The organism is Roseibium sp., from assembly GCF_048260565.1.
Taxonomy (GTDB): domain Bacteria; phylum Pseudomonadota; class Alphaproteobacteria; order Rhizobiales; family Stappiaceae; genus Roseibium.
On sequence record NZ_JBLXGP010000002.1, the window covers coordinates 170,167 to 284,618 of the forward strand.

Genomic DNA, 114,452 nt, shown 5'->3' on the forward strand with positions numbered 1-114,452 from the left:
CTGCGCACCGTGTCCGGCAATTCGCCGTTGGCGATGGCGCTCGAGGCATCGCCCGGATTGAAGGTAAAGGCGATATCCAGTTCGCCGTCCACAAGCAGCTGTCGCATCGCCGCCGCATTGGCCGGGAAGGCCTCCGCCTTGCGCCACAGGTTGGGATGGATCTTGTCGAGATAGGCAAACAGCGGCGCGATATCCCGTTCGAACCGGTCCGGGTCGACCGGCTTTTCCAGCTTGCCGCGGTCGTCGATCTTCGAAATCAGGATCTGCTTCAGGAAAGTCGAGCCATAGAAATTCGGCGGCTGCGGGTAGGTGACCCGGCCCGGATGATCGGCCGCATAGGCGGCCAGCGCGTCAAGGCTGCGCGGCGGTTCGGGAAGCCGCGCGCTGTCGTACATGAAGACCAGTTTCGCCATGCCCCAGGGGCTTTCCTGGCCGTCGGTCGGAACCGTGAAATCCGAGAGAACCGTCGGCTTGCCCTCAACGTCCACGTAAGCCCAATTCGGCAGTTTCTGCGCCCAGCCCGGCTCGGCGAGCAACCCTTGCGATTTCAGCGTGTTGAAATTCTCGCCGTTGATCCAGACCAGGTCGACCGTGCCGCCCGTCGTCCGTCCGGCGGTTTTTTCGGCAACGATCTGGGTGACCGTGCCGGCCGTGTCGGTGACCTTCACATGCTTGACCGTGACGCCATACCGGTCTTCGACCTTACCTGCCGCCCAGTCGATATAGGCATTGATCCGCGGTTCGCCGCCCCAGGCGTGGAAGTAGACTGTCTGTCCCTTCGCCGCTGCGGTGACATCGTCCCAGGACGCGTCCCTGGCGGATTGGGCCTGCGCGATGGTGGCCGTCAGGGCCAGTGCGGCGGCAATCGGCATGAGTCGTTTCAAGGACATCGGCTAACCCCCTGTTTCTTCTTTTGCCTTCTGTTGCCCAAAGGCGGGCGCGCGGTCAAGACAAGGCTTTGTGAGCGGGTGTGTGCGGTCCAGGCGTCGGATGAGTGGCGTCCTCAGGCCCCTCTCGGCTTGGCCCTGCGGGTGGCTTCGGCGGAGGTCGGATCGTCCGGCCACGGATGCTTCGGATAACGGCCCTTCATCTCCGCCTTCACATCGGCCCAGGAACCGGCCCAGAAACCGGGCAGATCCCGCGTGATCTGGATCGGGCGCTGGGCCGGGGACAGAAGCTCCAGCGTCAGCGGGATCCGGCCGTTGCAAACGGAAGGATGGCGGTCGAGGCCGAAGAGTTCCTGCACGCGGATGGAAATGGCCGGTCCGGTTTCCCCGCCATAGTCGATCGGCACCCGGCTTCCCGTCGGTGCTGTGAAATGGGACGGCGCCAGCTTCTCGAGCCGGGCGGCGACGTCGAACGGCAGCAAGGACGCCAGCGCATCGCCGAGACAGGCGGCATCGATGGCCGAGACGCTGGTCTTGCCGGCCAGAAACGGACCGAGCCAGTCGTCGAGCGCTTCCGACAGGGCGTCGTCGGACAGGTCCGGCAGGTCGGTCTCGCCGTTGTCGCGCAGGTAACCGATACGGGCGCGCAGGCGCAGCTGGTCCTTTGTCCAGGGCAGGCGGCCAACCCCGCGCCGGCGCACTTCGCCAAGCAGGGCGCGTGTGACCGCTTCCGGATCGGGCGTGTTGATCTGTCTGGCTTCCAGCTCGACGGCACCGTAGCGGCGTACCCGCCGGGCTCTCAAAGCGCCTTCCTTCTCGATGCGAACCTCGTCTTCCGCGACGATGTCCTCGGCGAACAGCTCCTCGATCTCAGCTTTGGTGATCGGCGCACACAGCATGATCCGGCCACTGGCGGCCTTCCCCTGGATGTCGGCGACGGTCAGGAACGGTTCGCCCGCCAGCGGATGCTCTTCCGGCAGTTCCGCGCCGCGGCCGTTTGCCAGCCGGAACCGTCCGCGCTGGCCGCGGGCTTGGGCGACCCGGTCGGGATAGGCATTGGCAAGCAGAACGCCGGCGTCCTCCGGCTCGATCCGTTTGTCCGATCCCCCGGCCAGCTTGTGCCACCGCTCCGCCAGCAGGCGGGTGTCCCGCGCACGCGGGCTCCTGTCGTCTCTGAGGCGCCGCAGCCGGTTTCTCAGGTCGGGGTCCGGTCCGCCAAGTCCCGGCTCTGAAAGAAGGGCCGCGATCATCGCCGCGGTCAGTCCTTCGCCTTTCGAAGCGGCGCGGTCGAGCATATGAGCGAGCCGCGGCTGCAGGGGCAGGCGGGCGAGCGCCTTGCCCTGGTCTGTCAGGTGGCCGTTTTCGTCGAGCGCATGCAGCGCCTTTAAAAGCTGCGTGGCTTCGGTCCACGTTGCGGCTGGTGGCGGGTCGAGGAATTGCAGCTGTGCCGGATCGGTCGTCCCCCAGGCGGCCAGATCGAGCGCAAGGCCCGACAGATCGGCCTCGAGAATTTCCGGTGCCTCCGAGGCGGCAAGGGAAACCGTCTGCGCCTCGTCCCAGAGCCGGTAGCAGACACCGGGCTCGGTTCGCCCGGCACGGCCGCGCCGCTGGTCGGCGGAGGCGCGCGAGACCCGCACGGTCTCCAGCCGTGTCAGTCCGGTCTGCGGTTCGTACCTGGGGACTCTTGAAAGACCGCTGTCGATGACGACGCGCACACCCTCGATGGTGAGCGATGTCTGGGCGATGGCGCTGGAAAGCACGATCTTGCGCGTGCCGGCAGGGGCAGGGCGGATCGCAAGGTCTTGCGCCTTGGCATCGAGCGCGCCGTAAAGCGGCGCCAACTGGCAGCCGGCGGGCAGCTTGTCTGCGAGCATCTCCGCGGTGCGGCGGATCTCTCCCTGGCCGGGCAGGAACACCAGGATCGAACCGGTCTCCTCGCCAAGTGCCTGGCGGACGGCCCGCGCCACCTGCGGCTCGATCCGCTCTTCCGCCCTGCGGCCGAGATAGCGCGTTTCAACGGGGAAACTCCGGCCCTTGCTTTCGATGACGGGAGCATCGCCCAGCAGGCCGGCGACGGCGGCGGCATCGAGCGTTGCCGACATGGGCAGCAGCCTCAGGTCTTCGCGCAGGGCGCCTTGCACATCCAGTGCAAGTGCCAGCCCCAGATCGCCGTCCAGAGACCGTTCGTGAAATTCGTCGAACAGGACCGCCGCGACGCCGGACAGTTCCGGGTCGTCCAGGATCAGCCGCGTGAACACCCCTTCGGTGATGACCTCGATCCGCGTTTTTGCGCTGACCTTCGTCTCCATACGGACCCGGTAGCCGACCGTTTCGCCTGTCTTCTCACCCAGTTCGGAGGCCATGCGCCGGGCGGCCGCGCGTGCCGCAAGCCGGCGCGGCTCCAGCACCAGGATCTTGCCGTCACCGCGCCAGGGGGCATCGAGAAGAGCAAGCGGAACGCGCGTCGTCTTGCCGGCGCCGGGTTCTGCCACGAGGACGGCGTTCGGGCCGGCTTCGAGCGCGTCGAGCAATTGCGGCAGGACGCCGTCGACGGGCAGGGACGTGGCGAAGGATCGGGGCTTTGACATCGATGAGAGTCAGGCGGAGGTCTGCGCTCTCGCCTGCCAGCGCCGCCCGGCGGTGTCGACGGCGAAGCGATGCGGCGTGCGGGCGAAGGCGGCCAGTCCTTCGAGCGCCGGATTGGGATGACGGACAATGAAGGTCGGGATCGATCCGACCAGCGCTTCATGGGGCGCCTTGGCTTCGAACGACGACCTGAAGGCGCCGCTTGTCAGGAACCGCGCGATATAGGGCGTGACGCCGCCGGTAATATAGACACCGCCCCGGGCAAGCAGCGACAGGGCAAAGTCGCCGGCCACGCGGCCGAGACCGCCGGCGAACACCTCCAGCGTCTTCACGCCAACGGCATCGCCGGCATCCGCGGCGACAGTGATATCGGCTGCGGAGGAAAAATCCCGCTCCATCGACATGGAAGCGGCGACTGCCTTGGCCAGTCGGGGCAGACCGGTACCGCTCAGGACCTGTTCGGCACCGATCCGCCCGCCAAGGCGTTCGATATGCGGCCAGATCCGGTAGTCTTCGCTGCTCACCGGGCCCAGTTCCACATGTCCGCCTTCGCCCGGAACCGGGATCCAGGTGTCGGCAGCATGGATCATGGCGGCAGCCCCAAGCCCGGTCCCCGGACCGAGTACGAACTTGGTGCTGTTTGGCCGCGCCGTGCCGCCGCCGATCTGCTCCGCGTCGCTGTCCTTGAGGTCGGGCAGGGCGAGTGCCTGGGCCTCGAAATCATTCAGGATGACGACGTCGTCGAGCCCGAGCTGCGCGATCATCTTCCGCGGTTCGATGACCCAGTCCGCATTCGTCAACGGGATCCGGTCGCCGGTCACCGGTCCCGCGACCGCAACGATGGCCGTGCGCGGTGCCGCTTTGCCGCACTTTGAAAGCGCGGCCTTGATTGCCGAAGCAATGTCGGGATGGTTCGCCGTTGCCGCCGGTGCGAGCAGGTCCGTTTCCGCGTGCGCATGATCCACCAGGGCAAAGCGCGCATTCGTCCCGCCGATATCGGCAACGAGAACGGGAAAGGCAAAGGACGTGGAGGACGGCAGGGACATGGTCATGAACGGAAAAGATCGATCTCGGGCGTTGTGGAGGTCGTTTTTAGACCGGTCAGACGTGCGGAACGAAGCAGAATTTCCGCGGTGGACAGATTGAGCGCCATGGGCAGATCGTAGACGAGGGCAAGCCGCATCAGCGCCTTCACGTCCACATCATGGGGCATGGGCGTCAGCGGGTCGACGAAGAAGATCAGGCCGTGCAGGTTGCCGTCGGCGATCATCGCGCCGATCTGCTGATCGCCCCCAAGAGGCCCGCTCTTGAACGGGGTAATGTCCAGTTCCGGGCAGGCTTCGGCGATCCGGCTGCCCGTTGTTCCAGTGGCAACGAGGCGGAAGTCGGCCAGCTTGTCCCGATTGCGCCTGGCGAACTCCACCATCGCATCCTTCTTGGCGTCATGGGCCACGAGAGCCAGGATGGGTCGATTGGGCATGAACAGGTCTCCGGACATCCACAGTTTGAATGCAACAGATGTACCGTTATGGCGGGAGTAGCGCAAAGGGCGCGGGAAATGACCTGTTGGAAGTTTTGCAGAGGGGCGTGCAGGAAGCGGCTTCCGCACCATGCCGGAGGCGTGGCGGACAGAGAGGTTGCGACAATGCCTTGCGGATGTCCGGCCGAGGCACAAACCGACACATTCGCTTGTCAGCGCAAGGGAACCTTCCGGCGAGGTTCGTCCGGACGAGGGCGTGTACCCTGACCGGTCAGTCAGAGCCCTTTAGTCGAACAGTCCGCAGCGGATCGGCTCGCGGCCTGCAACCCGTTTTACCAGCGGATCCTCGAATGTGGCTCCGGCGACTTCCATGACCAGCTTCATGCGGATGGCATCCGCAAAGCCTTCCTTGGAACGCACGGGAATGGCGAAGGAGCCCGGACCGCCGATCACGCAGTCTTCGTAGTAGTGATCGAGCTGAAGCATGGCCTGCCAGGAATTCTGGTTTGCCTTCATCATCAACGGCAGTCCGTTGATTGTAACGCCCGTTGCGATGGTTTGATCGCGCACGTCCGTTACAGAACCGCCCTGGTTGTTCGGTCCGTCACCGGAAATGTCGATCACCTGACGCAGACCGGCATACGCATTGGTCCGAACCATTTCGACGGACTTGTGCAATGCCGAGGCAATGGAGGTCCGTTGTACCTGGCGCAGGGGGGCTTCGGCGATCTTGGAAGCAAAGGCTGCCGCGCTCTGCTTGTCCTGGATAACCGTCCAGTCGGCCACGATGAAGTGCTCGTCAACGCCGCCCCATTCCAGATAGGTGACCGCGATCCGCCCGATCGGGCCGATCTTGATCGCATCCAGAAAATCGGCGGATGTCAGCGCAGCGACATAGCCTGCCCGCTGGACCTCCTGCTCGTCAGTGTCCATGGATTGAGAAATATCGACGGCCAGGACCAGTTCGACATCGACTTCCTTGTTAGGGTCGTACGCCTCGAACTGAAAGGCGCCTTTTGGCGCGGTTGCAGTCCCTGCGATAGCGCAGGTGGCCGTCATGAATGCTGCCAGGAAAAAGCTTCCCGCAGCCGCGATGGGGTTTTTGCACATTCTGAGAGGCATAGATTTTCTCCTTTTTACCTCACGCTGTTTCCAATGGATCTCCCTAGTCGGTTCAATGGATTTGTTTTTCGTGCGCGCGCCATCGTGAAAATCGCGGATATCCGCGAGAATCGTTTAGCTGGCGAACTTGGTAAACGAAGCAATAGCCATGCCAAAGTAGGTCCGATTCTGATTTAACTGGCAAAATTAAAAGTGCACAAAGTGCGCGTTACCCACAGGTAAGCATCATTTGCCTACAAGCGAGGCAAAAGTTGCCGGGTTTGGCTCCGCCGCTGCGTAAGGTAGGCAAAAATTGCCGACCTTGGCACATTTGTCAGTCGAACGGGTTTTGTGATGAAAAAGACGGCAGTTGCTTAAAAAATTTACGATTTCTTAGCTTGACGCAGGCGTGTTCCACGGGCAGTCTTTGAAGAAATTCGCATGAGGTGAATATTTTTTCATTTCCCTCTTTCGAGGCAGGCGGCAAGCCGGTTTTGTCCGGCCGCCCGATAAGGTGTTCAGGGTACGGGGGCGAATTTCGAATGCAGGCACGCGAAGATGATTGGACGGACTACCTGGCGATCCGGGCGGCGTGGTTGTCCTTTGTCGGCGGCCGCACGCAAGGGGAAATCGCCAAGCAGCTGGGCATGTCCCCGGCGAAGGTGCACCGCCTGATCGCCCATGCCCAAAAGGCGGGTTATGTAAAGTTCCAGATCGAGGGCCGGCCGCTCGAATGCCTTGAACTGGAAGAGCGCATCGCCGACGAGTTCAAGCTGAACAGCTGCACCATCGCGCCCGACCTTGGAGGCGGCGACATGGAAGGTGCCATTCGCGCGGTTGCTGTCTCCGCAGCCCATATCCTGTCCGATGTCGTTTCATCCAATTCGGTCCGGCGCATCGGTGTCGGCATGGGGCGCACGATCAAGGCAGCCGTCGAGGCCATGCCGAAGGTCAACCGGCCCGATCTCGAAATCATCTCGATCTCCGGCTCCTTGACCCGAACGCTTGCGGCCAACCCGTTCGACGTGGTCCAGCGCATGCAGGAGCGCACGGGCGGCGAAGGCTATTACCTGCCGGTTCCTTATTTCGCCGAGAGCCAGGAAGAAAAAGACATGTTCCTCGGCCAGCGCAGCGTCCAGAACCTGATGGAGCGCGCGCGCGGCTCGGACGTCTTCATCGTCGGCATCGGTTCGGTCGAGAATGAGGGTCATCTGATCCAGCGCGGCATGATTTCGAAGGAAGAACAGGCGGATCTCATGGAAAGCGGCGCCGTCAGCGACCTGATGGGCCGGTTCCTGACGATCGACGGAAAGATTGCTCCCGTATCTCTCGGCGACTGCGCGGTCGGTCTCCATTTCAACGAGGTGCAGGGGGCGCGGCTTATTGCGCTGGCGGGCGGAGAGAGCAAGGTGGATGCGGCCCTTGCGGCCCTGCGCGCCGGTGTGATTACCGATCTGGTTGCCGACGAGACCCTGGCAAGGGTCTTGAGCGACAAGATCGGATTGCAGCTGGCCCGCTCCGCATGACGCGGACCGGGCCGATAGGGGAAGTCAACGAAGAGGCCGCCGACGGGGCGGCTCCGAATGTCGGAGGACATGTAAAGTGAAAAAGCTCCTGACGATTACAGCCGCACTGGCTGGTATGGCGATTTCATCCGCTGCCATGGCGGCGGATATCAAGCCGGCCGTTCTCTATGATCTCGGCGGAAAATTCGACAAGTCGTTCAACGAAAGCGCCTACAACGGCGCCGAGAAGTTCAAGGCGGACACCGGCGTCGAATACCGCGATTTCGAAATCCAGAACGATGCCCAGCGTGAGCAGGCCCTGCGCAATTTCGCAAAGCGCGGCCAGAGCCCGATCGTCGCCATCGGCTTCTCCCAGGCCAATGCGATCGAGAAGGTCGCCAAGGAATTTCCGGACACGCAATTCGCCATCGTCGACATGGTCGTCGAACTGCCGAACGTGCGCTCGATCGTGTTCAAGGAGCAGGAAGGCTCCTACATCGTCGGTATGCTCGCGGCCGAAGCCTCCAAGACCGGTAAGGTCGGTTTCGTCGGCGGCATGGACATCGGGCTGATCCGCAGGTTCGCCTGTGGCTACAAGCAGGGTGTGCTCGCGGCCAATCCGGACGCGGAAGTCTTTGAAAACATGACCGGCACCACCGGTGCGGCCTGGAACGACCCGGTCAAGGGCGGCGAACTCGCCAAGTCCCAGTTCGACCGCGGTGCAGACGTCGTCTACCATGCGGCCGGCGGTACCGGCATCGGTGTTCTCCAGGCTGCAGCCGACGCCGGCAAACTCGGCATCGGCGTGGACAGCAACCAGAACGGCCTGCATCCGGGCTCCGTGCTGACCTCCATGCTCAAGCGCGTCGATGTGGCTGTCTACAAGGCCTTCGAAGACGCCAAGAACGACGCCTGGACCTCCGGCGTTCAGGTTCTGGGTCTTGCCGAAGGCGGCATCGACTGGGCGCTCGACGAAAACAACGAGAAGCTCATCACGCCTGAAATGAAGGCATCGGTCGAAAAGGCCAAGGCCGATATCATCGCCGGCACGATCCAGGTCCATGACTACATGTCCGACGAGACCTGCCCGTTCTGATCCCAGCATGTCCGCCGCATCCGAATTGACCCGGATGCGGCGGTCGTCGTTTATTGAAAATATCGACAATTGATGCGCCGGGAACGGGAGCTTTTTCATGAAAAATCTGGTTGCGAAGACACTGGCCGGTTTCGGCGCCCTGATTTTCGGCGTTCTGATCCTTGCCGGCACGGCTGCCGTCGCGGATCCGGCGATCGTCTACTCGGTCGGCGGCAAGTTCGATGGATCTTTCAACGAAAGTGCTTACGCCGGCGTTCAGCGGTTCGAGAACGACTTCAAGATGAAGGTCCGGGAGTTCGAACTGGACCGCGATGCGCAAAGCCTCCAGGCCCTGCGGAATTTCGCGAACCGCGGCCATGAGCCGGTCGTCGCCATCGGTTTCAACCAGGCATCGTCCGTCACCCAGGCCGCGAAAGAGTTTCCGGACACGTCCTTTGCCATCGTCGACATGGTCGTCGATGCGCCCAACGTGGCCTCCTATGTCTTCAAAGAAAACGAAGGCGCCTATATCGCCGGCCTACTGGCAGCCATGGCGACCAAGACCGGGACCATCGGCTTTGTCGGCGGCATGGATATCCCGATTATCCGACGGTTTCTGTGCGGCTATCAGCTCGGCGCCGCCTCGGTGAATTCGGACATCAAGGTGCTCTACAACATGGCCGGCACGACGCCGGCGGCCTTTGCCGATCCGGCCCGCGGGGCGGAACTTGCGCGCAGCCAGATCGGCCGGGGTGCCGACGTGATCATCCAGGCGGCGGGCGGCACCGGCATCGGCGTGCTTCAGGCCGTGGCGGATGCCGGTGTGTTGGGCATCGGAACCGACTCCAACCAGAACGGCCTGCATCCGGGCCACGTGCTGACCTCGATCCGCAAGCGGGTCGACAACGCGGTCTACGACAGCTTCAAGACCGCCCATGACGGCGACTTTAAGCCGGGCATCCGTGTGCTGGGTTTGGCAGAAGGCGGCATGGACTGGGTTCTGGACGACTACAACAAGAACCTGATCACATCGGACATGATCGCCGCTGCCGAGGCGGCGGTCGCCGCGATTTCCTCCGGCGAGATCAAGGTGCACGACATCATGACAGACGGGGCATGCCCGCAGCCGTAAGGCTGCCAAAGCGGACTGGGCGACATGACAAGAACAGACAACTGCTGCCGGGGACGGGCATGAGCGACACGCCCGCCATCGAACTGCGCGCCATCAACAAGAGCTTCGGTCTCGTCCATGCGAACCGGGACATCAACCTTGTGGTCAAGAAAGGCTCGATCCACGGCATCGTCGGCGAAAACGGCGCCGGCAAGTCGACCCTCATGTCGATCCTCTACGGCTTCTACCAGGCCGACAAGGGCGACATCCTGGTGGATGGAAAGAAAGTCCATATCGGCGATTCCAAGACGGCGATTTCCTTAGGCATCGGCATGGTCCATCAGCACTTCATGCTGGTGGACAATTTCACCGTTCTGGAAAACGTGATCCTGGGAGCGGAAGGCGGAGCTCTGCTGGCCGGAGGCGTGTCCAGGGCGCGTCAGGACCTCAAGCGCCTGGAAGAGGACTACGGTCTCAAGGTCGGGGTGGACGAGCTGATCGAGGACCTTCCGGTCGGTCTGCAGCAGCGGGTGGAAATCCTGAAGGCCCTGTTTCGCGGGGCCGAGATCCTTATTCTGGACGAGCCGACCGGGGTGTTGACGCCGACCGAGGCCGATCACCTGTTCAGGATCCTGCAGGTGCTGAAGGACGAGGGCAAGACGGTCCTCCTGATCACGCACAAGCTCCGGGAAATCATGGCCGTCACCGACACGGTTTCCGTCATGCGACGCGGCGAGATGGTGGCGACGCGCAAGACGTCGGAGACCTCCATGGCGGAGCTGGCCGAACTCATGGTCGGCCGCAGCGTGCTGCTTCAGGTCGACAAGAAGCCGGCCGAGCCGAAGGAAACGGTCCTGGAGGTTTCTCATCTGACGGTGACCGACAGCCGCGGTGTTCAGGTCGTCAAGGACGTATCCTTCAACGTCCGCGCCGGCGAGATCGTCGGCATTGCCGGGGTGTCGGGCAACGGCCAGTCGGAGCTCCTGGAAACGCTGGCCGGCATTCGCAAGGCAACCTCGGGCAAGGTCACGATCGAGGGCGCGACGATCGATCTCGCCGAAACGCCGGTCGATCCGGCCATGATGCGCGACTGGAACCTGGGCCATGTGCCCGAGGACCGGCACCGCATGGGTCTTGTGACCAGTTTTGCCGAATATGAAAACGCCATCCTCGGCTACCACAACGATCCGGACTATTCGAAGGGCTTCCTGCTCGACATTCCCAAGATCCGGGACGCGGCCCGCAAGGAAATCGAGCAATACGATATCCGGCCGCCGGACTGTCTGCTCAAAACGGCCAATTTCTCCGGCGGCAATCAGCAGAAGATCGTGCTGGCGCGCGAGATGGAGCGCGATCCGACCGTGCTGCTGGTCGGGCAGCCGACCCGCGGCGTCGACATCGGCGCCATCGAATTTATCCATAAACGCCTGATCGAAATGCGCGACGCGGGCAAGGGGGTTCTGCTGGTGTCGGTAGAGCTTGACGAAATCCGCGGTCTTGCGGACCGCGTGCTGGTCATGTTCGACGGCAGGATCGTCGGCGAACGCTCGCCCGAAACGGATGAAAGCGAGCTGGGTCTGCTGATGGCCGGCGCACACGGAGAAAACGCATGAGCGCGGGACAGTTGCCACGGTGGGTCGACTTCGGCCTGATCCCGGTCCTGAACCTGATCGCCGCCTTCCTCGTCTCGGGGCTGGTGGTGCTGCTGATCGGCGAAAACCCTCTGGAAGCTGTCCGGATCCTGCTTTGGGGCTCGCTCGGTTTCGGCGAGGGGATCGGCTTCACCCTGTTTTACGCCACCAATTTCATCTTCACCGGCCTTGCGGTGGCCGTGGCCTTCCATGCCGGCCTGTTCAATATCGGCGGCGAGGGGCAGGCCTATATCGGCGGGCTTGGTGTGGCCTGGGCCTGTCTGGCGCTGGACCACTACGTCCCCTGGTGGGTGACCATGCCCTTTGCCCTTGCAGGTGCTGCGATCATGGGGGCAGCCTGGGCCTTCATTCCCGCCTGGCTGCAGGCAAAGCGCGGCAGCCACGTGGTCATCACCACGATCATGTTCAATTTCATCGCGGCTGCGCTGATGAACTATCTGCTGGTCAACGTCATGGTGAAGCCCGGTTCCATGCAGCCGGAAACGCGCACCTTCGAGGCGGGCGGCCAGCTGCCGTTCCTGAAGGAATTCGTGCCCGGCATCGATTTCGGCACAGCACCGGTGAACCTTGCCCTGATCATCGCCCTGCTGGCATCGGTCGCCGTCTGGCTGATTATCTGGCGCACGCGACTGGGCTACCAGATCCGCGCCTTCGGCGCGAATGCGACGGCTGCCGTCTATGCCGGGATTTCGCCGGTTCGGGTCATCGTCATCACCATGCTGCTTTCCGGTGGGCTTGCCGGCATGATGGCGATCAACGAGATCATGGGGTCGCAGCACCGGCTGCTCTTGGAATTCGTCACCGGCTACGGTTTCGTCGGTATCGCCGTCGCCCTGATGGGCCGGGCCCATCCGGTCGGCATCGTGCTGGCCGCCATCCTGTTCGGCATGCTCTATCAGGGCGGAGCGGAACTCTCCTTTGAGAAACCTGCGATCACCCGCGACATGATCATCGTGATCCAGGGTCTGGTGATCCTGTTCGCCGGCGCGCTGGAGCACATGTTCCGCCCGGCGTTGGTCCAGTTCTTCTCTTTTAGCCGGTCACCGGCAGAGCAGGCAGGGTAGGAGACCGAAATGTTCGAAACCCTGATCCTTATTCTGGATTCCACGGTCCGCCTGTCGACGCCGTTGCTGCTTGCCTGTCTCGCCGGCCTTTATTCGGAGCGGTCCGGCGTGGTCGACATCGGCCTGGAGGGCAAGATGCTCGGCGCGGCCTTCGGCGCGGGGGCCGTCGCCTATGTGACCGGCAATGCCTGGCTGGGACTGCTGGCCGGGATCGCGGTCGCCATCGCCCTGGCGCTGGTGCACGGCTTCGCCTCCATCACCAACCGGGGCAACCAGATCGTTTCCGGTGTCGCGATCAATTTCCTGGCCGCGGGCCTGACGGCCCTTCTCGGCCAGACCTGGTTTCGCCAGGGCGGGCGTACGCCGCCGCTGCCCGAAGGTGGCCGGTTCGGCAATGTCGAGCTTCCTTTCGCGGAACAGGTCCGCGACATCCCGGTCGTGGGCGGGATCTATTCGGAGCTTCTGTCCGGACACAACATCCTGGTCTATGTCGCCTTCCTCGCCGTGCCGGTGACCTGGTGGATCCTGTTCCGCACCCGCTTCGGCCTGCGTCTTCGGGCGGTCGGCGAAAACCCGGCGGCGGTCGACACGGCCGGCATCTCGGTCGTCTGGCTGCGCTACCGGGCGGTGATCGCCTGTGGCATTCTCACCGGTATTGCCGGAAGCTACCTGTCGATCGCCCAGTCCTCCGGCTTCATCAAGGACATGACCGCCGGCAAGGGCTTCATCGCGCTCGCCGCCCTGATCTTTGCCAAGTGGCGTCCGGCGAACGCCATGTTTGCCTGCCTGCTGTTCGGCTTCCTTGATGCGGTGGCGATCCGCCTGCAGGGTCAGGAGATTCCCGGGATCGGCGAGGTGCCGGTCCAGTTCTTCCAGGCTCTGCCCTATATCCTGACCGTGATCCTGCTTGCAGGCTTCATCGGCAAGGCGATCCCGCCGAAAGCCTCCGGCATCCCCTATCTGAAGGAACGCACATGAGCGGGCTCGACGACTTGTTCGAAGCGGCCAAGGCGGCTCGCGAGAACGCCTATGCTCCCTATTCGGATTTCAAGGTCGGCGCGGCGATCCGCACTGATACCGGCCAGGTTTTTTCCGGCTGCAACGTGGAAAACGCCGCCTATCCGGAAGGGACCTGTGCCGAGGCCGGCGCCATCGCGGCAATGGTTCTGGCGGGTGAGACACGAATCGGCGAAGTGGTGGTGATCGGCGATGCCGCGCTTTGCACGCCCTGCGGCGGCTGCCGTCAGAAGCTGAAGGAATTTTCGGCGCCGGATGTGCGTGTTCACATCGCCGGTCTCGAAGGCATTAAGCAGAGTTTTACGGTGGCCGAGTTACTGCCGGCCGGCTTTGAACTCCACGGCAATCGCGATTGAACTGACAGAAAGGGATTGATCCGTCATGAGCGGATATGGCCATGAATGCGCGGAGATCGTCCGCGCCGCCCGTTCGGGCTCTTACCGCATTGGCATGATCCTCGGCTCGGGGCTGGGATCGCTTGCCGAGGAGGTGGAGGATGCCGTGCGCATCCCCTATTCCCATCTGACCGAGTTTCCGGTGTCCACCGTCACGTCCCATTCCAGCGAACTGGTGGCGGGAAGCCTGTCCGGCGTGCCGGTCGTGATCCTGTCCGGGCGCGCGCATTACTATGAAAGCGGCGATCCGACGGTGATGCGTACGCCGGTGGAAACGCTGAAGGAACTGGGCTGCGACATCCTGCTGGCGACCAATGCGGCCGGGTCCCTGCGCGAGGATGTGGCGCCCGGAAGCCCGATGCTGATATCCGACCACATCAACTGGTCCGGCAAGAACCCGCTGATCGGCGAAGAGAACGAGAAACGGTTCCTCGATATGAGCGCGGCTTATGATCCGGAGCTGCGCAGCATCATGAAAAAGGTGGCGCAAGAGACCGGCGGACCGCTGGCCGAAGGCGTCTACATGTGGTTTTCCGGCCCGTCCTTCGAGACGCCGGCCGAAATCCGCATGGCGAAGATGCTGGGCGCGGATGCGGTCGGCATGTCCACCGTCCCGGAGGTGATCATGGCCCGTTTTCTGGGGCTGCGGGTTGCCGCTTTGTCGATCATCACCAATTACGGAGCAGGCCTGCAAGCGCAGGAACTGTCCCACGATCAAACCAAGAGTGTTGCGCAGACCGGCATGGCGCGCATGAAAGAACTCGTCAGAGCATTTGTGAAGGAGATTGGACATGGCTGACCTTTCGGCCACTGACATGGCAAAACGGGCTTTGGGCCTTCTCGATCTGACGAACCTGAATGACGATTGCACCGCAGCCGACATTTTCGAGCTCACCCAGCGTGCGGTGACCGAACACGGCTCGGTCGCAGCCGTCTGCATATGGCCGAAATTCGTGGCCCAGGCGGTCGGCGAACTGAAGGGTACCGGCGTAAAGGTCGCGACCGTCGTCAACTTCCCCGAAGGCGGAACAGACACCAAGGCGGTCGTCGCGGAAACGGAAAAGGCCATCGCCGATGGAGCCGACGAGATCGATCTCGTCATGCCCTATCGCGCCTTCATGGACGGCCGCAAAGGTTTTGCCGAAGAGCAGATCGTCCAGGTCAAGGCGGTCATTCCGGAACCGGCACTGCTGAAAGTCATTCTGGAAACCGGCGAACTGGCCGATCCTCTTCTTATCCATCTGGCCTCCGAAATCGCCATCGGCGCTGGAGCGGATTTCATCAAGACATCGACAGGCAAGGTGCCGGTCAATGCCACCGTCGAGGCCGCCGAGGTTATGCTGACGGCGATCGAGGAAGCCCGGCGCGACCACGAAAAGAGCGTCGGTTTCAAGGCGGCCGGTGGGATCCGCACCCTGGAAGACGCGGCCGGATACCTTGCTCTTGCCGACCAGATCATGGGGCCGAATTGGGTCTCTGCATCCACGTTCCGCTTCGGCGCGAGCAGCCTGCTGGATGCGCTGATCGCCACCCTTGAGGGCGGCGAGATCGAGGCGAACGACGGGTACTGATCATGCTGGCGCAGGAACTGATCCGCAAAAAGCGGGATGGCGGCACTCTGGATGACGCGGAAGTCCGGTTCTTCGTGAAGGGGCTTGCAGACGGCAGCGTCACCGAGGGCCAGGTCGCGTCCCTTGCCATGGCCGTGTTCTTCAAGGGCCTTGCGGTCGAGGAACGGATCGCGCTGACCCTTGCCATGCGCGACAGCGGTGACGTTCTGGACTGGTCGGAAATCGACAAGCCGATCCTGGACAAGCATTCCACCGGCGGCGTCGGCGACAATGTCTCCCTGATGCTCGCCCCCGCGCTTGCCGCCTGCGGGGCGGCGGTGCCGATGATCTCCGGCCGCGGCCTCGGCCACACCGGCGGCACCCTCGACAAGTTCGACAGCATTCCAGGCTACAAGACCCAGCCGGACAACGACCTGTTCAAGAAGGTGGTCAACGAAGTCGGCTGCGCCGTCATCGGCCAGACCGGCAATCTGGCGCCCGCCGACAAGCGTTTCTATGCCATCCGCGACGTGACCGCGACGGTGGAAAGCCTCGACCTGATCACCGCCTCGATCCTGTCGAAGAAGCTCGCCGCCGGCCTTCAGGGGCTGGTGCTCGACGTCAAATGGGGCACCGGCGCCTTCATGGCGGGTCTCGATGACGCGCGCGCGCTGGCCGAAAGCCTTGTTCTGGTCGCCAATGGCGCCGGTCTGAAGACCACCGCCCTGATCACAGACATGAACGAACCGCTGGCGTCCGCCGCCGGCAATGCGGTGGAGGTCCAGAACGCCGTCGATTTCCTGAAAGGCGATGCCATCGACAACCGGCTCTGGGATGTCACCGTGGCCCAGGGCGGTGAGCTGCTGGCGACCGGCGGACTTGCTGCGAGCGCGGAAGCGGGTGCCGACAGGATGCGTCGCGCGTTCGAAAGCGGACAGGCGGCGGAAGTCTTCGCGAAGATGGTGCGTGCCCTCGGCGGCCCGGCCGATTTCATGGAGAAGCCGGAACTCTATCTGGCCAAGGCCCCGGTCGAGGCGCCGGTCTATGCCGAGCACGAAGGGATCGTGACCGCCGTCGACGCTCGTGCGGTTGGTGTCGCCGTCGTCGAACTCGGCGGTGGACGTCGTACGGCTGCCGATGTCATCGATCCATCCGTCGGCCTGACGAGCCTTGCCGGCATCGGCAACCGGGTGGACGCGGATCAGCCAATCGCCATCGTCCATGCCAGGAGCGAGGAAGAGGCGGAACGGGCGGCCATCGCCCTGCGCCGCGCTTACCGGATCGGCGACGCGCTCGATGTGGAAGACCGGCCGACCGTGGTGGAACGCATCGCGCCGTAAGGATTGCACAACGGCCGGGAACAGGCCGCCGCAAAGAACCGGCAACCGATGCCGGCAATAACAAAGGAAACGAAAATGCCTCGTGCAATTCTGTGCGTTCTGGACAGTTTCGGAATTGGCGGCGCGGAGGACGCCGAACGCTTCGGTGATGCGGGCTCCGATACGCTCGGTCACATTGCCGAAGCATGTGCTGCCGGCAAGGGCGACAAGGAAGGTCTGCGCTCCGGCTTGTTGACGCTCCCGAACATGGACCGCCTCGGACTGGGGGCTGCGTCGCTGCTCTCAAACGGCACGGCGGCGCCCGGTCTCGATTTCGCGGGCGAGCCGGAAGGCCTGTGGGGCTATGCAAAGGAGACCTCCAACGGCAAGGACACGCCCTCCGGTCACTGGGAAATCGCCGGCGTGCCGGTGCGCTTCGACTGGGGCTATTTTCCAGATACCGTCCCGAGCTTCCCGGAGGAGCTGATCGAAGCGGTTCTGGCGCAATCCGACATTCCGGGCATCCTTGGCAACAGCCATGCATCGGGCACGGTGATCATCGAGGAACTGGGCGAGGAGCATCTCCGCACCGGCAAGCCGATCTTCTATACATCGGCCGATTCCGTCATCCAGATCGCCGCCCACGAAACCCGTTTCGGCCTGGAGCGGCTCTACGGGCTGTGCGAGATCACCCGCAAGATTGCCGACGCCTATAACATCGGCCGGGTCATCGCCCGTCCCTTCGTTGGCGAATGCGCGGCCGAGTTCACTCGTACCGCCAACCGGCGCGACTACTCCGTCCTGCCGCCGGAACCCACCCTTCTGGACCGGTTGAGCGAAAACGGCCGAACGGTTTTCGGGATCGGCAAGATCTCCGATATTTTCGCCCATCAGGGTGTCTCGAAGGTTCTGAAGGGCGCCGGCAACGACGAGTTGTTTGAAAAGACACTTCAGGCCATGGATGAGGCGGAAGACGGCGATCTCGTCTTCGCCAATTTCATCGATTTCGATTCCCTTTACGGTCACCGCAGGGACGTGCCCGGTTATGCGGCGGCACTGGAAAGTTTCGACAAGAGGCTGCCCGACATGGTAGGCCGCATGCGTGACGGCGACCTTTTGATCCTGACGGCCGACCACGGCTGCGACCCCACCTGGCGGGGAACGGATCACACGCGCGAGCATATCCCGGTTATCGGAACCGGGCCGGGCATTGCCGGCCGCGGGATCGGCGGGCGCCGGACCTACGCCGATATTGGCGAAACACTGGCAAAGCATTTGCAGATAGCGCCGGGGAAACACGGCACCAGTTTCATTTGAAGCCAATATTGTTCGAAAGCCATTGGAGGACATCATGCGGGCACGCAGTTTTGACGCCACCGACGACGGTCGCCTGACGCAGGAAATGAAAGAGGCCTACCTGCAGGACGGCTTTCTGATATTGCGCGGCTACAAGACGACGGGCGAGTGCGATGCCTTGAGGGAGCGCATGACGGCGCTCATCGATGCCTTCGATCCTGAGAGCATCGCTTCCGTGTTCGAGACCGGCGCGCAGAGCCACGCCCGGGATTCCTACTTCCGCGAAAGCGGCGACAAGGTGCGCTTCTTCTTCGAAAAGGAAGCCTTCGATGCGGACGGCAAGCTGATCAGGAACAAGCACGAGGCGCTGAACAAGGTCGGCCACGCGCTGCATGACGAGGATCCGGTCTTCGAGGCCTTCACCCGCGACGAAAAGATGGAACGGACCGCGAAGGACCTCGGCCTTGTGTCGCCGCTGCTGGCCCAGTCGATGTATATCTTCAAACCTCCCCATATCGGCGGCGAGGTGAACTGCCATCAGGACAGCACCTTCCTCCACACCGAGCCCCTGACCTGCACCGGCTTCTGGTTTGCGCTCGAAGATGCGGATGAAACCAACGGCGGCCTTTATGGCGTGCCCGGCGGACATCTCGGTCCGTTGCGTTCGCGCTTCCACTATGACGGCGACGGTCTTGTCATGGAAAAGCTGGACGACACCCCGTTCGAGGACGAGGACCGCCACGCACCTCTGGTGGCGCCCAAGGGAACCCTGGTGATCCTGCACGGCAAGGTCCCGCACAAATCCGCGCCCAACCGTTCGCCCCGTTCCCGCCATGCCTATGCGGTGCACATGGTGGACGGCGAGGCCGTGTGGTCGGCGGACAACTGGCTGATGCGCGCACCGGACAAACCGATGCGGGGGTTCTGATCCCGCTTGTCGGGGCCGGTCTTCCTCCTGTAAGACCCTTGGTACACGCACCGGAAGCAAACCCCGAGATGGCCGGCAGAAGCGCATGACAACCTATCAGACCGTGCCGAAGGCCGAACTTCACTGCCACATCGAGGGGGCCGCGACACCGTCGCTGGTGCGCCGGCTGGCCGAACAGAAGGGCATCGACGTTTCCCCGATTATCGACCAGAACGGCAAATACATCTGGACCGATTTCACGACCTTCCTGAAGGCTTATGACCTTGCGAGTTCGGTGTTCAAGACGCCGGCTGATTACAGCCTCCTGACCGAGACCTATTTCCGCATGCTCGCCGCCGAAGGCGCGATTTACGGTGAGGTGTTCATTTCACCGGACCATGCCCAGGCAGCCGGCCTGTCCTATCGCTCTTATGTCGAAGGCCTTGCGGCCGGGATCGAGCGGGCGAAGGCCGACACCGGCATTGAGGGCCGGATGATTGCCATCGGCGTCCGGCATTTCGGCGCTGCCTCGGTCGAGCGGGTGGTCCGCGAGGTGATCGGAAATCCGCATCCGCTCGTCACCGGGTTCGGGCTGGCGGGAGACGAGCGCGAGGGCCATCCGGCGAATTTCGCCAAGGCCTTCCGCATGGCGGCAGAAGCCGGGCTCGGGATTACCGCCCATGCTGGCGAATTCGGAGGGCCGGACAGTGTCATCGCCGCGCTGGAGTTTCTTAGGGTCAAGCGGATCGGCCATGGGGTGCGGGCGATCGAGGACCCGAACCTGGTCAAGCGCCTGGCCGATGAGCGGGTGGTTCTGGAAGTCTGCCCCGGCTCGAATATGGCGCTCGGCGTCTACTCCGTCCTGCGCTTCCATCCGGTCAACCTGTTGCGCCGGGCGGGCGTTCGCCTGACGCTCAATTCCGACGATCCGCCGTTTTTCAACACCACGCTCGGCAAGGAATACGCTTCCGTCGCCAGGACCTTCGGCTGGAGCCTGGAGGATCAACTCGACATCACCCGAACGGCCATCGAAGCCGCCTTTTGCGACGACGGTACGCGCCAGCGCCTGCTCGTCCGCCTGGAAAGCGCCAAACACGCCTGACCGCCGGTCCGAACCGCCAGGACTAATCGTCTGTCTTGTCCAACGGCGACACGTCGTCCGCCTCGAATTCTTCCGGTTCCGAGCGCGGGTCGAGAGCGACCGATTCCGGAGTGCTGTAGCGCCCGGTTGCGATCACCGGGACGAAGTCGGTCTTGTCTTCCGTATCCATCGGTGCGCGCTGGTAGATCCGCCAGATCGCAAACAGGATCATGAGCAGGTGTGCGCTGGCGGTGACCTGGAAGAGGGCGCCCGGATGGGTCGCGGTCATGAGCGCTGCGGCCAGCAGGGGACCGGCCATGGTGCCGGTGCCGAAAATCAGGAGCAGCCCTCCGCTGGTTTTCAGAAAGTCGCCCGGGTCTGCATGGTCGCTCGCATGGGCGACGATCACCGGATACATGGAATAGACCGTGCCGCCGAAAAGGGTGATGAGGGCGATCGTCAGGACGGGGTTTACCCCGCCGAAAAAGGACAGGCTGGTGCCGAACCCCATGGCCATGATTGCCATGGCAACCAGCACCTTGCGCCGGTCCATGCGGTCGGACAAATAACCCACCGGAATCTGGATAAGCGCGCCGGCAAGAAGGGCCAGGGACATCATGACCGCGATATTGGACACCTCCATGCCGATTCGCCGGCCGTAGACCGCCCCGAGCGTCCCGAACGCGCCGTTGGAAATGCCGACGAGAAAGACCGCGACCACGGCGATCGGCGAATTCCGCCACAGCAGTTTCGGATCCAGCCTGGCCTGGGTCAGCGGAGTCGGGCTTGCCGCGGTGGAGAGTGCGGTCGGCAGGAGGGCGAGCGAATAGATGATCGAGCCGACGACGAAGAACACGAAGCCGTTCGGGTTGCCGACGGTCAAGAGCATCTGGCCAGCCGTGGTCGCTCCCAGGTTGATCATCGTGTAAATGCCGAAGATCCGCCCCCGGATTTCGTTCGAGGCCCGTTCGTTCAGCCAGCTTTCCACGATCATGGCCGCACCGGCGAAGCAGAAGCCGGAGATGGCGCGCAGGACGATCCAGGTGATCGGCTCAATGAACAGAAGATTCAGGAGCATCGTGATGGCGCCGAGGGAGGACAGCGCGCCGAAGGTCCGGATGTGCCCGACCCGCTTCACGATGACCGGAACGGTGATGCAGCCGGCCATGTAGCCGAGCGCCCATCCGGCCCCGAGCATGCCGAGGTCGCCATCGGTAAACCCTTCCGCCAGCCCCCGCACGGGAAGCAACAGTCCGTGGAGCCCGCCGGCCAGCAGAAGCAGGGCGGAGCCGGCCAAAAGGGCGGCGATTGAAATGACCGTGGACATGGTTTCCTTTGCCGGATTGTGTGGGCTGTGAAATAAGGTCGCCTGGAACTTTCAAATTACAAACAGATGTGGCGCAATTCGCAACCACGGGCGTACACATCAACCACGGTTTTCTGATCCGGCCGGAAAACCGATAGTTCATGATATGGGAAAAAACGTGACGGCAACTGCGACTTCATCCCTGGCTGACAGGCTCCTGACCGCCAGGGCGGTTCGCGACCGCGCGGCAGGCGTCTTCGAGGCCGCCCGGGCCGAACGTCTTGCTCATATCACGGTCGATCTGACGAAACTGCCCGATGCCGTCACGCGGACGATTTCGGCGATCGAGACTGCCTATCCCGATTTTCAGATCCCGCCCTTCGGCTGCTGGCGGGCCTTCGAGGCAGGCGGTCATGATCGCTGGTCTGCGTTTGCCGGCGCGCGCGGTTTCGAGACTCCGGATGCGTTTCTGCGCGCGGCCGCCGATCTGGCGATCCTCTGCCATGTCCTGTCCGTTCCTCTTCGCGACGACTGGACTTTGACTGACACCATCACAGGGGAAACGCTTTCAGGCCGTGAGGGACTTTCTGTCGGGGTCCTGTCCATGTTCGCCGCAGGCAACTTTTCAGCCGATCCGGCCGATCCCCTGCGGGCCGATGCGCACGCCCTGATCCGCCTGGAGGAAGACGAGATCGTCTGGGGCCTTCAGCTGGACCACAATCGTGACAGTGAAACGGTCCGGTCGATCACGGAGCTGTTGAGACGGCTGGGGGAGGCGACAGGTCTCAGGCCGGATCTGTTCGAGATCGATGGGGCAACCCGTCTCGGACATCTTGCCGTTCCGTTCTTCGCGGCAAGCGCAAGCGCGCCCGTTGAATTGGCCAAATTGCTGGAAGCAGTGCTCGACGGCTTGTCGCCCATGTGGCAGGGCGGCGCAAAGCTGGAAGACGTCACGCTCGGAGACGCCTGGCACCACTCGGCCCTTCTGCAGGAACTGGACGCGCCCGGTATCGTTCCCTTCCATTTGCCTGCCCAGGAAATGGCCTATGCGCTGGTGGAGCCTTTCGCCCAGGCCGGTGTCGAGGTCGTCGGCCTCGACGATCTGACGGGCCTTGCGAATCTGGAACATGCCGCCCTGTTTCTGGACGCCGGCGTCCTGACCCTCAAGGACTTGGGCGATGCCGATCCGGACGGGCCGTCAGCCCTCGATCGAGCCATCGAACTCCGGGCGCTGACCGTCATCCTGCTCGACCGCCTGGCGGTGGCCTTGCGCATCGACCTGGAGGCGCCGGAGGGCGCGCTGCCCCTGACCTGCGTCATGGAGGGAGGAACCCTGCGGGCCGGGCGGGAGGTCCTGCTTAAAAATGGGGAATTACAGCGAAAAACCGCCCGAATCCTGGCCGCCGGGGGTGTCAATTGGCTGCCATTCGGTGCATAGCTCGAATGTATTTTGAACAGTGAACTGCCCGGTTTCGGGTCGAAAAAGAAAGACACCGATATGTCCAAAGCCCATGTCGTCGATCACCCGCTGGTCCAGCACAAACTCTCCATCATGCGCGACAAGGGCACGTCGACACAGGGCTTCCGCAGGTTGCTGCGCGAAATTTCGGTGCTGCTCTGCTACGAGGTGACGCGCGACCTGCCGCTGGCCATGCAGACCATCGAGACGCCGCTGTCCGAAATGCAGGCGCCGACGCTGGCCGGCAAGAAACTCGTCTTCGCCTCCATCCTGCGCGCGGGCAACGGCCTGTTGGAAGGCATGCTGGAACTGGTGCCGTCCGCGCGCGTCGCCCATATCGGCCTCTACCGCGATCCCGAAACCCTCAAGCCGGTCGAATATTACTTCAAGGCGCCTGAGGACCTCGACGCCCGCCTCGTGATCGTCGTCGACCCGATGCTGGCGACCGCCAATTCTGCCATTGCAGCGGTTCAGCGCCTGAAGGACCGGGGCGCCAACAACCTGCGCTTCGTCTGCCTGCTGGCCGCTCCCGAAGGCGTTGCGAAATTCGTCGAGGCCCATCCGGATGTGCCGATCTATACGGCCGCCATCGACGAACGCCTGAACAGCCACGGCTATATCGTGCCGGGTCTTGGCGACGCCGGCGACCGGATGTACGGCACGAAATAGGCCAAAGCTGGGAGCGCTTCGGTGATCACGTCCTTCGGCTCCATCAACCTTGATTTCGTCGTCGCCTTGCCCCGGCTGCCACGGCCGGGGGAAACTGTCAGCGGACCCGATCATCAGACCTTTCCGGGCGGGAAGGGCGCCAACCAGGCGCTCGCCGCCCGAAGGGCCGGCGCCGATGTCCGGATGATCGGCGCCGTCGGCCGCGATCCCTTTGCGGATCTGGCGCTTGCAAATCTCAGCGCCGCAGGTGTCGATCTAACCGGTGTGCGGGCGCTCGACGGAACGACCGGACTTGCCTTCATCGGCGTGGATCCGACGGGCCAGAACCAGATCATGGTGGCAAGCGGCACCAACAAGAGGGTGAGCGCCACGTGGCTGATGGACGCGCTTCATCCGGGCGAAACGCTGATGATGCAGGGCGAGGTGCCCGGACCCGAGGTCACGATAGCGATTGAAGCCGCGCACGCCGCAGGCGCCCGTATCTTCTTGAACCCGGCCCCGATCCCCGACAAGGCCTATGCCGGCCTTGCGCGCGAGGTCGACGTGCTGGTCGTCAACGAAGGCGAGGCGGAGGCGATCGGCGCTTATCTCGATCTCCCGGGAGATCCGGCCGGTTTCGTGAAGGCCCTGGTGACGGCTGATCGTCTGGTTGCCGTAACCCTGGGTTCGGACGGCGTGGTTGCCGGACGGGGAACGGAGGTCTTCCATATCCGGCCGCCGAAGGTGGAGGTGCGGGACACCACCGGTGCGGGCGATGCCTTTTGCGGCGCCCTGGCCGCCGCCCTCGACAGGGAGGCCCCTCTGGAACGGGCGCTTTGCGAGGCAATTGCCGCTGGAAGCCTGGCCTGTGGGGCAACCGGCGCCCAGTCGAGCGCACCGGAAGCCCGCGAAATAGCGGCGCTTGCCGACACATTGAAATCCGACTAGCGGTTTTCACCGGATGATAACAACAGTTCGCTAGCATCCCGCCGCCGGCCGAGACCGGTTTCGGAAATCTGGTGAGTTCCCATGTGGCGTTACGTTCTGTTCGTTCTGTTCCTGCTGGCGGTTGCGCCTTTGGCGCCGAAGCTGATGGAGAACTGGCACGCCGGGAATGCGCAGCCGGAACAGGTCGCTGATAGCGAGGATGCCGGGACCGGATCGAAGACATTCGAAATTCCAATGGCCCGCAATGGCCAGTATGTCACCGAGGCCCGTCTGAACGGCCGCGATGTCACCATGCTGGTCGACACCGGCGCCTCCGCGATCGTCCTGCCCGAGGGCATTGCCCGGGACATTGGCATATTTCTGCAACCTTCCGATTATACGAAGCCTGTGAAAACCGCGAACGGCATTGCCAAGGCGGCGACCGCCACCCTGCGCGAGCTGCGCCTCGGTCCGATCCGGTTGAAGGATGTCGACGTGATGGTTCTGGAAGAAGGACTGCTGACAACGCCCTTGCTGGGAATGTCGGCTTTAGGCAGACTGGAGCGGTTTCATATTTCGGATGATACGCTTATCCTTGAACAGTAGGGAAGGGAGCCCAGCCTTTCGAATCCGGACACATTCATTTCCTATCCACCCATTGCACGACAGATTGCCCACAGAGACAATTGCCCCTGAGAGAGGTTCTTTGATGTTGCCCAAGCCCGTGGCTCTGCTGAAGCCGAATACGTACGAGTATGAATCCCGCCCGATGGTGAAGCCGACCGGCTTCCGCGAATACGATGCCCGATGGTTGTTCGAGAAGGAAATCAACCTGATGGGCATGCAGGCGCTCGGCATGGGTATCGGCACCCTGATGCATGAGCGCGGCGTCCGCCCCGATATCGTCGTCGGCCATGACTTCCGCAGCTATTCCGCGTCCATCAAGATGGCCGTCATCAACGGCCTCCTGGCCGCCGGCATCAATGTGCACGATATCGGCCTTGCCCTGTCGCCCATGGCCTATTTCGCCCAGTTCGCGCTCGACGTGCCGGCCGTTGCCATGATCACCGCCTCGCACAACGACAACGGCTGGACCGGCGTCAAGATGGGCATCGACCGGCCGTTGACCTTCGGCCCGGACGAAATGGGCCGGCTGAAGGAGATCGTGCTCGAGGCGGCCTTTAACCTGAAGGGCGGTGGCAGCTACCGCTTCGTGGAGAATTTCCCTGAAGTCTATTTCAACGACCTGACCGACCGGGCGAAGCTGAAGCGGCCGATCAGGATCGTGGCCGCCTGCGGCAACGGCACCGCCGGCGCCTTCGCGCCGCGCATCCTGGAAGCGATCGGTGCCGACGTGATCCCGCTCGACACCGAACTCGACTTCACCTTCCCGCGCTACAATCCGAACCCGGAGGACATGAAGATGCTTCATGCCCTGCGCGACAAGGTTCTGGAAACCGGTGCGGAGGTCGGCCTCGGCTTCGACGGTGACGGCGACCGCTGCGGCGTCGTCGACAACGAGGGTGAGGAGATCTTCGCCGACAAGGTCGGCGTCATGCTCGCCCGCGATATCTCCGCTCTTTATCCGAACAGCAAGTTCGTCGTCGACGTCAAGTCGACCGGCCTGTTCAACACCGATCCGGTGCTCAAGGCCAACGGGGCCACGACCGACTATTACAAGACCGGCCATTCCTACATCAAGCGCCGGGTGACCGAACTGGGCGCCATCGTCGGCTTCGAGAAATCCGGCCACTATTTCTTCAACGCTCCGATCGGGCGGGGCTATGACGACGGCCTCGTCTCGGCCATCGCGATCCTCGACATGCTTGACCGCAACCCGGACAAGACCATGGCGGACCTGCGCCGCGATCTGCCCAAGACCTGGGGCTCGCCGACCATGTCGCCCCATTGCGAGGACGAGATCAAATACGAAGTCGTCGACCGGGTCGTCGCCCGGTTCAAGGACATGCAGGAAAAGGGCGAAACCATCGCCGGCCGTCCGATCACCGATCTGATCACCGTCAACGGCGTGCGCGTCGTCACCGACGACGGCACCTGGGGCCTGGTGCGCGCCTCGTCCAATAAGCCGGAACTGGTGGTCGTGATCGAAAGCCCGGAATCGGAAGAACGTCTGCACGCCATGTTCAAGGCGGTCGACACGGTCTTGCGCGAAAACCCGGAAGTCGGTGAGTATAACCAGACGCTTTGATCGTCTCTCCGGAAAGGTGAAGAGAGGGCACAGGTCACTCCTGTGCCCTTGCGATTCATGGGAAGGCCAGTTGTCGACGACAAAACGCCTGCCGGCTTTCAATTTAGATCAAACACCTATTCAGAGATTATGTTTGGGAGGAAGAATGGACATCGAAAGACTCGAAAAATGGTTTAGAAACAGATGCGACGGAGACTGGGAGCATCAAGGTGGAATAACCATCGAGACTTTTGATAATCCAGCCTGGAACATTAAGGTGGATTTCTTCGACCTTGAGCACAATTTCGATGAATCGATTTCGAGTAGGAATATCGAGCGTTCTGAGAATGATTTTATTAAGTTTCAATATGATCCGGGGAAGGAGGTGCTTGTTATTTTCTGTGGCATCTCCAATCTGAAAGAGGCGTTCGAAATATTCTTTTCGATCGACCCTGTGGAAGTCGATTAGCGGTGAAACATTCATCGCGCACGAAATGTATTCTTGAAATTATCGTCTTCGATACGGGAAAATAAAGAAGAAGGCCAACCGCATGATCCGCGAATTCGGGACGCTGGCCGACGGCACCGTCGTTCAGGAAATCACGCTGAAGAAAGGCCCGCTGGAGGCTGCCGTCCTGACCTATGGCGCCATCATCCGGGACCTGAAATTTAACGGCCGATCCGTCGTGCTCGGCTTCGACGATCTGGAAAGCTATGTCGCCCACTCACCCTATTTCGGCGCGGTGCCCGGCCGTTGCGCCAACCGGATTTCCAATGCGACCGTGACCATCGACGGCACGACGTATCAGCTCGGCGCCAATGAAAACGGCAACCAGCTTCACGGCGGCACGACCGGTTTTTCCAACCGGGTCTGGAGCCTGGAACAACACGACAAGGGCAGCGTGCTTCTGAAATACGTCTCCGAAGACGGCGAGGAAGGCTATCCGGGCCGTGTCGAGGCGATGGTCCGCTATACCCTGACGGGAACCGGCGCCGTGCGGGTGAAATTTACGGCAACCACCGACAAGCCGACCATCGTCAACCTGACCCAGCACAGCTATTTCAATCTCGACGGCAGCCCGACCGTTCTCGACCATAACGTTGAGATCGTGGCCGATACGTATCTGCCCGTCGACGACCAGGCGTTGCCGACCGGCGAAATCCGTCAAGTGGCATGGACGCCCTATGACTTCCGCGAAGGCCGCAAGCTGCGCCGCAAGCCCGGCGAGGAGGGCGTGATCTTCGATCACAATTTCTGCCTCGCAGACGTGCCGCGCGAAGAGGTGGAATTCGCCGCCGCCGTGGAAGATCCGTCCGGCAATTGCCGCATGGAATTGTGGACAACGGAACCGGGCCTTCAGCTTTATGACGGCTACATGGTCGACGTTCCCGTGCCGGGCCCCGAAGGCAGGACCTACGGACCCAATTCGGGTCTGTGCCTGGAGCCGCAGCGCTGGCCCGACAGCGCCAACCACGACAATTTCACGAATGTCTTGTTGCGTCCGGGAGAAACCTATACGCACGTATCCGAGTTCAGATTTACGTCAGAGGTCTGACATCGGACCCTTTTGACCCGGCCCGTAAGCAGTGTGTGCTTCAGAGGTGTTTGCTTGAAAACCGTCTTTTCTTCCCGTCAGTTCGATCACGACCCCAAACAGGAAATCTGCGACGGCGAGTTGAAGCCGGCCGTGGAAATCCCGGAACGCGCCAGGATCGTCCTGCGAACCATCGAGGAACGCGGGCTCGGCGAGGTCATGGAACCGGAGGACTTCGGCCTTCGGCCGCTGCAGCGGGTCCATGACCCCGAATATCTGAATTTCATGGAAAGTTTCTGGAGCCACTGGACCGCCGCCGGGCGATCCAAAGAGGCGTTCCCCTTCGTCTGGCCGGTGCGCACGTTGAGAACCGATGTCGCCCCAAATCATATCGACGGGTTGCTCGGCCGCTATTCCATGGACGCCGGTACACCGCTCGGCGAACACACCTTCGCCGCGGCGAAAGCGTCCGCGAACACGGCCCTGACGGCGGCGAAACTGGTGAAGGACGGCGAGACCGCGGCCTTCGGCCTGTGCCGTCCGCCGGGCCATCACAGCGGCCGCGACTTCTTCGGCGGCTACTGCTTCCTGAACAATGCCGCCATCGCCGCCCAGTGGCTGCGCGACAACGGCACCGACCGGGTCGCCATCCTCGATGTGGACTATCATCACGGCAACGGCACACAGTCGATTTTCTACGACCGCTCCGACGTCCTGTTCCTGTCGCTGCATTCGGATCCGATGCAGGAATATCCCTATTTCCTGGGGCATGAGGATGAAACCGGCGAAAACGCGGGAACCGGCTTCAATCGAAACTGGCCTTTGCCGCTCGGCACGGACTGGGACGGCTATGCGCCGGCCCTTGAAGACGCCTGCCGCTGGGTTCAGGTCTTCAAGCCGGATATCCTGATCGTGTCGCTCGGAATGGACTGTTTCGAAAACGACCCGATCTCCGGCTTCAAGTTCAAGAGCGACGACTTCACGAAGCTTGGTCAGCGGCTTTCGGCACTCGATGTTCCGACGGTCTTCCTGATGGAAGGCGGTTACGCGGTCGATGCGCTGGGGACGAATTGCGTCAACGTCCTGGAAGGGTTTGAAGCCGGCTGATCACCTGCCGTCACACCGGAAAACCGAGACCGGCGAGATCGCTACGCAGCTTGTCGGCTCCGGTGAAGTGGACGGCTTCAAGCCCCGCTGCCCGGGCGCCTTCGACGTTTTTCACCGAGTCGTCGATGAAGACGCATGCGCCTGCTTCCAGATTGTTGCGGGTCAGCAAGGTTTCGAAAATGCGCCGGTCCGGCTTCAAAAGCCGTTCTTCGGCGGACACCACGATGTCCCGAAAGCTCGAGGCCAGAAAGGGAAAGCGGCCCTTGGCTTCGGTGAATTTCTCGCTGGAGAAATTGGTGATCGCATAGAGCGGAACGCCGGCGGCATTAAGCGCGTCCAGGATCGCGACACTGCCGGGAACCTCACCCGGAACCATTTCGTGCCAGCGCTCGGAATAGGCGGCAATCAGATCCCTGTGGTCCGGATGAACGGCGGATAACTCGTCGACGGCCTCTTCCCAGGACCGGCCAAGATCCTGTTGAAGGTTCCAGTCCATGGTGCAGATTTCGTTCAAGAAGCGGTGGCGTTCCTCCGGGTCCGGAAGGAGCTTCCTGTAGAGGTTCTCCGGATCCCACTCGATCAGGACATTACCGATGTCGAAAACGACCGTGTCGACGGATTGGGACATTTGGGCTCCTGGGAGGATGACATTCGGTTAAGAAGCGTGACGAATCGGATAGAACTAAAAAAACCATCATGGGATGGTATTCGTGTGACCATGAAAAAACTTGCGGCGACAATGCTGGCGTGCTTGCTCCCGTTAGCAGGTGCGGCGGCTGCGGAAAAGGAAAATTCGGAGCCGCTTCGCCGGTTGCGGCTCGGCGTTGCCGTGGGCACTGAGGAGACGATCCGCGACCGCCTCGAACCGTTCCGTAAGGAACTGGAAGCCGCCCTCGATCTGCCGGTTGACCTGTTCCTGCTGGATACGCTGGGCAATGTGGTCGATGCCCTGGCCGCGGGGGATATCGACTATGCCCGCCTGTCCGCTTCCGCCTATGCCGCGACCTATTCCCTGTGCGAATGCGTGGAGCCGCTCGCAACGGCACGTCCCGATGCCTTTCCTGCGCGCTACTACGCCCTGATCATCAGCCGGACGACAGAACGCCCGCTGACTTTGGCGGACCTCGCCGATGGCCGTCTTGGGGTGCAGGACCCTGAATCGGTGACCGGTTACCGCGTGCCGCTGACAAACCTGGCCGCCGAAGGAAGCGACCCCAGGGTCTTCTTCCGCGGTCTCGTTCGCATGCGCGATCCGGTCGATGGCCTGCAGGCGATCCTTGACGGCCGGGTGGATGCGGCAACGGCCTGGTCGACGCTCGCCGGCAGCGCCGCGTCAGGCTATACCGCCGGTACGCTGAACGAGTTCTATCTTTCCGGCGCACCGGGACTGGAGCGGTTGAAGGTGATCTGGCAATCGCCGCCGATCCCTTACGACGCCCATACCGTGCGCCTGTCCCTGCCTGACGAATTCAAGAGGAAATTACGCGGAGCCCTTCTGGATATGAAGGACCAGGCGCCGGATGCCTATTTCGCGGTCGAGCCGGACTTGCCCGGCGGGTTCGAACCCACGGTTCATGCGGACTACCGGGCGGTTCTGCGAACCTACAATCCGAAGTATCAGGCCGTTCTGGACGGCGGCGGCACGCAGACGCGCCCGTCTGCCGAAGGGCCTGGTAAGCCCTCGCTGGCAAACCCTAGCCGGTAACGCTTTCCAGCAATTTCAGGGTGTGCCGGCGGATCATCTCTTCCTCGTTGGTCGGGACGGCCATGATCCTGACCTTTGAACCTTCAGCGGAAATGTCGACAGCGTTTGCCGCGTTCTTTGTCGGGTCGATCTTGAGGCCGAGCCAGTCCTGATCCTCGCAGACCCGTTCGCGCACGAGCGCGGAATGCTCTCCGATCCCGCCCGTGAAGACGAGCGTGTCGAGACCGCGCAGGATCGCTGCCATCGAGCCGAGTTCCCGCCGGATCCGGAACACGAAATAGTCGATCGCTTCGGCCGCTGCCGGATCGTCACTCTCGCTCAGAAGACGCATGTCCGAACTGAGGCCCGAAAGGCCTTTAAGACCCGACTCCTTGTAGAGCAGGTCCGAAATCTCGTCGGCGGTCATGCCCTTGGTGGTCAGGAGATAGAGCACGACGCCGGGGTCGATCTGACCGCACCTCGTTCCCATCGGCAGACCGTCAAGTGCGGTAAAGCCCATCGTGGAACCGATGCTCCGGCCGTTCTCGATGGCGCACATGGAAGCGCCGTTGCCCAGATGGGCAACCACGAGCTTTCCGCCGAAAGCCTCCACATGATGCTCATGCAGGTAGGAGCAGATGTATTCGTAGGACAGGCCGTGAAAGCCGTAGCGTCGGATGCCTTCGTCGTAGAGGCTGCGGGGCAGGGCGAAGGTGTCGTTCACCCAGGGGTGATGGCGGTGGAAGGCCGTGTCGAAACAGGCAACCTGCAGGGCCTTGGGAAACGCGGCGCGAGACGCCCGGATGCCGGCGAGATTATGCGGCTGGTGCAGGGGCGCCAGCGGATTGAGCCGGGCCAGGTCCTCGATCTTTTCATCGTCGAGCACCAGCGGGACCGCATAGTCGACGCCGCCATGCACCACCCGATGCCCGATCGCTTCCACGGAGATCTTGCCCGTTTCGCGATCCAGGATCTGAAGCAAGGCCGCCAGGGCGGTTTCATGGGTGGCGCCGTCTTCTGCACTGAGATCCTCGTTGAGGTCTTCCGTCCTGCCGTGCAGGCGCAGATGGATATGAGGCTGTACGCCGAGGCCGGAAATCTGTCCGGAAATGAGCTGCCGATCGCCTTCGTAGAGATTGAATTTGATCGACGAGGACCCGGAGTTCAGAACCAGGATATCCGGCTGATCCGCCATGATCAGTCTTCCCCGCTGTTCAGGAGCGCGACGGGAGCGCCGTTGACCTGCCAGTAATTGTACAGGAGGGCGAGGGCGCAAGACGCGAGCCTTGCCCGGACATCATCGGCACGGCTCGTCAGCATGATCGGAACCTTGGCGCCGATCACCAGCCCGGCGGCTTCCGCATGGGCGATGAAGGTGAGTTCCTTGGCCAGCATGTTGCCCGATTCCAGATTGGGCACGATCAGGACTTCCGCGTGACCGGCAACGAGCGAGGTAATGCCCTTTGTCCGGGCGGCCTGAACGTCGATCGCATTGTCCATGGCGAGCGGGCCATCGACGATGCCGCCCTTGATCTGGCCGCGTTCGGCCATCTTGGACAAAACCGCCGCATCGAGGCTCGAAGGAATGGCCGGATTGACGGTTTCAATGGCCGACAGAATGCCGACCTTCGGGTTTTCCAGACCAAGCGACAACGCGCAATCGATCGCGTTCTGGGTAATGTCGACCTTGGTATTGAGGTCAGGCACGATGTTGATTGCCGCATCGGAAATCAGGACCGGCGTGTCACGCCCGGGAATGTCCATGACGAAGACGTGGCTGATCCGCCTCTTGGTGCGCAGCCCGCCCTCGCGCTTGACCACGTGATGTAAAAGGTCATCCGTATGAAGGTGACCCTTCATGATCGCACGAACCTTGCCTTCGTGAACCATGGCGACCGCGCGTGCGGCCGCGTCGGATTCGTTCTCGATGTCGATCAGTTCGTGGCTGGAAATGTCTTCCTTGAGTGTTTCCGCGGCCTTCCTGATGCGGTCGCCCGCGCCGATCAGAACCGGTTGGATCAGGCCTTCCCGGGCGGCCTTCAGAGCACCTTCCAGGGAGTTGGGATCATCCGGCGCAACCACGGCCGTCGGCAGCGCCGGAAGCGTCTTCGCCAATTCCAGCAGCCGGTTGAAATGACGGCGTCGTTCCACAAGCAGGGACGGCAGCTCCGAGGCGGAGAATTCAATGGTCCGGGTCGGCGCGACAACGCCGGCTGTGCCGTCCGCGACCAGAGTACCGTCGTCCTTGGTCACCCTGACATCGAGCTCCACCACGCCATCCGGCTGCTTGGACGTGACTTCAAGGCGGACAGTCACGGTCTCGCCGACTGCGACCCGGTCGCGGAAGTTGAAGGTCTGGCTCCTGTAAACCGTTCCCGGTCCGGGAAGGATATTGCCGAGAACCGCGGAGACCAGTGAGCCGATCCACATGGATGGAGCCACCGGCTTGTCGATCTTGCCGTCGCCGGTCCAGTCCGTATCCGGCAGATGCAGAGGGTTGTGGTTGCCGGAGGCGTGCGCGAACACCAGCAGGTCATTCGCGGTGCATATTTTGGAAATTTCGGCCGTATCCCCGACGGATATCTGCTCGTAGGTGCGATTTGTCGGCATGCCGTCCCCTTGTCGATCGCAGGATAGGGTTGGTGTGTGGTTCCTGCAGTGCAGCAAACTTCGAGGTCAGGGTAACCGTCTTTTGCTACGTAACAAATACGGGCAATTGAGTAGGTCTCAAGACCGCTCGCAGGATCCGTTCCGGGTCCGCCCGCCCTGGGTCAGCTGCCGGTGAGCGTAACGGTCGTCGTCAGGCGGGGCTTCAGAAAATACGTATCGCCGAGTGTCATCGATGCCGCGCGAGGGAATATGTTTTGCAGCATCGAAGCAAACAACGGCACATAGGTATAGGAGGACTGGCCTACGATAAGCGAGCTGCCGGCGACAGAGATCGCTTCCGGTATTTCGATCGGCGGTGCGGAACCGGCCGACCAGGGCGCCGTGCCACTCTTGTTCCTGCTCCAGTCGACTTCCGGATCTCCGTCGTCGTTGAAGGTCACGCTGGCGATGACCACATCCAGCGGCGTGTCAGAGTAAGGCAGCATGATCTGCTTGGCGGCGAGCATGATATCGGCGATTTCGCTGGTGCTGATCGATTCGGCCTGGGCGACAAGGTCGGCGGCGGCACTTGCGACCTGGCTGACCTTGCGGTCGGTGTTCAACGCGGTAACGGTTTCCGACATGCCGATCAGGAGGATCAGCAGGAACGGCAGCAAAAGGGCGAATTCCACCGCAGCGATGCCGCGCCTGTCGGCTTTTAGGCGTCGCAAAGTGGCGCGGAAGATTTTGGCGACAGTGTCAGGCATCACGAACAGCTCCAGGGAAACGGCTCATTCCGGAAGACCGCCGTTGAATAAAGAAGACGTTCGGCATTTCCCGTGTCTCCGCTGTCGAACTGCAGCAGAGCGGTAAACATGGGCCAGCGGTACACAACCCGGGCGACCACGATCGAGTTGGCGCAGCCTATATTGAAACTGAAGCTGTCCTTCAGATCCCCGTCCTCATCGAACAGCGACTCCATCGAGCCCAGGGCGGAGAAGTTGGTGTAGGTGGTCACATCGACGATGAACTTGTCCTTGTTGCACAGGAAGGCCGGCAGGTTGGAACAGATCTCGTCCTTGAAAGCGTCTGCATCGAAACTGGCCTTCTGCGCCTGTCCGGTTCGCACGATGCGGGCGGATTCCAGAACTGAGTTGTCGATGAGGCGGTTGACGAAGAAGGCCAGCCCCATTTCCACGATGCCGAGGACGATCATCAGAAAGGGAATTCCGACGATGGCGAACTCGATTGCCGTCACTCCTTGCCGGTCATCCGAGTATCGGCGTCCGACCCGCGCGGCGTTCCGGATCAGTCGGCCGGCCAGTCCGGGAAGGGAGAAACGGGGGCTTGTCATTTCCTTCTTTCCTATTTGACGACACCGGCGGCCTTTTCGGCAAGGTCGTTACGCGTGGCGGCCTGCTGCGCAAAGGTGTCGAATGCGGTTTGGGAATCCCCGAGCCGCAGCGTCGGTTCGCAATTCGGCGCGCACGTGTAGGTCTGTCGCAGCGCGTTGCGCGTGACGGACACGATTTTGTCCTCGGAAGCGCGGACGATGATGACTTCATCGATGATCGGCTCGCCCTTGTCGTCCAGGATGACAAGGTTGGTGCTTCCATAGCTCTTGCCGGTGACAACGACCGTGAAATGGTCGTGCATGGAGACATCGGCAATGAAGGGATTACCGATGATCACGGTGCTCGCGGGTTCCTTGATACGGAAAACCTTAGCGCGGTCCACCGTGACGATGACCGGATCCTCGCTGGCACAGGCTTGGCCGATGGTCAGGACGAACAAAGCCATAACAGCCAGCTTTCTTAGCAGTGTGAGCCTCACACTCATGGCGTACTCCAGATTCAGCCGGGTTTTCGACTATTAGTCGGTAACAAGGTGAAGGAAGCCCTAACAGGCCGTGTGAAGAAGAGTGAACGGCTCTCAAGAGATTGTAATCATGAAAGAAATGCACGTTATAGGAGAATTTGAGGTAATTTGAAAATGCTTGGCGCGGGGGCGTAGATGACAGTGCTGGCGCAAATACCGGAAAAATTGCCTTGTATTTCCATGATGATGGAAGGCTTCTGGGATAAGTTATCTATTGAAGAGTTGTTCTGGCGGGAATTTGAGTATAGGATACGTATTAGAACTGATTAGGAGGATGAATATTTGAAAGAAATTGAAGAGAATTTATATAAATAATATATTGTTAAGTATATGATCTGTTAACCATAGGTAGTTTTATCAGGAATACATCAGAAGTTAGTGGTAAATTTAACCGCTTGGAAACCGCTGCGCCGTAAGCTCCACCCATGCCTCGGAAGGGCCGGACAACAGGTCCAATGGGCAAAGCAAAAGAAGCTGTCAATACAAGTGGAATTTGGAGCAAACACATGAAGAACATTTTCGCACGTTTCGCCAAGGATGAGTCTGGCGCAACCGCAATCGAATACGGCCTGATCGCCGGTCTGGTTTCCGTTGTCATCATCGGTGTCCTCGGCACCATGTCCGACAGCCTGAAGAACATCTTCTCCGACATCAGCTCGGCTCTGACCACCGCAGACGCTCAGTAAGCAGTCTGACGGTCCTTCCGAAAGGCGTCCGGCCTTTCGGGATCCGGTTTCGAAAAGCGGGCGAGCAATCGTCCGCTTTTTCTTTTCTTAAATTTTTAAAGGCTAGGCTGTTTTCAAGTACAGGCGCCCGGCGCCCCCGGCACCTTCGAACAGGTATCGAGTTATGATTGAAAACATCCAGCTGATCGTATTTCCCATCCTCATCGCCTTTGCCGGCGCATCCGATCTGTTCACGATGAAGATCCCGAACCGGGTTTCCATTCTCCTGGTGGCCGGCTTTGTCATCCTGGCTTTTGCGTTGAGGCTCTCGCCCGAACAATGGGGCTGGCATCTTGCCGGCGGCGCGATCGTCTTTGTCGCCTGCTTCGCGATGTTCTTTCTGGGCTGGATGGGCGGCGGCGATGCGAAAATCGCCAGTGCCATCGCCCTGTGGATCGGTTTCAACGAGACGTTGCTGGTGTTCCTGACGCTGGTCGCCATCTATGGCATGTTCCTGACCCTCGGGCTTTTGGCCTTCCGCACATTGCCGGTTCTGCCGGGGCCGCTTATCCGTCAGGACTGGATCGCGCGTCTCCATGACCGCAAGACGGGCATTCCATATGGAATAGCGATTGCCGCGGCAGGTCTGCAGATCTATCCTTCGACGTTCTGGTTCCCCGCGCTCCAATAGTTTTAGAGCTTTTGTTTTTCGGCCGGGGGGGCGTCTTCTCGAGCTTATGGTTAATAATTGGTAATAATACTGCAATTTGCAACGTATTCATAAATTCTTCAATAAGGTTAAAAGTTCTTTACGATATTTCCTCATATCTAATTAACCATGTTTTGACGAATTGGACTCCAAGATGATGGTCAGCTGCGCAGAACGTTGCGCGTCATTTTGCGAGTTTAGTGATGAAGTACGCACGACTATTGGTTCTTGGTGTCGCGCTCGGGGCAGGTCTCCTGGCGGCGCGCATGGTTATGACCAGCCAATCGCCGGCGCCGAAAAAGGTGGCGACGGAAACGCCCGCCAAGTCGGAAAAAGAAAAGGTTCTGGTCGCGGCCAAGGATATCGGTCTGGGACAGAAACTGGCGGCAAAGAGTCTTTCCTGGACTGACTGGCCAAGCGATGCGGTTCCGCCCGGCGCGATAACGCACGCAAATGATCCGAAAGCGAGTGAGACCTATGTCGGGCACATTGCCAAGGCCCCCATTTATCAGGGAGAGCCGATCCGGTCGCAGCGTCTCATCAACACCGACAAAGGGTTCATGGCGTCTATTCTGCCGAAAGGAAAGCGGGCGATCGCCGTCGGGGTTGAAGCGGAAACCACGGCTGGCGGGTTCATTCTGCCAGGCGACAAGGTCGATCTGATCCTGACCCAGCAGAACGAGGATCGCACGGTCCTGAGCGAAACCTTCCTCGAAAACATTCGCGTCCTTGCAATCGACACGACGACGGCCGGCGAAAAGGACGAAAAGTCCCTCTCGCCGAAGCGGACGGCAACTCTGGAACTGAGTCCGGAACAGGCTGAAATCGTTGCCCAGTCCCAACAGCTCGGCACCATTTCCCTGGCCCTGCGAAGTGCCCAGGATTCCTCGGATGACGACAATGGACCTGTCCGTCGCCGGGGGGGAGTCAATTTTGTGAAATACGGCGTTTCAAGTCAGGCGGGCACGCAATGACGAAGTTTCTCAATGCAACAAACCGAAAAGCGGGAGGACGAGGTACCGGTATGATGCGGTCCGCCGTCCTGATCCTGTCCCTGTTCGCAGCCAGTCTGCTCTCCCTTGAGGGAGCGCAGGCCGGAGACAGCTTTCCCAAACAGGTTCATGTTGCCGCCGGGGAGCGGGTGTCCGAACGCCTCCTGCGCGTCGGGATCGGGCGTTCCGTGGTGATCGACATTGCAGAGGAAGTCGCCGACGTTCTGGTTTCCAATCCTGAAATAGCCGATGCGGTGGTCCGCACGCAGCATCGCGTTTTCGTTCTCGGCAACAAGACCGGCCAGGCCAATCTGGTTCTGTTCAGCCGGAGTGGCAGGGAGCTTGCGACCTTCAACCTGCGCGTCGAACCGGATACCTCGGACCTGACCGCGCTGATCCGCCGGGCCGTCCCCAAGTCGAACATCATGGCTGACGCCATGAGCGGCAACATCATCCTGTCGGGGACCGCCCGCAGCACCGCCGATGCGCAGCGTGCTGCCGATATCGCGGCCCGGTTCGCCGGAAACGGCGTGAAAGCATCCGACGTTTTGAACATGATCTCGGTGGAGGGAGAGGATCAGGTCTATCTGAAAGTCTCTGTCGCCGAAGTGGAGCGGTCGATCGTCAAACAGCTCGGTGTCAACCTGAGCGGCACCATCGGTGTCGGCAACTATACGGGGGGGTTCAACAATTCCGCCACCTTCCCGGTAAACTCCTCGATCGTGTCTCAGGCCATTGCGGGCGGGAACTTCGTTGCCGGCGGTACGAGCCTTTCCGCAAGTATCGAGGCTTTGCAGCGCGACGGGGTGATCCGGACCCTTGCGGAGCCTACATTGACCGCGATATCCGGCGAGAACGCAAGCTTTCTGGCGGGTGGCGAATTTCCGATCCCGGTCGCCCAGACGGACGGCGATATCTCGATCGAATTCAAGAAATTCGGTGTCGGTCTCGACTTCACGCCGGTCGTCCTGTCCGCCGGCCGGGTCAGCCTCCGGGTCAAGACGGAAGTCAGCGAACTGTCCAGTGACGGCGCGATCACGACCGGCGGCATCACCGTTTCGGCGCTCAAGGTCCGCAGGGCGGAGTCCACGATCGAGCTGCCGTCCGGCGGAACGCTGGTGATGGCCGGACTGCTGCAGGAATCCTACAAGCAGTCGATCAACGGGATACCCGGCCTCATGCAGTTGCCGATCCTGGGGGCCTTGTTCAAAAGCCGCGACTTCCTGCGCCAGCAGACGGAACTCGTGGTTTTCGTGACCCCCTATACGGTCAATCCGGTGGCGGCCAGCAAACTGGTTCGGCCGGATCAGAACCTGATGCCGGCCAGCGACTCCGAAACCGTGTTCCTGAACCGTCTGAACAAGATTTTCCGCCGCCCGGGAGAGCCGGAGACCGGGACCTACCAGGGCCAGGTCGGATTTATTTACAAGTGAGGTACGGCAGATGAAGCCATTGATGAAGAAGCTGTCCTCGTTTGTGGCCCGAGCCGGTTTCACGGGCGCGGTGGTCGTTGCCCTGGCCGGGTGTCAGTCCCAGACGCAGGGCACGGACACGAGCCTGCTGGCGGCCAATGACTACAGGCTTCGCCACCCGATCGTCGTCACCGAACAACCGGAAACGCTGGATCTGCCGATCGGATACAACACCCGCAATCTGAATGCGCCGCTGTCGGAGACCATCACCGCCTTCGCCGCGCAATCGCGCAGGAACGGCAACGGGCGGGTCGAGATCCTGGTACCGGCGGGTGCCGGTAACGAGGCGGCTGTACATTCGGTCGTTCCTCATATCCGAAGCGCCCTGAAACGCGGTGGTGTCGGCGGCAACAGGGTTACAACCCGCAGCTATTCCGTGGAGGACCCATCGGCTGACGCGCCGATCCGCCTGTCCTATCCGCGGGTCATGGCGACAGCCGGCCCTTGTGGGGAATGGCCGAGAAACATGGGCGGCGAGTTCAATCGAAACATCGATTACGAAAACTTCGGCTGCGCAACCCAGGCGAACCTGGCCGCGATCGTTTCCAATCCCGCTGATCTGGTCACGCCGAGGGCGGTTCAGCCGCCGGATCAGCAACGCCGCGCCATTGTGTTCGAGAACTACAGGGCGGGCAAGCAAACGGCATCCGATTACAAGGAAGGCGTAGGCGCCCAGGTGTCTGAGTAAGGAAGGGTCATGAGCATCGACATGGATATGGCGAACTACGCCGTGGACTTGGGCCAGGATGGTATGCCGGAGAGCACCCAGCATCGTCCCGAGGACCGGTTTGAGACCCACCCGATCCCGCGGATTTCCGTACAGGGCTTCTGCCTGTCCGACGCGACGACCCGGACGGTCGAAGCCGCGGCGGAAGACCGCCGGATGACGAAGGCCCATGTGAAGGTCCATATGGGCGGAATCCCGGCGGCCATCGAACACTATGCGCAGGCGCCGACGCCGAACCTCATCATCGTCGAAACCAGCGGCAACCAGGGCGATATCCTGACCGAACTCGATCAGCTCGCCGAATACTGCGATGCCGGAACCAAGGTCATCGTCATCGGCGATGTGAACGACGTGACGCTCTACCGCGAGCTCATGCATCGCGGCGTCAGCGAATATCTGATCACGCCGCTCGACATCTATCAGTTGATACGCGCGATCGGGGATCTTTACGGAGACCCGCAGTCCGAACCGTTGGGCCGCACGGTAGCGTTTTTCGGGGTGAAGGGCGGATGCGGCGCATCGACCGTCGCCCATAACGCGGCCTGGGCGCTGGCGCGGGAGTACCAGAACGAAACGGTGGTCGCCGACCTCGACCTGGCCTTCGGGACGGCCGGCCTCGACTACAATCAGGATCCGCTGCAGGGTATCTATGAAGCGATTTCGGCTCCCGAACGGCTCGACGAAACCCTTCTCGACCGCATTTTGTCGAAATGCTCCGAACACCTGAGCCTGCTGGCAGCGCCGGCCTCTCTGGAACGCACCTATGACTACGGCGAGCATTCGTTCGAGCTTCTGATGGACACCATGCGCGCCAGCACGCCGACGATCGTGCTGGACGTGCCCCATGCCTGGAATGCCTGGGTCAGGAATGTCCTGGTCAACGCCGACGAGGTGGTCATGGTGGCCGAGCCCGACCTTGCGAACCTGCGCAATGCCAAGAACGTCGTCGACACGCTCAAGCAGTTGCGGCCGAACGACCGCCTGCCGCTCCTGGTGATGAACCGGGTGAACGTGCCGAAGCGGCCGGAAATCAAGCCGGAGGAATTCGCAACGGCGCTCGGAATGACGTCGCTGCTTTCGATCCCCTTCGAACCGCAGCTTTTCGGAACGGCTGCGAACAACGGCCAGATGATTGCGGAACTGGAAGCGAAGAACCCGGTTGCCGGTGTCTTTACCGAAATCGCCCATGTGGTCTCCGGAAAATCCAACCCGGGCAAGATCAAGAAACCCGGGATCTCATCGCTCTTGTCGAAACTGACCGGCCGATAGGCCCAACTCGGATTGTGTAACGGAGATATTTGCCGCCATGTTCGGTAGACGCGGTTCAACGTCAAACGGAGCAGCGACTGTCCGGCCCGTCGCGCCGGTGCAGCCCAAAACTGCGCCCGAGCCGGAGCCGTCTGCGACTGCCGACTTGCCGGAGATGCGCGAGGAACGCGAGATTCCGGTAGAGGTCGCCGCGCCGCCGCCCGAAAAGCCGATCGTGGAGCCGCAGCCCCAGGCGCCGGCGCCGAAGCAGGAAGCCAAGCGCCGCAAGTCAGGCGAGTATTACGAAACCAAGGCGCAGATCTTCAACGCTCTGGTCGAGGCGATCGATCTTTCCCAGCTCAGCCGTTTGGGGCCGGAAGATGCGCGCGACGAAATCCGCGATGTGGTCAATGACATCATCGCCCTGAAGAATGTCGTCCTGTCCATTGCCGAGCAGGAAGATCTGCTGGAGGACATCTGCAACGATGTTCTGGGTTACGGTCCGTTGGAACCGTTGCTTGCGCGCGATGACATCGCCGACATCATGGTCAACGGCGCCGATGTGGTCTACATCGAAACCGAGGGCAAGATGCAGCAGACCGGCATCTCCTTCCGCGACAACGCGCAGCTCATGAACATCTGTCAGCGGATCGTGAGCCAGGTCGGCCGCCGGGTCGACGATTCAAGCCCGATCTGTGATGCCCGCCTTCCGGACGGGTCTCGTGTGAACGTCATCGCCCCGCCGCTGGCGATCGACGGTCCCGCCCTCACTATCCGTAAATTCAAGCGCGACAAGCTGACCCTCGATCAGTTGGTCAAATACGGTTCGATCACGCCGGAAGGGGCGACGATCCTTCAGATCATCGGGCGCTCGCGCTGTAACGTGCTGATTTCCGGCGGTACCGGTTCCGGTAAGACGACGCTTCTGAACTGTCTGACCGCCTACATCGATAGCACCGAACGCATCATCACTTGCGAAGACTCCGCGGAACTGCAGCTGCAGCAGCCGCATGTGGTCCGCCTGGAAACCCGCCCGCCGAACCTGGAGGGCGAGGGCGAGATCACCATGCGTGACCTGGTGAAGAACTGCCTGCGTATGCGTCCGGAGCGGATCATCGTCGGCGAGGTGCGCGGACCGGAGGCCTTCGACCTCCTGCAGGCCATGAACACCGGCCACGACGGGTCCATGGGCACCTTGCACGCCAACTCGCCGCGCGAGGCCTTGTCGCGTCTGGAATCCATGATCACGATGGGCGGCTTCTCACTGCCTTCCCGCACGTTGCGGGAAATGATCGTTTCGTCCATCGATGTCGTGGTGCAGGCCGCGCGCCTTCGCGACGGCTCGCGCCGGATCACCCATGTGACCGAGGTTATGGGCATGGAAGGCGACGTGATCATCACCCAGGATGTGTTTGTCTACGACATGATCGGGGAAGATCCGAGCGGACGCATCATCGGCCGCCACCGGTCCACGGGGATCGGGCGTCCGCGGTTCTGGGAGCGGGCACGCTACTTCGGTGAGGAAAACCGCCTGGCCCAGGCGCTGGACGCTTCCGAAATGCCTGAATACACAGATGACTGAGGCACGGTGAATGGAAGCCTTCGAGCCATTTATGACACCCGGGGTAACCGGCGTCGCCGTCGCGGTCCTCGTGGCATTGAGCATCGGCGGCGTGATCTATGCCTTGTTCCAGCCGCTCCTGTCGGGGTCGCGGCGCAGGGACAAGCGCCTCAGCGGAATTGCCGCCCGGCCGCAGTCTGTCGAACTCAGAAAGAAGGTTGGCGACGGCGACCGCCGGCGCAAGTCCGTCCAGGACCAGTTGAAGGACTTCGAGGAGCGGCAGAAGGCGAAACTGCAGAAACAGAAAAGGCCTTCCCTGTCGGTCCGCCTGGAACAGGCAGGGCTTGCCTGGGAACGCAAGCACTTCATCTATCTCAGCATCGCGTCCGCCGTCGTCGGCGCGCTGATCGGCCTGATTGTCAGCCAAAACATGCTGATTGCGCTTGGTATCGGTTTCGTCGGCGGGTTCGGCTTTCCACGCTGGTTCGTCAGCTTCAAGCGCAAGCGGCGGTTCAACGCCTTCCTCGACGAACTGCCGAATGCGGTCGACATCATCGTACGCGGCGTGAAGGCCGGTCTTCCTCTCGGAGATTGCATCAAGATCGTCGCAAAGGAAGCGCGCGAGCCGGTTGCCGGGGAATTCCGCAAGATCGTCGAAACCCAGGTCATGGGCATCTCGCTGACGGATGCGGTCGGGCGCATGCCCGATCGGGTGCCGCTGGCGGAGGCCAACTTCTTCGCCATCGTCGTTGCCATTCAGCAAAAGGCCGGCGGCGGGCTGTCCGAAGCGCTCGGCAATCTGTCCAAGGTGCTCAGAAGCCGTAAGGCTCTGCAACGCAAGATCAAGGCCCTCAGTGCGGAAGCCAAGTCATCCGCCGGCATTATCGGGTCGCTGCCGTTCGTCGTCTCGGTCATTATCTATCTGGTCGCGCCGGACTATATTTCCTTGCTGTTCACGCGACCGGCCGGTCACCTGATCATCGCAGGCGGTATTTTCTGGATGTTCGTGGGCATCATGGTGATGCGCAAGATGATCAACTTCGACTTCTAAGGTAAGATGATGTTCGATCTCACAAGCATCGCCAGCAGCAACTTTCTGGTCGCCTTCCTGACCCTGGTCGCCGTGGCCGGAACCCTGTTCACCGTGGTCATGCCGATCTTCGAGCGGGACACGCTGAAATCCCGGATGAAGTCGGTCGCCCTGGAGCGCGACAAGTTGCGCGCGAAGGAGAGGGCGCGGCTTGCAACGGAAAAGACCGATGCCCGCGCCTCCCTGCGTTCGACGCAGCCGAAGGAGCAGGTCAAGAACCTGGTCGACCGGTTGAACCTGAAGACCAGGCTTGCGGACGAAACCACCCAGGACAAGCTGCGCATGGCCGGTTACCGGGGAACGGGGCCGCTCTACACCTTCCTGTTCGCGCGTATTGCCATTCCAGGCGTGCTCTTCCTGTTCGCCCTTGTCTACGCCTTTGCCGTGCTGCCTTCCGACACGCCGGCGATCACCAAGATTTCCGCCTGTCTCTTCGTCGGCGGCATCGGCGTCTTCGCGCCGAACCTTTACATCCAGAACGCGATCTCGAAGCGTCAGCTGTCCATTCGCAGGGCTTGGCCCGATGCGCTCGATCTGATGCTGATCTGCGTGGAATCGGGCATGTCCATCGAAGAGGCGTTCCGGCGGGTCGCGGAGGAAATCGGCACGCAGTCGATCCCGCTCGCCGAGGAACTGACGCTGACCAACGCCGAACTCTCCTATCTGGGCGAACGCAGGCAGGCCTATGAGAACCTGGCCAAGCGGACCGGTGTCGACGGCGTCAAGAACGTGATGATGGCGCTGATCCAGGCGGAACGCTACGGCACGCCGGTCGGCCACGCCATCCGCGTCATGTCCGACGACAACCGCGAACAGCGCATGCAGGAAGCGGAAAAGAAGGCCGCGTCCCTGCCGCCGAAACTGACGGTTCCGATGATCGTGTTTTTCCTGCCGGTGCTGTTCTTCGTCATCATGGGCCCTGCGGTCATGCAGGCCATGGACGCCTTCAAGTAATACCAATCGTGTTTGATTATGACCCATCTGACCGCGTTTTCGGATCGGTCGGCTAGGAGCGTTTTGCAGGTCGATGCGGGGCATCGGCCAAAAAGCGGGACGGACGTCCGGGCGGTTTGAAAACGCGGCCTTCGGTGGAGCTGACCTGCCCGCCGGACAGCGTTGCGCCGCTTGTCCGACCACGTGGGTCGCGCTACGCGACGCGCCTAGCCGGCAGACAGGTCAGGTCCATCAGATGGGTCATGATCAAACACGATTGGTATAAGACCCTTCAGCAAGGCTGGCCGGAATGAAAAAGCGCGCGCACGATCTTTCGTGCGCGCGCTCATGTCATTGTCTCAATTTTCTTGAAAAGCCGTATCAGCTGCGGCTTTGCGCGATCATGTCGCGCAGATAGGCGATGTTGGCTTCCGCCTGTTTCGGGTCCAGTTCGGAACGGGCGACCTGTTCGGCCTCGGCGAATTTCCCCTGGATGCCGAGCGCCAGCGCCAGGTTCTGACGCACGCGGCTGTCGGCGCCGGGCAGGGCGGCCGCCTTACGCAGCGTGTACTCGGCTTCCGGCAACTGGTTGGACAGAAGATAGGACAGGCCGAGGTTGTTGAGCAACGTCGGTTCGTTCGGCGCGATTTTCAACGCCTGGTGATAGAGCCCGCGGGCGCGTTCGTGATTGCCCATCTGGTCGTAGATGGCGGCCTGTGCCGACATCAGCTTCCAGTCCGGCATCTGCGGTGTCTGGGCACGCTGGAGAACATTGAGCGCCTCGTCGAAGCGGCCGTTCATGGCCAGCACCTTGCCGTAAGCCGAGGCGATCTCGCGGTCGTTCGGGTTGGAGATGACGGCGGCGCGCAGGACGGCCATGGACTGCTCGATCTGCTCGTTCTGCTGTAGCGCGTTGGCATAGCCGAGGATCGTCGCGCGGTCCTTGCTGTCTTTCTCGTATTTGCCGCCCCAGGAAGACACCGCCCGCATGGCGGCGTTCGAACCCGGTTTCGCATAGGTCAGGCTGTTGCTCGGTGAATGGGTGCCGACGCTGTTGTTCCTGGAGGATGCGCAACCGGTCAGCAGCACGGCTGCGGTCATCGCGGCCGCCAGCGGCAGGTAGCGGGCGCGCCGGCGGGTTTTACGTTGAGCTTTCTGGGTCATTTCTGACACCTCGACACATGAGCTTCACGGAACGTTCTGTTCTTCAAATCAGTAGTTTATTAACCCTAATGGATGGTTAAGCCGGTTTGTCGGGTCGGCATACCCCGTCCCGGATATTGCCAAGCGCGTCCGGGATGCGTACCTGTGAACCGTGACATCCAACATTCCGGGAGCCCGCCGTGCGTGAAGCCTTGATCCGCGAAAATGAAGCCCAGCAGCCGACACCGGTCATTGCCGTCGGGGAGGACGATCTGGAAGCGGTCCTCGCAGGCCTTGGACAACCGGCTGCGGATTGGGCGAAACGCAACGGTTTCCAGGCAGCGGCGGGAAGCAGTCTCCTGGTGCCAGCGGTCAACGAGGCAGGCTCCGCGCTGCTGTTTGCAGCCGGGGAGAACGGCTCCGCCCAGCCTTTCGCCTTCGGCGGGCTGGTCGCCTCTTTGCCCGCCGGGGACTATGCGTTTGCCGATGGTTTTCCCGATCCTGAATTCGCGGTGCTCGGCTTTGCCCTGTCCTCCTACCGGTTTGAGAAATACCGCAAGAACGGCGCCGCCCGCGCCCGCCTTGTCGTCCCAGCGACCGTCGACCTTGCGCGGGTCGATGCGATCCTCAAGGGCGTTCAGATCGCCCGCGACCTGATCAACATTCCGGCGAACGATCTGGGGCCGCAGGAACTGGCGGCCGAAATCCGGTCGCTGTTCGTCGAAAACGGCGGAACGGGCGAGATCATCGAGGGTGAAGCGCTGCTGGAACGGGGCTTTCCGATGGTCCATGCGGTCGGCCGCGCGTCGAGCCGCGAACCGCGTCTTGCGGATTTCACATGGGGACCGGAGGACGCGCCCAAGGTGACCCTGGTCGGCAAGGGCGTCATCTTCGATACCGGCGGTCTCGATATCAAGCCGTCGAGCGCCATGCTGCTGATGAAAAAAGACATGGGCGGCGCCGCGAACGTCCTCGGTCTTGCGGCTATGATCATGGCCGCTGAATTGCCCGTGCGCCTGCGCGTCATCGTGCCCTGCGTCGAAAATGCGATCTCCGGATCGGCTTTCCGTCCCGGCGACATCCTGCCGAGCCGCAAGGGACTGACCGTCGAAATCGGCAACACCGATGCGGAAGGCCGGCTGGTGCTGGCCGATGCACTTGCTCTCGCTGATGAGGAAGAGCCGGATCTTCTGGTGGATATGGCGACCCTGACCGGCGCGGCCCGCGTCGCGCTCGGGCCCGATCTGCCGCCGTTTTTCACCGATGACGAGGATCTTGCGGAGGAACTCGCGCTGGTCTCGGAGGCCAGTGCCGATCCGCTGTGGCGTCTGCCGCTATGGCAGCCATATATGAAATATCTCGACAGCAAGATCGCCGACATCAACCACATCAACACCACCGGTGCGGGATTTGCCGGCTCGATCACGGCAGCCCTGTTCCTGTCGCGGTTTGTCGAGAAAGCGCAGTCCTGGGTGCATTTCGACATCTATGGCTGGACGCCCATGGACAAGCCGGGCAAGCCGGCCGGCGGCGAGGCGCAGGGCATCCGCTGCCTGTTCGATCTGATCAGCGACAGATATTCGGACAAAAAATAACGGCTCCGAAACAATTTCCTGTTCTGCTAGTCTTGAAAACTAACGGAACGGGAAGTCTCCGCAGATGGCGGTCGAGCTGCGCGCCTCGCAGGCGCTGAAACTGATGCATGACGTCAATCTGGCGCTTGTTCGCGACAGCGAGCAGGACCTGTCCGCACGCCAGTTGACGATCCTGCTGACGGTCTACCTGGAACCGCCGCCCCATACGGTGCGCGGACTTGCCGCCAAGTTGAACGTCACCAAGCCCGCGATCACCCGGGCGCTCGACACGCTGGGTGGCATGCGGCTTCTGTCACGCAAGCGCGATGAGGCCGACAAGCGCAACGTCATCATCACCAGAACCGTCGACGGCGCCCTTTATCTGGAGCATCTCGGCGATCTGGTTTCCGAAAAGGCGCGCGAACTGCCCCGATAGGCCATCCGCTTCAGGATCAGGACATGTCTGAAAAATTCGACCGTCGCATTCACCCCGTCCGGCCGGACCTTGCGGCCCGCGCCTACGAGGGGCGCGTTCAAGCCGATCGCTTCGTCGACGGCACCGTGAAACAGGTCACCGCCGACCGGCTGTCCATGCGGCCCGAACCCCGGCGCGACAAGTCGATCGACACCGAACTTCTGTTCGGCGAGACCGTCACGGTCTTTGAGGAAACCATGGAAGGCTGGGCCTGGGGCCAGCTGGAGACCGACGGTTATGTCGGCTGGTTTTCCTCCGACGGACTTGGGGCCCTCGAAGCCTCGACCCATATCGTGCGGGCCCTGCGCACCTACCGCTATCCCGGCCCGGACCTGAAATTTCCTCCTCTCGGCCTGATTTCCATGGGGGCGAAGGTGACCGTCACGGGGCGCGCAACGACCCGCGGCCTGGATTATGCGCTCTTGAGCGACGGCTCCGCCGTCGTCGCCCGCCATCTTGCCGGGCTGGATCAGTTTGAGACGGACTGGGTCGCTGTCGCCGAGGAATTTCTCGGCACCCCCTACCTCTGGGGCGGGCGCTCAAGTCTGGGGCTCGACTGCTCGGCCCTCGTCCAGCTCGCCGCCCAGGCCGGTGGGTATGATGTTCCGCGCGACAGCGACATGCAGGTAGCGGGCGCAGGTGAAGCAATCGATACGTCCGACCTCGATGCGCTCCAACGCGGCGATCTCGTCTTCTGGAAAGGCCATGTCGGCATCGTTCAGAGCCCGAACCGGCTTCTTCACGCGAACGGCCACACCATGACGGTTGCCAGCGAACCGCTGGACCGGGCGGTCGCCCGGATCGCAGAAAACGAATTCGGCAATGTGACCGGGATGCGGAGGTTAAGACGCCAAGTCAGATAACGAAAATGGTCCCGGTTATGACACTCGCGAGTGATATCCTTTGACGACTTCCCAATTGGGCGCCGAGACTTGGGGTATCTCTCGTTAGTTATAATTACGATGAGCCGATCGCGAGAATGGTGCCAAAACCTATCGCGGAGAACAGGACTGAGATTGCTGCCCAAAAGGAAAAAATCTTTACGTATAGATGTCGAGGGGAATTGTAATTTCCCAATCTAAAAATCCTGATCGAGATAAAAAATAAAATAACTGGCGTAAAAATAAAAGTTGGAAATCCTATCATAATATAAGTATAAAGTAGTTCGAAATCTACTATCGATAAGTGATCGAAGTCTCCTGTGAAATATTTTTTTGTAGACCAGAAATTGGAAGCTTCTACTATGAAGCATACGGCTGACGGGAGTATAAGTAGGCAGCCAATATAAAGCCGTTTTTTATTTATTCCCGAGATGACAAAAAACAGGAAAACGATAACACCGGTAAAAAAATAGAAATTTGAGAAGAAAAATTCATATATCATTTCAAGTCTTTATATCCTGCACGAATAAATACTGAAAAATATTTATACCTCAACATGCATCTTGATAATGTTTTCGGCAACACGCACTAACCCTGCAGCGACAGGTTCGGACGGGGCAGGTCTTCTTTCTTCTCTGCTTCCGGAAGCTCGCCCAATTCCAGGTCCTCGATCTTCTGGCCGCGTTTGGTGATCTTGTCCGTCGAGATCAGGATCTGGTCGATGTCCTTGTTGGCCTGTCCGAAATGGGTCTGCAGCTTGACCACCCGGTCGTTCAGCCGGCCGACATCGTCCATCAGGTGGGCGACCTCCGCCTGGATGAGATGGGCCTGCTCGCGCATCTTGGCGTCGCGCAGCACGGCCTGGATCACCTGGATCGACAACAGGAGCAGCGACGGCGAGACGATCACCACCCGGGCCCGGTGGGACTTCTGCACCAGGTCCTCGAAATTCTCGTTGAGTTCCGCGAACACGCTTTCCGACGGCACGAACAGGAACGCCGTGTCCTGTGTTTCGCCCGGCACCAGGTATTTTTCCCGGATGTCCTGAATGTGCTTGGTAAAATCCTTGCGGAACTGGGCCTGCGCGTATTTGAGGTCCTCTTCCGCCTTGGCCTTGCGGATGAGGTTGAAGGCTTCCAGCGGGAATTTGGCGTCGATGGCAAGCGACGGCGCGCCGTTGGGCATGTGCACAAGACAGTCCGGCCGCACGCCGGTGGAAAGCGTTGCCTGGAAATCATAGGCGGTTGGCGGCAACTGGTCCTGGATGATCGCTTCCATGCGCCCCTGGCCGAAGGCGCCGCGGGTCTGCTTGTTGGACAGGATCGCCTGCAGTTCCACCACCTGGCCCGACAGGTCGGTGATGGTCTTCTGTGCCCGATCGATCACCGCCAGCCGTTCGTGCAGCTGGCGCAGGCCCTCGTGCGTGCTCTTGGTCGTATTCGCCATGGACAGGCCGAGCTTGTGCCCCATGCCGTCGAGCCGGTCGTTGACGGCGCGCATCATGTCCGACTGGCGGGATCCGAACACCTCCGCCATGGTCTGCATGCGGCCGGTCATTTCCCCTTGCGATTTCAGCAATTGGGACAGATGGCTTTCCAGCTCGTGGATGCGTTCCGCAGCGGCGCCGTCGGCCTCCGCCCGGTTCCGGACCTGGCGCAGAATGCCCCAGACCAGCCAGAAGATGATGACCAGCAGGGCGAGCCCGCCTGCACTTCCCACCTCAAGAACCGTGAACGGGCGACCGCCGAATACAAAAAGGATATGTTGCATGAAACAAACATAGAACGATTCGGTCCGGAATGCAGCGTTTGCCTGCATTTGCGAAGCAAGGCAAAATTCCGGTCGGGCCGGGCTTTCGGATTGACCGGAGGCCGGCCTTTTACTATTTGAAACCCATGACGAAACGAGACATCATCATTATCCCCGATCCGGTCCTGCGCGAGGTCTGCAAGCCGGTCGCCAAGGTGGACGACAGCGTGCGCGCCTTGGCCGACGACATGCTGGAGACCATGTACGAAGCACCGGGCATCGGCCTTGCCGCCAGCCAGATCGGCATCCTGCAGCGCCTTTTCGTCCTGGATGTGGCCAAGGAAGACGAGCCGAAGAACCCGATCGTCTTCATCAATCCGAAGATCGTCTGGTCGAGCGAGGAGACCTCCGTCTACCAGGAAGGCTGCCTGTCGATCCCCGAATATTACGAGGATGTCGAGCGGCCGGCCCGGGTGAAGGTCCAGTTCCAGAATCGGGAAGGCTCCGACCAGGAAATGGAAGCGGACGGCCTGCTGGCCACCTGCATCCAGCATGAGCTCGACCATCTGAACGGTAAGTTGTTCATTGACTATCTGTCGAAGCTGAAGCGCGACCGGGTCATGAAGAAATTCGTCAAGCAGGCGAAGCAGTCCGCCAAGGGCTAACAGAACAGCCGGGGGCGCGCTGCATGGATCTGGCATATTTCCTGAAGATGTTTGCAGCGCTGTTCGCGATCATGAGCCCGATCGCGAACCTGCCGGTGTTCCTGTCTCTGACCTCCGACCGGGACCCCGCGTCCCAGCGCAACGTGGCGATCACGGTGATCATCGGCCTCGTGGTGGGCGGTGCGATCATCGCCCTGTCCGGCCCCGCGATCCTGAAAGTTTTCGGCATCAGCCTCGACGCCTTCCGGCTTGCCGGCGGGTTCCTCATCCTGCTGATCGCGCTCAATCTACTGTCCGGCGAACAGAGCTCCACCCATGGGGGGACCGAAAAGGAGCAGGCCCATCATGCGGAGCAGGACAATCCGGCCATCTATCCGCTGACCGTGCCGATCCTGCTCGGACCGGGCACGATTTCCACACTGATCATCTTTCGAGGCCAGGCGGAGACCATTCCGCAGGACATCGCCTATGTCGCGGCCCTCGGCGGGGCGATTGCCCTTCTCGGCGCAACCTTCATCGCAGCGCCGCTGCTGAACAAGGTGCTGGGCCAGACCGCGACCAGCGTGATGAGCCGGATCATGGGCATGATCCTCGCCGCCATCTCCATGGAAATGATGGTCGGAAGCCTGAAAGCCCTGTTGCCCGGATTGGCCTGAGCGTCCATAAGGGCGGAAACGTTCAACCGGTCCGAGGCATCATGTCATTACGCGTCGTTTTCATGGGAACACCGGACTTCTCCGTCCCCACGCTGATGGAAATCGTCGGCCAGGGATATGAGGTCGTCGCCTGCTATTCCCAGCCGCCGCGCAAGGCGGGCCGGGGCATGGAGGTGAAGAAGTCACCGGTGCATGAGGCCGCCGAAACCTTCGGCATTCCGGTCTTTACACCCGTCTCGCTCAAGGACCCTGAAGAACAGAAGACGTTCCGCGATCTGGAGGCCGATGTGGCCGTGGTGGTGGCCTACGGCTTGCTTCTGCCCAAGGCTGTTCTGGACGCCCCGCGCGAGGGTTGTCTCAACCTGCATGCCTCGCTCCTGCCGCGCTGGCGCGGGGCTGCTCCGATCAACCGCGCCATCATGGCGGGTGATACGGAAACCGCCGTTCAGGTCATGCGCATGGAAGAGGGGCTGGACACCGGTCCCGTCTGCATGTCGGAGACGGTCGAGATCGGGCCGGACATGACCGCCGGCGAACTCCACGATCGGCTTTCCGGTCTCGGCGGCGACCTGATGGTGCGCGCGCTCGCCGCTCTGTCGCGTGGCGCCCTGACCGAGACGCCCCAGGCGGCAGAGGGCGTCACCTATGCGGCCAAATTGTCGAAAGAGGAAACCCGGATCGACTGGACGGCTCCGGCCAAGACCGTGCATGATCATATCCGGGGCCTGTCACCTTTTCCCGGCGCCTGGTGTGAGATGACGCTCTCCGGCAAGACGGAACGGGTCAAGACCCTGCGCAGCGCCCTGGCGGAAGCTGCAGGCGAGCCCGGTACGGTCACAAGTGTCGACGGCGGCCCGGTCATCGCCTGCGGTCAGGGCGGCATCCGGCTGGTACAGGTCCAGCGGGCCGGCAAGAAGCCGATGACGGGTGAGGAATTTCAGCGTGGCGCCAAGCTTGCCGCCGGCGACAAGCTGGCATAAGCGCGGATCGGACATGACAGGAACGGATTGATGAGCGCTGAGATTGATGCCTCGACCTTGACGGTGAGATCGGTGGAACCGGCCGACGAAGCGGTCGTAAAGGCGCTTGTCACCGCCGCGTTCAATCAGGAAACCGAGGCCCGGCTCGTGCATACGCTGCGCCATTGCGGGGCACTGGTGCTGGAACAGGTGGCCGTGACCCCGGAAGGCAAGGTGGTCGGGCACGTCGCCTACAGCCGTGTCACGCCGGCGGGTGTCGGCCCCGGTCAGGATCTTTCGATTGTCTGCCTTGCGCCGGTGTCCGTCTGGCCGGAGCTTCAGCGCCAGGGTATCGGTTCCGCGCTGATCCGGGCGTCGCTGGATACGATGAAGGAGAAAGGCGAGGACCTGGTTCTGGTGCTCGGGCATCCGACCTACTATCCCCGGTTCGGCTTCGATGCGGAACTGGCCAAGAAGGTTCAGGCGCCTTACGCGGGCGCCGCCTTCATGGCCTGCGCGCTGACGGAGGCGGGGGAGCGGGACCTGCCTGTCGAGGTGGCTTTCGCCACGCCTTTCCAGGAATTCGAGTAAGGCCTCGATGCCACGCTACAAGCTGACAGTGGAATATGATGGCCGGCCGTTCGTCGGCTGGCAGCGCCAGGCGAACGGCCCAGCCGTCCAGGCTGTGATCGAACGGGCGGTCAAGGCCTTCTGCGGCGAGGAGATCGCCGTGGGCGGGGCCGGCCGAACGGACACCGGCGTGCATGCCCTGGGGCAGGTGGCCCATGTGGACCTGACCAAGGACTGGCCGGCCAAAACGGTCATGGGGGCGCTGAATTTCCACTGCCAGCCCGATCCGGTCGCCATCCTGGCCTGCGAGAAAATGCACGAAGGCTTCGATGCCCGTTTTTCGGCGATCCGCCGGTCCTACCGCTATCGTATCTACAACCGGGTGCCGCCGCTCACCCATGAACTGGGCCTTGCCTGGCATGTGAAAGCGGACCTCGATGCGGATGCCATGCACGAGGCGGCCCAGGTCTTCGTCGGCCACCACGACTTCACCACCTTCCGCCATACCCGTTGTCAGGCAAAGAGCCCCGAAAAGACCCTGGAGACCTTCTCCGTGCGTAGGGAAGGGCAGATGGTAATCGCGGAATGCGCCTCCCGCTCCTTCCTGCACAATCAGGTCCGCTCCATGGTAGGGACCCTTCGTCTCGTGGGCGACGGGCGCTGGACGGCGGACGACGTTCGTGCCGCCCTGGCCGCCCGCGACCGCATAGCCTGCGGCCCGGTCGCGCCCGCCGACGGCCTTTATCTGACGCATGTCGACTACCGCAGCCCCGAAGAAGACATCGCACGCGCCCGACAGGCGAAGCGGGATAACGCGGAAGCCGCGCCGGAAACCTGAAGCCTCTCATTTTTCAACGGAATCAGACGGTTTTGTTCCCTCGCCAACGGGTAAAGGGGCACGACAGCTATGCCCCTTGCTCCCGTCTCCCTCCTTGAGGGGGGAGATGGGAGCGGGCGGTGAAGCATTTCGTTTCTGCACCTTCACCGGGTGTTTCATCTTCCGAATTCCGAAACCCCATGGCAGAGGTAATCTCGGAAGGCACGTGCTACGCCGCGTCCTCCGGCGGGGCCACGCATTTCTTGTAGAGATGCCAGGTGGTGTGCCCGAGTATCGGCAAGGTGATCACGAGGCCGGCGAAGGCAGGCGCCATGGAGATGATCAGGGTCACGGTGACCACCAGTGCCCAGCCGATCATCGGCACCGGAGACGTTACGACGGCGCGCACGCTGGTGATCATCGCGGTAATGAAGTCCCGGTCGTCCTCCAGCAGCAGCGGGAAGGAAATCACGGTCAGCGAGAACAGGATGAGGGACAGGATCGCGCCGACCCCATGGCCGACCGCAAGAAACAGCAACCCTTCCGGCGTGCTGATCACCTCGGTGACGAATTCGTTGAAGGAGGCGAATGAGCGCAGTCCCATGAACAGCGCCAGCAGCAGCCGCACCTGATACATCCACATGATCATGATGAAGAGCACCACGAAGGCCATCCAGGAAATCTCGCGGCCCTTCTGCTGCCACATGACGCCCAGAAAGGACGACCAGCTCAACGGTTCGTTGGCCGCAAGCCTCCGGCTGACCTCGTAAAGGCCGATGGCGGTGAACGGACCAACCAGGGCAAAGCCGGCGGCAAGCGGATAGGAAAGGTAGCTCATGTGGAGCGCAGACGCAGTCAGAATGACCAGAAGCCCCCCAACGGTGAAGAAAATGCCGATCGCCAGTCCGTATTTCGGCGCCGCCTTGAAATCGCGCAGGCCCGCGGCGAGCGCGTCGATAACATCATTTGCGGTGATCTGCCGAACGACGGGATCCTTGCGCAGCACCGGGCGCGCCGATACCGCAGTATTTTGCGTATTTTCTGTCATTTTTGTCCTCCCAGGCTTTCGTCCCACGGAAAGCCTGAGACATCATGACGCGTGAAATCGATCTGTCCAATCGTAAAAACCATTACGCAGCGTTATGAATTGGGGAGGATCAGTCGGATTCACGCGGCACATCGACGGCTTGATCCGGAGCGCGGATGCCACTAACTCCTAAGCCTGAACGAACGTCGCATCGCATATCGCAAGACGGACAACCACGGAGCCTTCATGGCGATCAACGACCGCCCCGCGAATCTGACCCCAGGTGTCGCTTGGGCGTTGCTGAGCCCGATCGGGCGAATTTCCCAGCGTGCCTACTGGCACGGTGTGTTTCTGGTCTGGCTTGTTTCCCTCATTCCCATGCACATGTGGTGGAAAACCCTCGATCCGTCCCTGCCTTTGAGCGAATTGAATCCCAGCGATTTCGCGGAATCCAATCCGCTGTTTCCCCTGCTCTTTTTTGCTCTGACCTGGGTTGTGCTGGCGCTGGTGATCAAGCGTTGTCAGGATATCGGTGTGACCGGGTTCGTGGCGCTGTTGATCCTGGTTCCCGGAGTCGATTTCATCACCGTCATCGTTCTGGGGTTCATTCGAAGCGCGCCCGGGCCCAACCGCTATGGTCCCGCACCCGACAGTTACTACCGGCGGAACGTCTGACGATCCTGCCTCCCGTATTCCAACGACAAAGACCGCAATGACCGACCAGCTTTCCTCCGCCACCGCCATTGCCCGCGACCTCATCCGCTGTCCCTCCGTGACACCCGCCGAGGGCGGCGCACTGGTAACGTTGGAAACGCTCCTCAAGGCGTCCGGGTTCAGGGTCGAGCGAATCGTCTTCGCCGATGAGGGCACGCCGGACGTGGAAAACCTGTTCGCGTCCATCGGCTCCGGTCGTCCCCATTTCGTCTTTGCCGGCCACACGGATGTGGTGCCCCCCGGAAACGAGGGCGACTGGGCGCATGGCCCCTTCGAGGGGACGATCGCGGACGGTGTCCTCTATGGACGCGGCGCGGTCGACATGAAGGGCGGCATCGCCTCCTTTGCCGCCGCGGCACTTGATTTCGTCAAGGAACGGGGCACGAACTTCGGCGGAACGATCTCGTTCCTGATCACCGGCGACGAGGAAGGGCCGGCGGTCAACGGCACGGTCAAGCTGCTGGAATGGGCCGAAGCGAACGGGGAAAAATTCGACGCCTGCATCGTCGGTGAGCCGACCAATCCGGACCGGCTGGGCGATGCGATCAAGGTCGGCAGACGTGGATCGCTTTCCGGAACCGTGACGGTGAAGGGCACCCAGGGCCATGTCGCCTATCCGCACCTGGCCGACAATCCGATCCCGGGCCTGCTGAAGCTTATGGCCGCGCTCGATGCGCTTGTCCTCGACCGGGGCAACGACCGGTTTCAGCCGTCCAACCTGGAGATCGTCACGGTCGATGTCGGCAACCCGGCGTTCAACGTCATTCCGGCGCGGGCCGAGGCGCGCTTCAACATCCGCTTCAACGACGAATGGACGATTGAAACGCTCCGGGCGAAGATCCTGGAGACACTTGAAGCTGCGGCACCGGAAGGTCTGGGCTGGTCCATCGAATTCAAGCGCGATGCGAGCGAATCCTTTCTGACCCGCGACGACACCCTGATCGAGACTTTGAAGGCTGCCGTCGAAGCCGCGACCGGTCGGGCGCCGGAACTTTCCACCGGCGGCGGCACGTCCGATGCCCGCTTCATCAAGAACTATTGTCCCGTTGTGGAATTCGGCCTTGTCGGCCAGACCATGCACAAGGTCGACGAATGCGTCGCCATTGACGATCTGGACCGGCTTGCAGCCATCTACCGCCGCTTTCTGGAGAGGTATTTTTCAAATGCCGGGACGCTCTGAACCATGATCACCGGGCAGGAAATTGCGCGTGCTCTGACCGGCTCCTGGCTTTTGTTGAAAAACCGGCCCGAAGGCATGCTCTGGTTCGACCGAAGCCTGGAGGGCTTCTGGCGATCTTTCGGCGTGTTTTTCCTGCTCCTGCCGGTCGTCGGGATCACAGGGCTGATGGAAAGGAAAATGTACCTGGAAGAGACCGACCTGACCGTGGACATTTTTCCGGACGGCCTCTTCTGGACGTCGCAACTGGCGGCATCTTTTCTGGACTGGATCCTGCTACCTGTCGTGCTGGCGTTTCTGGCCCGTTCGCTCGGGATTGCCCGAGGCTACGTGGACTTCGTCATCGTGCGCAACTGGAGCAGTCTGCTGGTTGTCGTTCCTTATGCGCTTGCCGGACTGCTGTATCTTGCGGGGATCATTCCGCTGGGAATCGTGTCCCTGGTAATCGTAAGCGCGTTCATCGCCATTCTCTGGTACAAATTCAACATCACCCGCATCACCCTGCAAACCGGCACCAGCATGACAGTGGGCATCGTCGTGCTGGACATGGTGCTTTCAATCGTGATTGAGCAGGCTGTCGTCCGGATGTTGGGATAGGGCAGGTTCCCCGCTCATGACCTGGGCCGGCCGAGGATTTCCGAAAGCCAGGTCAGCACGGTTCGGATCACGGGCCGGTCGATAAGGTCCTCGTGAACGGCGATCCACAGTTCGCGGGACGCGCGAACGGGCGGATCGATCTCGATGAGATCCGGGTCTCCGCTGATCAGCCAGTCGGGCAGCATCGCCGCGCCCGCACCTGCCTTCACTGCTTGCAACACTGCGGAAAGGGTGCCGAGCCGCAGGCGCGGTTCGCCCTTGAAGTGGGACCTGATGGCGGCGATTTCCGGCAGCGTGTCGAGGGCGCTGTCATAGGTGATGAAGTCCGCGATTGGGCGGGAGGACCTGTGCCGCCCGCTGACGGCAAGACGGAGGCCGATATCCATCGCCTTGCGTATGATGAGCTTGCCGTCCGTCGGGCGGGCAAGGCGCAGGCCGATATCCGTCTCTCGCTGAGCCAGGCTCGCCGTTCCGGTCGCTGCTGCACATTCAAGGGTGATGCCGGGAAAGCGCTCGCAGAAGTCCGGCAGCTGCGGAGCGATCAGGTAATCCAGTACGAAGGGAACGGTGCTGATGCGCACATGTCCCGTTTGTGTGTTGCGGTCTGTGGTCTGTTTGAGAAGGGCGGTTTCCATGGCCTGCGCCGCCTGCAGCAACATACGTCCCGCTTCCGTCGGCACGAGTGTGCGGCCCTCCCGTCGGAACAGGGTTGCGCCCTGATCGCTTTCGGCAGCAGACAGCCGGCGTGAAATTGTCGTCTCATTGACGCCCAGTTCCCGTGCGGCTGCACCCAGCGTGCCCGCCCGGCTCAGTGTCAGCACGAGATGATAGGTATTCCAGTCACTCATTCCTGCAATTATGCAGATTTATCCTGCAATAACGAGCGTTTTTGCAAGGTTCGGAGCAGGTTATTGTCCTCTGCAAATGACAGGAGACAAGCATGACCGACTCTGATCGCAATCGCCCGAAAACCCTGATGGAACTCGCCGGTGCACCCGGATGGACGACGCCGGCCGCCGGCGAAGCCGCCGTCATTCTGATCGACGCCCAGCAGGAATATGTCACCGGAGCCCTTCCGCTCGAGGGAATCGACAAGGCACTCGCGGAAGTGAGCCGCCTGCGCGAACGGGCGAAGGAACTCGGCTTTCCCGTCATTCACGTCCGCCATGTCGGCCGGCCCGGCGGGCTGTTCGATATTGAGGCCGAGGGCGGGAAGTTCTGCGGTGTCGCCGAGCCGACAGACGGAGAAATCGTCGTTGGCAAGGGGCTGCCGAATGCCTTTGCTGGCACCGATCTTCAGGAGCGGCTTTCCGGACTGGGCGTCCGCAAACTGATCGTAGCCGGGTTCATGACCCACATGTGCGTTTCAAGTACGGTCAGGGCGGCCCTCGACCTGGGCTATTCCTCCGCCGTCGTCGCCAACGCCTGCACCAGCCGTGCGCTGCCCGTTCCGGGAGGCGGGACTTTAAGCGGAGCGGAGGTGCACCGCGCGGCCCTCACGGCACTCGCCGACCGTTTCGCGCTCGTGCTGGAAGACGCCAGCGCGATTTGATGAAAAAAGCCCGCTCCGGGAGAGCGAGCTGAACAGCATATCAAAGCCTGATTTTGTCATCCCGGACGAAGCGTCAGCGGAGATCCGGGACCGGCGAGCCACGGTTTTGGTCAGGATATCCCCTCAAAGCCGCCAGGCTTCTGCCTCCCCGGCCCCGGTTCGCGCTTTCGCTTGACCGGGGTGACTATGGAGAGTGTGAAGTAATGTTGGCAACTTGAGCCCGCTCCAGGAGAGCGGGCTTTTAAAGCGATGCCGCGGACCGATCAGTCGCGCAGGAGGTCGTTGATGGAGGTCTTGGAGCGGGTCTGTTCGTCGACGCGCTTGACGATGACCGCGCAGTAGAGGCTCGGGCCCGGGGTGCCGTCCGGCAGCGGCTTGCCGGGCATGCTGCCCGGAACCACGACCGAATAGGCGGGAACCTCGCCGATGAAGACCTCGCCGGTGTTGCGGTCGATGATCTTGGTGGAGGCACTGATATAGACGCCCATGGAAAGCACGGCGCCTTCGCGAATGACGACGCCTTCGACGACTTCCGAGCGCGCACCGATGAAACAATTGTCCTCGATGATCACCGGACCGGCCTGCAGCGGTTCCAGCACGCCGCCGATGCCGACGCCGCCGGACAGGTGCACGTTCTTGCCGATCTGCGCGCAGGAGCCCACCGTCGCCCAGGTGTCGACCATGGTGCCTTCATCCACATAGGCGCCGAGGTTGACGAAGGACGGCATCAGCACCACGCCCTTGCCGATGAAGGCGGAGCGGCGCACGGTGCAGTTCGGGACGGCGCGGAAACCCGCTTTCTCGAAATCGATGGCGCCCCAGCCGTCGAATTTGGACGGAACCTTGTCCCACCAGGAGGCACTGCCGGGGCCGCCCTTGATCACTTCCATCGCATTGAGGCGGAAGGACAGGAGCACGGCCTTCTTGGCCCACTGGTTGACAACCCAGTCGTCGCCCTTCTTTTCGGCGACACGGATCTGGCCGTTGTCGAGCAGGTTCAGCGTCTTTTCGACAGCATTGCGGACATCGCCGGTCGTTTTCGTATCGATATTGGCGCGATCCTCGAATGCCGCGTCGATGGTTTCGGCGAGTCTGGCAAGATCGATTGTCATCTTGGGTCTTGTCTCCGGCAAAGGCAGTTGAAACGGTTGCCGGACCTAAGCCGCGGGACGGCGAAGTGTCAAGCGTGGCGATGCCGAAAACGGCTGTGACCGATTGGCGGAACGCATCCGGTCGGTTGAGCACAAGTCAATTGCGCCGATCGCGCTGGCGGCTAAACCTTTGACCAATCGATGACACCGGACAAGGCTCCGGCATAAAGGCAAGGCCACGCAATGGAACTCTGGATCCCGATCACCATCTTTGCCGCCTTTTGCCAGAACCTGCGCTCGGCCCTGCAAAAGCACCTCAAAGGGACGCTGGGAACCACAGGCGCGACCTTTGTCCGGTTCGGATACGGCTTTCCCTTCGCGCTCCTCTATGTGGCAGGCCTGTATATCGTCGCCGGATTCGATCTGCCGCACATAAACGGACCGTTTCTCCTGGCTGCAGCCTTCGGCGGTCTGGCGCAGATCGTCGCGACCTTCCTGCTTGTCCACCTGTTTTCCTACCGCAACTTCACGGTCGGAACCGCTTATTCCAAGACGGAGCCGGTTCAGGCGGCCCTGTTCGGGCTGATCATGCTGGGCGAAACCGTGACCCCCGCAGCGGCCGTCGCCATCGCTGTCGGTGTTCTCGGTGTGGTGATGATCTCTCTGGCCAAGACGCCGTCGAACCTGCGCGAACTCGGATCCGCATTGGTCGGAAAGCCGGCGCTGATCGGCCTCGCATCCGCCGCCTGTTTCGGCGCCTCCGCGGCCGCCGTCCGGGTTGCGTCCCTGTCCCTCGGCGGCCCGGGCTTCCTGATGCAGGCAGCCTTTTCGCTGGCCTGCGTGACCCTGTTCCAGACTGTGGTCATGGCGCTGTGGATGGCCTGGCGGGATCCGCACCAGCTTGTCGCCAGTCTGCGGAGCTGGAAGATATCGATCTGGGTCGGCCTGGCCGGGGCGGCAGGGTCCGCCGGCTGGTTCACCGCCATGACCCTGCAGCAGGTCGCCTATGTCCGGGCACTGGCCCAGATCGAACTGGTGTTCACGCTTGCCGCGTCCTGGTTCGTCTTTCGCGAAAAGATCAACCGCGCCGAACTGGCCGGCTGCCTGCTGATCGTCGGCGCGATACTGCTGCTGTTGCTGGGTCGTTAGAGGCCGTATCCTATGGATTCAGCACGATGATCTTCGTCGACCCGCCGTTGCAGGTGTAGCAGCAGTTGCGGCAGCTGTTGCGGTTGTTGTAGCCGACGCCCCAATAGGAGCGCTGCCGGTTGCGCACCCAGGCGCCGTAGCAGACCTTTTCCCCGGAACGGCAGGAAATCCGGATCGTCTTGGTGCTGTAGTCGTTCAGCACATAGACCTTGTTGTTGCCCGGCCAGACGTGCCCGCGTCTGGAATGGGAGTATAGCTCGACGTCCACGACTTTCGGATGCTCGCTGCGGAACTGCCATTCCAGGGTTTCGGCATGAGAGGCCGTGATCGGTGCTGTATAAAACAAGGCAGCAATCACTATTAAGAGCCAGCGGCTCAGGAAGTATTTCATGGTTCGCCCCCGCGATGGATCGGAAGCCCGCATTTGTTTTGATGACTTTGGCTTCCACTGCGGAAGAATATGAAATCAAAAAGATATTTGTGCAACAACGGCCGGAACGATTATGCGGATCCGGGCTGTCCTTCCAGCGCCGCCGTTTGCAGCCAGTCCCGGAATGCCGCGACCGGCCGGGACAGGGGCCGCACCGGCGAGCGGACGAACCAGTAGCCCGTTTCCAGCTCGATCACCGGCCAGTCGGGCATGACCAGATGGCCGGCGTCCAGTTCCGACATCACGAACCGCTTGTCGATGACGATCGCCCCCATGCCGGCGATGGCCGCCTGGATGGCAAGGTCCCGGCTTTCCAGAAGGGTGCCGGAGGTCGTGTCCGGGTGGGTGAGGCCGGCCCTGGACATCCATAGCGGCCAGTCGCCGCGCCGGGCCGCACTGTGCAACAGGCGCAGTCTGGCGAAACTGTCCTGGCTGAGCGCGCCGCCGTCAGGCAATAGCCTCGGCGCCATCGCGACCGCCAGATGCTCCTGCCACAGGAGCGCGCTTTCCACGCCCTGCCAGTTGCCCTTGCCGAGCCGGATCGCGCAATCGTAATTCTCACGGTCCAGGTCGACCATGCGCGTGGAGGCGGACAGGAGGATCTCCACATCCGGCTGGATCGCCTGGAAGTCCGGCAGGCGCGGGATCAGCCACCGGGTGGCGAAGGTGGAAACCGTGCTGATCCTGAGTTCGGTGCGGCTTCGGCGCTTGAAGCTGTCGACCGCGTCCTCGATGCGCTCGAAGGAATCCCCGAGCCCAAGTGCGAGCCGCTGTCCCTCCTCGGTCAGGGTCAGCCCGCGACCGTCCCTCAACACAAGCGTTGCCCCCAGTTCCGCCTCCAGTTTGCGCATCAGATGCGACAGGGCAGACGGCGACACGCCCAGGATCTCGGCCGCAAGCGAGGCCCGGCCGTGCCGGGGGAGAAGAGAAAAGGCATGAAGGGCGCGCAGGGAGACCATGGTGCGGAATTGTTCGTTTGAGTTTTTCTCAAACTAAATTCGCACGTTTCCGGAAGCCAGAAGTTTTTTTATCTAAACAGCTGGAACGTCGGGTCACATCGCGGTCAGTTGGCCGTTCACGGCAGTCAGGAAACCGGCGAGATCGTCGGTGACGAAATCCACGTGGGCGGCCTTGTCGCCCTCCAGCTCCCAGTCGTCCCGGAAGATGTCCCGTGTGCCTTTCGGCACGATCAGCGCGGTGCGCATGCCCAGGTGATGCGGCACTTCCAGGTTCCGCTGCAGGTCTTCGAACATGGCGGCCCGGACCGGGGAAACCCCGGTGCGCTCCAGGAAGCGGTCGTAGGTTTCCCGGTTCGGCTTCGGCATCAGGTCCGCGGCGACGATATCGAAGATATCCTCGAAATGATCGGAGATGCCGAGGGCCGCGGCCGTGCGCTCCGCATGCGGGCGATCGCCGTTGGTGAAGATGTACTTGCGTCCGGGCAGGGCTTCGATGGCCTTGCCGAGAGCGGGGTCCGGCAGGACATTGGAATAGTCGATGTCGTGGACGTAGCGCAGGTAGTCGTCCGGATCGATCTTGTGTTCCATCATCAGCCCGCGCAGGGTCGTGCCGTATTTCTGGTAATAGTCCCGGCGCTGGGCAATGGCATCTTCCTCGCCGATGTTCAGCGCCCTGGCGATATAATCCGCGATCTGTTTATTGATCTGGCTGAACAGGTCGACATGCGCCGGATAGAGCGTGTTGTCGAGGTCGAAGATCCAGGCTTCGACCCCCTTGAACACTCTCAGGTCCTGGCTGTGCGCGTGCGGACCTTCCACGGCAACGGGACGATCGGTCACGGACGGATCAGGGTCCCGGCGCCGCGGTCGGTGAAGAGTTCCAGAAGAACCGCGTGGGGGACCTTGCCGTCCAGGATGACGACGCCTTCCACGCCCTGGTCGAGCGCCTCGATACAGGTCTCCACCTTGGGGATCATGCCGCCGGAAATGGTGCCGTCCGCGATCAACTCGCGCGCCTTGGCGACGGTCAGCTGCTTGATGAGATTGCCGTCCTTGTCGAGAACGCCGGGCACATCGGTGAGGAACAAAAGCCTCTTGGCGTTGAGCGAACCGGCAATGGCGCCGGCGAAAGTGTCGGCGTTGACGTTGTAGGTCTCGCCGTCCGCACCCGGCGCGACGGGCGCCACCACCGGAATCAGGTCTTCCTTGAGAACGAGTTTCAGGACGGTCGGGTTGACGTCGGCCGGTTCGCCGACGAAGCCCAGATCGACCACCTTCTCGATATTGGAATCCGGATCGACCATGGTGCGCTGGACCTTTTCCGCGGTGACCATGTTGCCGTCCTTGCCGCACAGGCCGACGGCGCGGCCGCCTTCGGCATTGATCGCCTGGACGATTTCCTTGTTGATCGATCCGGCAAGCACCATTTCGACGATCTCGACCGTGGCCTTGTCCGTGACCCTGAGGCCGCCCTTGAATTCGCTGACGATCCCGAGCCGGGTGAGCATCTTGCCGATTTGCGGACCGCCGCCATGGACCACCACCGGGTGCACGCCGGACTGGCGCAGCAGCGTGATATCGCGGGCAAACGCCTGGGAGAGAGCCGCATCGCCCATGGCATGGCCACCGTATTTCACGACCACTGTGCGGTCGTCATAGCGCTGCATGTAGGGCAGGGCCTGGGCAATCACATGGGCGCGGCTGGAATGGTCCGGAGTGGTCATGTTGGTACTTCTGCTCGCTCTTGGCTCGTTCGTGCGGAACTGAGGCTATACCCTTTTCGGCAAGCTCGCTCAATCGCCGACCGCGGGATCAGTAGGAGGTGAGCCGATGGATTTCGGCGCGCAACTCGTCGAGGCCGATGCCTTTTTCCGAAGACGTGGCCAGGATTTCAGGGAAGGCCGCCGGCCGTCTCGACAGGGTCTTGGAGGTTTCCTCCATCAGCCGCGCGAGCTGTCCGGGCTTGATCTTGTCCGACTTGGTCAGCACCACCTGATAGATCACGGCCGCCTTGTCGAGCAGGTCCATCGCTTCCAGGTCGTTGTTCTTGATGCCGTGGCGGCTGTCGATCAGCAGGAACACGCGCCGCAGGGTCGGCCGCCCGCGCAGATAGGCAAACACCAGCTCGGTCCAGGCGGCGACCAGTTCCTTCGGCGCCTGGGCATAGCCGTATCCGGGCATGTCGACGATGGTGAGCTCCGTCTCCGGGGCGACGAAGAAGTTCAGCATCTGGGTCCGTCCGGGCGTGCTTGATGTCCGCGCCAGTCCCTTACGGCCGGTCAGCGCGTTGATCAGGCTGGATTTGCCCACATTCGACCGCCCGGCAAAGGCGATTTCCGTGCGCGTGGCGTCCGGCAGGTTGGACATGTCGGTGACGCTGGTCAGGAAGGTCCAGGGCTTTGCAAAAAGCAGGCGCCCGGCTTCCAGTTCGTCTTCGGAGAATTTTTCTTCGTCGCTCATGGCTGGCTTTTATCCCGCATCTCGGTCCGCGTCGAGGGGCGTTGCTCCTGTTCTCGGTGCGCTGACAGCAGCGCTTCAAGATCCGCGCCGCGAATGGCGTTGAGGTGTTTGACGATCCTGGCGATCGGCCAGTCCCACCAGGCGATCTCCAGAAGGGTATCGACCGTGGCCGGGTCGAAACGATGGCGAATGACGCGTGCCGGATTGCCGGCGACGATCGCATAGTCGGGAACGTCCGAAGCGACCACGGCCTTGGCGCCGACGATCGCGCCGTGTCCGATCGTGACACCGGGCATGATCGTGGCGTCGGTTCCGATCCAGACGTCGTTGCCGACAACCGTGTCGCCGCGCAGGCCCTGCGCGATCGTGTCGAAGTCGAAGCCCTCTTCCCAACCGTTCCCGAAAATCTGGAATGGATAGGTCGAAAACCCGGTCATGGCGTGATTGGCGCCGTTCATGATGAATTCGACACCGGTCGCAAAGGCGCAGAACTTGCCGATGACAAGCCGGTCGCCGAGAAATTCGAAATGGTAGCGGACACATTTCTCCTGAAACCGTTCCGGTTCATGCGTGTCGTTATAATAGCTGTACTCACCGGCGCTGATATTGGCGCCCGAGATCACGTTCTTGATGAAAACGGTGTGGGTGGCGGCACCCGGAAACGGAAAGCGGCTATCGGGGTCTGGACCGAGCATGGACACCTCCTGAAAGAAAAGGCCCCGCGTTCGGCGGGGCCTTGGTTGCTTCGTCTCGGCAGGGCGATCAGCCCTTGTTCTCGGCCGTCGCCTTCTTGCGCTTGAAGGTGCGTTTCAGGTTGTCCCAGAGCTCGATCTTCACGCCCTGGCGACGCATGATCACATATTGCTGGGTTACCGAAAGGGTGTTGTTCCAGGCCCAGTAGATCACGAGCCCTGCCGGGAACGACGCCAGCATGAAGGTGAAGATCACCGGCATCCAGGTGAAGATCATCTGCTGGGTCGGATCGGGCGGTGCCGGGTTCATCTTCATCTGGACGAACATGGTGATACCCATGATCAGGGGCCAAACGCCCAGCATGAGCATCTGCGGCGGATCCCAGGGAATGAGCCCGAACAGGTTGAAAATCGTCGTCGGATCCGGGGCGGAAAGGTCCTGGATCCAGCCGAAGAACGGCGCATGACGCATCTCGATGGTAACGAACAGCACCTTGTAGAGCGAGAAGAAGACCGGGATCTGAATGAGCACCGGCAGACAGCCTGCCAGTGGATTGATCTTTTCCTTCTTGTAGAGCTCCATCAGCGCCTGTTGCTGCTTCTGCCGGTCGTCGCCGTATTTCTCCTTGATCTCGGTCATTTGCGGCTGCACGAGCTTCATCTTGCTCATGGAGACGTAGGATTTGTTGGCGAGCGGGTAGAACACCAGTTTCACCAGAACGGTGACTGCCAGGATGGCGACGCCGAAGTTGCCGACCAGGTGGTACAGGTAGTCGATGACCCAGAACATCGGCTTGGTCAGGAAGAAGAACCAGCCCCAGTCGATCAACAGGTTGAACTGCTTGATCCCCAGGCCGTTATCCGTGTCCTGATAGGCGTCGAGAAGCGATTTCTGCTTTGCTCCGGCAAACAGATAGGAGCTGGTGTCGGCGCTTCCGCCAGCGGGAACGGTCACGCCTGTGCCGAGAAAGTCCGCCTGAAAGTTGTCGGTCGCCTGTGTGTAGGTGAAGTTCGGCTGGAAAGTCGATTTCGGCACCGGAATGAGCGTCGCCGCCCAGTACTTGTCGGTAAAGCCCAGCCAGCCCTGATTGACCTGCGGAGGACGAACCTGGTGATCTTCCTCCAGGTCCGAGTATTTGATTTCCTTGACCCCATCGTCGCCAAAGACACCCAGCAGGCCTTCATGCAGGATATAGAAGCCTTCCGTGTCCGGTGTGCCGTTGCGCACGATCAGGCCGTAAGGGTAGAGATTGACCGGTGCACCGGTGTTGTTCTCCACCGATTGACCGATGGTGAACATGTAGTTCTTGTCGATTGCAAACGTCCGCTTGAAAACAAGGCCGGCGCCATTGTCGTAGGTCAGCGTCACCGGGGTTTCCGGCGTCAGCCTGGCGCCGTCCGGCTTCGTCCAGACGGTATCGGTCCCGGGCAGGGCAATATCGGTTCCCGGATCGGCGACCCAGCCGTAGTCCGCGTAAAAGGCCTTCGGCGCGCCTTTCGGCGAAAGCAGCACGATCGTCGGGCTGCTCTTGTCGACGGTCTCGTGATAGTCCTTCAGGCGCAGGTCGTCGAGACGGCCGCCGGTAAGGTTGATCGAACCGGAAACGCGGGGCGTATCGATGTCGATCCGCTCGCTCTTGGCAAGGGCTTGTTCGCGCGTCATTGCCGCCGTCTGGCCGGCGGCTCCCGAAGTCGGCGCATTTGCCTGACCCGGGGTCGTGCCGGCGGGCGCGGGCGTGTTGGCATCCTGGGTGCCGCCAGCCGGCGCGGCCTGTTCCTGCTGCGCCTGGAGTTCCGCCTGCTGGCGCTCCAGTTGGGGCTTTGCAATGAAATATTGCCATCCCAGCAGAACGACCAGGGACAGGACGATTGCAAGAATCGTATTGCGATTTTCGGAGAACAACTGGATTACCCCTGTTTTCTGCGCGGAACGGTATCTGTCTGGGCTGCGTCCTTCGCCCGCTGCGGTTTCCCGCGGCGATGTGGCGAACTGGGCTTCAGCGCCTGCGGTAGCCCCGATTTAAGGTCCGAGACCAGATTTGGGAAGGGAAGTGTGAGGGCTGCCTCGCGTCCGATCAGGACAAAGTCGGCAAACTCGGGAATATCCTCCCGGCGAAGAGCAGCGACAGCGGCACGCAGGCGCCGCTTGATTCGGTTGCGTACGACGGAATTGCCGGTCTTTTTCGTGACCGTGTAGCCGACACGCGGATCGCCGTCATGCGGGCGTTTCAGCCCCTGCAACACAAAAGCGCGCCGATTCACCCGTCCGCCTTTGGCAACGGCAAGGAATTCGGAGCGCTTTTTAAGTGTGTTCATGAGCGGCGGCGTGGGCTGAGTTTCAAGACCAGACATCACGGGCAGCGCCGCATGCGTTGGCCCGATCAGGCGCTGAGACGCTTGCGACCCTTGGCCCGGCGGCGGGCGAGGACCTGACGGCCGTTCTTCGTCGCCATGCGCGAACGGAAGCCGTGACGGCGCTTGCGGACAAGACGGCTCGGTTGATACGTACGCTTCATTGTTCCTACTCCGCGCAACGGGGCGCGGCCCTTGTTCTTAAAATTCTTTTGGTGGAAGCATCCGAAGCGCCATTAGAGCGCACCTATTCATAGGCTTGGGTTCGAATGCGTGTCCCGGTCGAGCGCGCTTATAAGGGGGACGGGCCTGCAAGTCAACGATACCGAACCGCATTTCTCACATGCATCGGCTTCGCTCCGTCCGGGATATCACATCGAAGTGAGGCCGCGCGCATGCCGGGTCACTTGTCGGTGAGACCGGCTTCTTCTTAACTGCAATCATATACACCTGAATATCAGCCGGACAGTCTCCGACCTGGTGCACGATCATTTCGGGTCTGACGGGACGTAAAAAACAGGGTGCGGGCGGTGGGAATGCCATGAAGGATAACGGCCAGGACGAGCCGGCCGGTGCGCCGGCGGATTCGTCCGCTGAGAATACCCGGGCAGGTGAATTCAGGCGCTGGATTCCGATCGGTCTGCTGGTGGCGATCATGGGCGTGGGCTATGCGCAAGGCTGGCACGAACATCTTTCGCTGGCCAATCTCATCCGGGAGCGGCAGCACCTGGCGGCTTTCGTCGACACCTATCTGCTCCTGGCCCTTGCCGCTTATGTCGTCATCTACGCTGTCTCCGTGGCGCTTTCGTTTCCGGGCGCATCCTTTCTGACCATCGCCGGAGGCTTCCTGTTCGGATGGCTGGTCGCGGGCCTTGCGACCATCTTTGCCGCGACCCTCGGCGCCACCGTCGTCTTCCTGGCCGCGCGTAGCTCTCTCGGGTCCGCCCTGAAGGCCCGCGCCGGACCGTTTCTCGCCCGCCTGTCGAGCGGCTTCCGGGAAAACGCGATGAGCTATCTGTTGTTCCTGCGGCTGACTCCGATCTTTCCCTTCTGGCTGGTCAACATCGCTCCGGCCATCTTCCACGTTCCCGTCGGCACCTATGTGTTTTCCACTCTGGTCGGCATCATACCGGGAACCTTCGCCTTCGCCTTTATCGGTTCGGGCCTGGACAGCGTGATTGCCGCCCAGGAGGCCGCCAACCCCGGCTGTGCCGCCGCCGGAAGCTGCCAGGTGGACATCGGGGCCTTCGTGACCCCGGAGCTGCTTGCCGCGTTTTTCGTTCTCGGGTTCGCGAGCCTTATTCCCGTTGTCCTGAAACGGCTGCGGAAAAAACGGGCTTCGGAGTGACGTGCCTCCCATGAAAACGATCCCACGCTTAAGGGTCTAGGATGACAAAAGTTTTGAAACCGGACATTTGCGTGATCGGAGCCGGCTCTGCTGGCCTGTCCGTGGCTGCCGCCGCCGCCGCCTTCGGGGTCGATGTGGTTCTGATCGAGCAGGGCAAAATGGGCGGCGATTGCCTGAATACCGGATGTGTTCCCTCAAAGGCGCTGCTCGCATCGGCGAAGGCAGCCGTGGCGGAAGCTTCGGGAAAGAAACTTGGTGTCCGCGTTGGCGCCGTTGAAGTCGATTTCGCCCGGGCAAACGATCATGTCCAGGCCGTTATCGCGGCCATCGCCCCGCATGATTCGGAAGAACGCTTCGAGGGTCTGGGGGTTACCGTCCTCAAGCACCATGCCCGTTTCACCGAACCCGATTGCGTGCTGGCCGGAGAGACGGAAATCCGCGCGCGGCGGTTCGTCATCGCCACCGGGTCGCGTGCGGCCGTGCCGCCGATCCCCGGTCTCGACACGGTGCCTTATCTGACCAATGAAACCCTGTTCGACCTGCGGCAGGCGCCGGAGCACCTGATCGTCATTGGCGGCGGGCCGATCGGCATGGAAATGGCCCAGGCGCACCGCCGCCTCGGCAGCACGGTGACCGTGATCGAGGCGCAGAAAGCGCTCGGCAAGGACGATCCGGAGCAGGCCGCGATCGTGATCGATGCCCTGCGCTCCGAAGGGGTTACGATCCTGGAGGACACGAAGGTTGCCGGCGTTGAAAAGGCGGGGTCAGGTGTGAGCGTCAGCGTCGAAACGCCCGAGGGCGTCCGGCGTGCTCTGGAAGGATCGCATCTGCTCGTGGCAACCGGCAGGGCACCCACCGTCGACGGTCTGGACCTGGAAAAGGCGGGTGTTGCCTACAGCCGAAAGGGCATCGAGGTCGACCGGGGCTTGCGCACCAGCAATCGCAGGATCTACGCCGTCGGCGACGTCACCGGCGGCCTGCAGTTCACCCATGTGGCCGGTTATCACGCGGGGCTGGTGATCCGTTCCATTCTGTTCCGCCTGCCGGCGAAGGAAAACCGCGATCTCATTCCCTGGGTCACCTATACCTCGCCGGAACTCGGCCATGTCGGCCTGAGCGAGGCGGAAGCCCGCCGCCGCCATGGCGACAAGGTCAGGGTTCTCAGGGCCGACTATGCCGGCAACGACCGGGCGCGGGCGGAGGGCAAGACGGTCGGCTGCCTCAAGCTGATCGCCGGTCCAGGTGGTCGGTTGCTCGGCGCGGACATCGTCGGCACCCAGGCCGGCGAGATCGTCAATCTCCTGTCCCTGGCCGTCTCGCAGAAAATGACGATGAAGGCGCTCGCTGGATTTGTGGCGCCTTACCCGACACTCGGAGAACTGGTGCGCCGGGCCGCAATTTCCTATTATGGCGACGCGCCGAAAAATCCCTGGGTCCGCAGGGTCGTGCAATTCCTGAGGATTTTCGGTTAGATGGTGGATGTGACATCCAGCCAGACCGATTGGAAGTTAGCCAGATGAAGCATGAAGGCGTGCCGAAAGGCAAAGCCGAACCGTCTGAAGCGCGCACCGGAGGCCTTCGTTCCTTCTGGGGCAGGGGGTATCGTCTGGGCGGCCTGTCGGGAAAGCTGCTGCTCCTGACCATTCTTTTCGTCATGCTGGCGGAAGTCTGCATCTATGTGCCCTCGGTCGCCAACTTCCGCAACAACTGGCTGCAGGACCGGCTGACCACGGCCGGTGTCGCCGCGTCCGTTCTCGCCGAAACCAACACCATCGCGCCGCGCCTGCAGGAGGAACTCCTGCGCACCACCGGCGCCGTCGCCATTTCGCTCGACCAGGGCAGCCGGCGCAGCCTGATCGCCATGGAAGATACGGTCCCGGTGGTCGACTTCGTCGTCGACATGGGCGAGATGTCGCCGCTGCGCTCGATCCTGGAGAGCTTCCGCACCCTTGCCTATTCCGGCGATGGCCTGATGCGCGTGGTCGGCAAGGGTCAGATGGGCTACGTCAAGCGCGTCGACATCGTTTTGCCGGTCAGGCTCCTTCAGGCGGACATGCTGGCCTTCTCATGGCGCATCCTCGGGCTGTCGCTGGTGATTTCCATCATCACCGCCACGCTCGTCTATGTCAGCCTGCGCGCCCTGTTCGTGCGGCCGCTGCAGCGGCTGACGGAGTCCATGGACCGGTTTGCCGAAACCCCGGAAGACACCTCCAGGGTCATCAAGATCTCCGGGCGTCAGGACGAGCTCGGCGATGCGGAGGTCCGTCTTGCCGCCATGGAGGAGGCACTGTCTCGCGCCCTGAACCAGAAACAGAGGCTGGCCGATCTCGGCCTCGCGGTGTCGAAGATCAATCACGACCTGCGCAATCTTCTGGCCTCCGCCCAGCTCTTCCTGGAGCGCCTGGAACACGTGCCCGACCCGACGGTCAACCGGCTCGCCCCGAAGATCCTGGCGACCCTCGACCGGGCCGTCGGCTATACCCAGGCGGTGATGTCCTACGGCAAGGCCCAGGAAGAAGCGCCCAAACGTCGGCTGATCGAACTGCGCCGGGTCGGCGAGGATATCGCCGATGTCCTCGGTCTCACCGAACACGCCGCCGTCACATTCGAGAATCGGGTGCCGGAAGACCTGGAGATCGATGCGGATCCGGAGCAGATCTTCCGCGTTCTTCTGAACCTGTGCCGCAATGCGCTCCAGGCGCTTGAGTCGGAAAAGGATGCGACCCTTGTCCGGCGCATCATCCTCGACGCGAAGCGGGAAGGCGCGTCGGTCCAGATCACCGTGGCCGACACCGGCCCCGGCATTCCGGCCAACATCAGAAAGGCCCTGTTCAAGGCCTTCCACAGCGGCTCCAAACAGGGCGGCGTCGGTCTCGGCCTGGCGATTGCGGCGGAACTCCTCAAGGCCCACGGCGGCCGGATCGAACTGGACGAGACCAAACCCGGCGCCTGCTTCTGCATCGACCTGCCCGATCGGAGCTGAGCCGGGGATGTCAACAGATGGAAAACGCGCGTTTCGCCGGTTTTTCGGACTTGTTGAGAGGGGCATTCAAAAAAAATGAAATTGCCCTTGCATTCCAAATCGGACGGCATTAGGAGTAGCGCCCTGTTCGGGAACGCGCTTCACGCGGCCCGCACATGACCCAGCCAGGTCAGGCACGACAGACTGCGCGGCTCGCCCGCAAGACCGTCCCCGCCCGATCACAGGCCTTAAGCACCGGTAGCTCAGCTGGATAGAGCACCAGACTACGAATCTGGGGGTCGGGGGTTCGAATCCTCCCCGGTGCGCCACTTCCCTTTCGAAAATCATAAAGTAGCTCTGATTTACAGAGCGCTTTGCTGTTTGAAGTTTGGTACTTCAAAACTTTATCAACGATGTAGCAAATGATCCATTTGTTTCTTTTCAGACTTCTTAGCCATCGAATAATGTGATGGTTTTCATAGACTTGCATTCTAAGCATCCGCGTCTGAAATAGCCGTAGATTGAAACGCCCGTCATGGCAGCGGGGTCAGCCGATTGCTAACTTTTAGCTGCATCGTCGCGGCGCATTGGGGAAATGTTGGTTAAGTTAAAAGTTGCTGTTGGTCATTCTGCTATTTTTGATAAAGTATTGGCATGAAAACTTTATCAAAGATCGACTGGGACATTATCGACGCACGCGTAGCGAGCGCCAAAGATTTGCATAGCTTACCTACCCAATCAATCGGCTTGCTTACGATCGTTTTGGAGCAGCTATTTCCCAATATTTCAGATCAATTGCAGGAAGCGATTACAGATGGCTCTGACGATAGAGGCATCGATGCGATTCACGTAATCGAAGGTGAAACGCAGGCGGAAGTTTACATATTTCAGTCAAAGTACCGTAGCAGTCATAAAAGCTGTGATCGCACAATTAATGACGCTGAGATTTTAAAGATATCTCTGTTTCTAAACGAAGTATTTGAGAAATCGGAAAGTCTTTTAAGTTGCAATAATTTCCGACTTTCAGAAGCAGTTCAGCGGATATGGGAATTGCATAAGAAAGGAAAGATTTGTCGGTATAGGGTTATTTTTTGTTCTAACGGTAATGGTTTTTCGCAATCAGCTCAGAAAATAATTTCGAGTGTTTGTGATGGAAATCATCAAATTTCTTTTGAGTTTTATGGTGCGGGTGAAATAATTCGTGGCATGACATTGGAGAGGAGATCGTCGGAAAATGGATCTCTTCAAGTAATTGGAAAAGAAATTCTTGAGCGCTCTGACGGAGATGTCCGTGGAATTATAGCATCGGTAGATGCTCGGTCATTCATAGAGCTCATTCAAACTGACGATAGGAATGGAATTAAGCGACATCTCTTTGACGATAATTTGAGAGTTTTTCTTGGTGCTAAAGGAGGATTTAATCCATCAATCATAAATACAGCAACATCAAGCGATAGTTATTTATTTTGGTATTTAAATAATGGAATAACGATAACTTGCAAAAAATTCTCTTATAATAAAGGGCATACGAATCCAACTCTCCAATTTGAAGACTTTCAAATTGTAAATGGTGCGCAAACATCCCATTCTCTTGTCGAAGCAAGTCGAACTGGTGCTGAGGCGTTGCAAGATGTAGTCTTGATGGTTCGGGTTTATGCTACAGATCGAGCGGATATTGCTGAGCGTGTAGCTGTGGCTACGAATAGTCAGGCAAGAATACAAAGTCGAGATTTGCGAGCAAATCATAATGTATTGAAGAAATTAGAATTAGCGTTCCAAGAAAAAGGATATTATTTTGAGCGTAAGAAGAATATGGCGATTGATAAGCCAGAGGAGCGTCGTATTGATGCATTAAAGCTGGGGCAAATACTTCTAGCGTTTGAATTAAGAGCGCCAGATCGAGCGAAAAGTGAATCGGATTCAATTTTTGATTCTCGTTTTGATCAGATATATCACGATAGCCGAAATGTAACCGAATTAGTGAATGTTTTCGAACTATATCGTATTATTGAAAAGTTGAGAGATAGATATATTTCTGAATATGGGCAATCTCATGAAAGTGGCCATGCACATCAGTATTTAATATATGGGCATTGGTTTGTTCTTTTTACATGTCATCTACTTATGTTGAAAACGGGTAGTCACGAAATTCCTGTTGGGAAAAAAGCTGAGGAGTTAGTTGAAGAAGCGATAGCCGTTGTCGCATCTGCTTGCAGCCAGCAAAAAGCAGTGGCTCACTATCAAATGTTTCGTAGTGGACGGACAATAGATAAGATTTACGCTGAACTTCATGGGAAGCAATTAAATCTTTTGGATTTATTGGCTGCAAATGATTGATTATTTATTTCTTTGTATAAGAAAAATCCATTTAGAACTTGGTCAATATAAACATTGTCCGGACGCCTAAGTTACATTTAGTCCGCTAACAAGTTCAGCGCTTCCGAGCGTCCGCCAGAGCCACGATGAGTGGAGCGGCCGCAACCGCTCCACCGTCGTCGCGTAAGGCTTATTTCTGCAACTCGGTCCAGATCGCGGTGTAGATGTCACGCGCGGACTTCGGGCAGAACGGCAGGAACTGGCCGGCGGCCTGGAACTCTTCAGGGGTGTCGAGTTCCGGCGCGCCTTTCATGTCCGCGGGCATGAATTCTTCCGAACCGGCAATGCCGTTGGCATAACGGGCGAAGGCCGAAATCAGGGCGGCGTTTTCCGGCTCCATGATGAAGTTCTGGAACAGCTTGGCGTTCTCGACGTTCTTGGCATCCTTCAGCACCGCGACCGCATCCATCCACAGCGGATAGCCTTCCTTGGGATAGCCGTAGACGACGTCCGGGTTCTCCAGCCGGGCGCGGAAGGTGGAGCCGTTCCAGTTGACGGTCGCCTGGTATTCACCGCTCTTGAGCTTGTCGGTGGTGCCGTAATCCATGGAAAGCCACTTCGGCTTGGCCGCGACCAGGGTATCGCGCACCTTTTTCAGCACTTCCTTGTCTTCCGTGCAGGCCTCGCCGCCGACATAGAAGATCGTCATGTTGATCACGTCGTTCATTTCGGGAACCACGTTGACCTTGCCGACGAGTTCGGCCGGCGGATCGAGGAAGATGGCCGAGGTGTTGGGGTCGCCCGAATAGGTCTTCTTGTTGACCGCCACCCCGGTCGTTCCCCACTGCCACGGCACGGTGTAGTGACGGCCCGGATCCCAGGGCACGTCGACCCAGCGCTTGGCGACGTTCTTGAAGTTTTCCATCTGGTCGGGGCGGGTTTCGAGCAGAAGCCCCTTTTCGACATAGATCGGAACATAGCTGCTTGTCGGCACGACGATGTCGAAACCGCTGCCGCCGGCCTCGATCTTGGTCAGCGCCGTGGTGTTGGAATCATAGTCGGTCACGGTGACCTTGACGTCGTATTTTTCCTCGAACTTCTTGATCAGCTCCGGGTTCGTGTAGTTGCCCCAGTTGTAGATATTGAGCTCGCCCGCGGCGAACGCCATCGTTGTGGTGGCGAGCAATGCCGCCGTCGTGGTCGTCAACAGAGATAGGCGCATCAATCAAACTCCTTTTTACAGCTTCGGTTTATTTCAGCTTTTCTCCGTGTTCCTCCCCGACAGCAGGAAGAACAGGGTGAGAAGAACGACGGTCAGCGCGAGCAGCACGGTGGAGATGGCGTTCACCTCCGGCGTGATGGCGCGGCGCAACTGGCCGAGCATGTAGGTCGGCAGCGTATCCTGGCCGGCCGATTTGACGAATTCGGTTATGATGACATCGTCGAGCGATATGACGAAGGCCAGCATGGCGCCGGCGACGATGCCCGGCGCCATCAGCGGCAGGGTGATCCGCCGGAAGGTACGCCATGGCGTTGCATAAAGGTCGGCCGCGGCGGCTTCCAGCGCCAGGTCCATGCCCTCCATCCGCGCCCGGATGGGCATGTAGGCGAAGGGGATGCAGAAGGCCGAATGCGCCAGGATCAGATAGCCGAGCCCGGAATAACCGGTGGCGACCTTGATGCTGGCGAAGAAGATCAGGAGCGCCACGGCGGTGACGATCTCGGGCACCATCAGCGGCTGGTTGATCATCACGTAGATGAGCGTCTGCCCGGGAAAGCGGCGCGTTCGCGTCGTCCCCAGCGCCGCCATGGTGGCGAGGGTGGTCGAAATCGCCGAGGCCCACAGCGCGATGATGAGCGAGCGTAGCGTGGCTTCCTGAACCGCCTGGTTTCCGGCCGCCACGAAATACCAGTCGATGGAAAAGCCTTTCCAGAGGGCCACCGATTCGCCTGCATTGAACGAATAGACGACGATTGTCAGGATCGGCGCGTAAAGCAGCACGAAGCAGGTGATGGCGATCGCGGTGAAGCCGGGAATGCGGCGGATTGAAAACGGTTTTCCCTTACGCATTGTCGCCTCCCCTGGTGGAGACGCGCACATAGACCAGCAGTGCCACCATCACGATCAAGAGCAGCAGGATCGACAATGACGAGCCCAGAGGCCAGTTGCGACCCTGACCGAACTGCAGCTCGATGAAATTGCCGATCATCATGTTCTTGCCGCCGCCCAGGACCCGTGGCGTCACATAGGCGCCAAGGGAGGGTACGAAGACCAGAATCGACCCGGCGACGATCCCGGGCTTGACGATGGGCAGGATGACCCGGCGCAGCACCTGCCAGCGATTGGCGTAAAGGTCGTATCCGGCCTCGACGAGCTTGAAGTCGAAGCGCTCGATGGCCGCGTAGAGCGGCAGGACCATCAGCGGCAGATAGACATAGGCCATGCCGATCAGCACCGCCGTGTCGGTGTACATGATCTGGATCGGCTCGGAGATCACGCCAAGGCGCTGCAGCCAGGTGTTGATCAGGCCCTCGCTGCGGATCACCTCCAGGATCGCGAAGGTACGCACCAGCAGGTTGGTCCAGAACGGGATCGTGATCAGGAACAGCCAGAACACGCGGGCACGCCCGGGCCGGGTGGCGATGAAATAGGCCGTCGGCAGGCCGAAGGCGATGGTGATCAGCGTGGTCAGCAGCGACAGCCGCACGGAACGCCAGAAGATCGTCAGATGGGCATCGGCCAGCCCCAGCGTGTCGTCGAAGATGTCGCGGGTGAAGAAGATCTGCACCCAGGCATCGAATGTCGGCTTCCAGACGATACCGCTGAAATCGCCCGGTTCCATGAACGAATAGACCAGCACGATGAGCAGCGGACCCGACGCGCCGATCAGTAGCAGCAGCAGGGCCGGCAGGGAAAGCAACCAGTTGCGTTTGACTCGCGCGGCCTCGACGTTTGCCTCCAACACCCCGGCTTCAGGCGGCACCATGGTCATGATCAGCCTCCTATGATGCGCAGGGCACCGGGCGTAAAGCCGATGCTGACTTTATCGCCAACCTGATGGACGCCCCGGCCATCGGTCGTCGCCGGCGTCCGGGCAACAAGCTGCGTGCCGTTGTCCAGATCGATGTAACAATGCATGTCGGTGCCGAAATACAAGGTGTTGGTGACCTTGCCGGCCAGCCCGCCTTCGCCGCTTCCCTGACCTAGCACGATGTGCTCAGGCCGGACCGTGAGCGTCACCTTGCCGGACGGGGCTTCGCCGCTCGTGCACTCGGCGGTCGCCTCGACCCCGCCTGCCAGCCTGACGCGGGCGGGCTGCCCGCCTTCGACAATCTCCGCATCGAGAAAATTCGATTCCCCTATGAAGCTCGCCACGAATCGGTTGACCGGGCGATTGTAGATTTCATGCGGACTGCCGACCTGCAGGATCTTGCCGCCATTCATGACGCCGATCCGGTCCGACATGGTCAGGGCTTCTTCCTGGTCATGGGTGACGAAGATGAAGGTGATACCGGTGTCCCTCTGCATCCGCTTGAGTTCGATCTGCATCTGCTGGCGCAGTTTCAGGTCGAGGGCCGACAGGGGCTCGTCCAGCAACAGGACGGAGGGCCGGGGCGCAAGGGCGCGGGCCAGCGCGACGCGCTGCTGCTGGCCGCCCGAAAGCTGCGCCGGAAGACGTCCGCCCATTTCCTCCATGCGAACGAGCGCCAGCATCTCGCGCACGGCTGTATCGATCTCCGCCTTGCCGCGGCCAAGCATCTCGAGACCGAAGGCGATGTTTTGCGCCACCGTGAGATGGGGAAACAGCGCATAGCTCTGGAAGACCGTGTTCACCGGGCGCTTGAACGGCGGGGCGGCCGTTATGTCGGTGCCCTCCAGCAGGATCGTGCCTTCGGTCGGCGCTTCGAAACCGGCAATCATGCGCAGCAGCGTGGTCTTGCCGCAGCCTGACGGGCCCAGCAGGGTGAAAAACTCGTTGCGCCGGATGTCCACCGAAACCGTATCGAGCGCCCGCATGCCGTTCGGCGGAACACCGAAGACTTTCGAGACCGATTGCGCCGATATCGCCACGCCCTGTTCCATTACTGGGGTTCTCCGGAATTGCCTGAATTGTCCTGTCGAAACCGGACCGGGGGCCGTTTCGCAAACCACGGCTGCGCCCGTTCCAGCTCGGCGCATAGCGTCATGAGAGTTTCGTCTTCACCGAACCGCCCGGCGAGATGGATCCCGACCGGAAGACCGGACGCGGTCCAGTGGAGAGGAACGGAGGCCGCCGGTTGCCCGGTCGCATTGAACGACGCGGTGAACGGCGAATAGGCGAATACCCCGTCCGGGCCGAGCCGGTAGTCGAGATAGCTTTCGCGGTCGTGGGAAAAACGGCCGACCAGAGCCGGCGGCTCGGCCAGCGTCGCCGTCAGCAACACATCGTAGTCTTGGAAAAACGCGGCCATCTGCCGGCCGTAGGCATGGATCTTCTCAACCGCTTCCAGATAGGCGTCGCCCGAGATGGTGGCGGCATGCGCGCAGGCGCTGCGCACAACGTTCTCAATATCATCCGGGCGCAGGTCGCGGTTCCGTTTGGCAAGCGCCTTGCGCACCCACAAGGCCGTGCCGCTGGCGACGATATCGGTCCAGGCCGTCATCATTCCAACGGTATCGGCGGCCTGCGGGCAGGCCGGGGTCACAGCGTGGCCCATGCTTTCCAAAAGCTTCGCCGCATCCTGCACGGCGGTCCGGCAGTCCGCATGGATCGGATCCCCGGTGAGCGTGGTCTCGCAGACCGCAATTCTGAGCGGCTTGCCGGTGGCGTCTGCCGCGGCCGTAAAGCTCGCGTGCAACGGTGGCGCCCAGTAGGGGGCCCCGAGATCGGCGCCTTCGCAGATGTCGAGCAGCAGGGCCGTGTCGCGCACGCTGCGCGTCAGGAATCCTTCGATCGCCATGCCGGCCCAGCCCTCGCCGGAGAAAGGCCCGTCCGGCAGGCGCGCGCGGGTTGGCTTGAAGCCGAACAGGCCGCAGGAGGAGGCTGGGATGCGTACCGAACCGCCGCCGTCCGAGCCGTGGGCCGCCGGCACGATCCCGGCGGCAACCGCGGCACCCGATCCGCCCGACGATCCGCCGGGGGTTCGCTCAAGATCCCAGGGGTTGCGCGTCGGTCCGCCGTAAACCGCCGCCTCTGTCGCGCATCCCACGCCCCCTTCCGGGGCCGTTGTCCGTCCGAAGGTGTTCACGCCGGAGGCAAACAGCCGGTCGATCAGCGTCGCGTTTTGCGAATAGCGGGTATCGCGCAACAGATTGGAGCCATTGTTGGCGGGGAAATCGATGGCTTCCGCACCCAGGTCCTTCAACAGGAAAGGCACGCCGGAAAGCGGGCCGTCAGGCAGCCGTCCCTCGGCCGCCTGTCTGGCGGCATCCTCGCGCAGCATGGTCAGCGCGTTCAGTTCGGGATTGAGAGCATGAGCACGCGCAAGGGCCGCATCCAGAGCATCGCTTGCGCTGATTTCCCTTTTCGCAATCAGATCGGCAAGGCCGATCGCATCAAAAGACTCATACTCTTCAAAACACGGCATTCGCGGACAATCTCCTCGAAGGCAAAACGCCTTTCAAGGTTTATAGCCCACCGTCATTCAGAAATTTTGTCAAGGAGTGTTTTATTTACTTAAGGGGAAAACGTAAAATTGAAAAATATCATATCGAATATTAAAGAAATACAAAATAGAATGTATGTATACAATTGTCAAGTTGGTTTAGAGTGTGACGAACTAAAGTGTAGCCGCCGAAATCAACGATTGCGAATGCAAGGGTGGACGTTCGATCTCAAGGGAACCGGAGGCGGGCGGAAGCCATCCTCGGCCGCGCACCGATTATGTTGGGAGATTGAAACCGGAGTGGCAATCGTCAGGTCGACGTCGTCGCGCGGCAAGACCCGCTTCCCCCGTGTTTCCCATCCCCTAGAAGCGCAGGCTGAATCTTGCCTTCACGTCGTGGAGCGAACTGTCGCCGGAAAGGTATCCGTCATAGGCCAGGCCGAGTGAGGCGTTATCCGCAACGTCCATCTCAAGCCCGGTGTTGATAGTCAGCACATCGCGGGCAATGGGCGTACCTCTGACCGTGAAATCCGTCCCGCCGGCAAAACTGTTTTGCACGGACGGATCGACGGGGCCGAGCGCGTGCTGCCAGCCGAGGCCGCCGTGGAAACGGGCAACCGCCTGGCCAAGATCGACAGAGCCTCCGGCACGCAGTCCCAGCGTCATGAAGGTGACGGACGTGGTCGACGCGTCCACCGAGAGCGCGGCCGCTCCGCCACTCTCGGTAAAGCCGTCGGTCCGGACGTTGACATGGGCCAGTCCGGCGAAAGGTTCCAGTGCATATCCGCCGACATCGAGGGGCAGGCCGGTTTCGGCAAAGGCCTGGAGAGAGTGGCCGCCGTAATTGGCTGTCAGGCTGTCGGAAAACGCTCCGATGGTGACACTGCGGTCGCTGTCGATGTCGTGCCAGGCATAGGATCCGCCAAGGCGCAAGGCGACCGCGTCGATCCGCGTGGAACCGTAAAGCCCCATGAGATAGGTATCGACCGTTGCCGAGGATGCCCGTGCATTCCCGTCGATGTCGGATTTCTGATAACCGCCGAGAACGCCGAGATGAAAGGCATCGCCGATGACGCCGTCGATGCCGGCCAGAAATCCGCCGGTCGAACTGGAGAGCTTTGCCGTGTTTGCGGTCGCCGACCAGTCGCCGAAGCCGCCCACGGCCGTCATCCACAGGGCATTGCCGGCGACCGGGGCGTTCATGGTTCCAGGGGCGCTCTCGCCGTGTGTCGCGGTCTGTCCGCCTTCGCCGTCGGAGACCGGATCGATAAGGCCGGCGCGGCTCATAACGACCCGGCTTCGATCGTATGCGGCATTGCGGATGAAACGGGCATCTTCGGCAAGAACCGTGGCGGTCGAGGCATGGATTTCCCCTGACAGATTGTCATAGGCGGTACGTGCCCCCGACGCGCTTTGAAACAGAAGCGCGTCGTACAGACTGGATCCTGCGCCCAGATTGTCCACGGCGGTTGCGGTATTCAGCTGGTTGGCCGTCTGGGCCGCGCCTGTCAGGCTCTGGTCGTTGCGTGCCAGCGCCAGGTAGACGTTCGTCGCGTCATAACTGAGCTGACCGCTCAGAAACGCGAAACTCTCCGTCAGCGCCCCGAATGTGCCGGTGATCCCGCCCGTCGCCGACAGGATCGTGTAGGTCGTCTTGTCGGCATAGGTCGACCCGTCGTCCGTGCCATTCTCGGCGAGAACGGTGACTGTGGCATTGCTGTCGATGGTGGCCGTCCCGCTGGCGGAAATGAAATCATTGTTCACGCCCGCCGTGTTGCCGCCGTCGTTGACCTCCACCCGGTAATCGGATCCGCTCTTGAAGGTCACGTTTCCGGATACCGTGGTCTTGCCGACCGAATTGCCCGGCGCGAACGCGCCGCCGGAATTGACGATGACGTTGCCGACCGTTCCGTTGCCGCCCAGTCTGCCGCCACTGACCGTCACGTCGCCGATGCTGCCGTTGACCGACAGGATGCCCGAAAGAACGGACGTGCCGCCGCTATAGGTGTTCGTGCCGGAAAGCGTCAGCGTTCCCGAACCTGTCTTGGTCAGGGCGAGCGTGCCCGATCCGTCGTTGATCGAGCCCGAGAATGTCGTTGAGCTGTTGTCTCCGCCCGCCGTCAGGGTGACGTTGCCTGAAGCACTGGACGTCACCGTGCCCGCACCCGACAGGGATCCCAGAGTGTTTGAAAAGCCGGCAAGGTCCAGGGTCGCACCGGAACTCACGCTCGCCGCGGAATTGGAGCCGAAGGCGGAGGTCGATCCGGCCTGGAGCACGCCCGAGCTGACAACCGTCGCCCCGGTATAGGTGTTCGTGCCCGAAAGCGTCAGCGTTCCCGAACCGGTCTTGGTGATCCCTCCGCTGCCGCTGACCACGCTGGAAATCGTCGCATTGTTGCCATTGGTATCGACCGTGCCGCCGCCGCTGCCGAGGGTCACCGACGTATCGAAGTCGAGGTTCGTGCCGCTGACTAAAAGCGTGCCGCCGGTAAAATCGGCGGAAGTTCCCGTGCATCCGAGCGCCGCCCCGGTCTTCGCGACAAAGGTCCTGCCGCTCGCCAGCAGGCTGTCGCCATTGCCGCAGATGCTGGCTCGTTGCGGAGAGTCTCCCGTGGCGGTCGAGCCGATTGACGTCAGAAGGCCCGTCGCCGAATCGATGCTGTAGGCGGTGACCTTGTCGGACGCACCTTGTGAGCTTGCATAAAGGTGGGTTCCGTCGGGCGACAGGGAAACGCCGCTTGTCTGGGAGCCATTTGAAAAGATACCGACCGTGGAATTCGTTGCCGCATCGATGACTGTAATGTTGCCGGTCGTCCGGTTGGCGACATAAACGAATTTCCCGTCAGGGCTTGCTGTGACGCCGTCGGGGCCGTTGCCGTTCGTGCCGCCGAAGCCAAGCCCGATCGTCGCGGTGACCGAGTTGGTGGCCGTATCGACGATCGAGACGGTGCTGTCTGTAAAATTGGTCACGTAGATCGTCGATCCGTCAGGACTGATCGCTGCGCCGAGAGGCTGGTCCCCGACGGTAACGGTCGTCGAGACGCTGTTTGTCGCCGTGTCGATGACGAGCAACCTGTCCAGTGACTGGTCCACAACATAGAGGCGGGAGCCGTCCGGACTGATGGTCAGGGCGCGATTACCGCTGCCGCCGCCGGTCGGGATCGTGGTATCCGCAGTCAGCATCCCCGTGATCGGATCGGCGGAAAAGACGGAAACGCCGCCGCCGCCGTTAGCCACATAGAGCCTGGTCCCATCGGGACTGGCGATCATCTCGGAGGGCTGCGTTCCGGTTGCGATCGTCTGGATAACCGTTTGCGTCGCGGTGTCGATGACGCGCAGCTGGTTGCTGGATCTGGCAGACACATAGGCAAAGGCCTGGTCCTGACGGACATTGGTATAGAGGAGCGATGACCCGACGCTGCCGATCGTCGTGGTCGACGACAAGGTCCCGTCCGCGTTGGTCGTGAGGACACTGACGTTGTCGTCGTTGAAATTGGGTGCGTAAAGCAGAAGGCCTTCCTGGGCTTCCGAGGGCGCACATGTCAGTCCCGCCACCACGGCTGCAAAAAGGAAGATTGAATGGCGAATAATGCGATCAGTCACGGAGCAATTAATAAAAACAGAAATTGGGGCAGACATTGGAAAATGAGCGTTTCGGACGAATTTCGGATGACATGGACGGTAACATCAAATTTCGGACATGTGCACCTGCCCCGGTCTCATTAAAGGAAACGATCCAATACTCGTTGAAACCGTTCAAGATAACCCGTCGGTTCTCGCTATAGTCTATTACTCCGCGTGGCTGGCGATCAGGTGCTGCGCCATGACGTAGTGATGGTGCAGGACGGCGATCTTGCCGGCTTCGGCATCCCGGTTCTTGAAGGCCAGCAGGATCGGTTCGTGGATCGCGGTCACGGCGGCGGCTTCGGTCTTCCGCAGCCATTTCGGCACCGTGCCCTTGTCGACCCAGACCCGGTATTCGTACTCGATCAGCGTGGTGTGAACGCTTTCGAAAATCGAAGACAGATAGGGATTGTGCGAGGCGCGCACGAGCGTGGAGTGAAACTGGGTGTCGGCACTCATCCAGGCCGAAATGTCGCCGGTGCTTTCCTTGAGCAACTCAAGTGCGGCTTCGCCGGCCGCGATCTCCTCGTCCGTGCCCCGTTCCACCGCCTCGACAATCCCCATGGTTTCAAGCCACAGGCGCAGGTCATTGAGGTGGTGGACCGAATCCCGGTCGAGATCCAGCATCAGGTTGACGGAGGCCGCGAGGCTCTCCTGGGGGCGCCGCGTGACATAGGACCCTGACCCGCGCCGGGACTGGATCAGGCCCTTGACCACGAGGATCCGGATCGCCTGGCTCACCGTTGGCCGGCTGGTGCCGAACATCTTGGCAAGGTCGCGTTCCGACGGCAGGCGCGCGCCTTCCGACAGGTTCTGCGCGATGATGAAATCCTGGATCTGGGACGCAAGGTCCTCCGCGGCCAGGGGATGCCCGTTTTCGCGATCAGCGGCCATCTCCGGTATGGCGTTCCATAGGTGCTTGTCCTGAAGCAGCTTCGTGCGTGCCATCGACTTCCTCGGCGTCTCCTCGCCCCTTGTTAATGCCGGTATAGCCGGCTGTCGTTCAATGTCAATCTGGCTTGGCCGGTATCGTTCTCACTATGTGGTATCTGTCCACATAGTGAATCTACGTAGAGGTAAGGCCCTCGATGTGCAACTTGAGGCCGATTTTGGGTCGGATTCAAATCCTCTGATTGCTGAAACGCTCATGTTCGATTGAAATTGGCTTGTCCGATTAGATGGATCTAGCCAAATTTCGTGTTTCAGTCAGTCCCGGTTGCTGAACCGTAAGAGCCTCATGTGTAAAATTTTCCATTCGCAAGAAGCGCTGAAATCAGCGGAATAAATCTCAATTCCAGCGCAAATACCGCAATGCGGGATCGAAAGCCGATTGACAGGGGAAGCGCGAGACGATTATCAAAAAAGAAAAGTGGCTAATCCACTTTGAATGGGAGGAAAACATGATTCCGAACAGGGATCTCGGCCGATTCGCGGACCGGCTGCGCTTGCGCGCGGTTCAAATGGTTGCGCCGCACGGTTTTGGATATCTCGGCCAGATGCTGTCGTCGGCCGAACTCTTCGCGGCTCTTTATGCACGCCACTACCGGCCGGACACCGACAGGATCGTGATTTCGCCGGGCCACTACATCATCGCGGCCTTCGCCGCAGCCGCCGAAATCGGCCATCTGGACGAGGCGCTTCTGGAAACCTACGGCCACGACGGCTCGCGTCTGGAAGCGATCGGCACGGAAAAATCGCCGGCGGTGGACCTGACCGGCGGCTCGCTGAGCCAGGGCCTGTCGGGCGCCTGCGGCTTTGCTCTGGCGCTGAAAATGGCCGGCAACACCGACAGCCGGGTCTATGTCCTCATCAGCGACGGCGAACTGGAGGAGGGGCAGCTCTGGGAGGCAGCTCTTTTTGCCGCCCACAACAAGCTCGACAATCTGACCGTCCTTCTCGATGCCAACGACAGCCAGGTGGACGGCCCCGTGTCGTCGATCACCACCCTCGAGCCGATCGCGGCGAAATGGGAAAGCTTCGGCTGGGCGGCCTTCGATGTGGACGGACACGACGTGGACGCCGTCGACGGGGCGCTGGGCCAGGCGGTTCAGGCCGGCAAGCCCGCGGTCGTTATCGGCCGGACCTCCACTGTCCACGGCCTGTCGGTCCTGCCCGAAGGTGCGGACGGACACTTCATCAAGCTGCCGGAAGAGCTCGCCGAGGCGGCCATCGCGGAACTGGAGGCCCGTCTTGCATAATCGTCCCTATCCAACGGTGTTGAAGCCCTACGGCCAGGCGCTGGTCGATCTGGCGCGCGAGCGCAAGGAAATCGTCTGTCTGACCGGCGACCTGACCCGCCAGTGCGAGATCGACCTGTTCCAGGACATGTTTCCGGAGCGGTTCATTCACGCCGGCATGGCCGAGGCCAACATGGTCAGCATGGCGGGCGCGCTCGCCCGCTGCGGTCATATCCCCTTCGTACATTCCTTCGGCGTCTTTTCGACCCGCCGACCGCTCGACCAGATCGTCAACTCGGTCGCCTACCCGAACCTTCCTGTTCGCATCGTCGGCTTCATGCCGGGCGTCTCCAGTCCGGGCGGGCCGAGCCACCAGGCCATCGAGGACGTGGCGCTGATGCGGGCGATCCCCAACATGACCGTCGTCGACGTGGCGGACGCGGTCGAGATCCGCAAGGCGCTGCCGGCGATCGTCGATCACCCGGGCCCGGTCTACCTGCGCCTGAAGCGTGGCGAGATCCCGGTGATCTTCGATGACGACCACGAATTCTCCATGACCAGGGCCCAGATCATCAAGGAAGGTGACGAAGCCTCCATCCTTGCCAACGGCATGATGCTGTCGGCAGCCATCGCGGCGGCTGAGGCGCTCGATGCTGCCGGCGTGTCGACCCGGGTCGTCAACGTGCCGGTGGTCAAGCCGCTTGATAACGATACCGTTCTCGATGTGGCGCGCCGCTCGAAACTCGTGGTGACGGCGGAGAACCATTCGATCATCGGCGGGCTCGGATCGGCGGTGGCGGAAGTCATGGCGGAGGCCGGTGTCGGCTGTCCGCTGCGGCGGATCGGTCTGCGCGACACCTTTGCCGAAGGCGCACGCACCGCGCCGCCGCTCTTCAGGAAATACGGGCTTGGCACGCAGGACATCATCGATGCGGTCTGGTCCGCGTTGTCCCGGACGGGCGCAGCGCCCGCTGCACCGGTCGTCGACGCAGCACCTGGCGAATACGCGCCGGTTTGAGCCGGCAAGCGATTGGAACAGAAAAGGAAATGGCGGATATGAGTTCCGAACTCACTCTTGGCTGGCTTGGCACCGGACGAATGGGCGCCGCGATGGCCGGCCGGCTGCTCCAGGCGGGCAATGACGTCACGGTCTGGAACCGGACACGCTCCAAGACCGACGATCTGGCCAAAGCCGGGGCGAAGGTTGCCGACACCATCCACGACCTGGCCGCGACCGACGTTGTCTTTATCATGGTGTCGACGCCGAAGGATCTGGAACAGGTCGTCGCCGGCGAGGGCGGGTTGCTGTCGGCGCCGAAGCTGCCGCGGATCATCGTCGACTGTTCCTCCGTCAGTGCGGAGGCCTCGGCAGAGGTGCGCCGCCTGACCGATGAAAAGGGCGTCGAATTCCTGGCCTCACCGATCAGCGGCAATCCGCATGTGGTGGCCGAAGGTCAGTCGATCCTGATGTCGTCCGGCCCGAAGGCGACCTATGAGGCTGCACGGCCATACCTGAACGCCATCGGCAAGACCTCGGTCTGGGTCGGGGAGGGCGAGCAGGCGCGCGTCGTCAAGATCTGCCACAACCTCTATCTCGGCATGATCGTGCAGTCCCTGAGCGAAGTGACGGCTTTGGCAGAAAAATCCGGCGTGCCGCGCTCGGCATTTCTGGAATTCCTGAACAACACGGTGCTCGCCAGCGACTGGGTGCGCAAGCGCACGCCCGACATGCTGTCGCTCGACTGGACCCCGACCTTCACGACCGAACTCCTGCGCAAGGATTTCGATCTCGGCCTTGCCATTGCACGGGCACAGGAGATGCCGATGCCCGTCGGGGCGGGCGTCATGCAGCTCATCCAGAACGCCATCGGACGCGGCCACCGCGACGACGACTTCCTGTCCCTGTTCCAGGTGCAGGCCGAGTCCGCGGGCATGACCATAAAGCCGGAATGACCGCTCGCGGCAACAGGTGAGAAAAGACAGGAGGAAACAGTGTCTCTTCAGCAGTTCGTATCCACACCCGACTTCGACGAATACAAGGAGACCTTCAAGGACTTCTTCAAGATGACCCGGCGCGACGACGGCGTCCTGCTGGTCGAGGCGCATACGCTCGGCGGCCCGATCCAGCTCAGCGTGGAAAACCACCGGGCCTTGGGGCAGATGCTCAAGGTCGTCGGCGCCGATCCGAAAAACGAAATCATGATCCTGACCGGTTCCGGCGAGGAATTCATGATGGATTCCGATCCGAACGGCTTTGCGCTGGAAGAAGAGGACATGGAGTACTGGGCGTATGAATACGCCTACAAGGATGGACGCATCAATGTCAGCTCGCTGATCAACGATCTGGAGATCCCGACCATCGGCCTCATGAACGGTCCGGGCTTCCATTCCGAAATCGTGCTGATGTGCGACATTTCCCTGGCTGCGAACGATGCCACCATCTTCGACCTGCACTATGACATCGGCTCCTGTCCGGCGGACGGCATTCATAATTGTTTCCAGGAGCTCCTGGGCGTGAAGCGGGCGGCTTACGCTCTGCTGACCGGTCAGGCGATCACCCCGCAGCAGGCGCTGGAATGGGGCATGGTCAACGAGGTTCTGCCGCGTGACCAGCTGATCGACCGGGCCTTCACCATTGCCGATCACATCATGACCCAGCCGCGAACCACCCGCCGGCTGACCACTCAGATCGTGCGTCGTCCCTGGAAACAGCGCATCGTCAACGATCTCGACGGCGGCTTCGGGATCCAGATGTTCGGCCATGTCGCCAAGAAGAAGGCGATCCACACCAAGCAGGGCATTGCCTCCGTCGTCGACTACGTGCGCCAGGGCCGCCCGAACAATTTCGACTGAAGCAAGGAAACACGAACCGGCGCGTCAGGTCGGCCGCAAAGGAATTGGCATAACTGCCTTGACGCGTCGATTGGTTGATCTCATTCTGGACTAGCCAATTTGGAAGGAGGGTCTCGCGAGAATTACGGAGGAATAAGTCTAAAATTCTGGGAGGAACAGAAAATGAAGATTACGCGAAGGACCGCTGTCACGGCGATGATCTCGGCAACCGCACTGCCGCTTCTGGGAGGGAGCCGGGCGTTTGCACAAAAGACCATTCCGCTGACGATCGCATCCAGCCATCCGCTGATCATTCCGTGGGTCGGCCCGTTGAAAACGGTCATTGTCGACAAGTCGAACGCGCTTCTGGAGGAGAGGGGCTCCGACTACCGGATCGACTGGACGGAAGCGTTCGGAGGAACGCTCTATAATTTCAACCAAACGCTCGAGGCGGTGACGACACAGCTCACCGACATGGGCTGGATCGGCTCCCTGTTCGAGCCGGCGAGCCTGCCGCTGCAGAACATCATGTATTCGACGCCCTTCGTCACCCAGACGGTGGCGCAGGCGATCAATACAATGAACCTGCTCAACGCCGAACAGCCGGCGATGAAGGCGGAATGGGCCAAGTATGACGTCCGTTTCTTCGGCTCCTGCTGCTCCGACGGCTACAGCCTTTACACCAAGAAGCCGATCGAAAAGCTGTCCGATCTGGAAGGCTTGAAGATCCTCGGCGGCGTGTCGCTCGCGCCCTGGATCGAACCGCTCGGCGCGTCCCTGGTCGCGACCGGCATTCCGCAGATGTACAGCCAGGTCCAGACCGGCGTGGGCGATGGTGTGCTGCTGATCTCCACGGGCGCCTATCCTCTGAAGCTGCATGAGGTCGCGCCCTATGTCACCCGGGTCGACACCGGTCCGCTGACCTTCGGCGGCTTCGGCATCAACGCCGATACCTACGCCTCGCTTCCCGAAGACGTGCAGCAGGTGCTGGCGGAACTCGGCGGCGAATACTCCAAGGCGAACGCCGACCTGATCGTGCAACGCGAGAAGCAGGTCTTCGAAGCCTTCGAAAAGGAAGGCGCGCATGTCTCCGACATGCCCCTGGAGCAGAAGCAGGAGTGGGTCGACCGCATGCCGGATCTGGGCAAGGCCTGGGTCGAGGCCACGGAGAAAAACGGCGTTCCGGCGCGCGAGATCATGAAGGCCTTCATGGAAACGGTGCAGGCGCAGGGCGCCAAGCCGTTGCGCGACTGGTCGGCCAACATCTAGCCGGCACGCAGGCAACGCGTCCCCGTCTCCTTTGGACGGGGACGCAAACTTCTCCACCCGCTCTCCGGACAGATGCGTTTCACGATCCATGACCTATGAAAATACCGAGGCCGCCGGCAAGGGGCACTCCGCCTGGAAAAGGGCGGACGACGCGCTAGCCGCCCTGTCCATGAGCTTCACGTCCGTGGGCTCGACCGTCGTCGCCAGCTTCATGCTGTTCATCTTCGTCGACGTGCTGTCGCGGAAGTTCCTGTCCCTGCCGCTTAACGGGGTGTCGGAATTCGTCGCCTATTCCATCGTCGCCTGTATCTTCTGCCAGCTCGGCGCAGCGATCCGAAACGGCAAGATGATCGCCACCGACTTCATCATGGGCGCATGGGAGGCGCGGCGGCCGGTTCTCGCCGAGGGTGCGAAGGCCATCTATTACGCAATCGCTTTCCTGCTTCTGGCGCGCATCGTCGCCTGGCTGGCCGACGATGCCTGGTCCGCTTGGGCGGACGGCGAGTATTCCGGCGCGGTCGGCGCCTTCCAGATGCCGCTCTGGCCGTTCAAGCTGGTCACCGCGCTGGGCGCGATCATTGCAGCCGCGGAAGCCTTCCGGGTTCTCGCCATGAACACGGCGGGCCTCTACAGATCGCTGGCCGGCGGCGAGACGAGGGAACAGGGCCTCGCCGGGCTGATGATTTTCATCGCTGTCTGCATTCTGTTTCTGCTGGCCATGGCCTACGGCGACCTCTCCCGCATCCAGCTGGGCTTTCTGGCCTTTGCCGGCCTGTTCGCGCTGGTGGCCTGCGGCATGCCGGTCGCCTTTTCCCTGATCGCCATGTCCTTCATCGCGATCTGGGCGATCCGCAGCAACATTTCCATTGCCGACAACGCCATGGGACTGGCGGCGTCGGGCACCGTGCGCTCCTTCGAATTCGGCGTCGTGCCCCTGTTCGTCATGATGGGCCTCGTGCTCGATCGGGCCGACGTCGGCCGGGACGCCTTCCGGGTGGCGGTGTTTCTCTTAAGCGGGATCCGCGGCGGCCTCGCCAATGCAACGGTTGCCGCCAATGCGGTCTTTGCCGCCATCACCGGATCGTCCATTGCCTCGGCCGCCGTCTTCAGCCGCATTGCCGTGCCGCCCATGGTGGAAGCGGGCTACAGCAAGCGCTTCGCCGTCGGCGTCGTCGCCGGCTCCTCCATTCTGGGCATGCTCATTCCGCCGAGCATTCTGCTGATCATCTACGGCCTGATCGCCGAAGCCTCGGTCGGGGCGCTGTTCGTCGCGGCCATCGTGCCCGGCGTCCTGCTTGCGGCGTGCTTCTGCCTTCTGAACATCGCGCTCGTCAGCTTCTTTCCGAAATTCGTCGGCAATCCGAGGCCCGGTCTCAATGGCGAGCACATGACCTTCGGCGAAATCTGCCGGAACCTTGCCCCGGTCTTCTTCCTCATCCTGCTGGTCATGGGCGGGATCTACGGCGGTGTCTTCAGCCCGACCGAGGCAGGTGCCATCGGCGCTCTGGGCGCCTGTGTCATCGCCGCCGCGCGCCGCAGACTGACCTGGGACACGATAAAGAGCGTGGTGCTGGAAACCGGCTTCATCACCGCCAGCATCCTGTTCCTGATCATCTCCGCCAGCCTGTACTCGCGCATGCTGGCCCTGTCGTCGATCCCCAATTCCATGACCGAATTCATCAGCGCGCTCAACCTGTCGCTGATCGGCTTCTGCCTGGCCTACATGGTGCTGGTGATCCTGCTCGGCATGATCCTCGATTCCGTCTCCATCCTCCTGATCGTGCTGCCCATCGCCCTGCCGGTCGTCAGCGCCTTCGGCGGCGACCCGATCTGGTTCGGCATCATCAGCATCATCGCCGTGGAGGTCGGATTGCTGACGCCACCCTTTGGCCTGTCCGTCTTCGTCGTCAAGGGATCGCTGCCCGACGGCTTCGCCAGCCTGGGAGACATTTTCGCCGGCGTGGCGCCCTACGTCGTCACCATGATCCTTTTCATTATCCTGCTCATCCTGGTTCCCGGGATCGCGCTTGTTCTTTTGTGAGGTTGCCCCATGACCAAAACCCTGATCCGGGATGCGATCCTTGTCACCATGGACGAAACCATCGGAGATCTCAGCTCCGGCTCCATCCTGATCGAGGACGATCGGATCCTGGAGATCGCCCCGCATATCGACGTGTCTGACGAGGTCAGGGTCATCGACGGCGAGAACCGGATCGCCATGCCGGGGTTCGTCAATGCGCATATCCACACCTGGCAGACGGGCTTGCGGGGCGTGGCCGCCGACTGGACGATTGCCGAATACCTGCGTGCCATGCACGCGGGCCTGGCCGGCTATTTCCGGCCGGACGACATCCGCATCGCCAATCATTTCGGCGCCCTGAACCAGATCTCCTCCGGCACCACGACCCTGGCCGACTGGTGCCACAACAACCCGACGCCGGACCACACAGATGCGGCGATCGACGGCCTGGAAGCCTCAGGCATCCGCGCGGTCTTCCTGCACGGATCGCCCAAGCCCGATCCGAAGCCGGGGCAGAAGCATTTCTCCGAACTGCCCATGCCCGTCGCCGAAGTCCGCCGCCTTCGGGACGGACGCCTGTCCGACGACGAGGCCCTGGTGACCATGGGACTGGCGATCCTCGGACCGCAGATGAGCGTCTGGGAGGTGTGCGAAGCCGATTTCCGGCTTGCGAAGGACATGGGGCTGATCGCCTCCATGCATGTCAGCGGCAAGTTCCTGACACAGGACGGTTTCGAACGGCTCGCAGACCTGGACCTGCTCGGGCCCCATATCAACATCGTTCACGGCAATATCCTGAACGACGACCTCTTGAAGCTGTTGGTGGACCGGGGCGTGAGCTTCACGCTGACCCCGGAGGTGGAACTGCAAATGGGCTTCGGCGACCCGCTGACCACGCGGCTGCGCAAGGCGGGCGGCCGGATCTCGCTCGGCTCCGACATCGAAAGCTCCATGACCGGCGACATGTTCTCCGTCACCCGCGTTGCTCTTCAGGCGGCGCGCCATTGCGACAATCTCGTCTCCCTGGCCGAAAAGGGCACCTGCCCGGACAGCATCACCGTGCCGAGCCGGGAGGCGTTGCAATGGGCGACCATCGACGGCGCGCGCATGCTTGGGATGGAACACCGGATCGGCTCCCTGACCCCAGGCAAGAAGGCCGACATCGTGCTGCTGGACTGCGGCAAGCTCAACATGTTCCCGGTCGTCGACCCCGTCCCGGCAATCCTGTTCCATGCCGGCGTCATCAACGTGGACACGGTCCTCATCGACGGCAAGATCCGCAAATGGGACGGCCAGCTAGTCGGCGCGCCGACGCGCACGCAACGGGATGCCCTGCAGCAGTCCGGCCGCCGGATCTGGCGGGAGTTTCGGGAGAATGCGGGGCATTGAGCATTTGGGGAGAGGTCGGGCAGATACGGAATAGATCGCTGAACCTGTGAGTTCGGCAAACGAATAACCCGAATCCCCAAGAAGGTGTACCGATTGTTCGGGAAAGTCGTGTGCAGCCAGTAACCGCCACACGTCCCGGCCCCTTTGTCATAAATCCTTGATAAGCCGCGATGTATCAGAGCGCACGTCATTTCCTGCGCCGGCGTAGGACAGATGCGGACGTCCCGCCTCTCCGGCTGTTTCAGCCTGCAATCATTTTTGATTGGTAAAGAGCTTGCGGCGGTCGGTGACTGTGCATACACGTCGGAAGCTTTTTCGTCCGTGGGCAGACGGCATTAAACAGACTTCTGAAATGAAGCCGGCAAGCCGAACATAAAGGATGAGACGTGTCAGGCCGGGATTGATGAAATCATCTGTCGATTGATTTTCTCTTCTCCGGGGTGACATCTATTGGTCTTCTAAAGGAATCAATGATGGGTCAAAGAGTTTCACTGAGAAATCTTCCCGGGGCAGGGCTTTTCAAAAAGGGAGACGTCTTTGTTCTGTTCGGCGAGCTTTTTGATCGTGGATACGCCAACGGCCTTGTGGACGAAGCCCGCGCCGCGGGCATGGACATCATCGGCTTCACCGTCGGGCGCCGCACGGAGGACAACAGCCTTCGACCGCTGACCGCGGAGGAGCTGGAAGCAGCCGAGGCTCATCTGGGCGGGCGCATCATCAACGTTCCGCTGATGGCCGGTTTCGATCTCGACGCGCCGGAAGGCGGGCTCACGCCGCGCGATGTCATCAACCAGCTTTCCATGGCCACCTGGTACGACGAGAAATTCGACTGGGACTATCTCGGAAAATGCCGGCAGATCGGCGTGGATCGTTTCAAGTCTGCGGCGGCGCAGGCCTTTGCCCAGCTCAAGGACATGATCCCCGAAGGCCGGAACGTGTTCTTCGCCCACACCATGGCGGGCGGCGTGCCCAAGGCGAAGATCTTCCTCGCGCTGGCAAACCGCATCTACAAGGGCCGCGGCGACCGCTTCCTGTCGTCCGATGACTTTATTGCCAGCGATCTCGGCAAGCTGATCCTGCAGAATTTCGAGGAAGTCACCGCCAACACGTTTCAGCACCTGATCGAGGGCACGGAAGAAATCCGCGACCGGATCGTTCAGGGCGGCAACCACGTGCATTATTCCGCCTACGGCTATCACGGCACGGAAATCCTGATCAACGATGCCTATAAATGGCAGACCTATTCCAACTACACGCAAGGCTATGCCAAGAAGAAGCTGGAACAGATCGCCTCCGACAGCTGGGAAAAGGGCATCAAGGCCTCCGTCTTCAACTGCCCGGAAATCCGCACCAATTCCTCCGACATTTTCGTCGGCGTCGAACTGCCCCTGTTCTCGCTGCTGCTCGCCCTGAAAAAGGAAGATGGCGGCGCCTGGGCCGATGCCCAATGGAAGCATTGCTGCAACCTGCTCGATGACGATGTTCCGCTGGACACGGTGCTGCAGAAGATCCAGGACCTGAACAACAGCAAGGTCATGGAACGCACCCGCGACTTCGACAGCTGGCCGGCGCCCAACGCGCCGGATCTCGCCGAAATCGTGATCAGTGCCTCCCAGGAAATCACCAAGATGCACAAGGACCGGGGCGCGCTCATCACCGACCACCTGAGCGCGCTTGTCGTCCTGGCCACGGGGACGCTGATTTTCCGCGAAATGGCCGATCCGACCGGACCCGTCATCTGGCTCAATCACGACATCGTCGCAAAACAGCTGAACGAGGCCAGGCCTTCCGTATCGTGAGGCCGGGGGCCCCGACCCGCAAGCGGCAGCTGTCGCCGGCCGGGAACGGGGCTTCAGGCGCGCCTGGCCGTGTCGGCCTTGCGCTTTTGTCAATGCGCTGTCCGAAAATCTGTTAGGCTCGATGGGTTGATTATTACACAGGCGGAAGTCTGTAATATCGGCCAGCCGCCGGATTCGGTTTTCGTAATCGGCCGGCAAGCTCTTATCTCATGAAAAGCGCTGCCGTCCGGCGGCGCGCGTTCCAAAACACGGTTGTTCCAAGATGCAGTCCTATCCCGACGTTAAGCTTTTTATTGACGGCGAATGGTGCGATGCCGCCGAAGGCAAGACCATTCCCGTTCTCGATCCGGCCACCGAGGAAGAGATCGGCACGATCCCCCACGCGACCAAGCCGGATCTCGACCGCGCCCTTGCGGCGGCTGAAAAAGGCTTTGCGGTCTGGAGCCAGACCTCCGCTTACGATCGCTCCAGGCTGATGCGCAAGGCGGCCGACCTGCTGCGCGAGCGCGCCGGCGACATCGCCTGGATGATGACGCGCGAACAGGGCAAGCCGCTGGGCCAGTCCAAGATGGAAGTGCTCGCCGGCGCCGACGTCATCGACTGGTTCGCCGAGGAAGGCCGCCGCACCTACGGTCAGGTCATTCCGGCCCGCGCCCCCGGCGTGCTGCAGATGACGGTCAAGGTTCCCGTCGGCCCGGTGGCCGCCTTCACCCCGTGGAACTTCCCGATCAACCAGGTCGTCCGCAAGCTGTCGGCCGCAGTCGCGACCGGCTGTTCGATCATCGTCAAGGCGCCGGAAGAAACCCCCGCGTCTCCGGCGGAACTGATCCGCTGCTTCGTCGATGCCGGCATTCCGGCCGGCGTGGTCGGCCTGGTCTTCGGCGTGCCTGCCGAAATCTCCGAATACCTGATCCCGCATCCGGTCATCCGCAAGGTGACCTTCACCGGCTCCACGCCGGTCGGCAAGCAGCTGGCGGCGCTCGCCGGCCTGCACATGAAGCGCGCCACCATGGAGCTTGGCGGCCATGCGCCGGTCATGGTGTTCGACGATGCGGACGTGGACAAGGCCGTCAAGATGATGGCGACCCACAAGTTCCGCAACGCCGGCCAGGTCTGCGTGTCGCCGACCCGTTTCCTGGTGCAGGACGCGATCGCCGACAGGTTCATGGAAGGCTTCACCGAAGCGGCGAAGGCCGTGAAGGTCGGCAACGGCCTGGAAGACGGCGTCGACATGGGCCCGCTTGCCAACGAGCGCCGCATCCCGGCTCTTGAAGGCCTGATCAACGACGCGGTCGACCGGGGCGGCAAGCTGACCACCGGCGGCAACCGCATCGGCAACCAGGGTTATTTCTTCGAGCCCACGGTTCTGACCGACGTGCCGACCGAGGCCCGTGTCATGAACGAGGAGCCCTTCGGTCCGCTCGCCGTGATCAACCGCTTCTCCACCCTGGATGATGCCATCGGCGAAGCCAACCGGCTGCCCTTCGGGCTTGCCGCTTACGCCTTCACCGGCTCGACCGACACCGCCCAGGCACTCGGCTCGAGGGTCCAGGCCGGCATGCTGACCATCAACCACCTCGGCCTCGCGCTTCCCGAAGTGCCCTTCGGCGGCGTCAAGGATTCCGGCTACGGCACGGAAGGTGGTTCCGAGGCGCTCGAAGCCTACCTCGACACCCGCTTCGTGACCCAGAAGTCGTGATCGGATGAAAGCAAGACGCGCCCGCTTGATCCGGTAATCCGGTGAGGACGGGCGCGTCTAATTTTGAAAAATCTGCTCCAGCCGCTTGAGATTCCCACCGAACGGGGAGAGCAGCGGAACGATCTCCGACGGCGAACGCTCCGACAGTTCCTGACGCAGCACCGCTGCCAGGCTGGCCGTGGGGCTGAGGTCCAGATAGCGCGCGCCGCCGCCGACCTCGATCGCGGCAAACGTCTTTCGCAGTTCCATCGGCTCGCGGACGATTTGCCAGAGCAGATTGCCGTTGGTGGCCTCCAGTGGTTTGCCGAGGCAGGATGACCAGACCGGCCAGAACGGCGTTTCGAAGGATAGTTCGGATACTGCTTCGAGGTAGGTTTCTTTAGCCGGCTCGATCCAGCGCGAATGAAACGCAAACGGAACCGGCAGCCGCTGGAAGGCTACATCCAGCCGCCTCAGCTCCGAGATCACCTGTTCGGCATCCGTCTCCAGGCAGGCAAGGACGCAATGGCGTTCCGCATTGGTGCCGGCGACTTCGGTCAACTCGGATAGGAGCGGGCTTTCCGCGCGGATGCTCACAGGCGCAAGCGCTGCAATCAGCGCCCCGGCGGGCGAGGTCTTGCGGAAGATCGCCGGCTGGTCGGCGACGGCTTTCAAGGCGGTTTCGAACGGGATCATGCCGGAAACGCTCATGGCGACGAATTCGCCGAGGCTGACGCCGAGCAGCCCGTCCGGCTTCACGCCCTGGCCTTGCAGAAGCTTGGCGAGCGCGAACTGGGTCATGAACAGGGACGGATGGGACTGTTCCAGCCGGTCGAACGGATCGCTCAAGGACTTATCCGCCGCATAGATTGCCTCGAGCGGCGAAAAACCGTGGAGATTTCGCACGATCCTGTCGCCAATCTCCATCCATTGCCGGAAGACGGGATAGGCGCTCATGAGATCCGATGCCATATGGTAATACTGTGATCCTTGCCCGGCGAAGCAGAAGAGGATGGGAAGAGACTTGGAATCGGAAGGCATGAACAGGACCTTGAGCAGCGATCGGACGAGCGCCGGCTTCTTGTCGCACGGGCCGGCGGGCGGCGGCAAGACGCTGATCGGCCATGACCGTGTCGCCGCGTGGTGGCTGAACCTCGACCGGATCGGCGAAGAGGACTGGGCCGGGCTGGAAGCGCTTCTGATCGACGAGGAACTGGAACGGGCAGACCGGTTTCACTTCCACCGCGACCGGGAGGTTTATATCGCCGCCCATGCGATCTGCCGGGGTCTGCTCAGCTACTGTTTGGGCGAGGCACCGCAAAGCTGGCGGTTCTCGGTGGAAGACCACGGCAAGCCGGAACTGATCTCGCCCGCAGGTGGTCCCCGCGTCCGGGTGAACATTTCCCACACGCGCGGGCTTGCCGCCGTGGCGCTCACCGTCGACCATGACATCGGCGTCGACGTGGAATGGCTGCAGCGCGACGCGCCGACGGAAAAGCTGGCCGAACGGGTCTTCGCCGAACCGGAACGAAAGACACTGGCCGCAGCACCCACCGCTTCGAAGATCGATACCTTCCTGACCTTCTGGACCCTGAAGGAAGCCTATGTGAAGGCCATCGGCAAGGGCCTGTCCCAGCCGCTGGATGCGTTTTCCTTCGACCTGGAAAGCCTGCGCATCCATTTCGACGACAGCCTGGCCGACGACCCGGAAAGGTGGCATTTCGAACGCTATCGCCTGAGCGCGGACCATCTGATGGCGCTCGCCATCCGCCATCCGCAGCCGGCCTCTCTCGCCGTGGACACCGTTCCGGCGCCCCTCGATTATCTTCTGGAACTGGCCGCTTCCTGAACGGTTTCTTCTTCCGGCAGGATGTCGCGCAGATAAGGGGCAATTCCCAAGCTCTGGTCCCATTGGCGCAGGTAGCCGAGAGAGACTTCCTCGAACCGCGTGCCGTCGCGCCAGTCGGTCCGGCGCGTGTGCAGATGGCCGGAAATCACCACCCGGGCGTTGAAGCGCTGATGCCAGTCCTCGGTTCGCCGCGTCCCGCACCAGGGGGTGAAACGCGGCGCGCGCGGAATGTGGATCAGGTCGCTGCGCATCGGGAAATGGTTGATCAGGATCGTCGGCATACCGTCGGGAATCTCGGCGAGCCGCCGCTCCGTTTCCTCGCATCGCCGCTCGCACCAGTGGTCGCGGCTTTCAAAGGGCGCGTGGTTCAGGAACATCTCGTCGGCGCAGACAGCTCCTTCCTCCCGTGCCCAGGCCACCACCTCGTCCCGGCTCACGTGATCGGGCCGGAAGCTGTAGTCATAAAGCAGGAACAGCGGCGCAACGACAGTGGGTCCGCCGGGTCCGGTCCAGGTTTCGTAAGGGTCTTCCGGGGTGAGAATGCCGTGGTCGCGGGCGCATTGTACCAGCGCCTGGTAGCGTTCTTCACCGGCGAGTGCGGGGGCGCCTCTCTCCTCCGGGATCGCCCAGAGATCGTGGTTCCCCGGCACCCAAAACACCTTGGCGAATTTCCGGGTCAGCGTCGCGAAAGCAAGCTGCATATGCTCGAAGCGTTCGGCCACGTCGCCGGCAACGATCAGCCAGTCGTCCCCGAAGTCGGGAAGCTCGATCAGGGCGTCGCGGTTGGCCGCGCTTGCCAGGTGAAGGTCGCTGATGGCTTTTATGGTCATTCTGTTGGAGATCGGGGTCTCGTTCCTTGACGGTATCGTGCACTTGGGGAACACTTCACCCAACGGTCGTCCTTGTCCACCCTGAACCGGCCGGTTTTCAGATCAATCTGGTAAAAGAGTAAGTGATGTCCGAGGTCCAGATCGAAAACGGCGGCGACATCGACTGGTGGTCGATTCTCTCAGACCGGACCTTTCTTGAAAATCCCTATCCCGAATTGCGCCGCCTGCAGGCTCTGGGCCCTGTGCACCTGGACAAGTCCAACGGGATCTATTTCATCCTCGGCCACAAGGCCTTCTCGAAGGCGGCAAAATCCTCGGCGCTTGGCCGGGACACGCGCCACTGGACCAACGGCTGGAACACCGACGACTACCGCGCGCATGATCCGGTCGGCTATCGCCTCTTCAGCGAATTCCAGCCGCAGATGATCAACAATGACGGCGACATTCACCGGCGCATGCGCAAGGTCTATGAGCCGGCCTTCCGCGCCCAGGCGATGACGTCCATGGTGTCCCTGATCGAGGAGGAGGCCACCGCCCTGTTGAAGGCGATGCCGGACAAAGGCGAGGTCGATTTCATCGAGGCCTTTGCCGGGCCGCTGCCGCTGCGCGTCCTTTGCAAGCTGTTCGACATCCCTGAAAGCCTGGACGAGACCATCGCTCGCTGGAGCGCGTCTCTGATCCGGATCGGCGACATCCTGATGACGCCGGAGCAGAAGGTCGAGGCCTTGGAGGCCTTGAACGAATTCAAAGCGTTCCTGCGCGAGCAGATTGCGGCCCGCAAGAACCGGGACGAAGACAATCTCATGGGCCTTGCGATCCAGGCCTACAAGGACGGGACGCTGGACGAGGAAGAAACCCTGACCAACCTGGTCTCCATGCTGGTCGCCGGTCATGAAACCACCGTCACCCTGATCGGCAACGGCATGCTGCTCCTGATGCGCAACCCAGAGGAAATGGCCCGGCTGCGCAAAGACCCTGACCTGATGCGCACCGCGATCGAGGAGTTCCTGCGCGTGGAGCCGGGCGGCAACATGATCCTGCGCGTCGCGCGGGAAGACGTCGAGGTCGAGGGCACGCTGATCCCCGAGGGGTCTCCGGTCATCGGCCTGATCGGCGCCATCAACCGGGATCCTGCCCGGTTCGACCGGCCGGATGAGCTGGATATCGGCCGGCCCGCGAACGCCCAGTTCACCTTCGGCGGCGGCGCGCATGTCTGCATCGGCGCACCGCTGGCCCGGCTTGAGGCCCAGATCGCCTTTTCCGCGGTTCTGGACAAATACGCCAATATCGAGCTCGCCGGAAAGCCGGAATGGCGGCTCGACCGGATGAATGCGCGCGGCCTCGGCCATCTGCCGCTGCGCGTGGAGCGAGCTGCATGAACCGTCCCGTCGGTATCGAGGCCATGAACGTCTTCGGCGGCATGGCTTATCTGGATGTGCGCGAGCTCTGCGATCACCGCGGCCTGGACATGCCCCGGTTCGAAAACCTGCTGATGCAGGAAAAGACCGTGGCACTGCCCTACGAGGACCCGGTTACCTTCGCGGTCAACGCGGCAAAGCCCGTGGTTGACAGCCTGACGGCGGAGGAGCGCGGCCGCATCGAAATGGTCGTCACCTGTACCGAATCCGGCATCGACTTCGGCAAGTCGCTCAGCACCTATCTGCATCGCTATCTGGACCTGCCGTCGAACTGCCGCCTGTTCGAAATCAAGCAGGCCTGTTATTCCGGTTCGGCCGGTCTGCAGATGGCGGTGAATTTCGTGCTGTCGCAGACATCGCCCGGCGGCAAGGCACTGGTGGTGACCACCGATATCTCAAGGTTTGCGCTGGCCGACGCCAACGCGGTCCAGGAATGGGCCTATTCCGAACCCAGTTCCGGCGCCGGCGCGGTGGCGATGCTCGTCTCCGACACCCCGCATATCCTGCAGGTCGATCCGGGCGCCTACGGCAACCATGCCTTCGAGGTCATGGATACCTGCCGTCCGGGCCCCGACACCGAGGCGGGGGATGCGGATCTGTCCCTGATGGCTTATCTGGATTGCTGCGCCGGCGCCTATGACGATTACGCTCGCCGGGTAGATGGGGCCGACTTCCGTCAAACCTTTAGCCAGCTTTGTTTTCACACACCCTTCGGCGGCATGGTGAAGGGCGCGCACCGGCACCTGATGCGCAAGCTCTACAAGGCAAAGCCGGCGGAGATCGCCGAGGATTTCGAAACCCGCCTTGGCCCGAGCCTGGCCTATGGCAAGCGGGTGGGCAACACCGCCGGCGGGTCCGTCTTCGTCGCCCTGGCCGGCACGATCGACACGGTGGACCTGACGGAGCCGCAGCGCATCGGCCTGTTTTCCTATGGCTCCGGCTGCTGCTCGGAGTTCTTCAGCGGTGTCGTCGGCCCGGAGGGCGCGGAGCGGCTGAAATCCATGGGAATTTCCAAGGCCCTCGACGAGCGCTATCGCCTGTCCATCGCCGAATACGAAAAGCTGCTTTCCGGCGATGCGGTTGTCCGCTTCGGGACGAAGGATGCCAAGCTCGACCATGACATCATTCCCGGTGCCTGGCCCGCCGCTGGCAAGGGCGACCGGCTTGTCCTCGACGCCGTGGCGGGGTACCACCGGAACTACATCTGGGTCTGAGATGGATGACAAAGCCCGATTTCGTCATCCCGGGCGAACGTAAGTGAGACCCGGGACCGGCGAGCCGAGGTCTTTGCCTGTTCAACTCTGTTGAATTCGCGAGACTTCTGCCACCCCGGCCCCGGCTCGCGCTTTCGCTTGGCCGGGGTGACGATGGAGAGAATGAGGCTTTGTCAGCAGTCTGTGGGGCCGAATGATTTTTGCAAATTGGCCCGGTCAGGGGGATTGAAGTTGGACAGCGATCAAATCGTCGGGATCATCATTGCGGAGATCCGCGAGACCGTGCCCGAACTGGCGGAACAACCCATCGGACGGGACGATTCCATGGCAGATCTCGGTGTCGATTCCATCGAGCGCAGCGAAATCATTCTCGCGGCCATGGAACAGTTGGGGCTGAAGATCCCGATGGTCCAGCTTCACGGGCCCCGCAACATTGGCGAGCTCGCGGACCTGCTCCTGGCCAAGAGCAGCGGATGATCCCGTGACGATCGCGGTCATCGGAATAGGCATTGCCTGCGGGCTGGGGCACGGCAAGGAGGCGTTCCGGAAGGGCTTGTTCGCAGCCCCGAATGTCTTTTCTTATCTGAAACGCGAAGGCCGCGAGCCGCCCGAGGGGGAGACCCCGTTCATCGGCGTGGAAATGCCGGACCCGCCTTCCATATTGCCGCCGCGCCTGGCGCGAACCGCCACCTTGAGCAGCCGTGCCGCCATCTCCGTTCTGGACGAAGCCTGGAACGAGGCCGGGTTGGAGGCGGTCGATCCGGAGCGTATCGGTCTGGTCGTCGGCGGCAGCAACCTGATGACGCGGGAACGGGTAATCGCCCTTCGGGATTACACTGGGCGGCTCGCTTACGTGCCGCCGCGCCACGGGCACATGTTCCTCGATACGGATATCTGCGGCCTGTGCACGGCGACTTATCCGATCCGCGGCTTTTCCTATAGCGTCGGGGCCGCCTCGGCGAGTGGGTCGGTGGCGATCATTCAGGCCATGGAGGCAATCCGCTCCGGCCGGGTGGATGTCTGTATCGCCCTCGGCGCGCTGCAGGACCTCTCCGCTCACGATCTTCAGGCGATGCGTACCATGGGCGCCATGGGCTCGACCCGGTTTGCAGATAACCCGGTGGAGGCCTGCCGGCCGATGGATGCCGATCATGACGGCTTTATCTTCGGCGAAGCCTGCGCCGCGCTGGTCCTGTGCCGGACGGACAAGATGGCTAGCGGCAAGGTCTACGGCGAGATCCGGGGCGCAAGCCATGTCGCGGACGGCTCCCGCGGTCCGGAACCCAGCTCCGAGGGTCAGGTTCGCGCAGCAAACCTGGCCCTGGCCGAGGCCGGACTGGCCGTCTCTGATATCGACACTGTCAACGGCCACGCGACGAGCACGCCAACCGGGGACGATACCGAACTCGAAACCTATCGGACACTCGGCCTGGAACATGCCCGGATAAACGCCACCAAATCCATTCTGGGCCACGGGTTGAGCGCCGCCGGTGCGATCGAGGTCGCCGCTGTTTTGATGCAGATCGAGGCAGGCCGCTTGCATCCGACCCGCAATCTGGAAACGCCGCTGGATCCGGGTTTCGGCTGGGTTCGCGGGGAGCCGGAGACCCACGATATCCGTCACGCCTTGAAGTTTTCCTTCGGATTCGGCGGAGTGGATACGGCCCTTGTGATCGGTGCACCGGGAACCGGGCGGAGGCGGCAATGAGTTTTGAAACGCTCAAGGTGACGACCGGCGACGGCATTTGCCGGATCGCCTTCGACCGCCCGAAGGTCGGCAATGCGATCAACGCGCGGATGATCGAGGACTTCACTGCAGTCCTCGCGCAATGCGCCAGCGACGATGGTCCGGACGGCAAGCCGGTGACGGTGGTGGTCATCGAAGGCGGGGAAGACGTGTTTTGCGCCGGCGGCGATTTCGATGCGGTTACCGAGAACGGCTCTGCCGGCGATCCGGAACCGCTCTACGATGTCTGGCGGACGCTGGCCGAGGGACCGTTCGTGACGATCGCGTTGGTAAAGGGCAGGGCCAATGCCGGTGGGGTCGGTTTTGTCGCTGCCTCCGACATCGTCATCGCCGGCAAAGGCGCGAGTTTCGGCCTGTCGGAACTGCTTTTCGGCCTGTTTCCGGCCTGCGTGCTGCCGTTTCTGATCCGGCGGATCGGCCGGCAGAAGGCCCATTACATGACCCTGATGACGAAGCCGGTGAGCGCCGCCGACGCATATGAAACTGGTTTAGTCGATGTTCTTGCGGATGATCCGGAAGCAGCCCTGCACCAGCATCTGGCGCGCCTGAAACACCTGACCCGTCCGGCCATCGCGCGTTACAAGACCTATATGGCCACCTGCAGCGGCAATCCGGACACGGACAAGGCGGCGGCCCTTGCCGCCAATCGCGCGGTCTTTTCCGACAGGCAAGTCCTTGCGGGCATCCGCCGCTATGTCACCGAGCTGAAGCTTCCCTGGGAGGAATAGGCTTTTCCCGTTCCAGCGTCAGATTGACGGCCTTTTCCAGCGGCGGCAGGACAGGGGTGCGCAAGGCTTCGCGCCGGACGAAGGCCCGGTGCAAGAGGCAGATCGACAGCAGGTAGAGGAAGGTCTGATTTTCCTTGGTGCTGATCTCGCTTGCCGGTTTGGTCAGGACCTTGTTCGCCAGGCGCTGCGCGAATTTCGGATTGAGGAACGGAACCTTTCCAAGCTCTTCCTCGCTCAGCACTAAGTCTAGATAGTCGGGGCGCAGGGCGGCGAAGGCGGCCGCATCCGGCGCGCGGTAGGGGAACTTGCGCTTGTCGATGATCCGGTCCGGCAGCCGGCCGCGGAAGGCCTCGCGCAGCAGGCGCTTCTCGGTAAAGCCGTCGTCGAATTTCAGATTGACCGAGGTGGCAAGTGCGAACAGGTCCGGGTCGAGGAACGGGCAGCGGTTTTCGACGCCATGCGCCAGGCTCATGCGTTCGCCCTGGGTCGACAGAAGATAGCCGGGCAACAGGGTCTTGTATTCCAGCCACTGGGCCTTTTCCGTCGGCGACAGCCCGGCGTATTCGGGAGATCCGGCAACGAGATCCGAGATGGCCTTGAACGGCGTGCCGGCCTCTTTCATCAGGCGGGCGGAGAACAGGCCGTTCTGGAACCTGAGTTCATGGGAAAACAGGCCGGGCATCTTTTCGCTCGAGAACTGATGGTAGAGCCCGGTGACGGCGGCGATATCCTCCGGCCCGTAATGGGCCAGATGTGGATAGAGCTGTTCCAGCCGTGTGCGGCGGACGTCTTCCGGCAGCCGGTCCCAGGCGTCGCGCAGCAGGGTTTCCTTGAAGAGGTCGTAGCCGAGAAATGCCTCGTCGGCGCCTTCGCCGCTGAGGATGACCTTGATGCCCTCGTCCTTGGTGCGTTTCGACAGGAGGTACATCGGCACGAAGGCGCTTCGGAAGGCGGGCACTTCCGCATGATAGACCGCGTCGGGCGTGGCATTGGCAATGTCGGTGTGGGTGATCCGCTGTGCATGGTGGCGGGTGCCGAGATGCTCCGACACCAGCTTCTGGTCGCCGGATTCATCGAACTCCTCGTCCTCGAATTCCACGGAAAAGGTCGACAGCGGCTTGCGCGAAATATCCTCGGCAAGGGCTGCGACGATGGCGGAATCGACCCCGCCGCTTAAGTAAACGCCGACCTCGACATCGCTGCGCAGGCGCAGTTCCACGCTACGGGTCAGCCGCTCCCGGATCAGGTCGAGCGCATCGGCCTCGCGCGCCACATCCGGGCCTTCGTCGAACCGGAGATCGGCGTAAGCGTGCACGTTCACCGAACCGTTGCGCCAGGAAAGCCACCGGCCCATAGGCAGGCTCTCGATGCCCTTGAAGCCGGACTGGTCGGGCAGGGGCGTCCATTGGCCCAGGATGGAGGAGATCTGGTCGGGGTCCTGCTCGAAGGTGAAGCCGGGTACGGCCAGGAAGGCCTTCATTTCCGACGCGAACAGCAGGGCGTCACCGTGCCGGGCAAAAAACATCGGCCTCTTGCCGAACCGGTCGCGAGCGAGAAACACCTCATCGGTGGTGCTGTCATAAAGCGCAAAAGCGAAGCCGCCGTTGAACCGGGTAAGGCAGTCCGGGCCCCAGGTGATCCAGGCGTTCAGGACGACTTCCGTGTCGCAATGGGTATGGAACCGGCAGCCAAGGGCCTCGAGTTCCGCGCTCAATTCCAGGTAATTGTAAATCTCGCCGTTGTAGCAGAGCCAGTAGCGCCCGCTCGGATCGCAAAAGGGCTGCGCGCCGGACGCCGGATCCATGATCGCCAGCCGAACCGTTCCCATGGCTAAGCCGTCATCGACCACATAACCGGCGCCGTCGGGGCCTCGGTGGCCGATATAGGCCAGCATGCCGGTAATCATGCCGGTCAGGGGGTCGGCGGAAAGGGCTGGATGACTGATACCGGCAATGCCGCACATATAGAAACCGCCTGTTCAGGGTCAATCGGCCGAACGTTCGGATACTTTAAGCTCGGATACTTTCTGCGCCACGGCCTTTTCGATCTGCGTCAGGCTGACCATGACGCCGCTGGTCATTTCCTGTTCGGTGAACTTGATGCCGAATTCCTCTTCCAGAAAGCGGACGAGCTGGATGTAGCCGAAGGAGTCCATCACGCCTTCCTTGAAGAGGTCGGAGCTTTCGGGGAAGGTGTCGTCGAATTCAATCAGAAATTGTTCTTCGATGAAGGCGCGTATCTTGCTCATGATCTCCGACTGCGTCTGACGAAGGGCCTTGCCCGGTAAGGAGCCGGTCGAGTACGGAGTGCCGCGACTTGCCCAGCCTTGAATTTACGGTAGCCAATTGAAACGCGGAGCAACAGTCTCAAGGAACGGAATTTTCCCCTGACAACAGAAAAAAGCACAGGAAAAAATAACCTAAGGTAAGCATTTCGTGAGCAGGACACGCGGGAGGCCACCGCGATGCGGTAACACCCGGATTTTTAAAGTGATGTTTTTGCCCGTAATCCTATGGATGCAGGCCCGATGTAACTTGCGTGGACCCTGTGAGGTGAATAGCATTGGCCGTCTCAAATGGCGGCGGGCCAGCCTGAAAACACGACGGTGCCCGGTCTGTCTTGCGGATGGTCCCAGCAAGGCGGGCAATGCGGCTTTATCGGGACTGTGTAGTAGTGACAGGCGGGATGCCCGTGTAGGCGCCAGTCGGGGGGAACACGCCAAAATGGTAGGTTTTGCATGAATATCCTCCGCCTGCTCAAGGGTGGGCCGCCAGCAAGCCGCCGTTTTATCTTTACCCTCACAAGCTTGTCGGGGCTCGGAAACGCCGGTCTCGTCGGTCTGATCAACCAGGCGGCGGAACAGACGCTGATCGGCCAGAAGGTCGGACTGCAGCTGATTGTCCTCTATCTTCTGACGCTGACCTTCTTCCTTCTATCCAACCGATCTTCCCTGCATCAGGCCAACCGGTTCGTGCAGTCGCGCCTGGAGGCAACGCGCCGGCGCATCGTCAACAAGATCAGGAAGGCCGACCTCAGGACCCTGGAGCGAATGGGCCATGGCGATATCTACGTGACGGTTGCGCAGGAGACGGATCACCTGTCGCAAAGCCTGCCGCTCATGATCGGCGCAGCCCAAAGCGCGTTCCTGCTGTTGTTCCTGCTTTTGTACATCGCGACCCTGTCGCTGATCTCCTTCATCGTGGTCGGCGGTTTCTTTGCGCTCGGGCTCTATTTCTTCCTGGCCCGGCAGAAGGCGCTGACCGCATCGATCTCCCAGGTGCACTACCGCGAGGCGGAAATGCTCGACACCCTGTCGCATTTCACCCTCGGCTTTCAGGAAATCCGCCTGAACGCGGACAAGAACGAAGCCCTTTTCAGCCATTTTGCCGATGTTTCGGACCGTTTGAGAGAAGTTGTCGTCGGATTGGGTGGGCGATGGGTTGCGCTTCTGCAGTTCAGCAATGCCTTCTTCTACATGCTGATCGGCGTCGTGGTGTTCGTGCTGCCGCTCTTCTTCGAAGGCTATACGGACACGATCTACAAGATCACGGCGGCTTCCGTCTTCTCGCTCGGTCCCATGGCGGCCATTACCTCGGTGGTGCGCCTTGTCGGGCGCGCGGAGTCCGGTCTGGGACATGTCTATGCGCTGGAAAAACGCCTGGACGAACACGCGCCGCCGCCGATCGGTCCGTCGCCGCGGGAACGGTCGCCGTTCCGCTCGTTTTCCTCCATCGAGCTCTCCGGAACCGTCTTCCGCTATGTGGATGGCGAAGGCAATAATACCTTTTCGGCCGGGCCGCTGAACCTGTCCCTGCAAAGGGGGGAAATCGTGTTCATGACCGGGGGCAACGGCAGCGGCAAGTCGACCGCGCTCAAGCTGCTGTGCGGTCTCTACACGCCGGACGAAGGGCGTATCCTGTGCGACGGTGTCGAGATCGGCAACGAAAACCGGCAGGAGTACCGGGAGATCTTTTCCAGCATCTTCACCGACTTCTACCTTTTCGACCGGCTTTACGGCATCGTCGATGCCGAGCCGGAAGACGTGGAACGGCTGATTGCGCGTATGGAACTGAGCGACAAGGTCGGGTTCGAAAACGGGCGTTTTACCACCAGCGACCTGTCGACCGGACAGCGCAAGCGGCTCGCCATGATCGTCGCCATGCTCGAGGATCGGGAAATTTATCTCTTCGACGAATGGGCCGCCGACCAGGACAGCCACTTCCGCGACGTCTTCTACCGGGAAATTCTTCCGGACTTCAAAGCCCGCGGCAAGACCGTGCTCGCCGTGACCCATGACGATCACTACTGGGATTGCTGCGACCGCCGCGTGACGCTGGATCTCGGCATGATCCTCCCGTCCGGGGAGGCGTAACCATGGCTCTGGTCGACTTCATCAAGGGCGCGGACGCCCGCCAGCTTCGCATCATGCTTGCGCTGACGCTGGTGGCGGGCCTTGCCAACGCGTCGCTGATCGTCGTCATCACCAAGGTCGCGGAGGAGGTCGCCAAGGCCGGACATCCAGGCACCATCGCCTGGGTCGTCTTCTTTGGCGCGTTCGCGCTCTACTATCTCGCCAACCAGTTCGCCCTGATCCGGTCCCAGGCGATCATCGAGGACCTGCTCAACCGCAAGCGCCTGGAGATCGCCGACAAACTGCGCAAGACGGAACTCCTGATTGCCGACAAGCTCGGGCGGGGCCGGCTCTTCAATCTGGTGGCCAAGGAAACCAACCACCTGTCGGTCACCTTTCCGCTGATCATCGACGCCTTTCAGCAGACGATCCTGCTGGCCATGGCTTTGCTCTACCTGCTCTACCTGTCGCCTGTCGGTTTCATCGTGTTCCTGGCGACGGTCTTCGCAGGCGTTCTCGGCTACAAGGCGATCGATAAAAGGTATCGCGACATCCTGCGGCTGATCGAGCGCATGCAGGCCCAGATGCTGGATGCGATCGGCGACATCATTCACGGCAGCAAGGAGCTTCGGCTCAACACGAAGCGCAGCGAAGCCGTCGCCGCCGCCTACCGCAAGCGATCGCATGTCCTTGAACGGCTTCTGGTGCGATCGGTGGAGCACTGGGTCTCGCTGATCCTGCTCGGCAGCCTTGCGACGTTCCTGATGCTCGGCGTCGTCGTCTTCGTCTTTCCCGAATATGTCTCGGGCCACAAGACCGTCATCTTCCAGGTGATCCCCGTCCTGCTGTTCTGCATGGGCACCCTGTCGAAGACGGTGGCGCAGTCGCCCATGTTCATGCGCGCGGAGGTCGGCCTGCAGTCGATCCTGACGGTCGACCGGGAACTGTCCGCCGCGACCAGCACCACACCGGAAGAAGCGCGCCGCCTGTCCCGGCCGTTCCTGGATTTCTCGACGATTTCCTTCAACGGGATCCGGTTCAGCTACAACACCAAGGACCCGGACGCCTATTCGGTCGGGCCGCTGGACTTGACGCTCACCCGCGGCGAGGTCGTCTTTCTCGTCGGTGGCAACGGCAGCGGGAAATCGACCGCGCTGAAAATGATGACCGGCCTCTATCCGCTTCAGACCGGCTGGATCGGCGTCGACGAGGCCGCCGTTTCAGGCAAGGCGGTCGCCGGCTACCGGGAGCTGTTCTCGTCCGTTTTCGTCGACTTTCACCTGTTCGACCGGCTCTACGGGGTTGAGGATATCGATCCGGGACGGGTCAACCGCCTGATCGCCGAATGGGGACTGGCCGACAAGGTGACCTTCGAGGACGGCCGCTTCAACCAGCTTCACCTGTCGACAGGTCAGCGCAAGCGCCTTGCGCTCATTGCTGCGGTTGTCGAGGACCGGCCGGTCTATGTCTTTGACGAATGGTCGGCCGAGCAGGACGTGAATTTTCGCGATTATTTTTACACTTCATTCATCCCGGAACTGAAAGCACAGGGGAAATTGGTGATTGCGACGAGCCACGACGAAAAATACTGGAATGTCGCGGATCGAGTGGTCAAGCTGGATCTGGGCAGGATCGAGTGGATCAAAGATAAGGTCGAGCTGGAGCCGTAATGAAGACCTTTATCTTCCCGGGACAGGGCGCGCAGCAGCTTGGCATGGGCCAGGACCTGTTCGCCCGGTTCAAGGATCTGACAAACCAGGCGGATGACATCCTTGGCTACAGCATCGCTGAGCTGTGCCGGGTCGGTCCGATGGAAAAGCTGAGCCAGACGGAATATACCCAGCCCGCGCTCTTCGTGGTCAACGCTCTCCAGTATCTCGCTCACATGGAAGACAGCGATGACCGCCCCGCCTACCTGCTCGGGCACAGCGTTTCGGAATATGTTGCGCTCTTCGCCGCCGGTGTTCTCGATTTCGGTGGCGGGCTCAAGCTCGTCAAAAAGCGCGGCGCCCTGATGGCGGAAGCCCGCGGCGGCGGCATGGCCGCCGTTCTCGGCCTGGAGGCTGCCGCCATCGAGGACCTGCTGCGAGCCAAGAACATTGCCGACGTTTTTCCGGCCAATTTCAACACGCCCAAGCAGATCGTCGTCTCCGGCCGCAAGGAGGCGGTGGTTGCCGCCGAAAGCCTTTTCCTGGAAGCAGGCGCGAGCCATTACAAGGTGCTGCCCGTCAGCGGTGCGTTCCACACGCCTTTCATGGAAGACGCCCGTGTGCGTTTTGAGGAATTCGTGGCGGATACCGAATTCGCGCCGCAGCAGGTTCCGGTGATTTCCAACGTCACTGCCCGCCCGCATGTGGACGCCGAGATCCGCCGGCGCATGGTGGAGCAGATCACAGCGCCGGTACGCTGGTCGGAAAGCCTGCGCTATTTGATGGCCAAGGGCGCTTCTTTCGCCGACACCGTGGAAATCGGACCCGGCGGGCCGCCGGTCGTGCGGCCCATGTTCAAGCGCACCGAACTGGAAGCAGGCCCGCTCGACGTCGCGGTTCTGGAGGCGGAAGAAACCGCCCGTCGCGAAGCCTTGCAGAAAGAAGTCCTGCAGGATCAGGTGCCGGAGCCAACGAAAGGCCCCGCCGAAGAGAAGCCGGTCGCCAGGGCCAATGGCGCTACCTCCAGCTTCGGACGGTTTTCCATGGAAAACCTCGGATCCCGGGCCTTCTGCGACCTGTTCGGCCTGCGCTACCCCTATGTCAGCGGCGCCATGTACCGAGGCATTGCCTCCACCGACATCGTCATCCGCATGGCACGCGCCGGATTGCTCGGCTTTTTCGGCGCCGCCGGCCTGCCGGTTTCCGAGACGCGGGAGGCGATCCGCGAGATCCGCTCGCAAATCCCGGATGGTGCTGCCTTCGGGGTCAATTTCATTGCCCATCTCAACCGTCCCCAACTCGAGGACGACCTGACCGACGTGCTGCTGGAGGAAGGCGTGACCGCCGTCGAGGCCTCCGCCTTCATGGAAGTCACCCAGGCTCTGGTGCGCTACCGGGCGAAAGGGCTGAAGCGGGACGGGGGCAAGGTTCGGGCGGCCAACAAGGTCATCGCCAAGGTCTCCCGGCCCGACGTTGCCTCCCAGTTTCTGAGTGCCGCGCCCGAGCCGGTCATCGCCAAACTGTTGCAGGCCCGTGCGATCACCGAAGACGAGGCGGAGTTGCTGCGCAACGTTCCGATGGCCGATGCGATCTGCGTGGAATCCGATTCCGGCGGCCACACCGACCAGGGCATGCCCTTCGCCCTGATCCCGCCGATCCTGAAGCTGCGGGACGAAGCTGAACGGCGTTTCCCGGAATTCGGCAAGCTGTTCGTCGGTGCCGCCGGCGGCATCGGCACGCCGGAAGCCGCCGCCGCCGTTCTGGTGCTCGGGGCCGACTTCATCGTCACCGGCTCGATCAACCAGTGCACGGTGGAAGCCGGAACCAGCGACGCGGTCAAGGACATGCTGGAAGGCATCAATGTCTATGACACGGCCTACGCCCCTTCGGGTGAGATGTTCGAACTGGGCTCGAAGGTGCAGGTCCTGAAGAAGGGCGTGTTCTTCCCCTCCCGCGCCGAACGGCTGGTGGCGCTTTACCGCCAGCACGAGAGACTGGAGGCGATCGACCCGAAGCTGCGCAAGCAGATCGAGGAACGCTATTTCGGGCGCAGTTTCGACGAGGTCTTCGCCGATGTGGCCCGCACCTATCCGGCGTCCGAAATCGAGCGCGCGGAGAAAATGCCCAAGCACCGCATGGCGCTGGTCTTCCGGCGCTATTTCCGGGATACCTCCGACTGGGCGCTCAACGGAAATATCGAACACAAGGTGGATTTCCAGGTTCATTGCGGCCCAGCCCTTGGCGCCTTCAACCAGTGGGTTGCCGGGACCGGGCTTGAACCGTGGCGGGCACGTCATGTGGATGACATCGGACTTAATCTGCTCGAACAGACGGCGGAGATGTTGAACCGCCGCCTGTCGGTCATGGTCGGATAGGGGGACCGGTCATGACCAAGGGAGGAACGCGGGAACCTGTTGCCATCATCGGCGTCGGTATGCGTCTGCCCGGCGCCGACGGTCTCGACGCATTCTGGGGCCATCTGGCCGCCGAACGCTCCCTGATTTCCGAAGTGCCGGCCGAGCGCTGGGATGCCGAAGCCCTGATGGGCGACCCGGCCAGGGGCAACAGGACCAACAGCATCTGGGGCGGCTTCGTCGACGATGCCGACTGCTTCGACGCGGGCTTCTTCGGCATTTCCCCGCGCGAGGCGGCCTGGATGGATCCCCAGCAGCGGTTCGCGCTGGAAATGGCCTGGCATGCCATAGAGGATGCCGGATACCGGACCTCCGATCTCGCCGGCAGCCGGACCGGCGTCTACATGGGCGTGTGCCATTGGGACTACGCCGAGCTTCTGGAAAAGCATCTGGCACAGGTCGACGCTTATACGCCGACGGGCATCGCCTTTTCGATCATCGCCAACCGGGTGTCCCATTTCTTCGATTTTCAGGGCCCGAGCATCACCAATGACACGGCCTGCGCCGCGTCGATGACCTCGCTCTACGAGGCGGTGAGGGCGCTGCAGGACGGGACCTGCGACCTGGCGCTGGCCGGCGGGGTCAATCTGATCTGGTCGCCCAACCATTTCGTCGCTTTCTCCAAGGCGGGCATGCTGTCGAAGGACGGCAAGGGCAAGGCGTTCGATGACGCCGCCGACGGCTACGTCCGCGGCGAAGGCGGCGCCGTCCTGCTGCTGAAACCCCTGTCGCGCGCGCAGGCGGACGGCGACCCGATCCATGCCATCATTCGCGGTATCGGCATCAATCACGGCGGCCGCACCAACTCGCTGACGGTGA

105 protein-coding genes and 1 tRNA gene (2 of these 106 only partly in view) are annotated in these 114,452 nt (G+C 61.5%); 69 read left to right on the plus strand and 37 right to left on the minus strand.

The features are described from left to right. From ACN0SO_RS05450 to ACN0SO_RS05470, 5 genes are all read right to left on the minus strand, one after another. On the minus strand, window positions 1–890 hold the 5' portion of the coding sequence (locus ACN0SO_RS05450) for an ABC transporter substrate-binding protein (protein WP_417675362.1). 328 nt of this gene lie to the left of the window's left edge; 890 of the gene's 1,218 nt are visible here — the first part of the coding sequence; it begins with the start codon at window positions 888–890; its stop codon lies off the left edge, out of view. Between the two features lie 113 nt (window positions 891–1,003). Next, window positions 1,004–3,475 (minus strand): ATP-dependent helicase HrpB, encoded by a 2,472-nt coding sequence (hrpB, locus tag ACN0SO_RS05455; protein ID WP_417675364.1) that lies wholly within the window; start codon window positions 3,473–3,475, stop codon window positions 1,004–1,006. Between the two features lie 9 nt (window positions 3,476–3,484). Continuing rightward, window positions 3,485–4,519, minus strand: a complete 1,035-nt coding sequence (glk, locus tag ACN0SO_RS05460) for a glucokinase (RefSeq protein WP_417676387.1) — start codon at window positions 4,517–4,519, stop codon at window positions 3,485–3,487. A gap of 2 nt (window positions 4,520–4,521) precedes the next feature. Further along, a complete protein-coding gene (locus ACN0SO_RS05465; protein ID WP_417675366.1) occupies window positions 4,522–4,953 on the minus strand; it encodes a methylglyoxal synthase in 432 nt (143 codons plus the stop codon). Window positions 4,954–5,238: 285 nt separating this feature from the next. After that, window positions 5,239–6,012 carry a DUF1194 domain-containing protein gene (locus tag ACN0SO_RS05470; RefSeq protein WP_417675368.1) on the minus strand — a complete coding sequence of 258 codons (774 nt, stop codon included), beginning with the start codon at window positions 6,010–6,012 and terminating at the stop codon, window positions 5,239–5,241. A 584-nt stretch (window positions 6,013–6,596) separates the two neighbouring features. Between ACN0SO_RS05470 and ACN0SO_RS05475 the strand changes: the two genes are divergently transcribed. The 13 genes from ACN0SO_RS05475 to ACN0SO_RS05535 all read left to right on the plus strand — a co-directional run bounded on the left by ACN0SO_RS05475 (window position 6,597) and on the right by ACN0SO_RS05535 (window position 20,047). Beyond that, entirely contained in the window at window positions 6,597–7,580 is a 984-nt protein-coding gene (locus ACN0SO_RS05475) for a sugar-binding transcriptional regulator (protein WP_417675370.1), read from the plus strand. 76 nt (window positions 7,581–7,656) lie between these two features. After that, window positions 7,657–8,655, plus strand: coding sequence for a BMP family lipoprotein (locus ACN0SO_RS05480; RefSeq protein WP_417675372.1), 999 nt, complete (start codon window positions 7,657–7,659; stop codon window positions 8,653–8,655). Window positions 8,656–8,752: 97 nt separating this feature from the next. Then, complete coding sequence (locus tag ACN0SO_RS05485) at window positions 8,753–9,766, plus strand: BMP family lipoprotein (RefSeq protein ID WP_417675374.1); 1,014 nt, start codon at window positions 8,753–8,755, stop codon at window positions 9,764–9,766. A gap of 59 nt (window positions 9,767–9,825) precedes the next feature. Further along, window positions 9,826–11,358: an ABC transporter ATP-binding protein gene (locus tag ACN0SO_RS05490; protein ID WP_417675376.1), complete on the plus strand. Its 1,533-nt coding sequence runs from the start codon at window positions 9,826–9,828 to the stop codon at window positions 11,356–11,358. Next, on the plus strand, window positions 11,355–12,461 hold the full coding sequence (locus ACN0SO_RS05495; protein WP_417675378.1) for an ABC transporter permease: 1,107 nt from the start codon (window positions 11,355–11,357) through the stop codon (window positions 12,459–12,461). The genes ACN0SO_RS05490 and ACN0SO_RS05495 overlap by 4 nt, the downstream gene beginning before the upstream one ends. A gap of 9 nt (window positions 12,462–12,470) precedes the next feature. Next, window positions 12,471–13,439 (plus strand): ABC transporter permease, encoded by a 969-nt coding sequence (locus ACN0SO_RS05500; RefSeq protein WP_417675380.1) that lies wholly within the window; start codon window positions 12,471–12,473, stop codon window positions 13,437–13,439. After that, window positions 13,436–13,834: a cytidine deaminase gene (gene cdd, locus ACN0SO_RS05505; protein WP_417675382.1), complete on the plus strand. Its 399-nt coding sequence runs from the start codon at window positions 13,436–13,438 to the stop codon at window positions 13,832–13,834. The genes ACN0SO_RS05500 and cdd overlap by 4 nt, the downstream gene beginning before the upstream one ends. A gap of 25 nt (window positions 13,835–13,859) precedes the next feature. Then, window positions 13,860–14,672, plus strand: coding sequence for a purine-nucleoside phosphorylase (locus ACN0SO_RS05510; RefSeq protein ID WP_417675384.1), 813 nt, complete (start codon window positions 13,860–13,862; stop codon window positions 14,670–14,672). Then, entirely contained in the window at window positions 14,665–15,444 is a 780-nt protein-coding gene (deoC, locus tag ACN0SO_RS05515) for a deoxyribose-phosphate aldolase (RefSeq protein WP_417675386.1), read from the plus strand. Before ACN0SO_RS05510 ends, deoC begins: the two co-directional genes overlap by 8 nt. A 2-nt stretch (window positions 15,445–15,446) precedes the next feature. After that, a complete protein-coding gene (deoA, locus tag ACN0SO_RS05520; RefSeq protein WP_417675388.1) occupies window positions 15,447–16,763 on the plus strand; it encodes a thymidine phosphorylase in 1,317 nt (438 codons plus the stop codon). Window positions 16,764–16,838: 75 nt separating this feature from the next. Beyond that, window positions 16,839–18,059: a phosphopentomutase gene (locus tag ACN0SO_RS05525; RefSeq protein ID WP_417675390.1), complete on the plus strand. Its 1,221-nt coding sequence runs from the start codon at window positions 16,839–16,841 to the stop codon at window positions 18,057–18,059. Window positions 18,060–18,093: 34 nt separating this feature from the next. Beyond that, entirely contained in the window at window positions 18,094–18,966 is an 873-nt protein-coding gene (locus tag ACN0SO_RS05530; protein ID WP_417675392.1) for a phytanoyl-CoA dioxygenase family protein, read from the plus strand. Window positions 18,967–19,051: 85 nt separating this feature from the next. Further along, on the plus strand, window positions 19,052–20,047 hold the full coding sequence (locus ACN0SO_RS05535) for an adenosine deaminase (RefSeq protein ID WP_417675394.1): 996 nt from the start codon (window positions 19,052–19,054) through the stop codon (window positions 20,045–20,047). Between the two features lie 22 nt (window positions 20,048–20,069). Here the strand turns inward: ACN0SO_RS05535 and ACN0SO_RS05540 are convergent, their stop codons facing one another. Beyond that, window positions 20,070–21,353, minus strand: a complete 1,284-nt coding sequence (locus ACN0SO_RS05540) for an MFS transporter (RefSeq protein WP_417675396.1) — start codon at window positions 21,351–21,353, stop codon at window positions 20,070–20,072. 157 nt (window positions 21,354–21,510) lie between these two features. On the opposite strand from ACN0SO_RS05540, the gene ACN0SO_RS05545 reads away from it, so the two are divergent. The 8 genes from ACN0SO_RS05545 to ACN0SO_RS05580 all read left to right on the plus strand — a co-directional run bounded on the left by ACN0SO_RS05545 (window position 21,511) and on the right by ACN0SO_RS05580 (window position 29,196). After that, window positions 21,511–22,770 carry a DUF1688 family protein gene (locus tag ACN0SO_RS05545; protein WP_417675398.1) on the plus strand — a complete coding sequence of 420 codons (1,260 nt, stop codon included), beginning with the start codon at window positions 21,511–21,513 and terminating at the stop codon, window positions 22,768–22,770. A 60-nt stretch (window positions 22,771–22,830) separates the two neighbouring features. Continuing rightward, entirely contained in the window at window positions 22,831–23,460 is a 630-nt protein-coding gene (gene upp, locus ACN0SO_RS05550; RefSeq protein WP_417675400.1) for a uracil phosphoribosyltransferase, read from the plus strand. Window positions 23,461–23,481: 21 nt separating this feature from the next. Then, window positions 23,482–24,387, plus strand: coding sequence for a ribokinase (locus ACN0SO_RS05555; protein WP_417675402.1), 906 nt, complete (start codon window positions 23,482–23,484; stop codon window positions 24,385–24,387). Window positions 24,388–24,468: 81 nt separating this feature from the next. After that, a complete protein-coding gene (locus tag ACN0SO_RS05560) occupies window positions 24,469–24,972 on the plus strand; it encodes a retropepsin-like aspartic protease family protein (RefSeq protein WP_417675404.1) in 504 nt (167 codons plus the stop codon). Between the two features lie 103 nt (window positions 24,973–25,075). Continuing rightward, complete coding sequence (locus ACN0SO_RS05565; protein ID WP_417675406.1) at window positions 25,076–26,575, plus strand: phosphomannomutase/phosphoglucomutase; 1,500 nt, start codon at window positions 25,076–25,078, stop codon at window positions 26,573–26,575. Window positions 26,576–26,645: 70 nt separating this feature from the next. Further along, entirely contained in the window at window positions 26,646–27,023 is a 378-nt protein-coding gene (locus tag ACN0SO_RS05570) for an Imm53 family immunity protein (protein WP_417675408.1), read from the plus strand. An 82-nt stretch (window positions 27,024–27,105) separates the two neighbouring features. Then, window positions 27,106–28,110, plus strand: coding sequence for an aldose epimerase family protein (locus tag ACN0SO_RS05575; RefSeq protein WP_417675410.1), 1,005 nt, complete (start codon window positions 27,106–27,108; stop codon window positions 28,108–28,110). A 54-nt stretch (window positions 28,111–28,164) separates the two neighbouring features. Continuing rightward, on the plus strand, window positions 28,165–29,196 hold the full coding sequence (locus ACN0SO_RS05580; protein WP_417675412.1) for a histone deacetylase family protein: 1,032 nt from the start codon (window positions 28,165–28,167) through the stop codon (window positions 29,194–29,196). Window positions 29,197–29,206: 10 nt separating this feature from the next. Here ACN0SO_RS05580 and ACN0SO_RS05585 read toward each other — a convergent pair whose 3' ends face one another. Then, complete coding sequence (locus tag ACN0SO_RS05585; RefSeq protein WP_417675414.1) at window positions 29,207–29,824, minus strand: HAD family hydrolase; 618 nt, start codon at window positions 29,822–29,824, stop codon at window positions 29,207–29,209. A gap of 90 nt (window positions 29,825–29,914) precedes the next feature. Between ACN0SO_RS05585 and ACN0SO_RS05590 the strand changes: the two genes are divergently transcribed. Beyond that, on the plus strand, window positions 29,915–30,901 hold the full coding sequence (locus ACN0SO_RS05590) for a phosphate/phosphite/phosphonate ABC transporter substrate-binding protein (protein ID WP_417676389.1): 987 nt from the start codon (window positions 29,915–29,917) through the stop codon (window positions 30,899–30,901). On the opposite strand, the gene ACN0SO_RS05595 is transcribed toward ACN0SO_RS05590, so the two are convergent. The 5 genes from ACN0SO_RS05595 to ACN0SO_RS05615 form a co-directional block, all read right to left on the minus strand. Beyond that, window positions 30,891–32,075, minus strand: a complete 1,185-nt coding sequence (locus tag ACN0SO_RS05595) for an acetate/propionate family kinase (RefSeq protein WP_417675416.1) — start codon at window positions 32,073–32,075, stop codon at window positions 30,891–30,893. The genes ACN0SO_RS05590 and ACN0SO_RS05595 overlap by 11 nt on opposite strands. A 2-nt stretch (window positions 32,076–32,077) precedes the next feature. Beyond that, window positions 32,078–33,490, minus strand: coding sequence for a bifunctional enoyl-CoA hydratase/phosphate acetyltransferase (locus tag ACN0SO_RS05600; RefSeq protein WP_417675418.1), 1,413 nt, complete (start codon window positions 33,488–33,490; stop codon window positions 32,078–32,080). Window positions 33,491–33,651: 161 nt separating this feature from the next. After that, complete coding sequence (locus ACN0SO_RS05605; protein ID WP_417675420.1) at window positions 33,652–34,236, minus strand: TadE/TadG family type IV pilus assembly protein; 585 nt, start codon at window positions 34,234–34,236, stop codon at window positions 33,652–33,654. Then, window positions 34,236–34,823 (minus strand): TadE/TadG family type IV pilus assembly protein, encoded by a 588-nt coding sequence (locus tag ACN0SO_RS05610; RefSeq protein WP_417675422.1) that lies wholly within the window; start codon window positions 34,821–34,823, stop codon window positions 34,236–34,238. Before ACN0SO_RS05610 ends, ACN0SO_RS05605 begins: the two co-directional genes overlap by 1 nt. An 11-nt stretch (window positions 34,824–34,834) precedes the next feature. Continuing rightward, window positions 34,835–35,269, minus strand: a complete 435-nt coding sequence (locus ACN0SO_RS05615) for a pilus assembly protein N-terminal domain-containing protein (protein WP_417675424.1) — start codon at window positions 35,267–35,269, stop codon at window positions 34,835–34,837. Window positions 35,270–35,482: 213 nt separating this feature from the next. Between ACN0SO_RS05615 and ACN0SO_RS05620 the strand changes: the two genes are divergently transcribed. The 10 genes from ACN0SO_RS05620 (at window position 35,483) to ACN0SO_RS05665 (ending at window position 44,765) form a co-directional block, all read left to right on the plus strand. After that, a complete protein-coding gene (locus ACN0SO_RS05620) occupies window positions 35,483–35,617 on the plus strand; it encodes a hypothetical protein (protein ID WP_417675426.1) in 135 nt (44 codons plus the stop codon). Between the two features lie 236 nt (window positions 35,618–35,853). Beyond that, window positions 35,854–36,033: a Flp family type IVb pilin gene (locus ACN0SO_RS05625; protein ID WP_190289432.1), complete on the plus strand. Its 180-nt coding sequence runs from the start codon at window positions 35,854–35,856 to the stop codon at window positions 36,031–36,033. Between the two features lie 163 nt (window positions 36,034–36,196). Further along, window positions 36,197–36,703, plus strand: a complete 507-nt coding sequence (locus tag ACN0SO_RS05630) for an A24 family peptidase (RefSeq protein ID WP_417675428.1) — start codon at window positions 36,197–36,199, stop codon at window positions 36,701–36,703. Window positions 36,704–36,924: 221 nt separating this feature from the next. Further along, window positions 36,925–37,695: a Flp pilus assembly protein CpaB gene (gene cpaB, locus ACN0SO_RS05635; protein WP_417675430.1), complete on the plus strand. Its 771-nt coding sequence runs from the start codon at window positions 36,925–36,927 to the stop codon at window positions 37,693–37,695. A 50-nt stretch (window positions 37,696–37,745) separates the two neighbouring features. After that, window positions 37,746–39,146: a type II and III secretion system protein family protein gene (locus tag ACN0SO_RS05640; RefSeq protein WP_417675432.1), complete on the plus strand. Its 1,401-nt coding sequence runs from the start codon at window positions 37,746–37,748 to the stop codon at window positions 39,144–39,146. A gap of 22 nt (window positions 39,147–39,168) precedes the next feature. Continuing rightward, the gene (locus tag ACN0SO_RS05645; RefSeq protein WP_417675434.1) at window positions 39,169–39,873 is read left to right on the plus strand and encodes a CpaD family pilus assembly protein; all 705 of its coding nucleotides are present in this window, start codon (window positions 39,169–39,171) and stop codon (window positions 39,871–39,873) included. 27 nt (window positions 39,874–39,900) lie between these two features. Beyond that, window positions 39,901–41,181 (plus strand): AAA family ATPase, encoded by a 1,281-nt coding sequence (locus ACN0SO_RS05650; protein ID WP_417676391.1) that lies wholly within the window; start codon window positions 39,901–39,903, stop codon window positions 41,179–41,181. A gap of 37 nt (window positions 41,182–41,218) precedes the next feature. Beyond that, window positions 41,219–42,742, plus strand: coding sequence for an ATPase, T2SS/T4P/T4SS family (locus ACN0SO_RS05655; RefSeq protein ID WP_417675436.1), 1,524 nt, complete (start codon window positions 41,219–41,221; stop codon window positions 42,740–42,742). Between the two features lie 31 nt (window positions 42,743–42,773). Continuing rightward, window positions 42,774–43,772 (plus strand): type II secretion system F family protein, encoded by a 999-nt coding sequence (locus ACN0SO_RS05660; RefSeq protein ID WP_417675438.1) that lies wholly within the window; start codon window positions 42,774–42,776, stop codon window positions 43,770–43,772. A gap of 9 nt (window positions 43,773–43,781) precedes the next feature. Further along, window positions 43,782–44,765: a type II secretion system F family protein gene (locus ACN0SO_RS05665; RefSeq protein ID WP_417675440.1), complete on the plus strand. Its 984-nt coding sequence runs from the start codon at window positions 43,782–43,784 to the stop codon at window positions 44,763–44,765. Window positions 44,766–45,125: 360 nt separating this feature from the next. Here the strand turns inward: ACN0SO_RS05665 and ACN0SO_RS05670 are convergent, their stop codons facing one another. Beyond that, window positions 45,126–45,908 carry a tetratricopeptide repeat protein gene (locus tag ACN0SO_RS05670; RefSeq protein ID WP_417675442.1) on the minus strand — a complete coding sequence of 261 codons (783 nt, stop codon included), beginning with the start codon at window positions 45,906–45,908 and terminating at the stop codon, window positions 45,126–45,128. A gap of 179 nt (window positions 45,909–46,087) precedes the next feature. Between ACN0SO_RS05670 and ACN0SO_RS05675 the strand changes: the two genes are divergently transcribed. The 3 genes from ACN0SO_RS05675 to ACN0SO_RS05685 all read left to right on the plus strand — a co-directional run bounded on the left by ACN0SO_RS05675 (window position 46,088) and on the right by ACN0SO_RS05685 (window position 48,799). Further along, on the plus strand, window positions 46,088–47,482 hold the full coding sequence (locus ACN0SO_RS05675) for a leucyl aminopeptidase family protein (RefSeq protein ID WP_417675444.1): 1,395 nt from the start codon (window positions 46,088–46,090) through the stop codon (window positions 47,480–47,482). A gap of 64 nt (window positions 47,483–47,546) precedes the next feature. Then, window positions 47,547–47,897, plus strand: coding sequence for a MarR family transcriptional regulator (locus ACN0SO_RS05680; RefSeq protein WP_417675446.1), 351 nt, complete (start codon window positions 47,547–47,549; stop codon window positions 47,895–47,897). A gap of 23 nt (window positions 47,898–47,920) precedes the next feature. Further along, on the plus strand, window positions 47,921–48,799 hold the full coding sequence (locus ACN0SO_RS05685; protein ID WP_417675448.1) for an NlpC/P60 family protein: 879 nt from the start codon (window positions 47,921–47,923) through the stop codon (window positions 48,797–48,799). A 606-nt stretch (window positions 48,800–49,405) separates the two neighbouring features. On the opposite strand, the gene ACN0SO_RS05690 is transcribed toward ACN0SO_RS05685, so the two are convergent. Next, entirely contained in the window at window positions 49,406–50,587 is a 1,182-nt protein-coding gene (locus tag ACN0SO_RS05690; protein WP_417675450.1) for a DNA recombination protein RmuC, read from the minus strand. 125 nt (window positions 50,588–50,712) lie between these two features. Here ACN0SO_RS05690 and def point away from each other — a divergent pair, with 125 nt between their 5' ends. From def to truA, 5 genes are read left to right on the plus strand one after another with little or no spacing between them, the layout of a single operon-like run. Continuing rightward, complete coding sequence (gene def, locus ACN0SO_RS05695) at window positions 50,713–51,231, plus strand: peptide deformylase (protein ID WP_417675452.1); 519 nt, start codon at window positions 50,713–50,715, stop codon at window positions 51,229–51,231. Window positions 51,232–51,254: 23 nt separating this feature from the next. Then, entirely contained in the window at window positions 51,255–51,887 is a 633-nt protein-coding gene (locus ACN0SO_RS05700; RefSeq protein ID WP_417675454.1) for a MarC family protein, read from the plus strand. Window positions 51,888–51,928: 41 nt separating this feature from the next. Then, window positions 51,929–52,867 carry a methionyl-tRNA formyltransferase gene (gene fmt / locus ACN0SO_RS05705; RefSeq protein ID WP_417675456.1) on the plus strand — a complete coding sequence of 313 codons (939 nt, stop codon included), beginning with the start codon at window positions 51,929–51,931 and terminating at the stop codon, window positions 52,865–52,867. Between the two features lie 30 nt (window positions 52,868–52,897). Beyond that, the gene (locus ACN0SO_RS05710) at window positions 52,898–53,437 is read left to right on the plus strand and encodes a GNAT family N-acetyltransferase (RefSeq protein WP_417675458.1); all 540 of its coding nucleotides are present in this window, start codon (window positions 52,898–52,900) and stop codon (window positions 53,435–53,437) included. 7 nt (window positions 53,438–53,444) lie between these two features. Beyond that, window positions 53,445–54,254: a tRNA pseudouridine(38-40) synthase TruA gene (gene truA / locus ACN0SO_RS05715; protein ID WP_417675460.1), complete on the plus strand. Its 810-nt coding sequence runs from the start codon at window positions 53,445–53,447 to the stop codon at window positions 54,252–54,254. Between the two features lie 208 nt (window positions 54,255–54,462). On the opposite strand, the gene ACN0SO_RS05720 is transcribed toward truA, so the two are convergent. Next, complete coding sequence (locus tag ACN0SO_RS05720; protein ID WP_417675462.1) at window positions 54,463–55,281, minus strand: DUF2189 domain-containing protein; 819 nt, start codon at window positions 55,279–55,281, stop codon at window positions 54,463–54,465. A 225-nt stretch (window positions 55,282–55,506) separates the two neighbouring features. Here ACN0SO_RS05720 and ACN0SO_RS05725 point away from each other — a divergent pair, with 225 nt between their 5' ends. Genes ACN0SO_RS05725 through ACN0SO_RS05735 form a run of 3 tightly spaced genes read left to right on the plus strand, consistent with a single transcriptional unit; the run spans window position 55,507 to window position 57,748 of the window. Then, window positions 55,507–55,935 (plus strand): DUF805 domain-containing protein, encoded by a 429-nt coding sequence (locus ACN0SO_RS05725; RefSeq protein WP_417675464.1) that lies wholly within the window; start codon window positions 55,507–55,509, stop codon window positions 55,933–55,935. Between the two features lie 37 nt (window positions 55,936–55,972). Further along, a complete protein-coding gene (dapE, locus tag ACN0SO_RS05730) occupies window positions 55,973–57,154 on the plus strand; it encodes a succinyl-diaminopimelate desuccinylase (protein ID WP_417675466.1) in 1,182 nt (393 codons plus the stop codon). Window positions 57,155–57,157: 3 nt separating this feature from the next. Next, complete coding sequence (locus ACN0SO_RS05735) at window positions 57,158–57,748, plus strand: hypothetical protein (RefSeq protein ID WP_417675468.1); 591 nt, start codon at window positions 57,158–57,160, stop codon at window positions 57,746–57,748. A gap of 14 nt (window positions 57,749–57,762) precedes the next feature. Here ACN0SO_RS05735 and ACN0SO_RS05740 read toward each other — a convergent pair whose 3' ends face one another. Further along, window positions 57,763–58,596, minus strand: coding sequence for a LysR family transcriptional regulator (locus ACN0SO_RS05740; RefSeq protein ID WP_417675470.1), 834 nt, complete (start codon window positions 58,594–58,596; stop codon window positions 57,763–57,765). A 92-nt stretch (window positions 58,597–58,688) separates the two neighbouring features. Here ACN0SO_RS05740 and ACN0SO_RS05745 point away from each other — a divergent pair, with 92 nt between their 5' ends. After that, on the plus strand, window positions 58,689–59,300 hold the full coding sequence (locus tag ACN0SO_RS05745) for a cysteine hydrolase family protein (RefSeq protein WP_417675472.1): 612 nt from the start codon (window positions 58,689–58,691) through the stop codon (window positions 59,298–59,300). Between the two features lie 263 nt (window positions 59,301–59,563). On the opposite strand, the gene dapD is transcribed toward ACN0SO_RS05745, so the two are convergent. Then, window positions 59,564–60,412: a 2,3,4,5-tetrahydropyridine-2,6-dicarboxylate N-succinyltransferase gene (dapD, locus tag ACN0SO_RS05750; RefSeq protein WP_417675474.1), complete on the minus strand. Its 849-nt coding sequence runs from the start codon at window positions 60,410–60,412 to the stop codon at window positions 59,564–59,566. A gap of 222 nt (window positions 60,413–60,634) precedes the next feature. On the opposite strand from dapD, the gene ACN0SO_RS05755 reads away from it, so the two are divergent. Beyond that, entirely contained in the window at window positions 60,635–61,540 is a 906-nt protein-coding gene (locus ACN0SO_RS05755) for an EamA family transporter (protein WP_417675476.1), read from the plus strand. 10 nt (window positions 61,541–61,550) lie between these two features. On the opposite strand, the gene ACN0SO_RS05760 is transcribed toward ACN0SO_RS05755, so the two are convergent. The 9 genes from ACN0SO_RS05760 to rpmH all read right to left on the minus strand — a co-directional run bounded on the left by ACN0SO_RS05760 (window position 61,551) and on the right by rpmH (window position 68,597). Then, entirely contained in the window at window positions 61,551–61,931 is a 381-nt protein-coding gene (locus tag ACN0SO_RS05760) for a hypothetical protein (protein ID WP_417675478.1), read from the minus strand. Between the two features lie 110 nt (window positions 61,932–62,041). Continuing rightward, entirely contained in the window at window positions 62,042–62,929 is an 888-nt protein-coding gene (locus ACN0SO_RS05765; RefSeq protein ID WP_417675480.1) for a LysR substrate-binding domain-containing protein, read from the minus strand. Window positions 62,930–63,022: 93 nt separating this feature from the next. Beyond that, window positions 63,023–63,769 (minus strand): pyrimidine 5'-nucleotidase, encoded by a 747-nt coding sequence (locus ACN0SO_RS05770; RefSeq protein ID WP_417675482.1) that lies wholly within the window; start codon window positions 63,767–63,769, stop codon window positions 63,023–63,025. Next, on the minus strand, window positions 63,766–64,653 hold the full coding sequence (gene argB, locus ACN0SO_RS05775) for an acetylglutamate kinase (RefSeq protein WP_417675484.1): 888 nt from the start codon (window positions 64,651–64,653) through the stop codon (window positions 63,766–63,768). Before argB ends, ACN0SO_RS05770 begins: the two co-directional genes overlap by 4 nt. 88 nt (window positions 64,654–64,741) lie before the next feature. After that, window positions 64,742–65,389, minus strand: a complete 648-nt coding sequence (gene yihA, locus ACN0SO_RS05780) for a ribosome biogenesis GTP-binding protein YihA/YsxC (protein ID WP_417675486.1) — start codon at window positions 65,387–65,389, stop codon at window positions 64,742–64,744. Beyond that, window positions 65,386–66,084, minus strand: a complete 699-nt coding sequence (locus ACN0SO_RS05785; RefSeq protein ID WP_417675488.1) for a CatB-related O-acetyltransferase — start codon at window positions 66,082–66,084, stop codon at window positions 65,386–65,388. Before ACN0SO_RS05785 ends, yihA begins: the two co-directional genes overlap by 4 nt. Window positions 66,085–66,151: 67 nt before the next feature. Next, window positions 66,152–67,984 carry a membrane protein insertase YidC gene (gene yidC, locus ACN0SO_RS05790; RefSeq protein WP_417675490.1) on the minus strand — a complete coding sequence of 611 codons (1,833 nt, stop codon included), beginning with the start codon at window positions 67,982–67,984 and terminating at the stop codon, window positions 66,152–66,154. A 5-nt stretch (window positions 67,985–67,989) separates the two neighbouring features. After that, complete coding sequence (gene rnpA, locus ACN0SO_RS05795; RefSeq protein ID WP_417675492.1) at window positions 67,990–68,397, minus strand: ribonuclease P protein component; 408 nt, start codon at window positions 68,395–68,397, stop codon at window positions 67,990–67,992. Between the two features lie 65 nt (window positions 68,398–68,462). Beyond that, window positions 68,463–68,597 (minus strand): 50S ribosomal protein L34, encoded by a 135-nt coding sequence (gene rpmH, locus ACN0SO_RS05800; RefSeq protein ID WP_067220180.1) that lies wholly within the window; start codon window positions 68,595–68,597, stop codon window positions 68,463–68,465. A 377-nt stretch (window positions 68,598–68,974) separates the two neighbouring features. Here rpmH and ACN0SO_RS05805 point away from each other — a divergent pair, with 377 nt between their 5' ends. From ACN0SO_RS05805 to ACN0SO_RS05825, 5 genes are all read left to right on the plus strand, one after another. Beyond that, entirely contained in the window at window positions 68,975–69,781 is an 807-nt protein-coding gene (locus ACN0SO_RS05805; protein WP_417675494.1) for a TVP38/TMEM64 family protein, read from the plus strand. Between the two features lie 41 nt (window positions 69,782–69,822). Then, the gene (locus ACN0SO_RS05810) at window positions 69,823–71,253 is read left to right on the plus strand and encodes a dihydrolipoyl dehydrogenase family protein (protein ID WP_417675496.1); all 1,431 of its coding nucleotides are present in this window, start codon (window positions 69,823–69,825) and stop codon (window positions 71,251–71,253) included. Between the two features lie 44 nt (window positions 71,254–71,297). Further along, complete coding sequence (locus tag ACN0SO_RS05815; protein WP_417675498.1) at window positions 71,298–72,764, plus strand: sensor histidine kinase; 1,467 nt, start codon at window positions 71,298–71,300, stop codon at window positions 72,762–72,764. Window positions 72,765–72,995: 231 nt separating this feature from the next. Then, a tRNA-Arg gene (locus tag ACN0SO_RS05820) sits at window positions 72,996–73,072 on the plus strand. Between the two features lie 325 nt (window positions 73,073–73,397). Then, window positions 73,398–75,080 (plus strand): AIPR family protein, encoded by a 1,683-nt coding sequence (locus tag ACN0SO_RS05825; RefSeq protein ID WP_417675500.1) that lies wholly within the window; start codon window positions 73,398–73,400, stop codon window positions 75,078–75,080. Between the two features lie 169 nt (window positions 75,081–75,249). Here the strand turns inward: ACN0SO_RS05825 and ACN0SO_RS05830 are convergent, their stop codons facing one another. The 7 genes from ACN0SO_RS05830 to ACN0SO_RS05860 form a co-directional block, all read right to left on the minus strand. Next, window positions 75,250–76,281, minus strand: a complete 1,032-nt coding sequence (locus tag ACN0SO_RS05830) for an extracellular solute-binding protein (RefSeq protein ID WP_417675503.1) — start codon at window positions 76,279–76,281, stop codon at window positions 75,250–75,252. Window positions 76,282–76,314: 33 nt separating this feature from the next. Further along, a complete protein-coding gene (locus tag ACN0SO_RS05835) occupies window positions 76,315–77,130 on the minus strand; it encodes an ABC transporter permease (protein WP_417675505.1) in 816 nt (271 codons plus the stop codon). After that, window positions 77,123–78,046, minus strand: coding sequence for an ABC transporter permease (locus ACN0SO_RS05840; RefSeq protein ID WP_417676393.1), 924 nt, complete (start codon window positions 78,044–78,046; stop codon window positions 77,123–77,125). Before ACN0SO_RS05840 ends, ACN0SO_RS05835 begins: the two co-directional genes overlap by 8 nt. Before the next feature lie 8 nt (window positions 78,047–78,054). After that, window positions 78,055–79,143, minus strand: coding sequence for an ABC transporter ATP-binding protein (locus ACN0SO_RS05845; protein WP_417675507.1), 1,089 nt, complete (start codon window positions 79,141–79,143; stop codon window positions 78,055–78,057). Then, a complete protein-coding gene (locus ACN0SO_RS05850) occupies window positions 79,143–80,627 on the minus strand; it encodes an amidase (RefSeq protein WP_417675509.1) in 1,485 nt (494 codons plus the stop codon). Before ACN0SO_RS05850 ends, ACN0SO_RS05845 begins: the two co-directional genes overlap by 1 nt. Window positions 80,628–81,008: 381 nt before the next feature. Beyond that, complete coding sequence (locus tag ACN0SO_RS05855) at window positions 81,009–84,200, minus strand: autotransporter domain-containing protein (protein ID WP_417675511.1); 3,192 nt, start codon at window positions 84,198–84,200, stop codon at window positions 81,009–81,011. A gap of 234 nt (window positions 84,201–84,434) precedes the next feature. After that, window positions 84,435–85,217, minus strand: a complete 783-nt coding sequence (locus ACN0SO_RS05860) for a FadR/GntR family transcriptional regulator (RefSeq protein WP_417675513.1) — start codon at window positions 85,215–85,217, stop codon at window positions 84,435–84,437. 452 nt (window positions 85,218–85,669) lie between these two features. Here ACN0SO_RS05860 and ACN0SO_RS05865 point away from each other — a divergent pair, with 452 nt between their 5' ends. From ACN0SO_RS05865 to ACN0SO_RS05905, 9 genes are all read left to right on the plus strand, one after another. Continuing rightward, window positions 85,670–86,467, plus strand: coding sequence for a 1-deoxy-D-xylulose-5-phosphate synthase N-terminal domain-containing protein (locus ACN0SO_RS05865; RefSeq protein ID WP_417675515.1), 798 nt, complete (start codon window positions 85,670–85,672; stop codon window positions 86,465–86,467). Beyond that, entirely contained in the window at window positions 86,460–87,464 is a 1,005-nt protein-coding gene (locus tag ACN0SO_RS05870; RefSeq protein WP_417675517.1) for a transketolase family protein, read from the plus strand. The genes ACN0SO_RS05865 and ACN0SO_RS05870 overlap by 8 nt, the downstream gene beginning before the upstream one ends. 29 nt (window positions 87,465–87,493) lie before the next feature. Further along, on the plus strand, window positions 87,494–88,399 hold the full coding sequence (locus tag ACN0SO_RS05875) for an NAD(P)-dependent oxidoreductase (RefSeq protein WP_417675519.1): 906 nt from the start codon (window positions 87,494–87,496) through the stop codon (window positions 88,397–88,399). Window positions 88,400–88,438: 39 nt separating this feature from the next. After that, window positions 88,439–89,299, plus strand: coding sequence for an enoyl-CoA hydratase/isomerase family protein (locus tag ACN0SO_RS05880; protein ID WP_417675521.1), 861 nt, complete (start codon window positions 88,439–88,441; stop codon window positions 89,297–89,299). A gap of 162 nt (window positions 89,300–89,461) precedes the next feature. Further along, on the plus strand, window positions 89,462–90,547 hold the full coding sequence (locus ACN0SO_RS05885) for a C4-dicarboxylate TRAP transporter substrate-binding protein (protein ID WP_417675523.1): 1,086 nt from the start codon (window positions 89,462–89,464) through the stop codon (window positions 90,545–90,547). Between the two features lie 88 nt (window positions 90,548–90,635). Then, window positions 90,636–92,588, plus strand: a complete 1,953-nt coding sequence (locus tag ACN0SO_RS05890) for a TRAP transporter large permease subunit (RefSeq protein ID WP_417675525.1) — start codon at window positions 90,636–90,638, stop codon at window positions 92,586–92,588. A 9-nt stretch (window positions 92,589–92,597) separates the two neighbouring features. After that, window positions 92,598–93,956, plus strand: coding sequence for an amidohydrolase family protein (locus tag ACN0SO_RS05895; RefSeq protein ID WP_417675527.1), 1,359 nt, complete (start codon window positions 92,598–92,600; stop codon window positions 93,954–93,956). Between the two features lie 473 nt (window positions 93,957–94,429). Beyond that, complete coding sequence (locus ACN0SO_RS05900) at window positions 94,430–95,755, plus strand: enoyl ACP reductase FabMG family protein (protein ID WP_417675529.1); 1,326 nt, start codon at window positions 94,430–94,432, stop codon at window positions 95,753–95,755. Between the two features lie 262 nt (window positions 95,756–96,017). After that, the gene (locus ACN0SO_RS05905; RefSeq protein ID WP_417675531.1) at window positions 96,018–97,454 is read left to right on the plus strand and encodes an NAD-dependent succinate-semialdehyde dehydrogenase; all 1,437 of its coding nucleotides are present in this window, start codon (window positions 96,018–96,020) and stop codon (window positions 97,452–97,454) included. A gap of 57 nt (window positions 97,455–97,511) precedes the next feature. Here the strand turns inward: ACN0SO_RS05905 and ACN0SO_RS05910 are convergent, their stop codons facing one another. Then, window positions 97,512–98,474 (minus strand): acyltransferase domain-containing protein, encoded by a 963-nt coding sequence (locus ACN0SO_RS05910; RefSeq protein WP_417675533.1) that lies wholly within the window; start codon window positions 98,472–98,474, stop codon window positions 97,512–97,514. Between ACN0SO_RS05910 and ACN0SO_RS05915 the strand changes: the two genes are divergently transcribed. Further along, window positions 98,473–99,282 carry a 4'-phosphopantetheinyl transferase family protein gene (locus tag ACN0SO_RS05915; RefSeq protein WP_417675535.1) on the plus strand — a complete coding sequence of 270 codons (810 nt, stop codon included), beginning with the start codon at window positions 98,473–98,475 and terminating at the stop codon, window positions 99,280–99,282. The genes ACN0SO_RS05910 and ACN0SO_RS05915 overlap by 2 nt on opposite strands. Here the strand turns inward: ACN0SO_RS05915 and ACN0SO_RS05920 are convergent. Then, entirely contained in the window at window positions 99,255–100,112 is an 858-nt protein-coding gene (locus ACN0SO_RS05920; protein WP_417675537.1) for a metallophosphoesterase family protein, read from the minus strand. The genes ACN0SO_RS05915 and ACN0SO_RS05920 overlap by 28 nt on opposite strands. Window positions 100,113–100,237: 125 nt before the next feature. On the opposite strand from ACN0SO_RS05920, the gene ACN0SO_RS05925 reads away from it, so the two are divergent. The 5 genes from ACN0SO_RS05925 to ACN0SO_RS05945 all read left to right on the plus strand — a co-directional run bounded on the left by ACN0SO_RS05925 (window position 100,238) and on the right by ACN0SO_RS05945 (window position 105,219). After that, on the plus strand, window positions 100,238–101,491 hold the full coding sequence (locus ACN0SO_RS05925; protein WP_417675539.1) for a cytochrome P450: 1,254 nt from the start codon (window positions 100,238–100,240) through the stop codon (window positions 101,489–101,491). Then, complete coding sequence (locus tag ACN0SO_RS05930; RefSeq protein ID WP_417675541.1) at window positions 101,488–102,744, plus strand: hydroxymethylglutaryl-CoA synthase family protein; 1,257 nt, start codon at window positions 101,488–101,490, stop codon at window positions 102,742–102,744. The genes ACN0SO_RS05925 and ACN0SO_RS05930 overlap by 4 nt, the downstream gene beginning before the upstream one ends. Window positions 102,745–102,975: 231 nt before the next feature. Further along, a complete protein-coding gene (locus tag ACN0SO_RS05935; protein WP_417675543.1) occupies window positions 102,976–103,221 on the plus strand; it encodes an acyl carrier protein in 246 nt (81 codons plus the stop codon). Between the two features lie 4 nt (window positions 103,222–103,225). Then, on the plus strand, window positions 103,226–104,452 hold the full coding sequence (locus ACN0SO_RS05940) for a beta-ketoacyl synthase N-terminal-like domain-containing protein (protein ID WP_417675545.1): 1,227 nt from the start codon (window positions 103,226–103,228) through the stop codon (window positions 104,450–104,452). Beyond that, entirely contained in the window at window positions 104,449–105,219 is a 771-nt protein-coding gene (locus tag ACN0SO_RS05945) for an enoyl-CoA hydratase/isomerase (RefSeq protein WP_417675547.1), read from the plus strand. The genes ACN0SO_RS05940 and ACN0SO_RS05945 overlap by 4 nt, the downstream gene beginning before the upstream one ends. Here ACN0SO_RS05945 and asnB read toward each other — a convergent pair. Further along, complete coding sequence (gene asnB / locus ACN0SO_RS05950) at window positions 105,188–107,182, minus strand: asparagine synthase (glutamine-hydrolyzing) (RefSeq protein WP_417675549.1); 1,995 nt, start codon at window positions 107,180–107,182, stop codon at window positions 105,188–105,190. The genes ACN0SO_RS05945 and asnB overlap by 32 nt on opposite strands. A 21-nt stretch (window positions 107,183–107,203) precedes the next feature. Further along, window positions 107,204–107,467, minus strand: coding sequence for a hypothetical protein (locus tag ACN0SO_RS05955; protein WP_417675551.1), 264 nt, complete (start codon window positions 107,465–107,467; stop codon window positions 107,204–107,206). Window positions 107,468–107,956: 489 nt separating this feature from the next. On the opposite strand from ACN0SO_RS05955, the gene ACN0SO_RS05960 reads away from it, so the two are divergent. The 4 genes in view from ACN0SO_RS05960 to ACN0SO_RS05975 are tightly spaced (at most 11 nt apart) and all read left to right on the plus strand, a layout consistent with a single transcriptional unit that may run on beyond the window. Further along, the gene (locus ACN0SO_RS05960; protein ID WP_417675553.1) at window positions 107,957–109,591 is read left to right on the plus strand and encodes a cyclic peptide export ABC transporter; all 1,635 of its coding nucleotides are present in this window, start codon (window positions 107,957–107,959) and stop codon (window positions 109,589–109,591) included. A gap of 2 nt (window positions 109,592–109,593) precedes the next feature. Further along, complete coding sequence (locus ACN0SO_RS05965) at window positions 109,594–111,240, plus strand: cyclic peptide export ABC transporter (protein WP_417675555.1); 1,647 nt, start codon at window positions 109,594–109,596, stop codon at window positions 111,238–111,240. Then, window positions 111,240–113,594: an ACP S-malonyltransferase gene (gene fabD, locus ACN0SO_RS05970; protein ID WP_417675557.1), complete on the plus strand. Its 2,355-nt coding sequence runs from the start codon at window positions 111,240–111,242 to the stop codon at window positions 113,592–113,594. The genes ACN0SO_RS05965 and fabD overlap by 1 nt, the downstream gene beginning before the upstream one ends. 11 nt (window positions 113,595–113,605) lie before the next feature. Beyond that, window positions 113,606–114,452 carry the 5' portion of an SDR family NAD(P)-dependent oxidoreductase gene (locus ACN0SO_RS05975; protein ID WP_417675559.1) on the plus strand. It continues 19,958 nt past the right edge of the window, so 847 of the gene's 20,805 nt are visible here — the first part of the coding sequence; it begins with the start codon at window positions 113,606–113,608; its stop codon lies beyond the right edge, outside the window.

Bases quoted from the DNA above. Each gene is read 5' to 3' on its own strand.
- ACN0SO_RS05710 (WP_417675458.1), top strand. From the start codon at position 52,898: ATGAGCGCTGAGATTGATGCCTCGACCTTGACGGTGAGATCGGTGGAA.
- ACN0SO_RS05895 (WP_417675527.1), top strand. From the start codon at position 92,598: ATGACCAAAACCCTGATCCGGGATGCGATCCTTGTCACCATGGACGAA.
- ACN0SO_RS05470 (WP_417675368.1), bottom strand. From the start codon at position 6,012: ATGACGGCCACCTGCGCTATCGCAGGGACTGCAACCGCGCCAAAAGGC.
- ACN0SO_RS05785 (WP_417675488.1), bottom strand. From the start codon at position 66,084: ATGCTCGGTCCAGACCCCGATAGCCGCTTTCCGTTTCCGGGTGCCGCC.
- fabD (WP_417675557.1), top strand. From the start codon at position 111,240: ATGAAGACCTTTATCTTCCCGGGACAGGGCGCGCAGCAGCTTGGCATG.
- ACN0SO_RS05605 (WP_417675420.1), bottom strand. From the start codon at position 34,236: ATGCCTGACACTGTCGCCAAAATCTTCCGCGCCACTTTGCGACGCCTA.
- def (WP_417675452.1), top strand. From the start codon at position 50,713: ATGACGAAACGAGACATCATCATTATCCCCGATCCGGTCCTGCGCGAG.
- ACN0SO_RS05910 (WP_417675533.1), bottom strand. From the start codon at position 98,474: ATGCCTTCCGATTCCAAGTCTCTTCCCATCCTCTTCTGCTTCGCCGGG.
- cdd (WP_417675382.1), top strand. From the start codon at position 13,436: ATGAGCGGGCTCGACGACTTGTTCGAAGCGGCCAAGGCGGCTCGCGAG.
- rnpA (WP_417675492.1), bottom strand. From the start codon at position 68,397: ATGAACACACTTAAAAAGCGCTCCGAATTCCTTGCCGTTGCCAAAGGC.
- ACN0SO_RS05860 (WP_417675513.1), bottom strand. From the start codon at position 85,217: ATGGCACGCACGAAGCTGCTTCAGGACAAGCACCTATGGAACGCCATA.
- ACN0SO_RS05905 (WP_417675531.1), top strand. From the start codon at position 96,018: ATGCAGTCCTATCCCGACGTTAAGCTTTTTATTGACGGCGAATGGTGC.
- ACN0SO_RS05725 (WP_417675464.1), top strand. From the start codon at position 55,507: ATGGCGATCAACGACCGCCCCGCGAATCTGACCCCAGGTGTCGCTTGG.
- deoC (WP_417675386.1), top strand. From the start codon at position 14,665: ATGGCTGACCTTTCGGCCACTGACATGGCAAAACGGGCTTTGGGCCTT.
- ACN0SO_RS05890 (WP_417675525.1), top strand. From the start codon at position 90,636: ATGACCTATGAAAATACCGAGGCCGCCGGCAAGGGGCACTCCGCCTGG.
- ACN0SO_RS05620 (WP_417675426.1), top strand. From the start codon at position 35,483: ATGACAGTGCTGGCGCAAATACCGGAAAAATTGCCTTGTATTTCCATG.
- deoA (WP_417675388.1), top strand. From the start codon at position 15,447: ATGCTGGCGCAGGAACTGATCCGCAAAAAGCGGGATGGCGGCACTCTG.
- ACN0SO_RS05825 (WP_417675500.1), top strand. From the start codon at position 73,398: ATGAAAACTTTATCAAAGATCGACTGGGACATTATCGACGCACGCGTA.
- ACN0SO_RS05755 (WP_417675476.1), top strand. From the start codon at position 60,635: ATGGAACTCTGGATCCCGATCACCATCTTTGCCGCCTTTTGCCAGAAC.
- ACN0SO_RS05665 (WP_417675440.1), top strand. From the start codon at position 43,782: ATGTTCGATCTCACAAGCATCGCCAGCAGCAACTTTCTGGTCGCCTTC.
- ACN0SO_RS05615 (WP_417675424.1), bottom strand. From the start codon at position 35,269: ATGGCTTTGTTCGTCCTGACCATCGGCCAAGCCTGTGCCAGCGAGGAT.
- ACN0SO_RS05740 (WP_417675470.1), bottom strand. From the start codon at position 58,596: ATGAGTGACTGGAATACCTATCATCTCGTGCTGACACTGAGCCGGGCG.
- truA (WP_417675460.1), top strand. From the start codon at position 53,445: ATGCCACGCTACAAGCTGACAGTGGAATATGATGGCCGGCCGTTCGTC.
- upp (WP_417675400.1), top strand. From the start codon at position 22,831: ATGTCCAAAGCCCATGTCGTCGATCACCCGCTGGTCCAGCACAAACTC.
- ACN0SO_RS05465 (WP_417675366.1), bottom strand. From the start codon at position 4,953: ATGCCCAATCGACCCATCCTGGCTCTCGTGGCCCATGACGCCAAGAAG.
- ACN0SO_RS05535 (WP_417675394.1), top strand. From the start codon at position 19,052: ATGACAACCTATCAGACCGTGCCGAAGGCCGAACTTCACTGCCACATC.
- rpmH (WP_067220180.1), bottom strand. From the start codon at position 68,597: ATGAAGCGTACGTATCAACCGAGCCGTCTTGTCCGCAAGCGCCGTCAC.
- ACN0SO_RS05510 (WP_417675384.1), top strand. From the start codon at position 13,860: ATGAGCGGATATGGCCATGAATGCGCGGAGATCGTCCGCGCCGCCCGT.
- dapD (WP_417675474.1), bottom strand. From the start codon at position 60,412: ATGACAATCGATCTTGCCAGACTCGCCGAAACCATCGACGCGGCATTC.
- yihA (WP_417675486.1), bottom strand. From the start codon at position 65,389: ATGAGCGACGAAGAAAAATTCTCCGAAGACGAACTGGAAGCCGGGCGC.
- ACN0SO_RS05670 (WP_417675442.1), bottom strand. From the start codon at position 45,908: ATGACCCAGAAAGCTCAACGTAAAACCCGCCGGCGCGCCCGCTACCTG.
- ACN0SO_RS05945 (WP_417675547.1), top strand. From the start codon at position 104,449: ATGAGTTTTGAAACGCTCAAGGTGACGACCGGCGACGGCATTTGCCGG.
- ACN0SO_RS05760 (WP_417675478.1), bottom strand. From the start codon at position 61,931: ATGAAATACTTCCTGAGCCGCTGGCTCTTAATAGTGATTGCTGCCTTG.
- dapE (WP_417675466.1), top strand. From the start codon at position 55,973: ATGACCGACCAGCTTTCCTCCGCCACCGCCATTGCCCGCGACCTCATC.
- ACN0SO_RS05690 (WP_417675450.1), bottom strand. From the start codon at position 50,587: ATGCAACATATCCTTTTTGTATTCGGCGGTCGCCCGTTCACGGTTCTT.
- ACN0SO_RS05735 (WP_417675468.1), top strand. From the start codon at position 57,158: ATGATCACCGGGCAGGAAATTGCGCGTGCTCTGACCGGCTCCTGGCTT.
- ACN0SO_RS05645 (WP_417675434.1), top strand. From the start codon at position 39,169: ATGAAGAAGCTGTCCTCGTTTGTGGCCCGAGCCGGTTTCACGGGCGCG.
- ACN0SO_RS05900 (WP_417675529.1), top strand. From the start codon at position 94,430: ATGGGTCAAAGAGTTTCACTGAGAAATCTTCCCGGGGCAGGGCTTTTC.
- ACN0SO_RS05575 (WP_417675410.1), top strand. From the start codon at position 27,106: ATGATCCGCGAATTCGGGACGCTGGCCGACGGCACCGTCGTTCAGGAA.
- ACN0SO_RS05595 (WP_417675416.1), bottom strand. From the start codon at position 32,075: ATGGCGGATCAGCCGGATATCCTGGTTCTGAACTCCGGGTCCTCGTCG.
- ACN0SO_RS05720 (WP_417675462.1), bottom strand. From the start codon at position 55,281: ATGACAGAAAATACGCAAAATACTGCGGTATCGGCGCGCCCGGTGCTG.
- ACN0SO_RS05590 (WP_417676389.1), top strand. From the start codon at position 29,915: ATGAAAAAACTTGCGGCGACAATGCTGGCGTGCTTGCTCCCGTTAGCA.
- ACN0SO_RS05490 (WP_417675376.1), top strand. From the start codon at position 9,826: ATGAGCGACACGCCCGCCATCGAACTGCGCGCCATCAACAAGAGCTTC.
- ACN0SO_RS05915 (WP_417675535.1), top strand. From the start codon at position 98,473: ATGAACAGGACCTTGAGCAGCGATCGGACGAGCGCCGGCTTCTTGTCG.
- asnB (WP_417675549.1), bottom strand. From the start codon at position 107,182: ATGTGCGGCATTGCCGGTATCAGTCATCCAGCCCTTTCCGCCGACCCC.
- ACN0SO_RS05630 (WP_417675428.1), top strand. From the start codon at position 36,197: ATGATTGAAAACATCCAGCTGATCGTATTTCCCATCCTCATCGCCTTT.
- cpaB (WP_417675430.1), top strand. From the start codon at position 36,925: ATGAAGTACGCACGACTATTGGTTCTTGGTGTCGCGCTCGGGGCAGGT.
- ACN0SO_RS05885 (WP_417675523.1), top strand. From the start codon at position 89,462: ATGAAGATTACGCGAAGGACCGCTGTCACGGCGATGATCTCGGCAACC.
- ACN0SO_RS05805 (WP_417675494.1), top strand. From the start codon at position 68,975: ATGAAGGATAACGGCCAGGACGAGCCGGCCGGTGCGCCGGCGGATTCG.
- ACN0SO_RS05700 (WP_417675454.1), top strand. From the start codon at position 51,255: ATGGATCTGGCATATTTCCTGAAGATGTTTGCAGCGCTGTTCGCGATC.
- ACN0SO_RS05920 (WP_417675537.1), bottom strand. From the start codon at position 100,112: ATGACCATAAAAGCCATCAGCGACCTTCACCTGGCAAGCGCGGCCAAC.
- ACN0SO_RS05845 (WP_417675507.1), bottom strand. From the start codon at position 79,143: ATGGAACAGGGCGTGGCGATATCGGCGCAATCGGTCTCGAAAGTCTTC.
- ACN0SO_RS05540 (WP_417675396.1), bottom strand. From the start codon at position 21,353: ATGTCCACGGTCATTTCAATCGCCGCCCTTTTGGCCGGCTCCGCCCTG.
- ACN0SO_RS05930 (WP_417675541.1), top strand. From the start codon at position 101,488: ATGAACCGTCCCGTCGGTATCGAGGCCATGAACGTCTTCGGCGGCATG.
- ACN0SO_RS05835 (WP_417675505.1), bottom strand. From the start codon at position 77,130: ATGCGTAAGGGAAAACCGTTTTCAATCCGCCGCATTCCCGGCTTCACC.
- ACN0SO_RS05640 (WP_417675432.1), top strand. From the start codon at position 37,746: ATGATGCGGTCCGCCGTCCTGATCCTGTCCCTGTTCGCAGCCAGTCTG.
- ACN0SO_RS05495 (WP_417675378.1), top strand. From the start codon at position 11,355: ATGAGCGCGGGACAGTTGCCACGGTGGGTCGACTTCGGCCTGATCCCG.
- argB (WP_417675484.1), bottom strand. From the start codon at position 64,653: ATGACCACTCCGGACCATTCCAGCCGCGCCCATGTGATTGCCCAGGCC.
- ACN0SO_RS05560 (WP_417675404.1), top strand. From the start codon at position 24,469: ATGTGGCGTTACGTTCTGTTCGTTCTGTTCCTGCTGGCGGTTGCGCCT.
- ACN0SO_RS05625 (WP_190289432.1), top strand. From the start codon at position 35,854: ATGAAGAACATTTTCGCACGTTTCGCCAAGGATGAGTCTGGCGCAACC.
- ACN0SO_RS05585 (WP_417675414.1), bottom strand. From the start codon at position 29,824: ATGTCCCAATCCGTCGACACGGTCGTTTTCGACATCGGTAATGTCCTG.
- ACN0SO_RS05525 (WP_417675390.1), top strand. From the start codon at position 16,839: ATGCCTCGTGCAATTCTGTGCGTTCTGGACAGTTTCGGAATTGGCGGC.
- ACN0SO_RS05955 (WP_417675551.1), bottom strand. From the start codon at position 107,467: ATGAGCAAGATACGCGCCTTCATCGAAGAACAATTTCTGATTGAATTC.
- ACN0SO_RS05840 (WP_417676393.1), bottom strand. From the start codon at position 78,046: ATGGTGCCGCCTGAAGCCGGGGTGTTGGAGGCAAACGTCGAGGCCGCG.
- ACN0SO_RS05815 (WP_417675498.1), top strand. From the start codon at position 71,298: ATGAAGCATGAAGGCGTGCCGAAAGGCAAAGCCGAACCGTCTGAAGCG.
- ACN0SO_RS05850 (WP_417675509.1), bottom strand. From the start codon at position 80,627: ATGCCGTGTTTTGAAGAGTATGAGTCTTTTGATGCGATCGGCCTTGCC.
- ACN0SO_RS05500 (WP_417675380.1), top strand. From the start codon at position 12,471: ATGTTCGAAACCCTGATCCTTATTCTGGATTCCACGGTCCGCCTGTCG.
- ACN0SO_RS05810 (WP_417675496.1), top strand. From the start codon at position 69,823: ATGACAAAAGTTTTGAAACCGGACATTTGCGTGATCGGAGCCGGCTCT.
- ACN0SO_RS05960 (WP_417675553.1), top strand. From the start codon at position 107,957: ATGAATATCCTCCGCCTGCTCAAGGGTGGGCCGCCAGCAAGCCGCCGT.
- ACN0SO_RS05660 (WP_417675438.1), top strand. From the start codon at position 42,774: ATGACACCCGGGGTAACCGGCGTCGCCGTCGCGGTCCTCGTGGCATTG.
- hrpB (WP_417675364.1), bottom strand. From the start codon at position 3,475: ATGTCAAAGCCCCGATCCTTCGCCACGTCCCTGCCCGTCGACGGCGTC.
- ACN0SO_RS05485 (WP_417675374.1), top strand. From the start codon at position 8,753: ATGAAAAATCTGGTTGCGAAGACACTGGCCGGTTTCGGCGCCCTGATT.
- ACN0SO_RS05765 (WP_417675480.1), bottom strand. From the start codon at position 62,929: ATGGTCTCCCTGCGCGCCCTTCATGCCTTTTCTCTTCTCCCCCGGCAC.
- ACN0SO_RS05925 (WP_417675539.1), top strand. From the start codon at position 100,238: ATGTCCGAGGTCCAGATCGAAAACGGCGGCGACATCGACTGGTGGTCG.
- ACN0SO_RS05475 (WP_417675370.1), top strand. From the start codon at position 6,597: ATGCAGGCACGCGAAGATGATTGGACGGACTACCTGGCGATCCGGGCG.
- ACN0SO_RS05965 (WP_417675555.1), top strand. From the start codon at position 109,594: ATGGCTCTGGTCGACTTCATCAAGGGCGCGGACGCCCGCCAGCTTCGC.
- ACN0SO_RS05650 (WP_417676391.1), top strand. From the start codon at position 39,901: ATGGCGAACTACGCCGTGGACTTGGGCCAGGATGGTATGCCGGAGAGC.
- ACN0SO_RS05680 (WP_417675446.1), top strand. From the start codon at position 47,547: ATGGCGGTCGAGCTGCGCGCCTCGCAGGCGCTGAAACTGATGCATGAC.
- glk (WP_417676387.1), bottom strand. From the start codon at position 4,519: ATGTCCCTGCCGTCCTCCACGTCCTTTGCCTTTCCCGTTCTCGTTGCC.
- ACN0SO_RS05655 (WP_417675436.1), top strand. From the start codon at position 41,219: ATGTTCGGTAGACGCGGTTCAACGTCAAACGGAGCAGCGACTGTCCGG.
- ACN0SO_RS05745 (WP_417675472.1), top strand. From the start codon at position 58,689: ATGACCGACTCTGATCGCAATCGCCCGAAAACCCTGATGGAACTCGCC.
- fmt (WP_417675456.1), top strand. From the start codon at position 51,929: ATGTCATTACGCGTCGTTTTCATGGGAACACCGGACTTCTCCGTCCCC.
- ACN0SO_RS05565 (WP_417675406.1), top strand. From the start codon at position 25,076: ATGTTGCCCAAGCCCGTGGCTCTGCTGAAGCCGAATACGTACGAGTAT.
- ACN0SO_RS05875 (WP_417675519.1), top strand. From the start codon at position 87,494: ATGGCGGATATGAGTTCCGAACTCACTCTTGGCTGGCTTGGCACCGGA.
- ACN0SO_RS05610 (WP_417675422.1), bottom strand. From the start codon at position 34,823: ATGACAAGCCCCCGTTTCTCCCTTCCCGGACTGGCCGGCCGACTGATC.
- ACN0SO_RS05865 (WP_417675515.1), top strand. From the start codon at position 85,670: ATGATTCCGAACAGGGATCTCGGCCGATTCGCGGACCGGCTGCGCTTG.
- ACN0SO_RS05530 (WP_417675392.1), top strand. From the start codon at position 18,094: ATGCGGGCACGCAGTTTTGACGCCACCGACGACGGTCGCCTGACGCAG.
- ACN0SO_RS05685 (WP_417675448.1), top strand. From the start codon at position 47,921: ATGTCTGAAAAATTCGACCGTCGCATTCACCCCGTCCGGCCGGACCTT.
- ACN0SO_RS05830 (WP_417675503.1), bottom strand. From the start codon at position 76,281: ATGCGCCTATCTCTGTTGACGACCACGACGGCGGCATTGCTCGCCACC.
- ACN0SO_RS05600 (WP_417675418.1), bottom strand. From the start codon at position 33,490: ATGCCGACAAATCGCACCTACGAGCAGATATCCGTCGGGGATACGGCC.